This window comes from Lactobacillus fornicalis, assembly GCF_055362665.1.
In genome coordinates this window covers 1-110,638 of the sequence record NZ_JBLTIM010000013.1, presented here as the reverse complement: position 1 = coordinate 110,638, position 110,638 = coordinate 1, and the positions used below count along the sequence as shown (strand labels likewise).

The 110,638-nt window shown below is 34.1% G+C and carries 105 protein-coding genes, 3 tRNA genes, 2 pseudogenes and 3 riboswitches; of the genes and pseudogenes, 42 read left to right on the top strand and 68 right to left on the bottom strand.

Annotated features, from left to right (window positions below):
• Nucleotides 1–775: 775 nt before the first annotated feature.
• The gene (locus ACNDLV_RS03870) at nt 776–1,252 is read right to left on the bottom strand and encodes a hypothetical protein (RefSeq protein ID WP_006586156.1); all 477 of its coding nucleotides are present in this window, start codon (nt 1,250–1,252) and stop codon (nt 776–778) included.
• An 87-nt stretch (nt 1,253–1,339) separates the two neighbouring features.
• Here ACNDLV_RS03870 and ACNDLV_RS03865 point away from each other — a divergent pair, with 87 nt between their 5' ends.
• Complete coding sequence (locus ACNDLV_RS03865; RefSeq protein WP_006586155.1) at nt 1,340–2,035, top strand: NAD-dependent protein deacylase; 696 nt, start codon at nt 1,340–1,342, stop codon at nt 2,033–2,035.
• On the opposite strand, the gene ACNDLV_RS03860 is transcribed toward ACNDLV_RS03865, so the two are convergent.
• Nucleotides 2,016–2,378 (bottom strand): DUF488 domain-containing protein, encoded by a 363-nt coding sequence (locus ACNDLV_RS03860; RefSeq protein ID WP_006587562.1) that lies wholly within the window; start codon nt 2,376–2,378, stop codon nt 2,016–2,018. The genes ACNDLV_RS03865 and ACNDLV_RS03860 overlap by 20 nt on opposite strands.
• 53 nt (nt 2,379–2,431) lie before the next feature.
• Here ACNDLV_RS03860 and ACNDLV_RS03855 point away from each other — a divergent pair, with 53 nt between their 5' ends.
• The 3 genes from ACNDLV_RS03855 (at nt 2,432) to ACNDLV_RS03845 (ending at nt 5,740) form a co-directional block, all read left to right on the top strand.
• The gene (locus ACNDLV_RS03855) at nt 2,432–3,073 is read left to right on the top strand and encodes a DNA-3-methyladenine glycosylase (protein ID WP_006586153.1); all 642 of its coding nucleotides are present in this window, start codon (nt 2,432–2,434) and stop codon (nt 3,071–3,073) included.
• Nucleotides 3,074–3,104: 31 nt separating this feature from the next.
• A riboswitch (Lysine riboswitch) is annotated at nt 3,105–3,277 on the top strand.
• 112 nt (nt 3,278–3,389) lie between these two features.
• On the top strand, nt 3,390–4,994 hold the full coding sequence (locus tag ACNDLV_RS03850; RefSeq protein ID WP_006586152.1) for an ABC transporter substrate-binding protein/permease: 1,605 nt from the start codon (nt 3,390–3,392) through the stop codon (nt 4,992–4,994).
• Nucleotides 4,994–5,740, top strand: a complete 747-nt coding sequence (locus tag ACNDLV_RS03845) for an amino acid ABC transporter ATP-binding protein (protein ID WP_006586151.1) — start codon at nt 4,994–4,996, stop codon at nt 5,738–5,740. The genes ACNDLV_RS03850 and ACNDLV_RS03845 overlap by 1 nt, the downstream gene beginning before the upstream one ends.
• A gap of 51 nt (nt 5,741–5,791) precedes the next feature.
• Here ACNDLV_RS03845 and ACNDLV_RS03840 read toward each other — a convergent pair whose 3' ends face one another.
• Nucleotides 5,792–6,634 (bottom strand): helix-turn-helix domain-containing protein, encoded by an 843-nt coding sequence (locus ACNDLV_RS03840; protein ID WP_022091373.1) that lies wholly within the window; start codon nt 6,632–6,634, stop codon nt 5,792–5,794.
• A gap of 394 nt (nt 6,635–7,028) precedes the next feature.
• On the opposite strand from ACNDLV_RS03840, the gene ACNDLV_RS03835 reads away from it, so the two are divergent.
• A complete protein-coding gene (locus ACNDLV_RS03835; RefSeq protein WP_006586149.1) occupies nt 7,029–8,294 on the top strand; it encodes an MFS transporter in 1,266 nt (421 codons plus the stop codon).
• Between the two features lie 170 nt (nt 8,295–8,464).
• On the top strand, nt 8,465–9,373 hold the full coding sequence (locus ACNDLV_RS03830) for an FMN-dependent dehydrogenase (RefSeq protein ID WP_006587560.1): 909 nt from the start codon (nt 8,465–8,467) through the stop codon (nt 9,371–9,373).
• A gap of 46 nt (nt 9,374–9,419) precedes the next feature.
• Here ACNDLV_RS03830 and ACNDLV_RS03825 read toward each other — a convergent pair whose 3' ends face one another.
• Genes ACNDLV_RS03825 through ACNDLV_RS03805 form a run of 5 tightly spaced genes read right to left on the bottom strand, consistent with a single transcriptional unit; the run spans nt 9,420 to nt 14,413 of the window.
• The gene (locus ACNDLV_RS03825; protein WP_022091372.1) at nt 9,420–10,691 is read right to left on the bottom strand and encodes an ABC transporter substrate-binding protein; all 1,272 of its coding nucleotides are present in this window, start codon (nt 10,689–10,691) and stop codon (nt 9,420–9,422) included.
• A gap of 1 nt (nt 10,692) precedes the next feature.
• A complete protein-coding gene (locus ACNDLV_RS03820) occupies nt 10,693–11,364 on the bottom strand; it encodes a response regulator transcription factor (protein WP_006586146.1) in 672 nt (223 codons plus the stop codon).
• Nucleotides 11,357–12,673: a sensor histidine kinase gene (locus ACNDLV_RS03815; protein WP_006587559.1), complete on the bottom strand. Its 1,317-nt coding sequence runs from the start codon at nt 12,671–12,673 to the stop codon at nt 11,357–11,359. The genes ACNDLV_RS03820 and ACNDLV_RS03815 overlap by 8 nt, the downstream gene beginning before the upstream one ends.
• Nucleotides 12,673–13,635 carry a substrate-binding domain-containing protein gene (locus tag ACNDLV_RS03810; RefSeq protein ID WP_006586144.1) on the bottom strand — a complete coding sequence of 321 codons (963 nt, stop codon included), beginning with the start codon at nt 13,633–13,635 and terminating at the stop codon, nt 12,673–12,675. Before ACNDLV_RS03810 ends, ACNDLV_RS03815 begins: the two co-directional genes overlap by 1 nt.
• Nucleotides 13,625–14,413: a Cof-type HAD-IIB family hydrolase gene (locus tag ACNDLV_RS03805; RefSeq protein WP_006586143.1), complete on the bottom strand. Its 789-nt coding sequence runs from the start codon at nt 14,411–14,413 to the stop codon at nt 13,625–13,627. Before ACNDLV_RS03805 ends, ACNDLV_RS03810 begins: the two co-directional genes overlap by 11 nt.
• A gap of 196 nt (nt 14,414–14,609) precedes the next feature.
• On the opposite strand from ACNDLV_RS03805, the gene ACNDLV_RS03800 reads away from it, so the two are divergent.
• The 5 genes from ACNDLV_RS03800 (at nt 14,610) to ACNDLV_RS03780 (ending at nt 17,712) form a co-directional block, all read left to right on the top strand.
• Nucleotides 14,610–15,047 carry a PTS sugar transporter subunit IIA gene (locus tag ACNDLV_RS03800; protein WP_006586142.1) on the top strand — a complete coding sequence of 146 codons (438 nt, stop codon included), beginning with the start codon at nt 14,610–14,612 and terminating at the stop codon, nt 15,045–15,047.
• Nucleotides 15,048–15,059: 12 nt separating this feature from the next.
• Entirely contained in the window at nt 15,060–15,563 is a 504-nt protein-coding gene (locus ACNDLV_RS03795; RefSeq protein WP_006586141.1) for a PTS sugar transporter subunit IIB, read from the top strand.
• Nucleotides 15,564–15,590: 27 nt separating this feature from the next.
• Nucleotides 15,591–16,442 (top strand): PTS mannose/fructose/sorbose/N-acetylgalactosamine transporter subunit IIC, encoded by an 852-nt coding sequence (locus ACNDLV_RS03790; RefSeq protein ID WP_006586140.1) that lies wholly within the window; start codon nt 15,591–15,593, stop codon nt 16,440–16,442.
• Between the two features lies 1 nt (nt 16,443).
• Nucleotides 16,444–17,280, top strand: a complete 837-nt coding sequence (locus ACNDLV_RS03785; protein ID WP_006587558.1) for a PTS system mannose/fructose/sorbose family transporter subunit IID — start codon at nt 16,444–16,446, stop codon at nt 17,278–17,280.
• Nucleotides 17,281–17,412: 132 nt separating this feature from the next.
• Nucleotides 17,413–17,712 (top strand): hypothetical protein, encoded by a 300-nt coding sequence (locus ACNDLV_RS03780; protein WP_006586138.1) that lies wholly within the window; start codon nt 17,413–17,415, stop codon nt 17,710–17,712.
• Between the two features lie 24 nt (nt 17,713–17,736).
• Here the strand turns inward: ACNDLV_RS03780 and ACNDLV_RS03775 are convergent, their stop codons facing one another.
• The 7 genes from ACNDLV_RS03775 to ACNDLV_RS03745 form a co-directional block, all read right to left on the bottom strand.
• Nucleotides 17,737–18,219, bottom strand: coding sequence for a cupin domain-containing protein (locus ACNDLV_RS03775; protein WP_006586137.1), 483 nt, complete (start codon nt 18,217–18,219; stop codon nt 17,737–17,739).
• A gap of 8 nt (nt 18,220–18,227) precedes the next feature.
• Nucleotides 18,228–18,398: a hypothetical protein gene (locus tag ACNDLV_RS03770; RefSeq protein WP_006587557.1), complete on the bottom strand. Its 171-nt coding sequence runs from the start codon at nt 18,396–18,398 to the stop codon at nt 18,228–18,230.
• A 180-nt stretch (nt 18,399–18,578) separates the two neighbouring features.
• The gene (locus ACNDLV_RS03765) at nt 18,579–19,031 is read right to left on the bottom strand and encodes a nucleoside deaminase (protein WP_006586135.1); all 453 of its coding nucleotides are present in this window, start codon (nt 19,029–19,031) and stop codon (nt 18,579–18,581) included.
• 44 nt (nt 19,032–19,075) lie between these two features.
• Nucleotides 19,076–20,467, bottom strand: a complete 1,392-nt coding sequence (locus ACNDLV_RS03760; protein WP_006586134.1) for an MFS transporter — start codon at nt 20,465–20,467, stop codon at nt 19,076–19,078.
• A 14-nt stretch (nt 20,468–20,481) separates the two neighbouring features.
• A complete protein-coding gene (locus ACNDLV_RS03755) occupies nt 20,482–21,432 on the bottom strand; it encodes a nucleoside hydrolase (RefSeq protein WP_006586133.1) in 951 nt (316 codons plus the stop codon).
• Nucleotides 21,429–22,340, bottom strand: a complete 912-nt coding sequence (gene rbsK, locus ACNDLV_RS03750) for a ribokinase (protein WP_006586132.1) — start codon at nt 22,338–22,340, stop codon at nt 21,429–21,431. Before rbsK ends, ACNDLV_RS03755 begins: the two co-directional genes overlap by 4 nt.
• A 153-nt stretch (nt 22,341–22,493) precedes the next feature.
• Nucleotides 22,494–23,240 (bottom strand): GntR family transcriptional regulator, encoded by a 747-nt coding sequence (locus ACNDLV_RS03745; protein ID WP_006587554.1) that lies wholly within the window; start codon nt 23,238–23,240, stop codon nt 22,494–22,496.
• Nucleotides 23,241–23,409: 169 nt separating this feature from the next.
• Between ACNDLV_RS03745 and ACNDLV_RS03740 the strand changes: the two genes are divergently transcribed.
• On the top strand, nt 23,410–24,294 hold the full coding sequence (locus ACNDLV_RS03740) for an alpha/beta hydrolase (protein ID WP_006586129.1): 885 nt from the start codon (nt 23,410–23,412) through the stop codon (nt 24,292–24,294).
• Between the two features lie 63 nt (nt 24,295–24,357).
• Here the strand turns inward: ACNDLV_RS03740 and ACNDLV_RS03735 are convergent, their stop codons facing one another.
• The 4 genes from ACNDLV_RS03735 to ACNDLV_RS03720 form a co-directional block, all read right to left on the bottom strand.
• Nucleotides 24,358–25,272: an HNH endonuclease gene (locus tag ACNDLV_RS03735; protein ID WP_006586128.1), complete on the bottom strand. Its 915-nt coding sequence runs from the start codon at nt 25,270–25,272 to the stop codon at nt 24,358–24,360.
• Nucleotides 25,272–25,913: a YfbR-like 5'-deoxynucleotidase gene (locus tag ACNDLV_RS03730; RefSeq protein ID WP_006586127.1), complete on the bottom strand. Its 642-nt coding sequence runs from the start codon at nt 25,911–25,913 to the stop codon at nt 25,272–25,274. The genes ACNDLV_RS03735 and ACNDLV_RS03730 overlap by 1 nt, the downstream gene beginning before the upstream one ends.
• Before the next feature lie 145 nt (nt 25,914–26,058).
• The gene (locus ACNDLV_RS03725; RefSeq protein ID WP_006586126.1) at nt 26,059–26,193 is read right to left on the bottom strand and encodes a hypothetical protein; all 135 of its coding nucleotides are present in this window, start codon (nt 26,191–26,193) and stop codon (nt 26,059–26,061) included.
• A gap of 296 nt (nt 26,194–26,489) precedes the next feature.
• On the bottom strand, nt 26,490–26,891 hold the full coding sequence (locus ACNDLV_RS03720; RefSeq protein ID WP_006586125.1) for an iron-sulfur cluster biosynthesis family protein: 402 nt from the start codon (nt 26,889–26,891) through the stop codon (nt 26,490–26,492).
• A 186-nt stretch (nt 26,892–27,077) separates the two neighbouring features.
• On the opposite strand from ACNDLV_RS03720, the gene ACNDLV_RS03715 reads away from it, so the two are divergent.
• From ACNDLV_RS03715 to htpX, 3 genes are all read left to right on the top strand, one after another.
• Entirely contained in the window at nt 27,078–28,184 is a 1,107-nt protein-coding gene (locus ACNDLV_RS03715; protein WP_006586124.1) for an SLC13 family permease, read from the top strand.
• A 99-nt stretch (nt 28,185–28,283) separates the two neighbouring features.
• Nucleotides 28,284–28,844, top strand: a complete 561-nt coding sequence (locus tag ACNDLV_RS03710; RefSeq protein ID WP_006586123.1) for a LemA family protein — start codon at nt 28,284–28,286, stop codon at nt 28,842–28,844.
• A 3-nt stretch (nt 28,845–28,847) separates the two neighbouring features.
• Nucleotides 28,848–29,744, top strand: coding sequence for a zinc metalloprotease HtpX (gene htpX, locus ACNDLV_RS03705; RefSeq protein ID WP_006586122.1), 897 nt, complete (start codon nt 28,848–28,850; stop codon nt 29,742–29,744).
• A 42-nt stretch (nt 29,745–29,786) separates the two neighbouring features.
• On the opposite strand, the gene ACNDLV_RS03700 is transcribed toward htpX, so the two are convergent.
• The 6 genes from ACNDLV_RS03700 to ACNDLV_RS03675 form a co-directional block, all read right to left on the bottom strand.
• Nucleotides 29,787–30,101: a metal-sulfur cluster assembly factor gene (locus ACNDLV_RS03700; RefSeq protein ID WP_006586121.1), complete on the bottom strand. Its 315-nt coding sequence runs from the start codon at nt 30,099–30,101 to the stop codon at nt 29,787–29,789.
• 9 nt (nt 30,102–30,110) lie between these two features.
• Nucleotides 30,111–30,992, bottom strand: a complete 882-nt coding sequence (gene sdaAA, locus ACNDLV_RS03695) for an L-serine ammonia-lyase, iron-sulfur-dependent, subunit alpha (protein ID WP_006587552.1) — start codon at nt 30,990–30,992, stop codon at nt 30,111–30,113.
• 8 nt (nt 30,993–31,000) lie between these two features.
• Complete coding sequence (gene sdaAB, locus ACNDLV_RS03690; RefSeq protein ID WP_006587551.1) at nt 31,001–31,663, bottom strand: L-serine ammonia-lyase, iron-sulfur-dependent subunit beta; 663 nt, start codon at nt 31,661–31,663, stop codon at nt 31,001–31,003.
• 185 nt (nt 31,664–31,848) lie between these two features.
• On the bottom strand, nt 31,849–33,651 hold the full coding sequence (locus tag ACNDLV_RS03685) for a DUF2207 domain-containing protein (RefSeq protein WP_006587550.1): 1,803 nt from the start codon (nt 33,649–33,651) through the stop codon (nt 31,849–31,851).
• 18 nt (nt 33,652–33,669) lie between these two features.
• Nucleotides 33,670–34,611 carry an AraC family transcriptional regulator gene (locus ACNDLV_RS03680; protein WP_006587549.1) on the bottom strand — a complete coding sequence of 314 codons (942 nt, stop codon included), beginning with the start codon at nt 34,609–34,611 and terminating at the stop codon, nt 33,670–33,672.
• Between the two features lie 41 nt (nt 34,612–34,652).
• Nucleotides 34,653–36,125: an MFS transporter gene (locus ACNDLV_RS03675; protein ID WP_006586116.1), complete on the bottom strand. Its 1,473-nt coding sequence runs from the start codon at nt 36,123–36,125 to the stop codon at nt 34,653–34,655.
• 86 nt (nt 36,126–36,211) lie between these two features.
• Nucleotides 36,212–36,301: riboswitch (TPP riboswitch) on the top strand.
• Nucleotides 36,302–36,332: 31 nt separating this feature from the next.
• Between ACNDLV_RS03675 and ACNDLV_RS03670 the strand changes: the two genes are divergently transcribed.
• Both ACNDLV_RS03670 and ACNDLV_RS03665 read left to right on the top strand, forming a co-directional pair.
• Nucleotides 36,333–37,709: an ATP-binding cassette domain-containing protein gene (locus ACNDLV_RS03670; RefSeq protein ID WP_167802967.1), complete on the top strand. Its 1,377-nt coding sequence runs from the start codon at nt 36,333–36,335 to the stop codon at nt 37,707–37,709.
• Nucleotides 37,699–38,355, top strand: a complete 657-nt coding sequence (locus ACNDLV_RS03665) for an energy-coupling factor transporter transmembrane component T family protein (RefSeq protein ID WP_006587547.1) — start codon at nt 37,699–37,701, stop codon at nt 38,353–38,355. Before ACNDLV_RS03670 ends, ACNDLV_RS03665 begins: the two co-directional genes overlap by 11 nt.
• 54 nt (nt 38,356–38,409) lie before the next feature.
• Here ACNDLV_RS03665 and ACNDLV_RS03660 read toward each other — a convergent pair whose 3' ends face one another.
• From ACNDLV_RS03660 to yycF, 13 genes and pseudogenes are all read right to left on the bottom strand, one after another.
• Entirely contained in the window at nt 38,410–38,952 is a 543-nt protein-coding gene (locus ACNDLV_RS03660; RefSeq protein ID WP_006586113.1) for a hypothetical protein, read from the bottom strand.
• Between the two features lie 117 nt (nt 38,953–39,069).
• Nucleotides 39,070–39,915 (bottom strand): annotated as a pseudogene (locus ACNDLV_RS03655) (Rpn family recombination-promoting nuclease/putative transposase).
• Between the two features lie 136 nt (nt 39,916–40,051).
• On the bottom strand, nt 40,052–41,623 hold the full coding sequence (locus ACNDLV_RS03650) for an ATP-binding cassette domain-containing protein (RefSeq protein ID WP_006587546.1): 1,572 nt from the start codon (nt 41,621–41,623) through the stop codon (nt 40,052–40,054).
• 105 nt (nt 41,624–41,728) lie between these two features.
• On the bottom strand, nt 41,729–42,445 hold the full coding sequence (locus ACNDLV_RS03645; protein ID WP_006586109.1) for an ABC transporter permease: 717 nt from the start codon (nt 42,443–42,445) through the stop codon (nt 41,729–41,731).
• The gene (locus ACNDLV_RS03640) at nt 42,445–43,182 is read right to left on the bottom strand and encodes an ABC transporter permease (RefSeq protein ID WP_006586108.1); all 738 of its coding nucleotides are present in this window, start codon (nt 43,180–43,182) and stop codon (nt 42,445–42,447) included. The genes ACNDLV_RS03645 and ACNDLV_RS03640 overlap by 1 nt, the downstream gene beginning before the upstream one ends.
• Nucleotides 43,183–43,184: 2 nt before the next feature.
• Nucleotides 43,185–43,955 carry an ABC transporter ATP-binding protein gene (locus ACNDLV_RS03635; protein WP_006586107.1) on the bottom strand — a complete coding sequence of 257 codons (771 nt, stop codon included), beginning with the start codon at nt 43,953–43,955 and terminating at the stop codon, nt 43,185–43,187.
• 179 nt (nt 43,956–44,134) lie between these two features.
• Nucleotides 44,135–44,614: a 23S rRNA (pseudouridine(1915)-N(3))-methyltransferase RlmH gene (gene rlmH, locus ACNDLV_RS03630; RefSeq protein ID WP_006587545.1), complete on the bottom strand. Its 480-nt coding sequence runs from the start codon at nt 44,612–44,614 to the stop codon at nt 44,135–44,137.
• A 466-nt stretch (nt 44,615–45,080) separates the two neighbouring features.
• Nucleotides 45,081–46,361 carry a S1C family serine protease gene (locus ACNDLV_RS03625; RefSeq protein ID WP_006587544.1) on the bottom strand — a complete coding sequence of 427 codons (1,281 nt, stop codon included), beginning with the start codon at nt 46,359–46,361 and terminating at the stop codon, nt 45,081–45,083.
• A 78-nt stretch (nt 46,362–46,439) separates the two neighbouring features.
• The gene (locus ACNDLV_RS03620) at nt 46,440–47,237 is read right to left on the bottom strand and encodes an MBL fold metallo-hydrolase (protein ID WP_006586103.1); all 798 of its coding nucleotides are present in this window, start codon (nt 47,235–47,237) and stop codon (nt 46,440–46,442) included.
• A gap of 10 nt (nt 47,238–47,247) precedes the next feature.
• Nucleotides 47,248–48,060 carry a two-component system regulatory protein YycI gene (locus ACNDLV_RS03615; protein ID WP_006586102.1) on the bottom strand — a complete coding sequence of 271 codons (813 nt, stop codon included), beginning with the start codon at nt 48,058–48,060 and terminating at the stop codon, nt 47,248–47,250.
• 3 nt (nt 48,061–48,063) lie between these two features.
• Complete coding sequence (gene yycH, locus ACNDLV_RS03610; RefSeq protein ID WP_006586101.1) at nt 48,064–49,416, bottom strand: two-component system activity regulator YycH; 1,353 nt, start codon at nt 49,414–49,416, stop codon at nt 48,064–48,066.
• A complete protein-coding gene (gene walK, locus ACNDLV_RS03605; protein WP_006587542.1) occupies nt 49,406–51,259 on the bottom strand; it encodes a cell wall metabolism sensor histidine kinase WalK in 1,854 nt (617 codons plus the stop codon). Before walK ends, yycH begins: the two co-directional genes overlap by 11 nt.
• Before the next feature lie 44 nt (nt 51,260–51,303).
• Entirely contained in the window at nt 51,304–52,017 is a 714-nt protein-coding gene (yycF, locus tag ACNDLV_RS03600) for a response regulator YycF (RefSeq protein WP_006586099.1), read from the bottom strand.
• Nucleotides 52,018–52,152: 135 nt separating this feature from the next.
• Between yycF and ACNDLV_RS03595 the strand changes: the two genes are divergently transcribed.
• The 5 genes from ACNDLV_RS03595 (at nt 52,153) to ACNDLV_RS03575 (ending at nt 55,605) form a co-directional block, all read left to right on the top strand.
• Nucleotides 52,153–52,225 (top strand) — tRNA-Lys (locus ACNDLV_RS03595).
• Nucleotides 52,226–52,408: 183 nt separating this feature from the next.
• The gene (locus ACNDLV_RS03590; protein WP_006587541.1) at nt 52,409–53,623 is read left to right on the top strand and encodes an ammonium transporter; all 1,215 of its coding nucleotides are present in this window, start codon (nt 52,409–52,411) and stop codon (nt 53,621–53,623) included.
• 253 nt (nt 53,624–53,876) lie between these two features.
• Nucleotides 53,877–55,076, top strand: a complete 1,200-nt coding sequence (locus ACNDLV_RS03585; RefSeq protein WP_006587540.1) for a CPBP family intramembrane glutamic endopeptidase — start codon at nt 53,877–53,879, stop codon at nt 55,074–55,076.
• 73 nt (nt 55,077–55,149) lie between these two features.
• Nucleotides 55,150–55,222, top strand: a tRNA-Lys gene (locus tag ACNDLV_RS03580).
• A gap of 152 nt (nt 55,223–55,374) precedes the next feature.
• Complete coding sequence (locus tag ACNDLV_RS03575) at nt 55,375–55,605, top strand: cytochrome b5 domain-containing protein (RefSeq protein WP_006586096.1); 231 nt, start codon at nt 55,375–55,377, stop codon at nt 55,603–55,605.
• Between the two features lie 45 nt (nt 55,606–55,650).
• Here the strand turns inward: ACNDLV_RS03575 and ACNDLV_RS03570 are convergent, their stop codons facing one another.
• Nucleotides 55,651–57,498, bottom strand: a complete 1,848-nt coding sequence (locus tag ACNDLV_RS03570) for a flavocytochrome c (protein WP_006586095.1) — start codon at nt 57,496–57,498, stop codon at nt 55,651–55,653.
• A gap of 132 nt (nt 57,499–57,630) precedes the next feature.
• On the opposite strand from ACNDLV_RS03570, the gene ACNDLV_RS03565 reads away from it, so the two are divergent.
• The gene (locus ACNDLV_RS03565) at nt 57,631–58,554 is read left to right on the top strand and encodes a LysR substrate-binding domain-containing protein (RefSeq protein WP_006586094.1); all 924 of its coding nucleotides are present in this window, start codon (nt 57,631–57,633) and stop codon (nt 58,552–58,554) included.
• A gap of 51 nt (nt 58,555–58,605) precedes the next feature.
• On the opposite strand, the gene brnQ is transcribed toward ACNDLV_RS03565, so the two are convergent.
• Nucleotides 58,606–59,985, bottom strand: a complete 1,380-nt coding sequence (gene brnQ, locus ACNDLV_RS03560; protein WP_006586093.1) for a branched-chain amino acid transport system II carrier protein — start codon at nt 59,983–59,985, stop codon at nt 58,606–58,608.
• 155 nt (nt 59,986–60,140) lie between these two features.
• Nucleotides 60,141–60,257: riboswitch (FMN riboswitch) on the top strand.
• A 119-nt stretch (nt 60,258–60,376) separates the two neighbouring features.
• Between brnQ and ribD the strand changes: the two genes are divergently transcribed.
• The 9 genes from ribD (at nt 60,377) to ACNDLV_RS03515 (ending at nt 69,964) form a co-directional block, all read left to right on the top strand.
• Complete coding sequence (ribD, locus tag ACNDLV_RS03555; protein ID WP_006587539.1) at nt 60,377–61,435, top strand: bifunctional diaminohydroxyphosphoribosylaminopyrimidine deaminase/5-amino-6-(5-phosphoribosylamino)uracil reductase RibD; 1,059 nt, start codon at nt 60,377–60,379, stop codon at nt 61,433–61,435.
• Complete coding sequence (locus ACNDLV_RS03550; protein WP_006586091.1) at nt 61,428–62,033, top strand: riboflavin synthase; 606 nt, start codon at nt 61,428–61,430, stop codon at nt 62,031–62,033. Before ribD ends, ACNDLV_RS03550 begins: the two co-directional genes overlap by 8 nt.
• A gap of 2 nt (nt 62,034–62,035) precedes the next feature.
• Nucleotides 62,036–63,211 (top strand): bifunctional 3,4-dihydroxy-2-butanone-4-phosphate synthase/GTP cyclohydrolase II, encoded by a 1,176-nt coding sequence (locus tag ACNDLV_RS03545; protein ID WP_006586090.1) that lies wholly within the window; start codon nt 62,036–62,038, stop codon nt 63,209–63,211.
• Nucleotides 63,212–63,229: 18 nt separating this feature from the next.
• The gene (gene ribH, locus ACNDLV_RS03540) at nt 63,230–63,694 is read left to right on the top strand and encodes a 6,7-dimethyl-8-ribityllumazine synthase (protein WP_006587538.1); all 465 of its coding nucleotides are present in this window, start codon (nt 63,230–63,232) and stop codon (nt 63,692–63,694) included.
• Between the two features lie 167 nt (nt 63,695–63,861).
• The gene (locus ACNDLV_RS03535; protein WP_006586088.1) at nt 63,862–64,863 is read left to right on the top strand and encodes a D-2-hydroxyacid dehydrogenase; all 1,002 of its coding nucleotides are present in this window, start codon (nt 63,862–63,864) and stop codon (nt 64,861–64,863) included.
• A 351-nt stretch (nt 64,864–65,214) separates the two neighbouring features.
• Nucleotides 65,215–65,934 (top strand): MIP/aquaporin family protein, encoded by a 720-nt coding sequence (locus tag ACNDLV_RS03530; RefSeq protein ID WP_006586087.1) that lies wholly within the window; start codon nt 65,215–65,217, stop codon nt 65,932–65,934.
• A gap of 252 nt (nt 65,935–66,186) precedes the next feature.
• A complete protein-coding gene (locus ACNDLV_RS03525) occupies nt 66,187–67,035 on the top strand; it encodes a helix-turn-helix domain-containing protein (protein ID WP_006586086.1) in 849 nt (282 codons plus the stop codon).
• 204 nt (nt 67,036–67,239) lie between these two features.
• A complete protein-coding gene (locus ACNDLV_RS03520) occupies nt 67,240–69,312 on the top strand; it encodes a bacteriocin-associated integral membrane family protein (RefSeq protein WP_022091367.1) in 2,073 nt (690 codons plus the stop codon).
• Nucleotides 69,305–69,964, top strand: coding sequence for an ATP-binding cassette domain-containing protein (locus tag ACNDLV_RS03515; protein ID WP_006586083.1), 660 nt, complete (start codon nt 69,305–69,307; stop codon nt 69,962–69,964). The genes ACNDLV_RS03520 and ACNDLV_RS03515 overlap by 8 nt, the downstream gene beginning before the upstream one ends.
• On the opposite strand, the gene ACNDLV_RS03510 is transcribed toward ACNDLV_RS03515, so the two are convergent.
• A complete protein-coding gene (locus ACNDLV_RS03510) occupies nt 69,949–70,821 on the bottom strand; it encodes a helix-turn-helix domain-containing protein (protein WP_006586082.1) in 873 nt (290 codons plus the stop codon). The genes ACNDLV_RS03515 and ACNDLV_RS03510 overlap by 16 nt on opposite strands.
• 103 nt (nt 70,822–70,924) lie before the next feature.
• On the opposite strand from ACNDLV_RS03510, the gene ACNDLV_RS03505 reads away from it, so the two are divergent.
• On the top strand, nt 70,925–72,181 hold the full coding sequence (locus tag ACNDLV_RS03505; protein WP_006586081.1) for an MFS transporter: 1,257 nt from the start codon (nt 70,925–70,927) through the stop codon (nt 72,179–72,181).
• A gap of 95 nt (nt 72,182–72,276) precedes the next feature.
• On the opposite strand, the gene ACNDLV_RS03500 is transcribed toward ACNDLV_RS03505, so the two are convergent.
• The 8 genes from ACNDLV_RS03500 to ACNDLV_RS03465 form a co-directional block, all read right to left on the bottom strand.
• Complete coding sequence (locus ACNDLV_RS03500) at nt 72,277–72,603, bottom strand: hypothetical protein (RefSeq protein ID WP_006587536.1); 327 nt, start codon at nt 72,601–72,603, stop codon at nt 72,277–72,279.
• 106 nt (nt 72,604–72,709) lie between these two features.
• A complete protein-coding gene (locus ACNDLV_RS03495; protein WP_006587535.1) occupies nt 72,710–73,423 on the bottom strand; it encodes a DUF975 family protein in 714 nt (237 codons plus the stop codon).
• 82 nt (nt 73,424–73,505) lie between these two features.
• Nucleotides 73,506–74,363: an aldo/keto reductase gene (locus ACNDLV_RS03490; RefSeq protein WP_006586078.1), complete on the bottom strand. Its 858-nt coding sequence runs from the start codon at nt 74,361–74,363 to the stop codon at nt 73,506–73,508.
• A gap of 49 nt (nt 74,364–74,412) precedes the next feature.
• Nucleotides 74,413–77,223: a DUF3427 domain-containing protein gene (locus ACNDLV_RS03485; protein WP_006586077.1), complete on the bottom strand. Its 2,811-nt coding sequence runs from the start codon at nt 77,221–77,223 to the stop codon at nt 74,413–74,415.
• Between the two features lie 46 nt (nt 77,224–77,269).
• On the bottom strand, nt 77,270–78,097 hold the full coding sequence (locus ACNDLV_RS03480) for an exodeoxyribonuclease III (RefSeq protein ID WP_006587534.1): 828 nt from the start codon (nt 78,095–78,097) through the stop codon (nt 77,270–77,272).
• A 68-nt stretch (nt 78,098–78,165) separates the two neighbouring features.
• On the bottom strand, nt 78,166–79,308 hold the full coding sequence (locus tag ACNDLV_RS03475) for a trans-sulfuration enzyme family protein (protein ID WP_006586075.1): 1,143 nt from the start codon (nt 79,306–79,308) through the stop codon (nt 78,166–78,168).
• 239 nt (nt 79,309–79,547) lie between these two features.
• A complete protein-coding gene (locus ACNDLV_RS03470; RefSeq protein ID WP_006587533.1) occupies nt 79,548–80,354 on the bottom strand; it encodes a GDSL-type esterase/lipase family protein in 807 nt (268 codons plus the stop codon).
• Between the two features lie 79 nt (nt 80,355–80,433).
• Entirely contained in the window at nt 80,434–81,174 is a 741-nt protein-coding gene (locus tag ACNDLV_RS03465; protein ID WP_006586073.1) for a LysR family transcriptional regulator, read from the bottom strand.
• A gap of 102 nt (nt 81,175–81,276) precedes the next feature.
• On the opposite strand from ACNDLV_RS03465, the gene ACNDLV_RS03460 reads away from it, so the two are divergent.
• On the top strand, nt 81,277–81,675 hold the full coding sequence (locus ACNDLV_RS03460) for a tautomerase family protein (RefSeq protein WP_006587532.1): 399 nt from the start codon (nt 81,277–81,279) through the stop codon (nt 81,673–81,675).
• A 16-nt stretch (nt 81,676–81,691) separates the two neighbouring features.
• Here the strand turns inward: ACNDLV_RS03460 and ACNDLV_RS03455 are convergent, their stop codons facing one another.
• The 7 genes and pseudogenes from ACNDLV_RS03455 to ACNDLV_RS03425 form a co-directional block, all read right to left on the bottom strand.
• Nucleotides 81,692–82,324 (bottom strand): DUF1129 domain-containing protein, encoded by a 633-nt coding sequence (locus ACNDLV_RS03455; RefSeq protein ID WP_006587531.1) that lies wholly within the window; start codon nt 82,322–82,324, stop codon nt 81,692–81,694.
• 1 nt (nt 82,325) lies between these two features.
• Nucleotides 82,326–82,655 carry a PadR family transcriptional regulator gene (locus ACNDLV_RS03450; RefSeq protein ID WP_006586069.1) on the bottom strand — a complete coding sequence of 110 codons (330 nt, stop codon included), beginning with the start codon at nt 82,653–82,655 and terminating at the stop codon, nt 82,326–82,328.
• A 136-nt stretch (nt 82,656–82,791) separates the two neighbouring features.
• Nucleotides 82,792–84,153, bottom strand: coding sequence for a PTS cellobiose transporter subunit IIC (celB, locus tag ACNDLV_RS03445; RefSeq protein WP_006587530.1), 1,362 nt, complete (start codon nt 84,151–84,153; stop codon nt 82,792–82,794).
• 26 nt (nt 84,154–84,179) lie between these two features.
• Nucleotides 84,180–84,443: pseudogene (locus ACNDLV_RS03440) on the bottom strand (PTS lactose/cellobiose transporter subunit IIA); the annotation flags it as partial.
• Nucleotides 84,356–85,237 carry a hypothetical protein gene (locus ACNDLV_RS03435; protein WP_006587529.1) on the bottom strand — a complete coding sequence of 294 codons (882 nt, stop codon included), beginning with the start codon at nt 85,235–85,237 and terminating at the stop codon, nt 84,356–84,358. The pseudogene ACNDLV_RS03440 and the gene ACNDLV_RS03435, both read right to left, overlap by 88 nt.
• 128 nt (nt 85,238–85,365) lie before the next feature.
• On the bottom strand, nt 85,366–86,511 hold the full coding sequence (locus tag ACNDLV_RS03430) for an ArgE/DapE family deacylase (RefSeq protein WP_006587528.1): 1,146 nt from the start codon (nt 86,509–86,511) through the stop codon (nt 85,366–85,368).
• 382 nt (nt 86,512–86,893) lie between these two features.
• Nucleotides 86,894–86,966 (bottom strand) — tRNA-Thr (locus ACNDLV_RS03425).
• Nucleotides 86,967–87,119: 153 nt separating this feature from the next.
• On the opposite strand from ACNDLV_RS03425, the gene ACNDLV_RS03420 reads away from it, so the two are divergent.
• Nucleotides 87,120–87,827: an MgtC/SapB family protein gene (locus ACNDLV_RS03420; protein ID WP_006587527.1), complete on the top strand. Its 708-nt coding sequence runs from the start codon at nt 87,120–87,122 to the stop codon at nt 87,825–87,827.
• An 83-nt stretch (nt 87,828–87,910) separates the two neighbouring features.
• Nucleotides 87,911–89,068: an Mbeg1-like protein gene (locus ACNDLV_RS03415; RefSeq protein WP_006586057.1), complete on the top strand. Its 1,158-nt coding sequence runs from the start codon at nt 87,911–87,913 to the stop codon at nt 89,066–89,068.
• 32 nt (nt 89,069–89,100) lie between these two features.
• Here ACNDLV_RS03415 and dnaB read toward each other — a convergent pair whose 3' ends face one another.
• The 12 genes from dnaB to dnaA form a co-directional block, all read right to left on the bottom strand.
• Complete coding sequence (gene dnaB / locus ACNDLV_RS03410) at nt 89,101–90,468, bottom strand: replicative DNA helicase (protein ID WP_006586056.1); 1,368 nt, start codon at nt 90,466–90,468, stop codon at nt 89,101–89,103.
• Nucleotides 90,469–90,483: 15 nt separating this feature from the next.
• Entirely contained in the window at nt 90,484–90,936 is a 453-nt protein-coding gene (gene rplI, locus ACNDLV_RS03405; RefSeq protein WP_006586055.1) for a 50S ribosomal protein L9, read from the bottom strand.
• Between the two features lie 19 nt (nt 90,937–90,955).
• Entirely contained in the window at nt 90,956–92,974 is a 2,019-nt protein-coding gene (locus ACNDLV_RS03400; RefSeq protein WP_006586054.1) for a DHH family phosphoesterase, read from the bottom strand.
• A 132-nt stretch (nt 92,975–93,106) separates the two neighbouring features.
• Nucleotides 93,107–93,343, bottom strand: a complete 237-nt coding sequence (gene rpsR, locus ACNDLV_RS03395) for a 30S ribosomal protein S18 (protein WP_006585377.1) — start codon at nt 93,341–93,343, stop codon at nt 93,107–93,109.
• 23 nt (nt 93,344–93,366) lie between these two features.
• A complete protein-coding gene (gene ssb, locus ACNDLV_RS03390) occupies nt 93,367–93,882 on the bottom strand; it encodes a single-stranded DNA-binding protein (protein ID WP_006586053.1) in 516 nt (171 codons plus the stop codon).
• 36 nt (nt 93,883–93,918) lie between these two features.
• The gene (gene rpsF, locus ACNDLV_RS03385) at nt 93,919–94,212 is read right to left on the bottom strand and encodes a 30S ribosomal protein S6 (RefSeq protein WP_006586052.1); all 294 of its coding nucleotides are present in this window, start codon (nt 94,210–94,212) and stop codon (nt 93,919–93,921) included.
• 204 nt (nt 94,213–94,416) lie between these two features.
• Nucleotides 94,417–96,894 (bottom strand): DNA gyrase subunit A, encoded by a 2,478-nt coding sequence (gene gyrA, locus ACNDLV_RS03380; protein WP_006586051.1) that lies wholly within the window; start codon nt 96,892–96,894, stop codon nt 94,417–94,419.
• A gap of 11 nt (nt 96,895–96,905) precedes the next feature.
• Nucleotides 96,906–98,861: a DNA topoisomerase (ATP-hydrolyzing) subunit B gene (gene gyrB, locus ACNDLV_RS03375; protein ID WP_006586050.1), complete on the bottom strand. Its 1,956-nt coding sequence runs from the start codon at nt 98,859–98,861 to the stop codon at nt 96,906–96,908.
• Nucleotides 98,862–98,863: 2 nt separating this feature from the next.
• Nucleotides 98,864–99,988 carry a DNA replication/repair protein RecF gene (gene recF, locus ACNDLV_RS03370; RefSeq protein WP_006586049.1) on the bottom strand — a complete coding sequence of 375 codons (1,125 nt, stop codon included), beginning with the start codon at nt 99,986–99,988 and terminating at the stop codon, nt 98,864–98,866.
• A 2-nt stretch (nt 99,989–99,990) separates the two neighbouring features.
• Complete coding sequence (yaaA, locus tag ACNDLV_RS03365; protein WP_006586048.1) at nt 99,991–100,206, bottom strand: S4 domain-containing protein YaaA; 216 nt, start codon at nt 100,204–100,206, stop codon at nt 99,991–99,993.
• A gap of 216 nt (nt 100,207–100,422) precedes the next feature.
• A complete protein-coding gene (dnaN, locus tag ACNDLV_RS03360) occupies nt 100,423–101,553 on the bottom strand; it encodes a DNA polymerase III subunit beta (protein ID WP_006587525.1) in 1,131 nt (376 codons plus the stop codon).
• 165 nt (nt 101,554–101,718) lie between these two features.
• Nucleotides 101,719–103,086 carry a chromosomal replication initiator protein DnaA gene (dnaA, locus tag ACNDLV_RS03355; protein ID WP_006586046.1) on the bottom strand — a complete coding sequence of 456 codons (1,368 nt, stop codon included), beginning with the start codon at nt 103,084–103,086 and terminating at the stop codon, nt 101,719–101,721.
• Nucleotides 103,087–103,551: 465 nt separating this feature from the next.
• On the opposite strand from dnaA, the gene rpmH reads away from it, so the two are divergent.
• The 6 genes from rpmH (at nt 103,552) to spxB (ending at nt 110,475) form a co-directional block, all read left to right on the top strand.
• On the top strand, nt 103,552–103,692 hold the full coding sequence (gene rpmH, locus ACNDLV_RS03350) for a 50S ribosomal protein L34 (protein ID WP_006585370.1): 141 nt from the start codon (nt 103,552–103,554) through the stop codon (nt 103,690–103,692).
• A 53-nt stretch (nt 103,693–103,745) separates the two neighbouring features.
• A complete protein-coding gene (rnpA, locus tag ACNDLV_RS03345; RefSeq protein ID WP_006586045.1) occupies nt 103,746–104,114 on the top strand; it encodes a ribonuclease P protein component in 369 nt (122 codons plus the stop codon).
• A 1-nt stretch (nt 104,115) separates the two neighbouring features.
• Complete coding sequence (locus ACNDLV_RS03340; protein WP_022091365.1) at nt 104,116–104,973, top strand: YidC/Oxa1 family membrane protein insertase; 858 nt, start codon at nt 104,116–104,118, stop codon at nt 104,971–104,973.
• Nucleotides 104,974–105,063: 90 nt separating this feature from the next.
• Nucleotides 105,064–106,449, top strand: a complete 1,386-nt coding sequence (gene mnmE / locus ACNDLV_RS03335) for a tRNA uridine-5-carboxymethylaminomethyl(34) synthesis GTPase MnmE (RefSeq protein ID WP_143435188.1) — start codon at nt 105,064–105,066, stop codon at nt 106,447–106,449.
• A gap of 9 nt (nt 106,450–106,458) precedes the next feature.
• Nucleotides 106,459–108,363, top strand: coding sequence for a tRNA uridine-5-carboxymethylaminomethyl(34) synthesis enzyme MnmG (gene mnmG / locus ACNDLV_RS03330; protein WP_006586042.1), 1,905 nt, complete (start codon nt 106,459–106,461; stop codon nt 108,361–108,363).
• Nucleotides 108,364–108,669: 306 nt separating this feature from the next.
• Nucleotides 108,670–110,475 (top strand): pyruvate oxidase, encoded by a 1,806-nt coding sequence (gene spxB / locus ACNDLV_RS03325; RefSeq protein WP_022091363.1) that lies wholly within the window; start codon nt 108,670–108,672, stop codon nt 110,473–110,475.
• Nucleotides 110,476–110,638: the final 163 nt, after the last annotated feature.

Here is a 110,638-nt window from a genome sequence, read left to right as displayed (position 1 = left end):
AAACTATTTTACAGTCTCGAAAGTCTTGACATATCAGGACTTTAGAAAAAATATTTTTTATCAATCTTGTAATAATTTGGACAATTAAGAACTATTTCATTAAGAAATTATTTCTCATGTTATAATAAAGTTATTAAAAGAGAGCATACTTACACATAATAAGGGCTGATTTATCAGTCGGGTTCCAACTGCCTTCACGTTTTGCTAGTGTAAACATGGAAAGAACACCCCGTATGTACTCCAACATTGTTGAAGTGACGATACATAAGCAATATCGCTTCTTGGTCGTGGGAAAGGCCAAAATAAAAAGCATCACTTACGTGGTGCTTTTTATTTACTTTCAAAAAAATGGTAGTTGCTGTATAATTTAATTATCAAATCAGAAGCAAAAAAGACAGCTGTTGCAGCAGCTGTCTTTTGATTTTTAATTGTTCACTCAATGCTCATGTTTTTTATTTTTCTAGGTTTTACGCAACTCAAAGAACTCATCGAGCAAGTGAGAAGAATATTGCAACGTAATTCCAACTACGATAGGGGCAATTACAAATTCCAAAATCAGAAGCAAAAACGAACCCTCCTTTCTCCGGGGCTCTTGGAGTGGAAATGTAAACCCGAAAAATATTTTAACAGAAGAAAAGAGGTACTGTATAGGTATCTCTTTTCTTTTGGTATTTGGAATTATCCAACAAGTAGCTTTTTTATAAAAATACACAACCCTTGCAAAGCACAAGAATTGTGTATTATCAATCATTTAAAAATGTATGGTATCTAATTATTACAAACTTTCAATTTTTATTCCAACATCATTACCTAGATGTTTTTTCAATGTTGCTATCACATCTTCCATTCCCTTAGCAAAACGAATGTAATAGACGTGACCCTTACTTTGCAGCTCCATTACAACGTAGCTCTTATTACTAGTTAGTGGGGCATTAATTAATGTAATTTGATCCAAATCTGAATATTTAATAGTTCTTCTAACATAGCCACTAATGACAATTCGTTTTTCACCTAAACCACTTACTCCATCCATTATCGACATTACCAAAAAGACTGCTAATAAAACTGGTGCGCCTGCTTGAGTAATATCAATAAAGTTCCAAGAAATGGACACATAGACAAAAACAACTGCCCAAATAATTGAAGAAACACGGTAGCGGCCCGGGTAATCAACAACTGCTTGCCAATACCAGCTGTAAATAATATAGCCAATAATCAATAAGTCAAAGAGAACATAAAATAAGCTAGTCATAAAATCACCTTCCGTTCCTTTAAATTATATTATAACAAACTAATGCATTATAATTTAGTTAGATGTTTACTTTAAGAAGGTACAAAAATGCAAGAAAATATGCAAGACTTAAAAAACGATTTAAGCAAAGCTCAACATATTGTTTTTTTGACTGGTGCAGGTGTTTCTACCCATTCAAATATTCCTGATTACCGATCTAAATCAGGTATTTATAATGGAAGCACTATCCCACCTGAAATCATTTTAAGTGAGGACACACTCTATCATCGACCTAACTTATTTTATCAATTTGTTATGAATAATATGTATTTTCCAAAGGCCCAGCCTAACTTTATTCATAAAAAAATCGCCGATATTTGCAATAAAAAGGGAACTCTAATTACTCAAAATATTGATTGCTTAGATACTAAAGCCGGCAATAAACATGTGATAGAATTTCATGGAAATTTATATGATATATATTGTACTAAGTGTTTGCAAACTCTTGATTTCAAAACTTATCAAAAATCCTATAAACATTATTGTGGTGGTATTATTAGACCGAATATCGTTTTATATGGAGAAGGGATTGATGAGCAAAAGCTAACAAAATCTATTTCAAATATCCAAAAAGCCGACTTAATCATCATTATTGGAACTAGCTTTGTAGTATATCCTTTTGCTGGTTTATTAGCTTATCGACAAAAAGATACTCCAGTTTGGGCAATTAATAAAACTAAAATAGATGCTCCAAGCATCAGACAAATAACCGGTGATGCCTTAACTATTTTAAAAGACTTGTAAAATACTCTTTCAAAATTACCGCCTGATTATGGAGAGGATCTTTAGCACCGTATAAAAATATAACATCACCTTTTTTTAACTTTTCAGAAACTAATTCTACAAAAGACTTTGTTTCTGAATTTGCTTTAATTTCAGCAAGATATTTTGTTTTAAATTCCGGAAATTTTTGGGGATCGTGATTAAACCACTTACGTAACTCATTGCTTGGACCCATTTCCTTAGCCCAAAGATCTAAATCAGCTTTGACTTTGCTAATGCCTCTAGGCCACAAGCGATCTACTAAAACTCGGAAGCCCTTTTCTTGTTCATGACTATAAATTCGAACCAATTTTATTTCAGACATTAAAATAACTTCTTTCCAAAAATTGTATTTATTATTTGTTATAGCAGGTATTTATGAATTATCAAAACTTTTTTCAAAATCGTCCTACAACTGAAATTGCCCAAGATTTGTTAGGAAGAACATTAACATATGAAAATAATGGCGAAATTTTAGGCGGATTAATCGTCGAAACAGAAGCCTACCTTGGTCCTAAAGATTATGCCGCCCACTCATATAACGGACGAAGAAGCCAAGCTAATGAGGGCCTATATTGTCCCGGAGGATACTTATATATCTATGCCCAAAGACAATATTTCTTCTTCGATATTGCTACCCAAGAACGAGACAATCCTGAAGGTGTCTTAGTTAGAGCTATAGAACCTACACTTGGAATTGAAACCATGATTAAAAATCGTGCCGGTAAAACAGGTCCTTTAATCACTAATGGACCCGCAAAAATGATGCAAGCATTCGGCGTTACAAGTCGAAAATGGGATTTACACCCAATTAATCAGACACCATTTTCTGTTGACCTGACAAGTAGAAGACCTATAAAAAACGTCATTGCTGCACCACGAATCGGTGTCCGGCAAGATGATGATTGGTCAAAACGTCCATTACGCTTTTATGTCGCTGGCAATCCCTACGTTTCTGATATGAAGAAAACAAAATTAGAAAAAAATAATGGTTGGGAGTTGACAAAAAATAAAATTTAATATAAGCTTAAGCACAGTTAAATAAATAATCCAATGCAATAGAGGTTGCGGCAAATCACAAAAATTCTGGAGTTCACGTAGACTTTGAAGGAATCATAAGGATTGTCGCCGAAATGGATAGATAGACGTGCTATCTATCTGTTGGGCTATAAGAGAATATCTTGTAGACTGTCCTGGTAGTCCCCAGGGAGCGCTATATGATTTGGTAACTATTACTGATGATTTCACCCCTATTGTTTTTGAATAAGCAATAGGATTTTTTATTGCTCTTTATTGTATTGGCTTTAGTTGATTAATTATTTGGAGGTTTTATCAAGTGAAGTCAAAAAATACTTGGCTAGTAATTCTAGCATTTTTAATGGCATCAATTGGATTTTTTGGAAATAACACTCAAGAAGTCCAAGCTGCTAAAGATAATGGTGTTTTGAGAATTGGGATGGAAGCTAACTATCCCCCATATAACTGGACCCAAACTACCAGCGCAAATGGAGCTATTCCGATTGAAGGCTCTAAAACTTACGCAAATGGGTATGATGTTCAAATCGCTAAGCTAATTGGTAAAAAGTTAGGTAAAAAAGTTGTTGCCGTAAAAACCGAATGGGATGGTCTTTTACCTGCATTAACCAGTGGCAAGATTGACTTAATTATCGCTGGTATGAGTCCAACAGCCGAAAGAAGAAAGGCGATTAACTTCTCAGAGCCTTACAGAAAATCAACTTTTGTTGTCATCACTAAAAAGACTAGCAAGTACGCTAACGCTACTAGTTTAGATGACTTCAAAGGCGCTAAATTAACTGCTCAACAAGGTACTTTACACTACGATTTAATTAAGCAATTAAAAGGTGCCATTCGTGAAAATGCAATGAAAGACTTTGCAGCAATGCGTCAAAGCTTGATTTCTGGCACAATTGATGGTTATGTTGCTGAAGATATTGAAGCTCAAAGTTTCAAGAGTGTCTACCCAGACTCAACTTCAATTAACATTAGCAAGATGAAAGGTTTCCATGTTTCTGCTAGTGATAGCGAAACATCTATCGGTGTTAAAAAAGGAAACGATAAGCTTTTAGCACAAGTTAATGCTGCTTTAGCTACTATTTCTAATAAAAAGCGGGATCAATTAATGGCTACCGCCGTTAAAGAGCAACCTACTACCGATAATGATAAGAAGACCAACTGGTTTGTTTCTACTTGGAACACCTATGGTTCAATGATTCTTGCCGGTGTTGGAATGACACTTTTGCTTGCCTTAGTTGGTACTATTGCAGGTTTCTTTATCGGTTTAGTTGTCGGAGTTATTAGAACTATTCCTACTCCAACTTCCCTACTCAACCGCTGGTTATTAAAAGTTGTTAACTTCTTACTCTCTGTTTATGTTGAAGTCTTCCGTGGAACTCCTATGATGGTTCAAGCAGCTGTTATTTACTACGGAATCGCTCAATTCTGGCACCTTAACTTAAATAGAACAGTTGCTGCTTTAATAATTGTTTCTATTAATACTGGTGCCTACCTTGCCGAAGTTATCCGTGGTGGTATCATGGCAACTCCTAAGGGACAATTTGAAGCTGCAAGCGCCCTTGGTATGAGTCATAATCAAAGAATGTGGAATATTATCTTGCCACAAGCAATTAAAAACTGTTTACCATCAATCACTAATGAATTTATCGTAAACATTAAGGATACGTCAGTATTAAGTATTATTTCTGTTTCAGAATTATTCTTTGTTGGTTCAACAATTGCCAGTCAAAGTTTCGAATTCTTCCAAACTTACTTGATGATTTCAGCAATTTACTTAATGCTTACTTTCTCAATTACTAGAATTTTCAACTTAATTGAAAAGAAACTACAAGGTCCTAAAAATTACAATCTAATGGCCAACCAAGTTCAAGTTGGTACCCCTGAAGAACAAGGAGGAAACAAGTAATGAGTGAAAATATCATCAGCGTTAATCACTTACAAAAAAGTTATGGTGATCACCAAGTTTTGCGTGATATTACCTTTGATGTAAAAAAAGGTGAAATTGTTTCAATCATCGGTCCTTCTGGTGGCGGTAAGTCAACCATGCTTAGATGTATCAACTTACTTGAAGAACCAACTGATGGTGAAATTAACTTCAATGGTAGTGACATTACCAAGCCTGGCTTCAATCGCAATGATTACCGTTCTAAAGTAGGAATGGTATTCCAACAATTTGACTTATTCGAAAACAAAAACGTTTTGCAAAACTGTATGATTGGACAAGAATTAGTCTTAAAGCGTTCAAAAGAAGAAGCCAAAAAAATTGCTTTAGAAAACTTGAAGAAAGTTGGTATGGATCCATTCGTTGATGCTAAGCCTAAGCAATTATCTGGTGGGCAACAACAAAGAGTAGCAATTGCCCGGGCAATATCTATGAATCCCGATGTTTTACTCTTTGATGAACCAACCAGTGCCCTTGACCCCGAAATGGTTGGGGAAGTTCTTGATGTTATGCAAAAGCTAGCAACAACTGGTTTAACAATGATTATTGTTACTCACGAAATGGCCTTTGCTAAACACGTTTCTGATAAGGTTATCTTTATGAGTGATGGTGTGATTACTGAACAAGGTAGTCCTGAAGATATTTTTGATCATCCTCAAGCAGAAAAAACGCAAAAGTTCTTACGTAACTTTAGAAAAGAAGACATTTAGTAAAAGATGATATAGAAATAGCTATCCCTGCAAATTAGGGATAGCTATTTTTTATCCTTCGAGAAATTCTGACATATGCTGTGCGTAGGTTTCCATTCCTAGCCACGCACAAATTTCGATTGCTTTTTGGCAATTTTTTAAATACTTTGTAGCATTCGAACTTTTATATAGAGCCATATTTTTATAGAAAATAATATTATTTTTATAAAAGACTAAATCGGGAGAACTTGGAATTGCATCAGCTATTGTTACCAACATATCTATTCCTTCATATTCTCCAATCTTAAGTTTTAAGAACAGATTATTACAAATAATTCCTAAAAGGATTCTCTTAAGCTCTTTAGAAAATGGTGGTTTATATTCTTTTAAAATATCCTGAACAATCAAATTAACACTAAAACAATCGTACAAAGGCATTAAGTTACAAAAAAGCGTTAATTTTTCTTCATTCCAATTCGGAAAATTGAAAACTTTTTCTCTGAGTTGTTCCCGTAGTTTCCAATTTACTGGTTCAGTTGAACTTTTATCAATTTCAAGATATCCACGAGCAATTAGTATCTGCTCTTTTTTTACTTCTTCAGGTAAAAGACTTCTTTCTATCAAGTTAGGGATTTTTTTAAGTGAATCTTTATCGCCATTATAATGAGCAGCCACTATCATTTCATGAAAAAGATTAAGCTGCTTGGCCAAATCTTGAGAATCAAACATTCCAAAAAAATCACTTAATCGGATATTGTTTCTTTTTAGCAGTTCAATCAAATCTTCAGCTGATACCCGATGAGAGCCTTTTTCAATCTTACAGTAGTAAGATGGGCTAATTACATCAGAAGCAAATTCTTTACGTGTTTTGCCTTGTTCGAGGCGAAACTTTTGTAACAACTCTCCAATTTTCATCATCATTCCCCCATTTTTAGGAGTAATGATAATTGGAATTTAGTATGTTTGCAAGTTATATGTACAAAAAAAGTCATAGCTTAGCTATGACTTTTCTGATTTTTTAATGGCCGAATTCAACTTCAACACTAACTTTAATTTTAATATGCATATTCTTTCACCTCCTAAATTTATTTTATTCAATTAATGCTTCCAAACTTCATCACCAAAAATAATACGCATTGTATTTACCTCTTTCTTTAAATTTGTTATTGTCATTATCCAACTGAATTAGAAATCATTTACATAAATGTCATATTTAATTTCAAAATGTCATATTCGCCATTTTTCCTTTCCACCTCAAACTTTTCTATAAAATATTTCATAAATATCCACTATAGAAAGGTTATACAAAATGAAAGTCTTCTTTAAAAACTCGAATTTCCGGCTTTTTGCAACTGGTAGTTTTCTTTCAAGCGCTGGTGATGTTTTATTCTACCTAGCCTTCATGACCTATGCCAGCAATTTAAAAAATTATTCTTTAGCAATTTCCTTAATCGCAATTAGTGAAGCTATTCCAAAGTTTTTCACACTTTTCGGTGGTTACCTCGCCGACAAAACTAGGGATAAATTTAAGAGCATTTTTAACCTTGCCTTAGTTAGATGTATTCTTTATACAATCGTCGGCTTATTGTTAACGACCAAAATGAGTGATTGGAATTTGGTAATGTGTATTGCCTTAGCGAACTTTATTTCAGATACCTTTGGTACTTACTCAAGTGGTTTAGTTACGCCTTTAATTGTTGCTATCTTAGGTAAAGAAAACTATGCCGAAGGTAGTGGTTTTGCCAATGGTATGTCGCAAACAATCTCAATGCTTGCTCGCTTCGCTGGTGCTAGCATGTTACTATTTATGTCATATTCTTCATTAGCATTTATCAACGCAGCTACTTTTTTAATCGCTGGTATCTTATTTGCTTTAGTTGGTAAGCGAGTAAACACACAAAAATTGCCGCTTCCTAAATCAAATAAATTAAACTTTTTCCAAACACTAAAAACATCTTTCAAGCAAGTAAAAAAGCAAAACAATCTTTTAACTATGATTTCTATCTTAGTTTTGCTTAACGCTGTCTTAGCGGTACTAATTCCTCTATTTACAATTATCTTAGCAACTCACAAGCAAACAATGCTTATTGGTAATTACAGCTTTACTTTGGCAATTAGTGAAACAATTGTTGGCTCTGGCATGATTTTAGGTAGTTTATTTGGTCCGACGATTTTTAAAAAGACTTCTGTCTTTCTACTAGCAATTTTGGCAAGTATTTTGGCACTATTTGCTAGTTTAAGTTTGTTCATCAACAATTTATTTGTTATTTTAGGAACTTTTGCCTTGCTAACTTTCTTTGTAGCGACAATTTCTTTAAAAATGAATCAGTGGCTCATTTCTTCCGTAGAACCAAGCATTTTAGGCTCTACTGCTAGCTTATTAAATACCTTACTATTGGCTAGCGACCCATTTATGACAATGCTACTCTCAAGTATTACTGCCATCAGCAATGTCTACATCGCTATTTCTGTTCTACTATGCTTTAACGTTTTAATTATCTTTTTAATTATCACAGCTTATTTGAAAAACAAAGCCTTAAAAGCTAATATCTCTCTTGCTGATTCAGAAGCTTAAACTAGTTATTTGTATTCTTAGATTTCAATTAACTATAATGAAAGTAACTATTTAAACAGAAAGGATACATTATGACTCACAAGCAAAATAAAGTAGATGCTAGTTCTGGTTCATCTTTTACTGAAAAATTAGAGCCAGAAAGTCCCCAAGTTTGGCCTGGTCCCAAGGGTATGATTCCCGTTACTAGTGGGCGCGCTGATGATGCTAATGTCCATAATCGCAATTATTTAGATAATATTTTAGCTGAAATGCGCATTATTGATGCAGTTAAGCCTGATTTAACAACTGAATTTTTTGGCAAAAAATATGCTTCACCAATTAACTTAGCAGCAGTCTCTCACTTAAATAAGGTATTACCCGACAAAAGACGTAAACCTATGCAAGAAAAGGTTCAAGCTGCCAAGAACCAAAATCTCTTAAATTGGATTGGCATGGAAAGTAATCATGATTATGCTGAAATTGTCAAAAATAGTGGCGATACTGTCAGAATTGTTAAACCCTTTGCAGAACATGAAGACATAATCAATGAATTGCGCTTTGCCCAAGATTTAGGAGCCGTTGCTGTTGGTATGGATATTGATCACGTTCCCGGTGAAGATGGCAAGTATGATGTTGTTGATGGAATTAATTTGGGACCAATTAGTTTCTCTGATTTAAGAAGATATGCTCATACAACAAACCTTCCGTTTGTAGCTAAGGGCGTTTTATCTGTCCAAGATGCACTCAAAGCTAAAGATGCTGGTGCTAGTGCAATAGTTGTTTCTCACCACCATGGTCGTTTACCATTTGGCGTTCCCCCACTAAAAATGCTACCCGCTATTAAGGAAGCTCTTGCTGACAGCGATATGACCATTTTTGTTGATGGTTCATTAATGACTGGTTATGATGTCTACAAGGCTATGGCTATGGGAGCTGACGGGGTTTTAGTAGGGCGCGCAATTTTATCTGAATTACTAAAATCAGGCCAAGAAGCAACTGAAGCAAAAATCAAGCTACTTAATGAGCAATTGTCACAAATGATGCTTTACACTGGCATCCCTGATACGAAATCATTTGATAGCAGCGTACTTCATTTTTAACAAAAATAATATTACAAAAGGCTAGGATTTACCTAGCCTTATTTCTTTACTTTAATTCTTCATTTAAATGATTTTGCATTTCAAAAACTTCTGTTTCTAGCTTTCCACTTTGCAAGCCATTTTCTACTTGATAATCTGCATCGTCCATCACACTATAATATTTTTTAAATTTGGGTTCAACATTGCCAGAATTTAAAATTGCATTCAACTTTTGAGTTGTTAAGTTGCTCCCCTCGCTTACTAGCATTCTCTTCATTGTCGTACTTTGAGCAATCTTTTTTAAAGGACTAACCCCTTGAGAATACTTAATTAATTCAGTTTGAACATCTTTAGATACTAGTAATTTCATAAACTGCCAAGCAAGTGTAGCGTTACGACTATGAGAAGAAATTCCAAATGAAACATTAGCTAGCTTAGTTCCACTTTTTTTATTCATGCTTGGCATTTTTATTACATCCCAATCAAAGTTAGAATTTCTAGTTACATGATAAGGATAAGATGTATATGTTCGATATTGCGCCAAAGTCATCGGTGAAAAGGCAACTTTTCCCTGATCAAACATTGCACTAGTTACGTTTACATTATTATTTAATTGCACAATCTCAGTTATCAAATTAAGCCCTTGCATTACTTTATTCGAAGTTAATTGCGATTTAGTACCATCACTAGTAAATAATTGTCCTTGATAGCTATTTACAGCTGCTTGCCAATTAAAATTTTCTGTAACACCATAATAATCTTTTTGACGAAGTTTTTTATTCAATAGCTCAAACTGTGTTGGTTGCCAGTTAAAATTAGGAATTTTCAGTTTAGCTTTAGCCAGTAAACTAGTATTTACCACCATTAAACTTGGATTTACTTCAAAAGGAAGCGCTAGTTGCTGATTGTAATATTGGCCACTTTCTAATGCAGCTTGATAAAAATCACTCGTCTTAAATTTATCATGTCTAATATATCCATTTAAATCTAGCAAGGCCCCATCACTTGCCAAAATATTAAAAGTATTTGTTGGTACAATAAAAATATCTGGTTCTGTACCTTTAACTAAGCTAGCAGCTAGCCATGAGCGATAGTTGGTCTTAGTTATTCCTGATTCATAGATTACTCGAACATTTGGATATCTTTTTTTGAACTTTTTAATCACATAATCAATCATGTGGTATGAATCCCCTTGTGGTACATCCCAATAACTACCAGTATATACACCGATTGTTAATGTCTTAGGTTCACTCGAAATTTTAGCAAAATAAGTTACACTTCCCATTAACAACAATAAAAAAATAGTAACTATTATTAACTTGGCTTTATTTTTTCCCATTTTATTCTCCAAAATCTCGAGAAGTTACACCAGTTTGAACGGCCCAAATTGCTAACTGTGTACGATCACGCAAATCTAATTGACTTAAAATTGAGGAAATATAGTTACGAACTGTCCCTTCTGATAAATATAATTTTGCAGAAATTTCTTTATTTGATAATCCTAATCCCACTTGTTGAATTACACGCCACTCATTTTTAGAAAAATGCTTACTTTCTGTTTGATCAACTTGAATTGCATAATTAGATTGGGCCATTTTAGAAAACAATTTGAATACTTTTTCAGCAATATTAGGATTAATCATTGCACCTCCCTGATAAACTGTTTCAATTGCTTGATAAAGTTGATCATTGGAAACTCCTTTTAATAAGTAACCTGAAGCACCATATTTTAAAGCACTAAAAATAAAATCATCATCATCAAAAGTAGTCAAAATTATTACTTTAATTTCTGGATACTTACTTTTTACATATTTAGTGCATACGGTCCCGTCCATTTTTGGCATTCTCACATCCATCAAGATAACATCTGGACGTTCTTTTTTTATTGCGTCCAAAACTTCTTCGCCATCTGCCACTGTTGCCGTTACCTTAAATTTAGGATTAGCTTCCAAGATAATTTGAATAGAACTTCTGATTAACTCTTGATCATCTGCAATTAAAACTTTAATCATGGTTTACTCCTTCCTTGGGAATATCTACCTTTACTTCGAATCCATCCCCACTCTTAAATTCAATGTGTCCACCAATAATTGCCACACGTTCTTTCATCTGTGTTAAACCAAATCCTGGCTTTATTTTACTGCAACCTGAGCCATTATCCTTTATTAAGATCTGATAATTTTTATTTACTAAAAAATGAATACTTACTTGACTAGCATGACCATGTCTTAACGCATTAGTTACACTTTCTTCAACAATTCTGAAAATCACATCTTCCGTTGTTTTTTCAAATTCTGCACTTCCCCAGTCATATTGAAAATCAAACTTCATTTGTGATAATTCTGAATACTCACTTAACATCTTTTTTAGTGCTGCTTGCAAAGTATAATTCTCTAAAGCCCCTGGTCTCAACTTATTTAATGCTGCTCGAATCCCTTCGAGTCCCTGCTTTACCACTTGAGAAACCTTAGTCAGTTGCTCTTTAGCCTTTTCAGGGTTTAAATCAATTAAAACTTTAGCTGCATCTACACCAGCAATAACACCTGTTAATGCATGCCCCACTGAATCATGCAAATCACGTGCAATTCTTTTTCTTTCACGATCTTCAGCAATATGACTAGATAAAGCCGCATAATTTTGCAGTTCTAAATTTGTTTGCGCTGCCTTAGCTAATTTTTCTTTTACCTCGTATTCACGATTATGAAGATAAATTGCGTACAGTACCAAGATACCCATAAAGATAATCAGATTGACAACATTTAAAACATTACTTATTAAAATTACTGCCGTCTTTGTAGATAGTGGTAAAAACTCAATATAAGTATCCAATTGAGGTATATTAGAAATATTTTCAATTAAAACTGTATCTGTCAAAGAAAAAATAACCAAAATAAACAAAGCCATCCCTAACCATAAATTAAGCTGTCTACTTGGTTCTTTATTTCGCAAAGAAATAAATAAATCCACAAAATAAAGTAATATCACACCGTTATAAGTGAATCTTAAATTCCAGAAAACCAAAATAGTCAAAAAGAATTCAATTAACAGTAAACGACTATTATGTTCTTCATCTTTTTTAAAATAATGGCGATAGCTCATTACTATTGCTAACAAAAGATAACTCAAAGTACTAGACCAAAAAATAGTCAAAGGAGCACCTGGTAAAAAGTTAATCTTATTTAGGAATTCAAATGACATATTGCTTTGTACAATATAAACACTAGCTAAATAAAAGACTGAACTATTAAACAATACTGCTATTAAATTCAGCCAAACTAGTACTCGTCTAAAAGCAATAAGTTTCTTAAAACTACCCTTCATTATTGCCATCCTGTAACATTATAATTTTTAATATTATCCTTGGTAATCAGATGCACTGGTAACTTAATTTTGGACTTAACACTTTTGCCTGCTAATAAGTCATAAGTTAACTTAAAAGCTAGCTTCCCCATCTCTTTAGGTGACTGAGCAGCTGTTGCTGTTGCATTTTGATTATTCAAAAGTAATTGTTTCATGTTGGCAGACCCATCAACACTATAAACTCCTACTTGCTTTACTTTTTGACTATCTAATGCTGCAATTGCCCCCACAGCAGCTTGATCATTTAAAGCCATAATTGTATCGAAGTCAGCTTGCGTTTTTAATCTCTTTAAAACAGCTGGATAAGCATATTCTGATTGTCCTAAAGTGTTTAATTTACCTACCACATGATAGTTTTTATTAAATAAAGTATCTGTAAATCCCCTAATTCGATCATTGGCACTCATAGCACTATAGTGTTCCAGTAGTAAAATATTGGCTCTCTTTTTCTTCTTCATCAAGGCTTTCGCACACAAAACACCAGCTTGATAATTATCAGAAAGTAGTGTTGCATCAACATGAGCCTTATCTGCCATTTGACTATCAACTACTACAATTTTTATTCTTTTTTTATGTGCTTTATTCAAAATCGCTATTAATTTATTATTATTTCCATCAACAGGGTTGATAATAATAGCTGAAACTCCTTTTTTAATAAAATCATTTATCTGATTAACTTGTTTTTGAGCATCTAATGCTGGATCACGAATTATCAACTTATCAGCTCGTGCATCAACCCGTTTTTCAACTTCTTCATTTAAAACTTGATAAAAGCTATTATTCATTGTCATATAACTTACGCCAATTATCTTTTGTTTTTTTTGGCTTTGAGTAAGAACTGCAAAATAAAAACAAAGAACAATTAACAAAGCTAGCGCTAATTTACTTAATAAAAATAGTTTTGTTTTCTTACTAATTTTCAAGATTCTCTAAGACCTCAGCGATTCCATCATGATTATGATCAGCCGTTATATACGGATAATGCTTCTTTAATTCTTCTGGTGCATTTCCCATTAAGTAACCTTTTCCAACGGTTTTTAACATTCCTTCATCATTGTAGTTATCTCCAAAAGCTAGTGTATTACTAATTTCAACATGATAGTAGTCAGACACTCGTTTAATGGAATCAGCTTTCTCTACTCCAGAAGCAACTATTTCTAATAAAGTATCCTTAGATTTAACTAAATATAAGTTATTGTAGCGCTGAGAATAGGTTTTCAGTAATTCATCCAAGATATTTTTAGGTCCCATTACCAAAACTTTATGTATGCATTTTAAATTTTCAATTTCTGATATATCAATGGCTTTAGCTCGCAATTTTACAATTTTTTCTTCAGCTAATAATGCTTGAGTCTTAGGCTTTTGAGTTAACCAACTTAAACCAGAATAAATATTCCAAGTTATACTTGTTAAATCATTTAACTCTTTAACAATTTCTCTAGCTTCGGCTAAAGGAAGAGGCTTGCTATAAATTTGTACTCCTTCTTCATTAAGAATTAAGGCACCATTAAAAGCAGAAAGTGGGCACTTAATTCCTAGCTGCTTAATGACAGTTTGCATTGCCAAAGGACTTCTTGCGGATACAGGAACAAAAAGATTTCCTTTTTTTACTTCTTTTAAAATACTTTCCTTAGTTCTTGGCAAAATTTCTAATTTATCATTTATTAAGGTACCATCAATATCGCTAAAAATAATCCGCATAATTCAATTTCCTTCCATATATTTCCTAGTTTAATTGTAACCAGAGTATTCTTAAAACTAAAAGTATTATAAATGTAAGCGCATTACTTAGTGACATTTGTCATATACTTTTTACTACTTTTTATGACATTTTTCACTTATGTAATCGCTTACAGTAGATTATAGTAAACTTGTAAATTATGAAAGGAGCAAGTTTATGAAATACTTAGTACTTGTTAGCCATGGCGGTTTCGCCGACGGATTAAAAACTTCACTAGCAATGTTTGCTGGAGATCAAATCAACCGTGTATTTGCTTTAGGACTCGAACCAGGGACTAGCGCAGATACTTTCAAAGAAAAGGTTAATCACTTCTTTGATGGACACGATTTTTCAAATGATGACCAATTTGTTGTTTTAGCTGATATCGTCGGTGGTAGTCCTTTAACTACTTTTACTAGTGTTTTATCAGAACGCGGCTTCTTGGCAAATTCACAAATCTTTGGTGGGACAAACTTAACAATGGCTCTAACTGCTTTAGTTTCAATGGATGCTATGGACAAAACAACTTTAAGTTCAACCATTTTAAGCGAAGCAGGTAATGCTCTTGAAGAATTCAAGGTGGCTGCACCTGAAGATGATGATGATGAAATATAAGGAGGAATTTTTATGTCAGTATCATTTGTAAGAATTGATGACCGTATGATTCATGGTCAAACAGTTACTCGTTGGGCTAAAGAAATGCCTTGTGACGGTATTATTGCAATTAATGACGCTGCAAGTACTAATCCCGTTTTAAAGCAAGCATATATCTCAGCAGCTGAAAGTCAAGGAAAGAAAGGCTTTGTTTGGACACTTGATCACTTTAAAGATGTTCAAGAAAAAGTACTTGCTTCTAGCCGTAGATATTTCTTAATTACTAAAAATCCACTTGATATGAAAAAGATTTTAGTAGATATGGGCTTTGTTCCTGATGATGTCAAAACAATTGTTGTCGGTCCCGGTAATGATCGTCCAGGCGCAATTAAACTTGGCAATAATCAAAGCTTTACTCCTGAAGAAGGCGAAGCTTTTGAAGCTATCAGCAAGGCTGGCTACACAGTTAAGTTCCAATTATTGCCTGATGTAGAAATTGGAACTTGGGACAAATATAAGAACAAGTTTGGTTTTTAATCATTAGATTATACGAGGAGAAGAATTATGACTATTAGTTGGCTTCAAGCCATCATCTTAGGTATTTTTGCTAGTTTATCATCAATGCCTGGGATGGGTGGTACTTCAATTGGTAACTACACATTAGGTCGTCCATTAGTTGGTGGACTTGTCTGTGGGATTGTTTTAGGAGACATTAAGCTCGGGATTGCCTGTGGTGTTGCAATGCAACTTGTTTACATTGCTTTAGTTACTCCAGGTGGTACTGTAAGTGCCGATGTTCGGGCTGTTTCTTATATTGGTATCCCTTTAGCAATGGTTGCTATCCACTCACAAGGCTTAAGCGCTACTGGCGCTGATGCCGCAAACCTTGCTAAGTCTATGGGTACGTTGGTTGGTACTGTTGGTACTGTTTTATTCTACGGAACAGCTACTATGAACTTAGTGTGGCAACATATGGGGTGGAAAGACGTTGAAAAAGGAAAATTCCACAAACTTTATTTAGTTGACTGGGCTTATCCTTGGATTTCACACATTTGCTTTTCATTCATTCCTACTTTAATTATGACTAAGCTTGGAGCAACAGCCGTTACAGCATTACGTAACGCATTACCAATGGATGGTATTCCAATGAAGACCTTATTCACTGTTGGAGCTATGCTTCCATGTGTTGGGATTGCAATCTTACTTCGTCAAATTGTTAACACTCCAGTAGACTTTATTCCATTCTTAGTTGGTTTTACTTTAGCTGCTTCACTTAAATTAAACTTAGTTTCAGTTGCTATCGTTTCATTAATTTTCGCACTTCTTACTTATCAACTCGAAATGGCTCGTGCTTCTAAAGTAGTAGCACCAACCACTTCAGATACAAGTGCCGATGACGATGAGGAGGATATTTAAAATGACAGATAGAAAGAAAATTAGCAAAAAGACTTTAAATAAAGCCTTCCACCATTGGTACTACGGTCACTTAACATGTTTCTCACAAGAACACATGCAGACCTTTGGTTATTTAACTTCCATGCTTCCAATTATCGAAGAATTATATGACAAAAAAGATGACCAAAAAGAAGCTATGAAAACCTACACAGCATTCTTCAATACCGAACCACAACTTGGTTCAATTATAGTTGGTATTACTGCCGGACTAGAAGAAGCTAAAGCTAACGGTGATGCTGTTGACGGTGAAACCATCAATGGTATGCGTGCTGGTTTAATGGGACCTATCGCTGGAATTGGTGACTCCTTGATTGTTGGTACTTTAATTCCAATTCTCTTAGGTATTGCACTTGGTATGTCAACTGGTGGTTCACCAGTTGGTGCAATCTTCTACATCATTGTTTGGAACTTAATTGCATACTTTGGTATGCGTTACCTCTTCTTCAGAGGTTATGAAATGGGCGATAAAGCCGTTGAATTTTTAGTTGGTGCACAAGGTAGTGCAATCAGAAAAGCAATCGGCGTTGTTGGTGCAATGGTTGTTGGTGGTGTTGCCGCAACTTGGGTAAACATTTCAACTGCTTTTGAATTGAAAAACGCTTCCGGCAAAACTTTTTTAAGCTTACAAAAACAATTTGATAGCATTTATCCTGGATTATTAACTGTATTATTCATCTTATTATGCTGGTGGTTAATGTCTAAGAAGAAAATTTCTGCAATTAACACAATGCTAATTTTAGTTGTTATCGCATTCGTTGGTGTACTTGTAGGATTCTTCAACCCAGGCCTTAAATACTAATTATATTTTTACTTATAAATATAAACTACATCAAACTTCATAAAAAACATCCAAAAGGCGTCAGCTTCTATGTTGACGTTCTTTTGTTATAAAAGTATCAGCTTTTTTCTTCTTTAATATTGGGAGGATACTATGTCACGTGAACAATTAAAAAAAGGCTATGAAACTGAAATAGCTTATCAAAAACATATGCTTCGTAATTTAAGCTATTATTTTGAACTAGCTATTTTAGTATCAGCTATTGGAATGGTTATGACTTACTACTTTTGGGGTAAAAACTTACCTGTTTTATTATTGGGAATATTTATAATGGTCATCGGTCTGCTTGCAATGCTAATATTGGCAACAGGTGCAATCCGTGGTAGAAAGAACTTAAATTTAGTTATTGCAGATTATAAAAAGAAAATAAAGACAGCTACAACTAAAGAATAAGAGGTTAGGAAAAATCCTAACCTCTTATTTTTTATATGCCATATCTATAATCATCTGCTTTTGTTCTGGATAGAGCTTAATTAATTCAGCTTGGCTAAATAATTCAAAGTCTTGATAATCAAATCCTGGTGCCACCATACAACTAACCAGAGCGAATTCACCTGCAGCTAACTCTGAACCAAAAATAACACCGGCAGGCACATCAAACGATAATTGCTCACCATTAGCCAAATCTTTGCCCAACTTAACCAACTGATAATGACCATCAGGATATAAGCAATGAATTTTTAAACTAGCTCCATCATGGTAATACCAAACCTCATCATGATTTAACCGGTGTAAATGCGACTTGGTTTCAGGTGTTAGCAAAAAGTAAATTGAAGTAAAGTATTTTCTTTTACCTTCTGCCAACTCATACTCACCTTTTGCTTGATACACTTCTTTAAAATAACCACCTTCAGGATGTGGAGTTAAATTTAGTTTTTCAATGTATTCTTTTGCATCCATATTTTCACCTATTTCTTTCGATTAATTAACTTGATGATTAACCCTGCTAACACAGTAATCGCAACTGAATTCAGTAAGGTGCTTGGCAAAGTATGCCCACTTACGCTGTACCAGATTAAACAAGCTAATAAAATAACCAACTCTCCCACCCAAAAAACATGCTTTTTAATGAAATCCATTTTAACTCCTCCAATCGTTATAAAGATATTATATCAAGCTTTTAAAGTATAATTACTCTCCCCTAGTATAATATGAAGATACATCCCTAATTTATTCACGAGTGACTAGAGCACCATATGGTGTTTTTTTCACATATAAAAAATGCACCATATGGTGCATTTTTCTTTGTTAGTAAAATTTTATTTGCCGAAATATGCTTTTAACACTGCAACACTTTCTTCACGTAAAACGCCACTAGTAACAGTAGGCGCATTGTTATAATTTTCAAAAACAATCTTACTGCAGTTTGATCCGTGCTTGCCCATAGTCATTTCTAAATCATCATTGCTTGCCGCATAAACCATTCGGCCTAACTTTGACCAAACCATGGCACCAGAACACATAAAACATGGTTCACAAGATGTATATAAAGTATATTCACTTAAATCAGTAATTCCTGTTGAGGTACAAAAGCGACGAATCAAGCCTGTTTCGGCATGAAAAGTGGGATCATTTGCAGTGAAAATTTGGTTTTCATTTGTAAAAACAACTTCATTATCTTTGACAAGCACTGCTCCAAATGGTTCATTGCCATGTTCTACCGCTTTTTTTGATAATTCAATTGCTTCTTGCATAAATTTTTCGTCGTTCATTATTTAATACCTTTCTTTTATTAATTTATCAAATATAGTATATCTTATGCATTTGCCTTCATTGCAGCTTCAAATTTATTTTGACATGCAAAATAAGTAACAATTGTAATTAATGCAATAAGTGCAAAGACTAAGAAGATATTTTGGAAAGTTACTAGTCCTACATTAGCATGGAAGAAATTAAAGCCATCAAAAGCTTTAGTACTAATTAACTTACCACTAATTGCAACGCCTAATGAGCCGGAAATATTAATTGATAAATCAAACATCCCTGCTCCTCGGCCAATTTCTGATTTAGGAATAACGCCTGTTACAGTATCAAGTAGTGGTGAATACATAATCGTGTTACCAACAAAGTATAGAACAGCTCCAATTGATAAAACGACACTTCCTAGATTAATGAGTAAACCTGCAACTAAAAAGCCAGCAGTCATCATAATCATCCCTAAGATAATAGTCTTTTCTTGGCCTAAAATCTTTAAAAACTTATCTCCTCCAAGGATACCAGCTACAGCACTAGCAATATAAGCAGGTAAGAAAATTGCTGAGACATTTGATAAACTTTGATGATAACCATAGCTAACAATAAAAGTAGTTAAGAAAGTATAAGCAAACTGACCACAGTAAATACCAACTGTAATTAAAATGGCACGTGGGAAACTTCTATTTTGCTTGAAAAATTGTGGAGTAATGAAAGCCTTATTATTCTTGCTAATGTAAACCAAGAAAATAGCCAATAAAACCAAAATTCCAACTAAATATCCCATCGTTAAGCTATTTACAAATAAAATTGATAGAATAATTGTTACGGCAAACATTAATAAGCCCATAAAGTCAACATGTTGCTTAGTCCCACCATTATCATTAGGCGCACAAGTCAAAATGATTGGTAAGAAGAAGATTGCTACTAAAGGTAATAATAAAAGCACTTGCCATGGAACATAAGCTGTAATTAAGCCACCAATTAAAACCCCAGCTGATTGTGCTACTTGGAAGCATCCTGTGTAGTAAGCAAAGTAACGCACTTTTGCCTTTCCTGAAATATACCGTGAAATAATAACGATAACTAATGAACTAATAGTTGCTTGCCCCAATGATTGCAAAGCTCTAGCAATAATAATTGAAACGTAGAAGCTTTGAAAAGCAAAGCCAATAATTGAACCAACACTAATTAAAGTTACTCCAAATAAAAGCAACTTACGCGCTGGAATATAATCTGACAATGTTCCAAAGATAACACTACCCACTCCCATCGCTAAGGTAGTGATAGTTGACTGCATACTAGATAAACTAGCAGTAATTTTAAAACTTTTCGCAATTAAAGGTGAGGCGGTCACAAAGGCTTGGACCATCAAGTTGGTCATAATAAAAAGAACAAAGAGACTTAAAAGTAATTTCTTAATCTTAGGATCAACTGCTTTTTCTACTTTATCCATTGTGGACCTCCTGATTACTTAGTGAACAAACCGTGAATAGTGTTACAAATATCTTGACGAACCTTTTCAGCTTCAATATTGATACATACTTTGACATTTGGATTTGGTTCACGTAATTTTTCCATAACACCAATGGTTCTGCCAGCAGTTTCACCTTCTGTTTCAACAGTCATATGAAGTGGAAGCATTGTGAACCATTCTGGGTGAACTGCAGCACATGTTGCAGAAGGATCATGAAGACTACCACCATGGAGATATGGAGAATACTTATCATAAATATGAATGTAGTAGTCCACAATATCAGCATACTTTTCACCAGCAACAGTCTTGGTATCACGCCATTTTTGAGTATCTTCCAAGCTGATTGGGGTACGCATAGTAACGTCTAAGCCAACCATAATAACTGGAGTACCACTTTCGAATAAAATTTTAGCTGCAAGTGGGTCTTGGTGAATGTTGGCTTCTGCATATGGCGTAACGTTCCCTGTACATGCCAAAGCACCACCCATAATCACCACTTGACCTACTTCATCTTTAAAAGCTGGGTATTTCTTTAAAGTGCGAGCTAAGTCAGTCATTGGTCCCGTAGCAATCACTGTCAGATCCTTACCGTATTTCTTAACGCTATCAATAATAAAATCAACACCATCACCAGTTTCAACTTGACGAGTTGCTGCAGGTACTTCAACTTCACCAATGCCGTTTTGGCCGTGAATATCAGCACTGACTTCTGAAACTTCAAAATCGTCCTTGTCAATTGCGTGTTCATTACCAAGGTAAACAGGGATATCTTTTCTACCTAACATTTCTAGTAATGCTAAGTCATTTTTTACACCTTGCTTAGTGTAAACATTACCGTAAGTTCCGACAATTCCAATTAAGTCCAATTCTTTTGAACCTAAAACATAAGCAAGTGCCATTGCATCATCAATACCTGTATCAATAGATAAGATTACTTTTTTCATTCTTCTTCTCTCCAATTTTCTATTTCTGCTAAAGTTGGCATACCTGTTTGAGCCCCAACTTTTCTAACTGCAAGGGATGCACCTAATCTTGCTGTTTTAATTGCTTCTTCAAGTGGCATTTTTTTAGCTAAGCAATAGCAAAAGATCCCATTGAAAGTATCACCAGCTCCAGTTGTATCAACAGCATGAGTTAAAATTGCTGGAACAGTGACAACTTCACCATTTTCAACATAAGAAACCCCATCTTCACCACGAGTTACAATTAAGCGCGTGCTATGTTTAGCTTGCCATTCAAGCATTGCTGTAAATAGCTCGGCTTTAGAGTGAATTTCTTTACCAGCTAAGCCAGCAAATTCAGTATCATTAGGCGTAATATAATCGGTATTTGTTAAAACCTCTTCTGGTAAGTCTTGATATGGAGCTGGATTTAAGACCGTAATTACACCATGACTCTTCGCAAGCTTTAAACCAGCAGATACTATTTCTAGTGGAATTTCTAACTGGGTTAGGAAAATATCACTATTAGTGATTAACTTTTGATTTTCAGTTAAAACTGTCTCATCACAAAGATTATTAGCGCCTGGTACAACAACAATTGCATTATCACTCGGCAATTTAAAAACAGTCGCAATTCCAGAAAAAGTATTGAGACGCTTAATATGGCTAGTTTCAAGATTTTCTTCTTTTGATAAATATTTTAAAATTTTATCTCCAAAAGTATCTTGTCCAATACATCCAATCATATTTGTTTCAATACCCATCCGAGAAGCCGCTACTGCTTGATTTGCTCCTTTTCCACCAAGTAAGTAGTCTCCATCATTTCCATGGACTGTTTCACCTTTGACGGGAAGTCTATCAGTACTAATCATTAAATCAACATTTAGACTTCCTAAAACGCAAATATTCATAAGTTATCCCTTTCTTTTTGTACATGTATAATTTATCTGTACATCTAAATTAAAACGCTTACAAAAGAAAAAAGCAACAAAAAAAGTATTTCTTTTGCAGAAATACTTTTTAATTATTTATATATAGTTATAAAAATAGCGTCAGTTTTTTATTTATCTTTTTTCTGTTGCATTAATATTAAGAATCGCATTATTAATAGGCATATAAAACTTATTGTGGATTACAGGATATTCTCCATCAATATAAATTTTTTCCTGCAAAAGATAAAACGCATCCGCCTCAGAAATCTTATACCTAACAGAATGAACATTACCCATTTTAGAAAATTCCAATTGAATTTCCGAATGACTAGCTTGTTCATATATTTTATTTTCTAAAAAGTCACTGAGAGCTTCGTTATCATTTAAATCGAGCCCTAATTTGGCAATATTATCTCCAGGCAAAGTTGAAAAACAATAAGCAACAGGTTTCTTTTCGCTTAAATACCAGCGGTCAACAAATACTACGATTCCAGTATCACGGCCTAAAATTTCGTTAGTATACTTAGTTGCAGGTTCAATTCGATAATTTAATTCAATGCCAGTAATTTTGTTCATTAGACATTTCTGAACTGGATTAGAAACGATTTCTAGTCCCTTCGACCAATCAGCTGGATTAAAGATTACAAAGTTGCCTTTTCCCTTAATTGTTTTGATAATTCCATCATCTTGAAGAAATGCCAAAGCTTGCCTTAAAGTCATTCGCGAAACATTCATTTCTTTTGCAAGCTCCATTTCTCCTGGAAGTTGTGAATTTAATGGATATATTCCTGTTTTGATTTTTTCATAGATATCTTCATAAACTTTGACATAACGAAGTTTTCGCTTTAAATCAAGATTTCGTTGCTTTTGAGAATACATTATTTGCCCTTCTTTTTTGTGGTAAGTTCATTTTACAATATTTTCTATGCTAAGTCTTAATCTATGAAGCGCAGCTTATAATAATTAGACATGTTTATATATATTGGACATATTTTGCCATACGTGCTAAGCTATCTTTAAAAATGTTAGCGTTTTCAAGGAGGAAATTATGACAGCTTTCGCACGTCCAGATAACTATGATGATTTAAGAGCGCTTTTTAAAAAAGGCGATGATGAAAGAGATAAAGATTTACCTACGCATATTCCTGAAGTTGAAAGAATCGATAATCTTTCATATGGTCCTGATTCTAAATGGAATTTATTAGATATTTATTTACCTAGTCAGCGTAGTGGCAAGGTACCCACTATCATTTCAGTTCACGGTGGAGGATGGGTTTATGGTACTAAAGAAACGTATCAATTCTACTGTATGTCTTTAGCAAAAGAAGGTTTTGGGGTAGTTAATTTTAACTATCGCTTAGGTCCCGAAGTTGCGTTTCCTGGTATCATAGATGATATTGACTTATTAATGCACTGGCTTGAAAAAAATGCTGGTAATTATCAATTAGACTTAAGTAACACCTTTATGATTGGTGATAGTGCTGGAGCTCAAATGGCTGCTCAATATTTAACTATCATGACTAATGACACATATCGCCAAAAGTTTGGCTATAATGAAGTTAATTTCAAAATTAAAGCAGCAGCATTGAATTGTGGAGCATACTTTATTAACTATCCTGACGTTTTAGATGGATCAATGAGAGGTTATTTCACAGAGGAAGTTATGCACAAATACGATGAAATTTTGCATACTGAAAACTTTATTACGCAAGATTTTCCAAAGACTTATTTAGTCACATCAAATCAGGATTTTTTGCGTGACTGTACCGTTCGCTTTGATGGCTTTTTAACTGGTAAGGAAATAGCACATGAATTCCATACATATGGTGATGAAGATAATCCTAAACCACATGACTTCCATTGCAATATTAAGGATAATGTAGCCCAAAATTGTAATCACTTGGAAATGGAATGGTTTAAGCAGTTTATTTAAATTTTTTAGTAGTTATTTTCTAAAACAAAAAATAGCGAGTTCCAACCTTGGGATTCGCTATTTTTATACAATATCATCTTTCTTAGCTTCTAAGGCCAACTTCCACCCAGTAGTAAAATGATTTTCTCGCAAGCGTCTAATGGCATCATAGTCACTTTCTAAGCTGTCAATTGCATCTTGCAGTCTCTTATTAGCTTTTCTAATATCATTTAATTCCGGATCATTCACAACCCCGCGCAAATGTACTTGAGCTGCTAAATAACGTCTACGCTGTTCAAATTCTTCTTTCAAAGAACGTAAACTAGCATCATATCGAACTAATTTTTTATTTAAATTTTCAACTTCTTTATTCAACTTCATGAATAAATCATAAGGCATATCTGATTTAATCCGATTGCATTCACTACAAGATAAAATTAAATTATCTAATTCATTATTATGCGACAAGGAAACGGGATCCTTATGATCCACACTGCGGCCAGGTCGCCCACAATATTGGCAAATATATTTATATTTTGCACGAATTCTTTCACGATTAATATAATCAACTTCATTAAGTTGAAAATTAACCTTTAAGCCGAGCCCCACAAGATTTTTACTAAATTCAGTCCCTGCTTGGGGAACAAAATCAAGTTGGCCATCTTCACTTTTTATGATTGCTTTGTTTAATTCACTACGCGCTATTTGCCCGCTAGCTACTTCATTACTATCAAAGTCTTGCACAAAAGCTTCATAAGCCTTTCTTTGTTTTTGACTTTTGACAATAAAATTATGGCTGCCTTCACCACTTTGACCAACATAACTATATAAAAGCGCCTGTGCAAAAGTTGCAATTACATCATTTGCATAATCTTCAGCCGATAAACCCCGCTCAAGACAAATATCACAAATACTTCGTAATTTGGGATTAATTAACCCTTTTTCTTTAAAATGAAAAGAAGCTAAACGTAGTCCACAACTTTCACACTGAAACCTCACTAGTTTTCCTCCACCAAAATGTTAAAAGCGATTTTTTGCATCTTTACTGCACCAGCAAAATCGCCTTTAAATAAATCAGGCAAAATCTTTTTGATGAAGTATTTAACACATGCTAAATCGTCAAATTCTTTAATCGTTTCTAAGCTTTCTTTGAACATTTGCATATAAACTGGATTAGGATTTCCTAATTCAATTTCGCCATATGCTTCATACATTAAATCTAGCTTATCACAAACTGAGAGGATTTTACCTTCTAAAGTATCATCTTTTGCTTCACTTAAACGATTACGGTAGATTTCTTGAAACTCTGCTGGAATTTCATGTTTAATGAATTCATTAGTCATTGCTTCTTCAACATCGCCAACTAATTTACGCATTTGCGGTGTTGCGTATTTAACTGGAGTCTTAATGTCCCCAATAAAACGTTCAGTATAGTCATGGTTTAAACTCTTTTCATAAAGGGCCTTCCAATTGACTTCTTGATCACCATAAACTTCTTCAATATCTCCCATCATTTGGGCAAACTCAGCTGTTCTAAAGCAGTGTGCAGCAACTGAATGATGTTGATATTTGAAATAACCCGGCGCTCTGTCAATTGACTCCAAACTTGATAACCCTTGTAAATATGCGTGTAAACCCATTATTTATAATTCCTCCCTTTCTTAAAATTGACTAAAAATTTTTACTATCATACCAAAATCAAAAATCAAATGCAAATATGTGAAACTAAAAATCTATAAAAAAAGACCACTAGAATCAATATTCTAGTAGCCTTCATTAAAATTCTTACTTGTTTTCGTCCTTAGCAGCCTTGTTAAGGTATGCTACAACTGCTGCTGCGTGAGCAACACGCTTCTTTGAGTTAGCAGCGTTACGAGGACGACGGTGTGGGTTAATCCCAGTATGAATGTTTCTTGACATGTCTATTCTTCCTTTCAGATTTTCGAAAATCTATATAATTTTAACATATATAAGATTAAGATTTCAAGTTTACTCAAAATAACCTACTGAAATATTCCTTAACCTGTTCTCTCACCTTAGTGCTAGTCAAAAAATTAGCTCCCAAAATTATGATAATACCAACTAAAAGGAAGATTGCTAAATTCATAATTGCCCTCGATTCTGATAAACAACTATATCTTTATTATATCGCTTATACCAAAATCGGAGCAATTAATCATACTTAGTAAAATACTTGTAATATTCATTTAGACCAATTAACAAGTCTTACCATTTTTTACTTCTTCAGCAGTTAATTCATGTGGTGTGTATTCACGTACAGCAACAGCTCCATCAATTACGCCACTATTATCATATAAGCTTATAACGGCGTTACGAGCGTTCAATAGCAGACCATCTGTTAAAAATCCTAATTCATTATTAGAAGTATACATTTCTAGCCCAGCATTATTTTCCATAACTACTGGATATTCTGGATCCTTTTGATCAGTTACAATTAATTGAAAATCCGCCCCGATTGTACAAGTACCACCAAGTGTTGAATACTTATTTGAACCATCATCTAATGTCAAAATAACGACTTGACCAGGCTTCACATGCTTTTTTATTAATTCTTTTGCTTCATCTTTAATGGTAATTTGAATAGTCTTATCAGTCATAAACAAACCTCCTGATATTCATTAACTATATCTTCTTATAATCTATAGTGTACCTTTTTATCCCCCAATTCAATTTTTTTGCTTACTATTAGGAAATAAATTGCTTAAAGATATTGCACACTTAGCAAAAAAGGCTCACAATAAAACTTGGTGATTTTTAGGCGATTAGCATGAGGGGGACCACAGATGACCGTCTTGAAAAATATTTTTAAAGATCGCATATTTCAAATTTCTCTGGTGATTACAATCATCAGCTTATTTTTTGCGCGTCCAAGAATAGCTGATATTAATTTTCACACGCTTTATTCTGTTACTGCGATGCTTTGTTTAATTCAAATTTATGCTTATTTACATGTTTTAGATATTTTAGCATATAAATTAACTAGTTTAGCTGATAATACACGTAAGTTGACCTTACTTTTTACATTATTATCAGTTCTTTCGGGTATGTTTTTAGGTAACGACATTACGGTCTTAACTCTCATTCCCCTCTATTTAAATATTGCAAAAAAATATCAACTACCTCAAATTTATCCTGCTACCTTAATCGGTATGGGGGCAAATATTGGAGCAGCTTTTACTCCATGGGGAAATCCACACAATATCTTCATTGTTAGCAATTATAATGTGCCTGCTGATGTCTTTTTTGCATGGTCAACACCTTATTTGATTGTTTCTTTAGTGATTTTAATTGCAACTTGCTTTTTCTTACCTAAAGACCATATTCCAGTTAACCAAACTGAAAATATTCATGTTAACTGGAGAATGACCATTTTAACAACTGCTGTCTTCATTTTTTTCTTTTTTGGTGTATTTTCAATTGTTCCTATTTACTATCCGATGATTGCTGCACTTTTATTGGCTCTTTTAATTAATCCTCGGATTTATCTTAAAATTGATTATGCCCTTTTGTTAACATTCACTTTATTCTTTATCTTTATTAGTGATATCCAACAAATTCCACTAATTGTTGGTTTAATCCATATGACTGTTTACTCAGAAGGATCAACTTACCTTACATCAATCATTTCAAGTCAATTTATCAGCAATGTACCATCAACTATTTTAGTTGGGAAGTTTACAAATTTTGCTAAGGCACTATTGCTTGGATCAAACATTGGTGGCTTTGGATCAGTTGTTGGCTCTATGGCCAATATGTTAGTTTTAAAAACATTCAATCAACATGCCAGCGCAAGTAAAAGCAAATTCTTTAAGCATTGGACCATTTTACAATTTTCTGGTTTGGCAATTTTAACAATTGTTGGTTGGTTAATTATTTATTTCAATATTTAATTTAAAGAAGACATAATTGTCTTCTTTTTTCTTGTAAAAAAAATCCTATTCTATACAATTATCTTAAGGACTAAATTAGTTAATTAAGGAGAAATTACTATGACTATTTGGATTATTTTAGCAATTGTAATTATCTTGGCAATTGTTTATATTACAACTTATAACGGCTTACAGAATGCCAAAGTTTACACTGAAGAATCATGGAGTCAAATCGATGTACAATTAAAACGAAGAAATGATTTAATTCCTAATTTGGTAGAAACTGTTAAAGGTTATGCCGCTCATGAAAAAGAAACTTTAAGTCAAATCGTTGAATTAAGAAACCAATTAACTCAAGTTCCAGCAGATGATCACGAAGAAAAGATGAAAGTTTCTAATCAAATTACCGATTCTTTAAAGACTATCTTTGCTTTAAGCGAAGCTTATCCTGATTTAAAGGCAAATCAAGAATTTGGCAAATTAATGGAAGAACTTACTAATACCGAAAACAAGATTGCATATTCACGTCAACTTTACAACTCAAGTGCTGCTCTTTATGACAGAAAACTATTAACTTTCCCTTCAAATATTGTCGCTAACATCCATCATTTCACTAAGGTTGAATATCTAGTAACCCCAGAAGCTGAAAAGGAAGCTCCTAAAGTTTCATTTAAGGACTAATCTATGCTATTTGAGCAAATATCAAAAAACAAACGCAAAACTGTCTTAATTTTAACGATTTTCGTTTTAATATTGGCATTAGTTGGGGCAGCTGTAGGTTACTTCGTTGCCAGCAGTATGGTAACAGGGATAATTATTGCTCTAATTGGAACAGGTATTTATTTAGCAATTGTTTTACATGATCCTGCACAACTAGTCATGAGCATGAATAATGCAGAAGAAATTCATGAACAAGACAATCCAGAACTTTGGCACATAGTTGAAGATATGGCGATGGTGGCACGTGTTCCAATGCCTCGCGTTTACATTATTGATGATGATAGTCCCAATGCCTTTGCGACAGGACGAGATCCAGAACATGCTAGTGTTGCTGTGACTCATGGTTTACTTGAAATGATGAATCGTGAAGAGCTTGAAGGAGTCCTAGGTCACGAACTCTCTCACGTCCGCAATTATGATATCTTGGTATCAACTATTGCGATTGCAATGTTAACAGTTATTACATTATTAACCGACTTTACCTCCCGCTATTTATTCTGGTTTGGGGGAAGTAGGCGTGAACGCGATGATGACGATAATGACAACAAGAACTTAGAAATTTTAAAGGTGGTACTCTTCGTAATTACTATTTTGCTAGCACCTTTAGCTGCAACTTTAATCAATTTGGCATTATCACGAAATCGAGAATATTTAGCTGATGCTGGAAGTGTTGAATTAACTAGAAATCCTCATGGTTTAATTTCAGCTTTAAAAAAGATTGAAAGCAGTCAACCAATGGAAAATGTTAGTTCTAGTAGCCGGGCTCTTTATATTGAAGACCCTGTAAAGAAAGAACATGGTAGTTTATTTGACACTCACCCACCTACAAGTGAACGAATCAAGCGTCTTGAAAACATGTAAAAAGCGAATCCAGTTGGATTCGCTTTTTTATGTACTATTTTATTAACTTACTCCCAAGGCAAATTTAGCATAATCTGACATCCGTTCTTTAGTCCATCTAGGCTCCGTCCTAAATTCAACGTCAACGTTTTTAACTTCAGGAACCTTTACTAGTACTTCTTTAATCATTTTTGCTAAAACAAACTCTAATGGGCAGCCTAAAATTTCTAATGTTAATTCAACTAAACAAATACCATCTTCGTCTAAATCAATACTATAGACAAATCCCATATTAACGATATCTATTCCTAATTCAGGATCCACAACAGTTGCTAGTTGTTTGATAATTTCATCTTTAATAACTTCTGGTGTTCTCATTTTTCACCGCTATGCATCTTTACCAAAAATCTTAGCCTTAATTGCTTGACCGGTAGGAGTTCCGGCTAAACCGCCAATCCCAGTTTCACGTAAAGCTGCTGGCATTGATTTTCCTACCTTATCAAGGGCCATAATACATTCATCTGCTGGAATTACACTTGCACATCCTGCTAAAGCCAAATCAGCAGAAACTAATGCATTCGCTGCTCCAATGGCGTTACGCTTAACACAAGGAACTTCTACTAACCCAGCAATCGGATCACAAACTAAGCCTAATAAATTACTAATTGCAATTGATAAAGCTTCGGCACATTGCTGCGGTGTTCCACCAGCTGCTTCAACTGCCGCCGCTGCTCCCATTGCAGAAGCACTTCCCACTTCTGCCTGACAACCTCCAGTTGCCCCAGCGATTCCTGCGTGATTAGCAATTACCAAACCAAAACCTGCAGCTGTAAATAAAAAACGTACTAAAGCATCTTCATCTAAATTAAGTCGCTTTTCTAACGAAGCAATTACACCTGGTAAAGTTCCAGAAGAACCAGCTGTTGGCGTAGCACAAATAATCCCTAAGGCAGCATTAACTTCATTAGTTGCCATTGCTGCTTGAACAGCCCCCATCATAGTATCGCCTGACAAGGTCCTGTGCGTTTGCCGATATTTTGCAACTTTTACAGCTTCACCACCCGTTAAGCCAGTTGAAGAAAGTACTCCTTTACCAGATTCACCTCTTTTTACAGCATTTTGCATGGTTTGCAGATTAAAGCGCATTTTTTTCCAAATTTCTTCCCGACTCAAACCAGAAGTTTTGATTTCTTCTTCAATTATTAATTCTGAAATGGGCTTACCAGTATTGTTAGCTGCTTCAACAATTTCTTTAACACTATCAAACATAATTTTTCCTACTTCAAATAAATAATACCCTTAAACTTTTCTTGTAGTTCTGAAAAGCGTTTAGGTGATAAATATTTAGCAATATCAAATTCAAATAATTCACTATCACCTATCGGCCATTTTTGGACCTTTTGTAAACTTGCTTCTTGTTCTAATATCTCATTTAATTCATTAACCAGTGGATTATTTTTTCCATGAACTAAATATAAAATCATTGGCAAGGGGCCTGTTAAGTTCATCTTATTACCTTGAAATTCAATTAATCGAATTTCAATTATTCCACCACCAATTGAACAACCACCAACTGTAATTTGCTTCTCATCATCTGACATAGAGATAATTGCAGTATTAGGGTGATTAATCGGACTTGGTCCATCTTCTTCAACAAAACGCAATTTAATACCTGCTTCAGCTAATAATTTAGGAGCATTGAGTATTCGCTCATCATCTGGAGTCATACCTAATAATCCACCTGCAATAGCAAAATCAGTTCCGTGACCACGATGCGTTTTAGCAAAAGATTCATAATAATGAACTACTACTTTTTTAGGAGTTTTTTGAAAAATTAAGCGCGCAGCATTTCCAATTGCAACTGCTCCAGCTGTGTGCGAGCTTGAAGGGCCTACCATAACTGGCCCAATGATATCAAAAACACTGCGATAGTTTGCCATACCTTTTCTCCTTTAGATACTTTACTATTTTAAGTGTAAATATATTTAGGAAAAAAATGAAGCAATATAGGAAATTTATAACTTTTATATTACAACCAAGAAAAACCATATTCCGAAATCTTATCGAAATATGGTTTTTCCTTTTTCATTATTGTTGACTACTATTTTTGGACTAGTAAACAGCGTTAAAAGGCGCCTCCACCACTTCCACCACCAAAGCCACCAGATGAACCACTTGAAAAACCACCTGATGAGCCTGAATCAGAACTAATACTTGAGCCTGCATTAAAAGCAGAAGTAAAACTATGTTCAAAATTATTGCTACTACTATTATTTAAATATAGAGCTTGATAAACAACTAAATCACTAGTTGCTAATTCACTTTCGCTAAATTCCAATCGGAGTTGTTTTAAAACTTTCTCAGATAGACCTAATGCTACTGCATAAGGCATAATATCTTCCCAAAGAATAAGCTCGCCAATATCTCTCATTTTAAAATTACCAATATTTTCAAGCATCTTCTTAAAACTACGTACTTGGTTTGTAATTTCGGCACCTTTTTCTGTATAAATGCCTAACCGACTAGCAGCTACCAACCACGAAATACCATTTAAAATTGCTAAAATAATTGCTAATACTAATAATTGCCATGAAATTATACTTAACATACATGATAAGAAAATAATTATTGCATTGATAGCAACCAATATTCCAGCTAAAGCTACTATATTTTGCTTCTTTTCTCGGATTTTATTTGAGAAATAATTTCTTTGATAAGCTTGCTTGTAATATTGATTTCTCCAAGCTTGATACTTCTCACTTAATTCTTTAGGATCATCAAATTTCTTTAATTCATATGTAGAAAAACTTGCACCGTTTCCTACTTCATCAAATAAAAATCTTAATAGTGGTTGCTGACTTAAAGCAGTTTGATCTTTCAAAAAAATTCGATAGCTCGACTTTTTTATAATCTTGCCAATTTTTTCTTCTCTAATTTCTAACTTATGCTTTCCGGTCAATTCAGTAATTAAAGCCATCAATGCTTGAGTATCTGGCTTGGAAGTATTATCAAGAATTTGAGCCATAATAGGACTTACTTCAGGAATTTCATAACTATGAGCCAAGGCAGACATTTTCTTAGGTTTTGATCCTTGTTTCTTTACGAATAAACTAGCAATTATCGCCAAAATAGAAACAATGATGCTAAAAATTAAAATATATCCCGCTCTTTTTCTTCTTCGGTTAGCTTCTTCTGCAAGTTGTTTTTCTTGTTTTAAAATAAATTGCTTACGCTTTTCATTTGAGACATTTTTATTATCTGCAGTAACACTTGTTGGAAAAATTGCATGGACCTCAATTCCAGTATTTCCAGCTACATTATCAGCAGTCATAATGATTCGTCCCTTATCTGGCAATACTTGAATACGACCTGATAAGTCACCGTGTGCCCAAGCTTTTAACATCGAGACCTTACTTGGAAATACAACCTCAGCTTCAACATGATCTAAATCAGTTTCCCAACCATTACCAATAATTTTAAAATTAAGCTCAGCTGTATCCTGCCAATTTTTTATAGCATTTGTTATCTTGTAACGATATACAATTGTAAAACGATTACCTGCTTTTACTTTGTGAAATACTTTAAATTGATAGCCGTTTTTATAACTAAGTTGATAAGTATCATTGCTTCCACTGGAATTATTAATTATTGTCTTTGTTACACCTTGATTGATTATCTTTACTTGAGGATTAAGCAACTTTTGATTTTTTAACAAATTCTGCCGATAATAAACCCCACGAGCAGAACTATCAAACTTATAAGTAATCTTTCGTTCAATTGTTAAACTGCCATCAGCTTGAATATGACTTGCTACTTTTACATTAGTAATATCATAACTAGGACTATCTGCTAATACTCTTTGTCCCGTTATAGAAAACAAAAGCGTTATAACACCCAACATCAATAAAAGATTGATAATTTTTTTCATTCTTATACCTTATTAGCCCTATTTCAAGTTAATATTTGCCTGTCTAAATAATTCTTCTCTCATCAATGCCGGAGTAGTACCATAATATTCACTAAATTTTTTATAAAAGAATGACTTACTTGAATATCCTACTCGGCTAATAATTTCTTTCAATGACAAATTAGGCTGTGCCAATAACTCACGCGCTTCCTGCATTCTTCGTTCATCAACATGTTCAACAAAACTTTTACCAGTTTTTTGTTTAACTAAATTAGAGAAATAATTTTGATTAAATCCAAAATATTCCGCTGCTTCTGCTAATTTAATATCAGCAAAGTGCAAATCTATATACCTATCTAGGTCACTACCTATAAAATTGACCTTTTTAGTCTTTCCTGCCGTGCGATTAAATGTTTGCATTCTAAGTGATAAAGCAAGTAATTGACTAAAAGTTCCAGCCATCATTGGCGCCATAAATAAGTCACCATTTAAATATTCGTTGATAATATTTTCAATCAACTGGCTTTGTTTCATCAATCGACTGGTCTTAATAAAAAGATAGCCTTCTTCAGCTAATAAATTTTTAACTGTCACTAAAATTTCATTTTCTTTATCATCTAAACTTAGATAATTTTGAAGTTCTTTTTCAAAATTATAAATCGCTTTAACACACATCTTAACAACTACTGTTTCGGAAGTTTGCTCTTTAATTTCAAACGCTTGTCCTGCTTTAATCAGAACTAAATTTCCAGCTGTTAAATCAAGTATTTGATTATGGAATTTAATAGAACATGTCCCATTTTCTACAAAAAGCCATTCTTCTTGTGAATGATAGCGGTGAATACCGCCATTATGATTTTCAACATAAATGGCAAAATCTTTTTGATCTTTATTTTTGGAGTCTAATTTTAAATCATTAGTATTTTGTTTAGTATTTTTAATAACTCCCTTTAAGTATTGGTCTAATGTAAAAATTGCCACTTAAATCACCGCCTTAATATCATTATACAATTAATGGTTTCTTATTTGCTGATGGAATGCTTTTCTTTTTGCCGAGCGTAATATCCAATAAAGAATGAAGCAATAATTAATATTGTTGCGACAATCATAATATTGTGAATTCCACTATAAAGAATCTGCCTCATTTGTGGTAATAATGCTTGTGGCAATAACTTACTTGTTTCAGCATCAGATAAATGATTGAGCATATTTATCGTTATACTACCTCTACTTTCCCTAACACCTTTAAAAAGTGAGGCATTCATAATCAACCCAAAAACACTAGCCGCCACGGCAGAAGCAATCATTCTAATCAAAAATGAAAACGAAGTTGCTACTGGGACATCTTGTTTCTCAACATCTTGTTGGACCTTAACTTGTAATTCATTAAAGACAATCCCATTACCAACACCTTGAAACATCCCCGCTAAAATAATTAAAAAATAAGGCATTGTAATAGGTCCAAACATCATTATGAAATAACCTATTAGCAGTGAACCAATCCCAATTAATACCACTTGACCTGCCGACCAATGTTCTCGCATTTTAGCAACTGATAAAGAAGCGCATAAATCAGTAAATGCACCCGGAATTTGTGTAGCTCCACCAATAAAGGCACTAGTAGCTAGTAATCCTTGAGCCCACATTGGTGCATAAACACTAAATGCCATCATTGCTGCCCAAATTAAAACAAACAAAGCAAAATCAATATTTAAATCTGAGTTTTTAAATAAACGTCCTGGAATAACTGGATCTTCAGCTCTTTTTTCAATAATGATTAACATTCCAAAGAATATCAAAGCTGCCGCAAATAATATTAATAAAGTACCAAGTTGTGTTTCACCAATTAAATCCACACCAATTAACATAATAATTAAACCCAAAGTTAAAGTGATTGCTCCACCTAAATCAACCTTTTTCTTTGGTCGCTCAACTTTTTCATCGATAAAGTAGATTTGCACAAGAATAATTGATATCAAAGCAACTGGAATATTAAGGTAAAATACCCAGCGCCACGACAAAGTATCAACTATCCAGCCCCCTAGCATCGGTCCCATGATGGTTGCTGAAGAATAAAAAGCACTAACTAAACCCAGAGTTCTCATTCTTTTAGCTGGATTAGGATACAAGTCTGAATAAATAATATAAGGAATCGAAACCATTCCCCCATTTCCTAATCCACAAATTAATCTCGCCAGCAACAAGATAAACATATTAGGAGCCATCCCTTGAAATAATGCTCCTAATAAAAAAGTTAATGCCGCTAGCTGATACGCTAGCTTATTACTAGTACGTTCACCTAGCTTACTCCATAATGGCGTTGCAACAGCTGTTCCTAATAAAAATACACTAACCATCCACCCCATATATTCAATCCCTTTAAGATCTGCAATAATTCTAGGAAGGGCGGTATTAATAATTGTATTGTCTAATCCAGACATTGCATTAGATAGTAACAAAGCCATCGTAACAATAGTTATTCTCTTTTTATTCATACTTGCTCTCTTTTCAACTTATTTTAATTAACTATACAACGTCTGAAAGCAATTGAATAGACAATGACAGCGTTTTTATATATAATCAAGACGTTTAGGGGTGCCGTTAGGCTGAGATGATACCCATTGAACCTGGTCTAGGTAATGCTAGTGAAGGGAAAATGACTTTTGATTACTTAATGCCACCTCATGAAAGGTGGTTTTATTTTGACTTCGATTATGTTATCTCATGTAAATTTTGCTTACGATAAGCAATCCATTATCCAAAATTTATCTATTAACTTTGCACCTGGTAAAATTCATCTCTTAATTGGAGAAAATGGTGCTGGTAAATCTACTTTACTTAAAATCATGGCCGGTTTATTACCAAAATTCGGTGGCAAGCTAACTGGTAAAATTTCAATTGATGCAAAAACAAATATGATGTTCCAAGATCCAGAACTTCAATTTGCTTTACCTACTGCTTATAATGAATTAATTTTCACGATGGAAAATCTAAAAGTTTCACGTGAAACTTATAAAGATAAAATAAACCATGTAGCTAAATTTACTGGAATTAGTCACTTATTAAAGCAACCAATTGCTCAACTCTCTGGCGGAGAAAAACAAAAAGTTGCTTTAGCTATTTTATTGGCTATGGATAGCGACTTACTTTTACTTGATGAACCATTTGCAAATTGTGATTTAGCTAGTAGAAGAAATATTTTAATTAAACTAAAACAATTAGTTAAAGCTGGTAAAACTGTGATTATTGTTGACCATGATTTACCAGATTATGAAACTCTAGCAGACGAAATTTGGCTGTTTAAAGACAAACAACTCCATCCGCTAACTAATGAGGAAAGAACCAAGCTATTTAAGCAACTAAAACAACCTTATAAGGTTAAATTTTCCTTACCTCAAAATCAAAAATCAATCTTTAACTTTTCAAATACAGTTATCAAGCAACACCTCCCTTTGATTGAAGTTTCCACGCAAAAAATTTATCAAGGGAAGATTACCTTGCTTACCGGCGAAAATGGAGCTGGCAAAACAACTTTATTTAAAACTTTAACTAAAATGCATCCCTATTATGGAAATCTAACTTATAAATCAAAAGAAATAAAAGGCTGGCACCTAAAACCTTATCTGGCGAGTGTTGCTCAAGTTTTTCAAGAAGCTAACAATCAATTCTTAGAAATCACTGTCCAAGAGGAATTAACACTAAGCCAAAAAAAGCAAGTAAATCCATATTTTACAAAAGAGAAATTAGCTAAAAGCTTAGAAAAATTAAGTCTAAACAAGCTGTTAGATCATAGCGTTTATACCTTATCTGGAGGTCAAAAAAAGAAACTCCAAATCTTATTAATGCTATTAAATAATCATGATGTATTACTACTAGATGAACCACTTGCTGGTCTTGATACAGCTTCAAGACAAATAATCATTAACCTGCTATCTGATATTCAAAAGCAAACTAATCAGACTTTTATTATCATCAGTCACCAAATTTGCGAACTTACACCAATTTGTGACTACCATTTAGTTCTAGCTAAAAAAGGCTTAACTTATGTTCAAAACGGAGGAGAAAATCTTGAATCCTAGTTTTAAATTTCTACTTTTATTAATCATTGCATTAGTTATATCCGCAACCAATTCTGTTGAACTGAACCTGATTGTTATCTTTGCCTGTTTTATCTATTTAATTAAATACCATTTAAAGCTAACGCAATTTTTCAAACTTTTACTTTATCCGGCCTTGGCAGCAATTTGCGCTTTCGTTACGATTGCTTACTTTAGTAAGAACTCAGTCTATGATGCCACAAGCTTAGCTAGCCGCATCTATGTCTATGTTTTTACTGGAGCATGTCTAACTTTAACAACTGATATGACCACTCTTGCCAGATCTTTTGAACAAAATCTCCATCTACCTGCCAAATTTGCTTATGGTTTTTTAGCCGCCGTCAACATTTTGCCTAAGATGAAACGACAAATTAAACAAATTAGATATGCAGGATTAATGCGGCAAACTCCACTTTCACTTTTTTCACCCAGACTCTATTTCAAAGCATTACTTGCGGCTTTAGCCAATTCAGAGTTACTTGCTCAAGCGATGACTTCTCATGGCTTTAACGAAGATAAAAAAAGAAGCGTCTTGCAAGTTGTGCAAGTCCGCTTCAGTGATTACCTCTGGTTCGGAGGGATTTTAGTGATTTTTATTGTATTAGTGTTTTTTAGTTATTTTCTTTAATCTACTAAATCAGAGAATTTCACTCCAGCATATTTCTTAGCTAGTTCAGGAGTCTTAAAAAAATACACACCGTTCTGATAATGGCCCATGAACCCAGACAATTACCTGATTTCCATCTTCATTATGCAGACGATAATTAAAGCTATCTGTACCTGATAAAAGCCAGTGAACTAAACTTATAACTTTATCCCCTTTATAATATACAAGCTTTGTATCGTACCAAGATTGAATATCGGACGGAAAATCTTTCACTCTTGGGTCATCTGAAGCAACTTGAAAATTAGGATCTTTTATAAATAGTAAATCTTCATTAATTGTATGTTCTGATATCCTTAAATCTATTATTTTTCCATTTTCCAGTGCCATATACCATGTTCCTTGAAACTCTTTAGGTACATCAAAAGAGCCTATTTTTCCATAATTAGTTTCTATATCATCACTCGAAGATGATTCAGAAATAGTTTCTTCAACATTTTCTGCCTTATAAACAGAACTGATTTCATATTGTTGCTTAGAGCTCTGACTATTTGTATGTTTATTTACTTTTAAGTTTCTTACATTTTCAGACTTAGTTTCATTATTCAGTCTAAAGAGCATAAAGCATAAAAATATAACTGTTACTATACAAAGTAGATATACTCCAACTTTATCATTAATATCCCTACTTTTTAATTATTAAATATAAAAACTATAAAAGATTTCTCCTTTTGGAGTTTATTTCATATTTTGGTGGATTATTGCTTTGATGTCTGAGTCACTTAAACTGAAGTTTGAACTCACAGAATCTTTGATTGCCGAAAATATTTCCTCCTCACTCATTTGAGCTTTACTCCGTTTAAAAAAGTTGACAAAAGATTGTACCGTATTCTTGTCGCCTTTTTCGCGACCTCTCTTTTCAGCTATTGCTGTTTCTTCTTTCATACGTAATTCTGCTGTTCTCATAAGATTTCTCCTTTTCGGATCATCATTGTATTCTTGGATTTTGTTCTGAATCTCTTTAAAGATTCCTTTTGATTCTATTTTATCATCGTTCATTAATCTTTGGAGATTTAACAAATCGACATCTTCACTGCCACTCCCTTTAGAGTTAATGATAATATTTTCGGCATTGTTCTTTAGCTGAATACTTTTATCTTCGTCATCTTACAAGTGAAAACTATAGCGTAATTTCCCTTTACCGAACGGGTCAAATGCACAAAGAAAAATTAGATAAGTTCTAGACAGCGAAGTATATGGTTCTCCCCGGTCCAAGGTATCCCTGTCCATCGACGATTGATAGTACCTCATTCGTGGCCCAATATCATGGTTGTTATTAACTTGCATTTCACAATCGTATAAGTTACCAGATTGGTCTTTAACCGCAATGTCTAAGCGAACGGACTTGCTTCTCTTATCACTTTTAGTCCCTAACTCTTTTTGCGCATCGATACTCTCAACTGAAACAACATTCACATCAGGTAGTGCCGCTTGAATAATCGCCTTACAAAATCGCTTATTTTGCATAATACTGCCAAAGATCTCATCATTTGTAAAGCCATAGTACTTATTATCTTCTAGCATTCATCTTCCTCCTATATTTTTGCGTACAAAATAAAATACGAAAAAACAGAGGATTTTATTCATGTAAATCAAAATAGCGGCGAGATTCATCTCAACCGCTATTTTTGACTCTATAATTTTTCTGTTGATAGTTTATTTAAGCTTTAGCTAATTCTACTACTTGAGTAAATTTGGCCTTTTCTTTTTCAGAAACTTTATGAGCAACTTCGATTACCGTACCTGGGAAATCTTCTAAAATAGTTTGATGAATCTTTTCAGATAAGTCTTGATCTAAAGCACTAGTAGCTTCATCAGCAATCAAAATTGGCCGATTGGCTATAATTGCCCGAGCAATTTCAACCCGTTGATTTTGACCACCAGACAGGTTCTTCCCATTTTTTCCAACTTGGTAATCTAATCCTTTATCTGCAACTAGCTCTTTTAATCCTGCTTTAGTAATTGCATTGTCTAAAACTTCAGCAGAAACTTTTCTTCCTAAAGTTATGTTAAAGCCTAAAGTATCATCTAAAATTATTGGCTTCTGATTAATAAAGCTAAAGTACTGGTGCAATTGATTCCAATTACCATTTTCTTCTTTACCATTAAACAGATAATCACCAGTAGTTAACTTATAATTACCAATTATCACATTTAATAAAGTCGATTTTCCCCAACCTGATGGCGCATCAAGTAAAATTTTTTCACCTGATTTAACATCTAAATTTACGTTAGAGAAAATTTGCTTATCATTAATTTTAATTGCAGCATTTTGGATTTTTAAGTTAGTAAATTTATTTGTAGCTGATTCTGTAGATTCTTCAGTAAGTTCCGGAATTGCTAAAAATTTATTCCAAATTGGATTTGTTGACTTAACATTATTAATATCACCAAAAATACCAACAATAGGATTAATAAAGTTATTTGCTAATTGGGCAATCATCATGATAGTACCCAAAGTTATTTGCCCATTAACTACCAAATATACCCCAATCGCAAAAGGTAATAACATTGAACAAATAAATGCTAAAGTCATAGTTAATTCATTAGCAATCTGTTTAACACTATTGGTCTTTCTAAGGGCTAATTCCATGTTTTTAGCTGCTTTATACAAGCGATGCATCAGTGAAGGTTCAACATCATAAAGCTGAGCCATAGGTGCGATAGTTAAAGAATCATCTACTGTATTAGTATATTTTCGATTTTCTTTTTCCCAGACATCGGAACTTTTTTCAATCATTGGTCCAAAGATATTCTGTAATAATGCTGGAGCAAAGGCAGCAAATAAGAATACTAATGATAAAATCCATGACCCTAATAAAGCTGAAACAAAAGCTGAAATAAATTGAATGGCATTCATGATAATATCTAGTTGTGCTTCAATGCGATTAGTTTCAAGTTGCTTTAAGTCATTAGTCATGAACGATACATCAATTTCAGAATTAGAATTTCTATTAACAAGTAAGTATTTTGCTGCTTTAGCCTTAATATTTAAATTAATCTCAGTCACAATATTGGCATACAGCAGTTGATATAGCACTCCCGCTATTCCCAATAGAACTAATACTCCAAAAGCAGCAAGTACAATATTTAGCAAACTACCCTTGGGTTTATTAGCATAATCAATAAACAGTTTAAAAGTATAAGCAACAAATACCATTTCAAACGACTTAATTATTGCCAAGATTAAGTACATAAATAGTTTGAAAGGATGAGCATATTTTAGGGTCATAGTTGTACCTCCAAGGTTATCTGTATTCAATATATTTCTTTTTAGTATCATATTGTTTCTTATTGCAAATATATTTTACTTAGTTTCTTATATTTGCTTAATTTGCTACCTATTTCTTACATACCAATTATGATAAAGTCGCATCCCACCAGCTAAAATAAACCAAAGTCCCAGCTTAAAAAGCGCAACTGCCAAAGCTTGATTAAAATAACTCCCAGCTAAAATCCAATCAAGTAAATCACTAACAGGAAAGACTTCTGCTACTACCCTTAGCCAAGTTGGATACTGACTCACAGGAATAATCACTCCAGCTACAAGTACCAAGCTAGCAGTTGCAATATTAGTTAGCCAATATGGATTTTCTCTTTGATCTCCCGCAAGCGCACATATATAAGCTAACAAACTAGCAAAAACAATCATAATTAAAAATCCACTAGCCAATTTTCCTGCATAAGCTAGCATCCCCATACTAGTTAAAGCAATCAAAGCCAATATCAACAATTCCAATGCTGCAGCTACACTAGCTATCACAATCTTGGGTAACCAATATTGGCTAAACTTGGGCTTAATGGAAATAATTTCTTCACTAGTGCCAACATTTTGGTCATAACAATATGATCCTGTAATAATCCCAATCATCGTAATGATTGCTGTTGTAACTAAACTTCCAATTAATACTCGACGAAAGTCTTGTTCAGTACCATAAATAATCAGCAAAAACATAACTAGTGATACAACTGGCAAAATCAAATAATTAACAATAATGGTTCGCAAATTTTCAAAATCACCAATTGTTGAAAAAGTAACTTTATAATTTTCCATTAGAATACCCCCAATCTATTTTCTTTGAAGGCTCGTTTAATAACGACTTCGGTTAGTATTTTGGAGATATAGACAAAAAATATAGTTACTAAAAGATAAGTAATAATAAGTTCTAAATTTAATTTTTCTTGATAAATCAGCTTAATTGGCAAAGTCAACGGGCTTAGTATTTGCACTGGTTTCAAATATGGCAAGGCAAAACTTGGAATTGTTAACAAGCCTGATAAAAGCAAGATGGGAGTTAAGACTAATTCTTCATAGGCCATCGCATTTCGAGTTAAGATGAAAAGCAAACTAATGAAATAGCTCAAAACTGTTGCAGTCAGCCATAAAATTACAATCCCTAGCCCAAGAGTCCAACTCAAATTAGCTACTGGCATCCCTAACACTAAAGCTAAAACACCAGCTAAGGGAAAAGCAACTAAGCCATAAATTGCTGCTGGAGATAAAGTCGCAAGTAAAACTAGCTCGCGGCTAATTCCTGAATTTAATAAATACGGCAAAGTTCCTTGCCATCTTTGATAAGCTAAAGCGCCAGCACTAGTCGTACAAGAAGCCCAGGTTCCCATAATTCCAGCAATCAGCCATTCCTGCCCAGTATAAGTTTGATTCACATAATGGGCTAAATACTGATATAGCTCCATTGTTGCTGTAGTTGTAATTACCAACATAACAAAATAACTATTTTTAACATACAGTTTGAGCTGGAATTTAACTAAATTAATGAAGCGAAGCATCTTTACAGCCTCCTCTTCAACTTTGGCGCAATTGCTAAGTAGGCTTTTTCTAAGCTAGTATTAGCATCCACTCCAGCAAGTTCTTTAATCTGATCAGTATTACCACTAAATACTAGTTTTCCCCCACCAATTAAATAAATTGTATCTGCTAAAGTTTCAATATCAGCCATATCATGACTAGTTAAAATAATTCCATGACCTGTTTCTTTTAAGTTTTTAATCAACTCTCTAACCGTATAAACAGATTCCACATCTAAACCAGCAGTCGGCTCATCTAACATTAGAATTTCAGGTTGATTAACTAATCCGCGAGCAATATGCAATCTTTGCATCATCCCTTTAGAAAAAGAACCAACGTACTTATCTTTAACATCAAGTAAGTTAACAATTTCTAAGGCATTCAAGACATTATTTTTAATGTCTTTTTCTTTAACGTTAAGTAGCCTTGCAAAAAATGCCAAATTATCATACGCAGAAGCTGAGTTATAAAATCCTCGATCCCCACCAAAGACAACCCCCATCTTTTGCCGCGCCTCTCGCAGTTTTTTAGCTAAATTTAAGCCCATAATTTCGATCTTGCCACTAGTAGGAACTAAATAACCTGAAATAGACCTAATTAGGGTCGTTTTCCCCGCTCCATTAGGCCCGACAAAGGAAATCACCTCACCTTTATGAAGGGTAAAGCTAATTCCATCAACAGCTTTGAAAGTAGTTTTATTCTTTCCTTTGAAGTAGCGTTTTATCGATTCTGTCCGCATTAAAATTTTGTTCATTATACTTCGCTTTCTCTAAATATCTTATCGTTACCATCTCTGTTCTCTGTAAATTTTTAAAAGCAATCATATGACATGTACCTCTATTAAATATAATTTTTAATCATTATAATATATTTTTCATTTTTAGCAAATAAAAAAGGAACTGAATGTCAAAATTCGGTTCCTTTTAGCTTTTTCTACTTATGGTATGGACTACCTGAATTAATCATAAATGCCCGATATATTTGCTCAGTGAGAACTAATCTCATTAACTGGTGGGGCATCGTCAATTTTCCAAAGCTTAATAAATCATCAGCTCTTTTATTCACAGCTGGACTCGTTCCTAAACTACCACCAATTACAAAGGTAATATCTGAATGTCCATAAGTACCTAAGTCTGCGATTTCTTTGGCCAATTCTTCACTAGCCCGCTCGCGCCCTTTAATAGCCGTTACAATCACATACTCCTTATCTTTAATCTTGCTAAGAATCTTTTCTCCTTCCACTTCCTTAACATGCTCTTGCTCAGCTTCACTCATATTTTCAGGAGCTTTTTCATCAGGTACTTCCACAATCTTAAACTTCGCAAATCGACTCAAACGTTTTGCATATTCTGCTATACCATCTTTAAAATACTTTTCTTTTAGTTTTCCAACGCATACTATCTTAATATTCATAATTATTAATTTTACCCCAGAATCTACAACTATTCCGCATATGTTATCCACAGCTGTGGAAATCCCATTTCTATATATTGTATTCTATCTCTAATATCCACTACTAATAGCGGGAACGCACTTTCTTAAAAAAATTTTGTACTTTTTTTCGACATTTTTCCTGTGTATATCCACATTCACAAACTTTGGGTCAAAATTGCTGTTATATCAATATTTATAGCCTTTTTTAAACTTACTAGCTAATTTTAATCCACTTATTATCCACACTTTATCCCCAAATATAAAGCGCTTTTTTGGTGACTTATACACAATCCACAGAGTTTTCCACATTTTCCCACAAGTTCCTTTCTTTTACTTTCCCCTTGACATATTTAAAAAGCGAACTTAACTTAGTTTCACATCCTTTTTATTAAGAAAAAACTGCCAAAGTGCTTAACAATGCACCTTAGCAGTTTTTACATTATTCTTAATTTGATTTAAGTGTTACATCTAAATTAACAGTTTTACCATTTCTATCCACGGTAACCGTTACTTTGTCGCCAATCTTATGCTTGTATAAGATTTCATGGAGTGAAACAACATCAGAAACACTAGTACCATCTACTTTGGTAATAATATCTCCACTCTTCATCCCTGCCGCACTAGCTGCACTATTTTTAGTTACACTAGCTACATAAATTCCACTCTTCAAATTAGTTTTGATTCCTAATTGTTCTTTATATGCAGAACTTAATTCACTTAGTGAAATGACCTTAATACCTAATTGTGGCCGAGTTACTTTTCCATTTTTAACTAATTGATTAATGATAGTTACGACTTCATTAGAAGGAATTGCAAAGCCCATTCCTTCAACTGATGTACCATCTGTAGACTGTGACAACTTCATAGAATTAATTCCTATTACTTGCCCAGCAGAATTTACTAATGGCCCACCTGAATTTCCTGGATTAATAGCCGCATCTGTTTGAATAACTGTTTGTTGGTTAGACGAAGTTGTAATTGTTCTACTTGGCGCAGAAATTATTCCTTGCGTTACTGAAGAAGCATATTCACTTCCCATTGGTGATCCTACAGCAATTACAGTTTGACCAGTAATTAATGACTTGGAATCCCCAAAACTAGCAGTTTGTGTTACATATTTGGCATCAATTGATAAAACAGCTAAGTCACTAGTCGAATCCTTACCTACTACCTTAGCATCTACTGTTTTACCTGAAGCTAATACTACTTGTACTTTATCACTACCACTAATTACGTGATTATTGGTTACAATATAGCCTTTACCATTTGATTTTAGATAAATTACCCCAGAACCTTCAGAATAAGTTGTATATTTCGTAGTTGATGAGCTTGATGATGAACTTGAATCATCATCACTACCACCGAATAGATCATATATACTATTTGATTTACGAGTAGAGTTTTTCTTTAAATTGATTACCGAAACAACGGCTCCCTTAACCTTGTTATAAGCACTAGTCATAGTACCGGAATTTTTAGCACTAGTTTTGGAAATACTTGCACTAGAGCTAGAAATAGAAGTTTGGGCGGAACTAGAACCAGCATAATTAGAATACTGTTCAAGTCCAACATAAGAAACTCCACCACCTAATAGTCCTGCCACTACACCAACAATTGCAGCTTTCGTTAAAAGTTTATTTTGACTCTTATCGGCAGTATTTAAATTAGATCGAGAAGCTTGATTTTGTGACTTATTTTGAATATTTTGATTTTTATCTTCTGTCATATTCTCGCTCTCCTTATCTTCATAACTAAGCATACTCTCTAATTTTGAACATTATATGAATATTATTTGCTAAAAATTTTAAATTTTTATCAAGTCTGTGGGAATATCTGGATCAGTATCAATAATTTTTAATTGAGGATTATAATCCACCTCATCTCTTGCTAGATTATTTACCAATGTATCATGAGCTAAACGCAAAGTATTATTGTGCTGACTTCGATGAGTTAAAAATATATGCTTGGTTTTAGCTGTTAATACGTCTTCAAAAACTTCACTAGCTTGTTCATTAGACAAATGTCCATAATCTGACATAATTCGCTGTTTTAATTGCCAAGAATACGGGCCATTTCTTAATAATTCATTATCATAATTAAATTCCAACATATATGCGTCACTATCTTTGATAACATCACGCACTTTTTCTGAAACATAGCCCGTATCTGTCAAAAAAGCAATCCGCTTACCAGCACTTGAAAAAACATAATACTGAGGTTGAGCAGCGTCATGACTAGTCGCAAAAGCCTGAATTTCTAAATCATCAAAAGTTCTCACTTGTCCAGGTTCGATGGCATTAATCTGCTCAACTGGTAACTTACCAATTTTATTTTCATCAATCAAATACTTCCAAGTTCCGCTATTAGCAAAGGCGTTTATCTGTGGATATCTCCGCATCAAAACGCCTAATCCCTTAGAGTGATCACTATGATCATGACTTAAAAAAGCCATATCAATATCTTTAATATCTACTCCTACTTGTGCTAGTAAATCTTTGATTTTCTTGCCAGATAAACCCGCATCCATCAAAATTTTATGCTTCTTAGTTTCAATCAAACTTGTATTGCCAGTCGATCCACTAGCTAAAACAGAAACTCTCACATCAATCCCCTTAGTCTGTCACATTATTATTTTGAATCACTTGTCCGGTAAAGGCATTAACCCGTTTAATAGAACTCATTTTGGTTGTTTTATTTTCTATTTCTACAACCCAAGTTGGTAACAAAATAATACTATTTCTAACCTCAGTCAATTTAGAATATTCTAACTTTATCCAAAGAACCTTGGAATTATTGGTTAGTTCTCGATAAACATATAGATTCTGAATAGCCTTCCAAGATGAAATTGTTGATTGCAACTCACGAACCGCCGACAGTTTTCCTAAATAACCCTGTTGATAGCTAACTATTTGATGTTTCTGGACTTTAATAATTAACTCAGCTGACGCATCATAAACTTTTCCAAATTTTGAATTTTGAACAAATACATAGTTATTATCATCTGACAATTCATCAACATAGACATATTGCTTACCAAATGGAACGTAATGACTATTATTTTTAAATGCTTTAACTTGAGCCAATGCCTTGTTGCTATCGGTGCTTAAATTAACTGCTTTTTGTAACACTGCATAAAAAGTTTTATCCGTTGTGGAATAATTAGTGTTCACATTCCGAAGATTTTTCACGTTTTTAAAGTAATTCTGATCACTAGCAGCTAAATAATAACCCGAAGCTGTATCTTCTGAAAGAGAGGGTAAATCAATATTATCAGCCTTTATTTCATCACTAATATTGGTTGTTGTATTCGGATCAGAACTAGTTCCACTAAGCTGAATAGGTGTCCGCCATAACTCAATTCCAAGAAAAACACTAATCGCAAAGAAAATAACAAAAAATAACCATTCAATTCTGCGATGATCCATGGCTTACTCCTCTCTAGTAACATTTAATCCATTAGCACTGCTAGTAGTGCTAGTTCGATATTTAGCTAAGTTTGCATTTTGCCATTCAGATAATGACAACCAATGATTATATATCTTAATGTAGTATGTCGGTATTAAGTCTACCAAGCTATCGTGAGCACTATCACGTACTAATTCAAAACCAATAGTCATTCTTTGAATATCACTTTTAGCAATGCCTTTGGCCTGTAAAGTTTTAATTACAGTACTAGTTTTAGGAATTTTTACTGTTCTTCCATCAAATGGAACGGGAATTTGTAAGTTCGTACTATTAAATTTGATTGTTATATTATCCGTACTATATCTAATTTGAATTTGTGGTCCTTGCGTTTTAATAAATACTGGATAGCCTTCTATATAATTGGTATACACAACTGATGAACCCTCTGCATCAAAAAAGCGCAAATCTTGTTCTACTAAACCTAGCTTGTGAACATAAGTCACACTATCACTTAAACGAGTATTTGGATTAGGAATTGATGACTTTTGGTAATTAATATAAGTGTAGTTATGATAATCCTTACTATTAGATTTGGGTACTTCTAAGTGATTATATAAACCGGCAGTATAAGTTGTAACATTACCTGTAGTTTTTGAGGAAACACCAGAAGTTCCTAATAATCGCGAAACAAAGTAAGAATCACTTGGATTACTAATTAAGTAGCTATAAACATTTACTGTTAAATCATTCTTATATGAAACTTCATATCCTTCACTTAATCTAATTAGTGAAACAGCAGTCTTACTTTCTGCTTTTTGAGCATATTTTAGCAACTTAGCAAAATTACCATTTTTCAACGAAACTTCATAGATTCGAAAATTTAAATCATTACCTGCATATAATTTAAATTTTCCATCTTTTTGAGCAATAAAAATACGATTAAATTCAGAATTTTTATACTTAGAAACATTACTTGAAAAAATACCAAAAGTTATTTGATCTGGATAAGTTAGCTGCAAGTATGTCTTATTGGTCAAAAATTTCTGATAGTCTTTTTTGGTATTAAATATTGGCTTGATGCTTTCAATTTTTGCATTATTAAATTCTTTAGAAAATACCAATGGCAAGTTTTTATCAGAATCATACAGTTGATATAACTGATTATTGCGATAACCAAATACTTCGGTAGGTAAATATGCATCCTTAACAGATTTAGAATTTTTAACATGTGTAGTATCTGTATCAGTTGATTGATTTAATCCGCTAAACCTTTGATCACTTGTTAAGATAAAAATCCACAAAACGATTGAAGTTATGATTACTGCACCAGTCGCTATATGCAACGCTATATCAATTGCTCTATTTTTAGACTTCATCCCAGTCGTCCTCCTCACTCATTGGTTCAAACGGCAATGAAATGTAAAACGTTGAGCCTTTTCCTTCCTGACTATCAGCCCAGATCTTTCCTTTATGAGCCTCTACAATTTCTTTAGCAATCGCTAAACCTAACCCTGTACCTCCTTGTTCACGAGAGCGGGCTTTATCCACTCGATAAAAACGATCAAAAATTTTATTCAAATCTTTCTTAGGAATTCCAAGCCCTTGATCAGAAATACTCAAGATAATTTGGTTCTGCGATTGGGTTAAACCCACAGTAATTACACCACCATCAGGAGAGTATTTAATGGCATTATTCATAATATTATCAATAACTTGCATCATTTGGTCAGTATCAATTTCAACCCATAAGTCTTGATTGGTAATTTTTCTCTTAATCGAATATTTCTTTTGACCCGTCTGATCTTTTTCATCATTTTTGACTATCATATCAAAACGATTCAAAACATGACTCAAAAAATCGTTGAAATTAACCCATTCTAAGTCCATTTTTACAACTCCACGATCCATTCTTGATAATGACAAAAGATCGTTAATCATTCGAATCATTCGTTCAGTTTCTTCTTGAGTAACTTCTAAAAATTGCGGTGCTATTTCAGGATCTTTCCATGCACCGTCATTTAAGGCTTCGATATAAGCACGCAAACTAGTCAGAGGTGTACGTAATTCATGCGAAACATTAGAAACAAACTGCCGTTGTTCATTTTCATTTTTTTGTTGTTCGGTTACATCATGCAATACACATACAGCCCCTGAAACAAAGCCAGTTACTCGACGAATTAATGAGAAATTGGCATGCAATATCATTTCATCTGGTGTTCCTTCGTTGACTGTAATCATCATTTCCTGCTGATTACCAATCAATTCTTGCGCACTGACATCATCGTCTAAGCCTAAAATCTTTGTAATAGGCTTACTTACAGCATCTTTTTCTTTAATATCCAAAAAACTCAATGCCATTTGATTCAAAATAATAACATTTCCATGACGATCAGTCGCAATAACACCATCAGTCATATGTGACAAAACGCTATCTAATCTTCGTCGTTCACTTTCAGATTGTTCCTGTGAGCGTTCAACTCTAATAGATAAAGTATTAAATGCTTCAGCCAATTGTCCTAATTCATCATTAGAATAAATCTTTACCTGACCGGAATAATCGCCATCAGCTACTTGTAAAGCTTGCATTCGCATTTCTTCAATTGGCTTAGTTATTGCCCGGGAAATAAACAATGCCAAAATTGCACTTAAAATTGAAGCGGCAAAAGAAGCGGTTAAGAACATATAAGAAATGTTCCTCAAATTATCAAAAACTCCTTGCATATTAGCTCGGACATAAATAGCACCTAAAGTCGAGTTAGTCCCTGTTCCAATAGTTAATGGTGTTATTTGGACCATGTTACTACCATTATTGTTACTATCAATCCAAGTAATTTGTCGTCCAGTTGACGTAACTTGTTTTATTCCAACATTAGTAGCTCTTTGTCCAACACGACTTTTATCATTTAAGTTAGAAACAGCTCTTATAACATCTTTATTATCGACAACAATAATTTCACTAATTGCACTATTATTATAATTGCTTACAATTTGGCTTAACTGCTCATCTGCTTTTTTGGTATTTTTAGACAGTTGAGTTGCTAGTGAATTAGTAATAATTGTTGGTATTTGAATTGAAGTTTGAAAACTTTCAATTGTACTTTGCTCTAATTGTCGTGTGAAATATGCACCAATAATTTCAATAGTGGCTAAAATCATCAGCATAAAAACGACAGCAATCTTTGTATTAAGAGAATTGAGAATACTTTTTATTTTTTTCATTTTTACCATACTAAAGAAAGCCACTAAATTAGTGGCTTTCGATTCTATTCTTCATTTGGATCTTTAACGTAATATCCTACACCACGACGTGTAACCAAAATCTTCGGTTGAATTGGATTGTCTTCAATTTTTTCTCTCAGTCGGTGTACAGTAACGTCAACAGTTCGTACATCACCAAAATAGTCATAACCCCAAGCTGTTTGAAGCAAATGTTCACGAGTCATTACTTGTCCCATATGTGATGCAAGATAATGAAGCAACTCAAACTCACGGTGGGTTAATTCAATCTTTTGCCCATCTTTTTCTACAATATAAGCATCTGGCATAATGACCAAATTCCCAATCGTAATATTTTTATTTTCGTTTTCATTCTCATCAACTTGCTTTTGAACAATATCACGTCGACGCAAGTTAGCTTTCACTCTTGCTACTAACTCACGATTAGAAAATGGCTTAGTTACATAGTCATCCGCACCCATTTCTAGGCCCAATACCTTATCAATTTCAGTATCTTTAGCCGTTACCATAATAATTGGCATATCATGTGTCTGCCGAACTTCACGAGCAACTTCAAGACCATCTTTTTTCGGTAACATTAAATCCAAAATCATTAAATCTGGATTAATTTCATTTACTTTTTTGACAGCTTCTTCGCCATCATATGCAGTATCAACTTCAAAGCCTTCCTTTGTTAAATTGAACTTAATAATATCGGAAATTGGCTTTTCGTCGTCAACAACAAGAATTTTCTTTGGCATCGGAAATGCCTCCTTCTATAGATACTTTATATTATAATTGATTTTTACAATTTTATCCAAAAAGTAATTTTTTTCGAAAAAAGCTTGCAATTTCTTAAACATCTTGGCATAATATAGATTGCTTATTAATGCAATGGGTGGTTAGCTCAGCTGGCAGAGCAACGGACTCTTAATCCGTGGGTCCAGGGTTCGATCCCCTGACCACCCACTAGTTGAACCAGATTCTTCGGAATCTGGTTTTTTTGTACGCAAAAATCTTCACTATTAACTTTCATTACTGAATCTTGGCCTCGTTAAATTGGTATAGTTCTATCGGCAGAATTTTTATAAAAACATAGACTTTATTTCTAAAAGTGGTATAGTTATTGTTAATTATTCTGGAGGTACTATTATGAACGAGGTTGACACATCATTTATTATTTTCTCTAGTATATTGGTCTTATTTATGACACCTGGTTTAGCATTTTTCTACGGTGGATTGGTATCAAAGAAAAATGTAGTTAATACTATGGTTTCAGTTTTCTTTATTACTGGTTTAGCTATTTTGCTCTGGTTAATTTGCGGTTATTCTTTAGCTTTTTCTGGAAATATCTGGGGAATTATCGGCAACGGCCAACATTTTTTCTTTCAAAATTTAAATTTTGAAAAAACAACTACTGGTGGAATCCCTGTTGGCCTTTATTCACTATTCCAAATGATGTTTGCGATTATTACTCCAGCCTTATTTATCGGAGCAGTTGTTGGAAGAATTAATTTCAAATTTCTTTTCTTCTTTATCATCTTTTGGTCTATCTTTATTTATTATCCAATGGTTCACATGGTCTGGTCACCAAATGGATTATTAAGCAAATTAGGAGCTTTAGACTTCGCCGGTGGAACCGTTGTTCACATCAATGCTGGTATTACCGCACTAATTTTAGCCATTTTTGTTGGGCCAAGAACAAAAAAAGAACCTCACCACTATAACTTAGCCTGGGTTTTATTAGGTACTGCCATTTTATGGATCGGTTGGTATGGTTTCAACGCAGGAAGTGCCTTAGCAGTTAACTCAAGTAGCGTTTTAGCTATTTTAACCACAACTATGGCAGCAGCAAGTGCAATGGCTACTTGGTCTATTTTAGAATTAATACATAATAAAAAAGTAACCCTTGTTGGAACTTGTACAGGTGTAATTTGTGGTCTAGTTGCAGTAACTCCAGCTGCAGGCTACGTTTCAAGCATGGGAGCATTTTGGATTGGTATTATTGCTGCTGGACTTAGTTTTTCATTTGTTACTTTCATTAAGCCTAAGCTCAGAATTGATGACACTTTGGATGCTTTTGGTTGCCATGGAATAAGTGGTATCTGGGGTTCGATTGCTACTGGGTTATTTGCAAGTAAGTCTGCTAACTCTAATTTAACTTTAAATGGACTCTTTTACGGCGGAGGACTTAGGCTCTTTTTAATTCAACTTTTAGTAACAATTATTACGATTATTTTTGTAGGCTTAACGGCTACGACAATTACGATATTGTTAAAGAAATTTGTTACTATTCGAGTTACCAAAGAGCAAGAAGCATCAGGTCTTGATTTAAGCCAACATGGGGAGATTATTGAACAAAATTAATTAAATTCGGTATAGAAGAAAAAGATCTCAAATGAGATCTTTTTTATTTTATTATTGCATTATAATTAGCCTATAATTAAAATATAAATAAAAATAAATAATATATCTTTTTGAATTGGAGGATATTAATCATGAAACAAATTATTTTATTTACCTATATTGGGAAATGGCGTAAATAATCCATCAGACCTAAATTCTCCTCATAGCAGAGGGTTTATTATACCCGATCCACATTCTAAAGGAAATTAAAACTATGAAAACATTAAACTCATCATTACACCCAGTGATTTTATTTCAGACAATAATCTCACTATTAGTAGAATTTATTTTTATTTTTCCTACTGCCAACCGTCAATTTAAAACACTTAATCTTTTCAATATCAGTCTTAGCATTGTCTTGCTTATTGCTTTAGTCTTAGCTATTTTAAGTAAAAGATTACATTTTTTATCTTGGTCAAATACTGTAGTAATTATTATTTTCCCGGCATTCAACTTATTCTTAATACCTATTTTTTTCAGAACAATGAATGGTTTTTTGAAGTTGGGAATCTTTTCAGAATTAGTTTTTATATTGAGTTTATTTTTAATTAACATCCCATTATTTAAATTAGAACTTGATACTTTAGAAACACCAGTGATTCGATTTCTTTTTATTTTTGTATTTTACACAGCTGCTAGATATAGTCCTTTATATTATCCAACATACTTACCTAAAATATTAAATCAGTTTCTAGACACTTATTTCTGGTTCTCAATTTTCATGCTTTTTTCCTGGGTATTAATCTTCAATGCTTGGAGCAATACTTGGAAATTTAATATAAAAGTTCTTCCAAATAATAATTATCAAATTTGGGCAGTTATTATTTTAGTATTCTATATGATTTGGTTCTCCTTTTTTGACCAATTCATTAACTTAGGAACTTCTTGGTCAGAGATTTTTGGGAGTTGGAGTTACCCTATAAGTCAATTACATTTTAGCTGGTATAACCTGATGTATGCACTATTTACTGGTATTTTAGAAGAATCATTTCGTTGGGCTAATTTGCAAATATTATTGCCTTACTTCAAAAATAAATTTTTACCTATTTTGGGGCCTATTTTAATATCAGCATTTTTCTTTGGAATATATCATTACACTCTATCTTATACCCTCAACTTAAATTCTATACTTTATGTAATCGACGCTTTTGTCATGGGATTAGTTTTGGCAGGAATTTATTTATATACTGGTAAACTATATATTACAATTCTTTTCCATGCTGCAATTGATTTAGTGGGATTCAATCTGGGGTCATTGGTAAACTACAATTTGGGATTACTAGATTATCCACAACAATTGGTATTGATAATCTTAATCAATATGATTTTCTTTATTTTTCTATTTACAGGAAAGCGAAGGAAAGGCATAGCTATCAATGTTTCAAAGCTAATAAAAAAATCCAACTTGACTTAAACAAAAAAATTCAAAAAAACACTTGCCAGCCTAACCAAATTTTGATATTATTATTTCTGTTGTGAAAGACACCGGGTGGTTAGCTCAGCTGGCAGAGCAACGGACTCTTAATCCGTGGGTCCAGGGTTCGATCCCCTGACCACCCACTATATGAAAGCTGCACTGCGAGAAGGCGGTGCTTTTTTTATACTTTAAGACTGGTTTTTTCCAGTCTTTTTTCTTGCATTGATAGTGACACGGTGTTACCATTTACTTATAAAGATTAATGACACAGTGTCACTAAAAGGAGCGATATTTTATGAAAGAATTTACAAGAGAAGAATTAGCAAAATTTGATGGTCAAAATGGTAATAAAGCTTATGTTGCTGTTAACGGTGTAGTATATGATGTTACTGGTAATTCCCACTGGACTAATGGTCAACACCATGGTGTATTAGCTGGTAAGGATGTTACAGAAGCACTTAGTCACTCACCACATGGCGATTCAGTATTGGCAGGCCTTGAAAAGGTCGGTACTTTAAAAGACTAAATCATTGTAAAGTAAAAGCTGTCGGAAAAATCCGACAGCTTTTTATTATTTTATTTCGTCTGCAATTGTTTCAGCCGCAATTCTTCCAAAGGTAAAAATATCTGCCAAGGAATTTCCGCCTAAGCGATTACCCGCATGCAAACCTCCAGCATTTTCTCCAGCACTATAAAGACCTTGAATTATTTTATTATCATCATTTAAAACATGGGCTTTTGTATCAATCACTAAGCCACCCATTGTATGGTGAATAGCTGGCTTTCTTGGTGTGGCATAAAATGGTGCTTTTTCACATTTTAAATTAAAGACACTTTTACCAAATTCGGGATCATGACCCTGTTCTACATAAGAATTATACTTTTTAATTGAATTAACAAGAGTGGTTGGATTCATTCCGGTTTCTTTAGCTAATTCTTCCAAAGTATTAGTTTTATATAACGTACCAGCCTTTACCTGGGCATCTATTGCCTCTTGACTAGTATTATATGCGGTTTCTTTAATTTTATCATCAGCAATTAAGTAAAATAAACCACCTTGGGCAATTGCCGCACTCGCTAAAGTATCACGTTCAGCATATTCGTTAACAAATCGCTCACCTTTTTGATTGACCATTATATAGTTTTCTGGTGGTGTTTGTAATCCTGTAAATAATTCACCAGTAACCGGATCAGAAACTGGCATTAGTTGAATAAAGCCCATTCCTACTAAACCTGCTCCAGCAGCAAGTCCCAACTTAATTCCATCACCTGTTATAGCTGGAGAATTAGTAGTTGCTATATCATCGGCAATTTCTTTCCAGTAAGTATTGTACTTCTGACACATTTGAGTATTTGCACCAAAGCCACCTGCAGTCAACATCGTAGCCTTAGCATGCACGGTTACTTGTGAACTATCACTTCTCTTAGCAATTGCTCCCTTAACTCTTCCATCGCTAATAAGCAACTTTTCCGCTTTAGTTTCTGTTAATATTTTTCCACCATGAGCTTTAACCCAATCTCCTAATACATGGATAAAAGCATATCCCATTGGTTCAACTGGTTTATGTCCTCGCCGCCATAAAGCTCCAACGGGCATCGTTACATTATCCTTATCAAACTTAACACCTAGTTTTTCTAACCATTTTACAGAATCTAGAACATTATTAACTAATGTCGTTACTAATTCATACTTACCATGAATTTCATGGCCTTTAAGGTCTACTCTCTTTCCACCTAAATAAGTTTGAATTTCATGAAGCAAAACAGAATCAAATAAATAATTAGCATCACTATCAAGATATTTTTGAATTTGCTTTTGTAGTTTTTTAAAATCAGCTTGATATTCTTCATCAATTTCAGAAATTGGCATCTCTATCAGTTGCTTTAGAGTTTCTTTTTCACCTGGTAAACATTCAAAATTCTTTTGCCAATCCGGTTCAGCAGCATTCATTGGGCCACCTGCCCGTGCTGTATTGCCACCAATTTGAGGATATTTTTCTAAAATTATTACTTTTTTGCCTAACTCAATTGCTCGAGCCGCTGCACTTAAGCCTGCACCACCTGCACCAATGATTAAAACATCAGCAGTTAATTCACTATCTGCTTGTTTATGATTACTTGGCTTAGGTCGTTTCTTCCATTCATTACTATCTCCACCAGCTTCATCTATTGCCTGGGAAATACCATCAATGACTCCATGGCTTGAAATTGTTGCACCGGAAACAGCATCAACATTCAGCGTTTGATTTTTTACAATTTCTTCAGGTAACCGATGAAAAACTTCATCAGCAACCCCTTTAGTTTCACCTTGTGCATCAACTTCTATTTTTTCTATTTTATTATCAGATAATGTCACTTCCATTGGCATAAAACTAGCGCCGTGACCTTTAGCTCTTACTTTATATTTTCCAGCTTTCATTTTTAATCTCCTTGCCCTACTTTCGTTTCAATAACTTTACGAAGTTTATTTTAAAGTCTTTATTTATACTTGTGAAATAGCTTTCATCAGTCTATACTATAATAAAATTGTTATGGGCTTGAGGCGAATAAAATGAATGATCCAGAAACTGTATTACATTACCTCGATGTATTACTAAAAGAGAGTAATTTTACCAAGGCTGCACGAGAACTCTATATTTCTCAGCCTTACTTGACACAAACTCTAAAGAGAATTGAGAAAAAGCTCGGAGTTCAAATATTAAATAGAAATATACCTTTTAGTCTAACTGAAGCAGGAACTAAGTATTATAAATATTTAGAAAAATCTGTTAGTCGAAAAAATAAACTTGAACAAGATTTATTGAAATATAGTCACCCTGATCGAGAAATTATTAAAATAACTGTTCTCGAGAGTTTAGGTACATTTCTTCTTCCCACTTTACTCCCTTCTTTTTTAAAAGAAAATTCTAATATAAGTATCCAAATAATTGAATGTAGTCCTCGAAGAAGCGAAAATTTACTACTAAGTGAAGAAGTTGACTGCTATCTAGGTCAAACTCCCAAATCATTAAGCAAAGGAATCTTACCATATTTAAACGGAAGCGAAACCTACTATGTTGTAATTCCACAAAGTTCACCGTATTTCACTCCAGGGAAATTTATTTTGCCACAAGATTCATTATCACTAAAAGAACTACTCAAAGAACCATTAATCTTATCTACTGGTGGCTCTGCTATTCGTCATCAAGTCAACGGTTTACTTCAAAAATATAAAATTACACCTAACATTATTTTGGAAAGCAAGAGCGTATTAACGGCTACTGGCCTATCAATTAACGGCTTGGGTATCACCATTTCTTCTGCTTCAATTTTAAAACGTTATAATCAAGTACCGATAAATTTACTACCTTTAGAGTCTAATCTTATTTCTATTAACTACTTCCTTGCTGTAAAGGCTAATCGTAAGTTAACTCCTGGACTAAAAAAATTAATTAGTCATTTTAATAAATTAAATTTAAATGAAGATATAAAATAAGAGCGAAGAATAATTTCTTCGCTCTTATTTCCTAGGAAATATGTTTATGTATTAAGCTTGTTTAGAAACTTGTTTTTTCTTTACAAAGAATAAAACTAATCCAATCATCAAACCAATTAAAGCTGGCAAAAGCCATGACATACCTACATCTGACAATGGTAAAATGCTTCGTACTTTTAATAAAGCTTGTGCCCATGCTTGATTTCTTGCGATATCTGGCAATGCATTGATGAAATCTAGTAATGCTGGTGGAACTGTGAATAGAACAGTAAAGAAGTATACTGTTGAATCCTTATTAATAATTGGAGCCATAACTGATAAAACAATCAATACCATAGATAATGGGTATAAAAACATCAAAAATGGCGTTGACCATGCAATAATTTCATTCAAACCTACATTAGCAATTAAAAATGAAGCAAATGATGACATAAACAACCAAAAACGGTAACTAAAACGTGGAAAATGCTTGTGGAAGTCTTGTCCAAATGCTGCAACCAATCCTACTGCTGTAGTTAAACAAGTAATAGTCATTAAAGTTGCTAAAATTGCTTGTCCAACAGATCCAGCATAGTGTTGCACAATTTGACTAAATGCTACACCACCATCTGCAGATAAAGTAAATTTACCTAATGACATTGCACCAATTAAAATCAAGAAGAAGTAAATCACAGCAACTGCACCCATTCCTAATATACCTGAACGAGCTGTAACAACCGCTACACTACGATCTTCTTTTTTACCCAATTGCTTAATTGCAGTAACAACTGTAATACCAAAAGCTAATCCTGCCAAGGCATCCATTGTATTGTACCCTTCTAAAAAGCCGTTTAAAAAGGCACTACCTGTATTAGAATATGCACTAGTAGCATGACCTGCTGACGCAGATCCTAGCGGATTAATCATTGCTACTAAAAACACTAAAAATAGAAGTAATAAGAAAATTGGATTTAAAACTTTTCCCAAACGATTTAGGATATCTTTTTCGTTATATGAAATCCAACAAGCTGTACCAAAAAACAATGCAGAATAAATCAACAAAGCTAGCTGTTCATTACCTTTACCAACAAAAGGTGCAATACCTACTGTAAAGGAAACAGTTGCTGTTCTGGGCGTACCAAAAAATGGTCCAATAGTTGCATGAATTAAAGCCATAAAAGTTACAGCGAATCCAGCACCTAATGGTAAACCAATATCGTAAACACCTTCTGAGCGAGTTAAAGCAATAGCCATAATTGACAACAATGGCAATACTACCCCTGTAATTAAGAAACCAAGTGTAGCAATGAACCAATTATGTCCTGCTAATTGCCCTAAATGCAATGGGAAAATCAAGTTCCCGGCTCCAAAGAATAATGCAAACAACATTGAACTAACAACGAAATAATCTTTTTTCGTTAACTTACGTTCAACTTTTTTTAGTTCGTCCATTAATTCACCCTCTTTATTTATAAAATTTAATCTTTTAATAATTTTTACTTATTTTCTCATATTTAAATTAAAAAATCAAGCTTATTTTTTCATTTGGAATCGTTTACTTGAAAAACTATTTTTTAATGTGTATTATAATCTTTGAATTAAATATAAATGTTCTTCGGGGCAGGGTGAAATTCCCGACCGGCGGTAAAGTCCGCGACCCACGCAAGTGGTTGAATCCTAATTAAAGGTACCGATAGTTAGAGTCTAGATGGGAGAAGATTAATGGCACTAGTGAAGCTAGTCTTTTTTGACTAGCCTTCTCTTTTAGTGTTATTTAGCTTTGAATATAATTTTAGCCTCGAGAATTGTCTCGAGGCTTTTTTCATGCAAAAAAGGAAGTGATTTGATGAATAAAGACGAACAGTTTATGGCCTTAGCAATTAACTCTGCTAGTAAAGGCCGCTACCATACTTGGACTAATCCAATGGTTGGCGCAGTAGTTGTTAAAGATGGAAAAGTTTTAGCAACTGGTTACCACCATAAATATGGTGATGTCCATGCTGAACGTGATGCAATCAGTAAATTAACTCCAGAACAATTATTTAATTCAACCCTTTACGTAACGCTTGAACCTTGTAATCACACTGGTAAACAACCTCCATGTAGCGATTTAATTATTGCTAGCAAAATTAAACGTGTTGTAATTAGTGAAATAGATCCACATGGCTTAGTTACCGGTAAAGGAATAAAAAAATTAAGATCACATAATATTTCGGTTACTACTGGTGTATTAACTCAAGAAGCTAAAAAGCTAAACAAGCACTACAACTTCTTCTATGAACATAAGATGCCATATATTTGCCTAAAACAAGCTCTTAGTCTTGATCATAAGTGTAGTTATCCAGATAAACGTATCCAAATTACTGGTAAAGCAGCTTATGAACAAGTTCATAGAGAACGTGCTGATTATCAAGCAATTATGATAGGAAGTTCAACTGCTTTGATTGATAACCCCACTTTATTAACTAGTGTTAAACAAGACCATCCGCCTATTCGCATTGTTCTTGATCGTCGCGGTCGCTTGTTAAACAAAAATTTGGCCTTATTTTCAGATAAACATGCACAAACTTGGCTTTTTACTCAAAATACCAAACTAACTAAATTTCCTTATCCACCACATATTAAAGTTTTTCTTTTACACTCTGGTTCTTTAAGGGAAGTTTTGCAACTGTTGACTCAAAATAATGTGCAATCGATTTATGTAGAAGGAGGTCCTACCCTCATGAAAACTTTTATTGAGGAAAAACTTGCTCAAGAACTCATAACTTATTTTTCACCTACTTTTCTAGGTAATAACGCCTTAGATGGCTTTGAAATTACAGAAAATATCAATTTAATAAAGCCTGATTATCAAGTACTTGATAAAGATATTCGAATTAGCGGGAGAATAGATTATGTTTAGTGGATTAGTTACTGGTGATGCCACCATTGCCACCATAAAAAAAGATACTCAAACTATTACAATGACTATTAAAACTAGTACTAGCAACTTAAAAGGCCTAAAAGTCGGCGATTCAATAGCTGTCAACGGTTGTTGTTTGACTGTAGAAAGTTTTACCGAAACAAAATTTGTAGTTACTATGATGCCACAAACATTTAAGAAAACTACTTTCAAAAATTCTAAAATTGGCGATCAAGTAAATATAGAACGTTCTCTACAAGTAACCAGTCGCCTAGAAGGTCATATTGTAACTGGTCATATTGATGACGTAGTTTCTTTAATCAAAAAGCAACAAAATGAAAATGCGATTGAACTTTTCTTTAAGTTACCAGATCGTTTAACAGCTCAAGTTGTCCCTCAAGGGAGCATCGCTATTAATGGGACCAGCTTAACGGTTATGGATATAAATAAAAATATTTTTTCAGTTGGACTAATCCCCCACACCCAGGAAAATACTAATCTTACTCAATTAGCTGTCGGTGACCAAGTCAACGTTGAAACAGATATCTTAGGAAAATATGTAGCTAAAAATCTTATACTTTTTCAAGGAGCAAAATAAATATGGATGTTAAAAAAATTCAAGCAGCAATTCAATGGATGAAACAAGGTGGCTTAGTAATTGTAGCCGATGATGAAGACCGTGAAAGTGAAGGTGACATAATCGGTCTAGGTTCTAAAGTTACTCCACAAAAAATTAACTTTATTACTCAAACAGCCCGTGGTTTGCTTTGCACAAGTATCGGTCGCAGTATTGCAGAAAGACTTAACTTAACTCCTATGGCTCAAAATAACACTGACCCCTATGGTACTGCTTTTACAGTTAGCGTTGATTATAAAACTACAACAACTGGAATTTCCGCTTTTGATCGCGCTACTACAATTAAGGCTTTAGCTGATTCTACTACAAAAGCTGATGATTTCTTCAAACCTGGTCATACTTTTCCTCTAGTCGCCAAAGATGGGGGCGTTTTAGAGCGTAATGGCCATACTGAAGCTTCCATTACATTAGCTCGCCTAGCTGGTGAAGCCGAAGTAGCTTATATTTGCGAAGTAATGGATGCTGATGGTCATATGGCAAGAAGACCCCGACTAAAAGAAATAGCAGCTGAATATAATTTGCCATTTTTAACAATTGCAGAATTGCAAGAATATGTTAAAAATCCTACAAGTAAAAATAATCAATTTGTCGACCTACCTACTGTATATGGCAACTTCAAAATAAAAGCCTATGTTGGCGAAAACTTGGCCTTAGTTAAAGGCCCAATTGACCCTAATAAGCCAGTATTGGTGCGGTTACATTCAGAATGTATGACTGGCGATGTTTTCGGCTCAAAAAGATGTGATTGTGGTGAACAATTACATAAAGCAATGCAAAAAATCGACCATGAAGGAGGAATTCTAATTTATTTACGCCAAGAAGGCCGTGGAATCGGCTTAAGCAATAAGCTAAAAGCCTATGCCTTACAAGATCAAGGGCGCGACACTTATGAAGCTAATAAAATATTGGGTTTTGAGCCAGATGAACGTAAATATAATATTGCAAAAGAAATCTTGACAGATTTAGGAATTAGTAAAATCCGTTTATTAACCAATAATCCTGATAAGGTTACCCAACTAACAAAATACGGCATTGAAGTAACTGAGCGGGTTCCACTGGAAATACCGGCAAATGAGATAAATAAATTTTATTTACAAACTAAACGAGATAAATTTCATCATTTAATTATGGGAAAATAAATGCAAAGGGGAAAAATAATGATTAAACAAGGTGATTTCATTAATGTTCATGGTAAAGTCGCAATTGTCGCTTCCCAATTCAATGAAACTGTTACTAAAAATTTAGTAGATGGAGCAACTGCAACTCTCAAAAAATTTGGTATCAAAAGTGAAGATATTGATATTTATTGGGTTCCTGGCGCATTTGAAATAGGCTTTACAGCAAAAAAAGTCCTTAAAACCAACAAGTATACTGGAATTATGACCTTAGGAGCTGTAATCAAAGGTGAAACTGATCACTACACTATGATTATTAACAATGTGACTTCTGCCATTATACAATTAAACTTAAAAGGCCAAATTCCAATTACTTTCGGTATGCTGACTACTGAAAATATTGAGCAAGCTATGCAAAGAGCTGGATTAAAAGCTGGTAATGAAGGAAGTGCAACTGCTCAAACTTTACTTGAAATGATGAGTTTAAATGAACAAATAACTAAATAAAGATAATTAAAGACTTCACTAATTAACATTTTTTCTTAAAAGATATATTTTAAAGTCTGTTTTCAAACTTGAAGCGCTTACATATTAAAATATGATAGTTATGTGTTCTGCTTCACAATAAATCATGTATAATAAAGGTATCCGATTGTAATATATGGAGGTACAACATGACAAAGATTTTTGCTTATGCAATTCGTAAAGATGAAGAACCATTCCTTAACGAATGGAAAGAAGCCCACAAGGATGTTGAAGTTGATTACACTGATCAATTATTAACTCCTGAAACTGCAAAACTTGCTAAGGGTGCAGATGGTGTTGTTGTTTACCAACAATTAGACTACACTGCTGAAACTTTACAAGCATTAGCTGATGCTGGCGTTACTAAGATGTCATTACGTAACGTTGGTGTTGATAACATTGACATGGATAAGGCTAAGGAACTTGGCTTTGAAATTACTAATGTTCCTGTTTACTCACCAAACGCTATTGCTGAACACGCAGCAATCCAAGCAGCTCGCGTATTACGTCAAGACAAGGTAACTGACTTGAAGATGGCTAAGCGCGACTTACGTTGGGCACCAAACATTGGTCGTGAAGTTCGTGACCAAGTTGTTGGTGTTGTAGGTACTGGTCACATTGGTCAAGTATTTATGAAGATTATGGAAGGCTTTGGCGCAAAGGTTATTGCTTTCGATATCTTCCACAACCCTGAACTTGAAAAGGAGGGTTACTACGTTGACTCACTTGACGAATTATACAAGAAGGCTGACGTAATCTCACTTCACGTACCTGATGTTCCAGCAAACGTTCACATGATTAACGACGATTCAATCAAAGAAATGAAAGATGGCGTTGTTATCGTAAACGTATCACGTGGTCCACTTGTTGATACTGATGCTATCATCCGTGGTCTTGACTCAGGTAAGGTCTTTGGTTTCGTAATGGATACTTACGAAGGTGAAGTTGGTGTATTCAACGAAGACTGGAAGGGTAAGGAATTCCCAGATGCACGTTTAGCAGACTTAATTGACCGTCCAAACGTATTGGTAACTCCTCACACTGCTTTCTACACTACTCACGCTGTAAGAAACATGGTTGTTAAGGCATTTGACAACAACTACGCTATGGTTGAAGGTAAAGAACCTGAAACTCCAGTTAAGTTAGGTTAATTTACTTTGATGAGCGTCAGCCATATTATACTTACACAGCTCCTCACAAACTACTCAATTAAAGTTATAGCGTGATTTAAAGTTTCACGTGTAACTTTTCATAAATTATCTAAAAGAGATTTAGCCTTGCTAAATCTCTTTTTTCTATCTATATAATAGCTTCCAAGCAAAATATTTGACATATTCAAAAATTTTTGTTCCCTTTCAAAAAGAAATATGCTACACTTGTGAGCGGCGTATGTGCAACACCTTTAATAGACCTTGTGGTTGAAGTTTGTTCAGCACTTATTCCAAACTAAATTCATGCTCTATAGCATAACTTTGATAACTAAATAAAAGGGGAATTTTTACATGAATAGTTTTATTGGGGAATTCGTCGGCACCATGGTCTTATTGGTGCTCGGTATTGGTATTGGTGCTGGTTCTAACTTGAAAGGCTCAATCGCAAAAGGCGCTAGTTGGCATCATATTACCATGACTTGGGGCTTAGCAATTACTTTTGCCGTTTATGTAGCCGGCAGTCTTGGTTCTAAAGCACACCTCAATCCAGCTGTAACTTTGAGTTTTGCTACTTTTGGTCTTTTCCCATGGAAAGACGTTTTACCATACATTACAGCTCAATTTTTAGGAGCATTTGCAGGAGCTGCAATTATTGCAATCCACTACTACCCTCACTTCAAAGCTACAAAGAATGAAGATGAAGGTAACCACGTTGGTATTTTTACCACTGGTGCTGCAATTGACAATCCTATTTTTAACTTCCTCAGTGAAGTAATTGCGACATTTATTTTTGTTTTAATTCTTTTAAACTTAGGTGACTTCACTACTGGTCTTAAGCCACTTATTTTAGGTCTATTAATCATGGTAATTGGTCAAGCATTTGGTGAAACTACTGGCTTTGCTTTAAACCCAGCTCGTGACTGGGGTCCACGTTTTGCTTATACTGTATTGCCAATTCCAAATAAAGGTAACGCACATTGGAGTTATGCATGGGTTCCTATGTTTGGTCCATTAGTTGGTGCATTCATGGCAACTGGTTTGCAAACTCTCGTTTTATCAATGATGAAATAAAAAATAGCTAATTTTAAAAGAGTTTCTAGGAAACTCCTATAATAAAAATGTTGATAATCTAGGTTAACTTCAGCCTGATATATCAACATTTTTTATTTTTACCATTTTTTAGGTATCTATATAAAACATACTATGATCTTTACTTGTAGAGGACTGGGCTCTCTTTTTCATTTTATCGCCCTATTGATTTATGCTACCATATAAAAATACTACCGAAGTTTTTAAGTAACATAACATTTATGAGGAGATTTTATGACAATTGGCGATGCGCTAAAAGAAGTACAGGTAGAATTAGGGTTAACAGCGGAAGAAATGACTGCTGGAGTTATATCAAAAGGAACGTATTCAAAAGTTATTAATAACAAAACTAGATTAAGTTCTGATTTATTATTAAAAATTTTATTCTCTCATGGTATTGACATTGAAGTGTTTTTTAATAAAACCAAAGATACATATGCACCAAAAAACATAATTATTGAAGAAAAATTATCTCAAGAATTTGGAGCTGCATTTAATAATCATGATCTTGTTAGTGCTACTGATTGTTTAAAGAAAATACAAAAACAAAATAATAATCCCTATTTACTACAACGCGCACAAATTGGGGTTGCATTTCTGTCTAATACAATTGAGCAATTAGATAAAAATCTTGCTCAATTAATAGTTAACGAACTTAATACACATGAAAATTGGGTTTCTAACCTTCAAGCTTTAAAACTTTTTAGTAATTCGATGTTAGTTCTTTCTGATGAAAAAGTTGAAGTCCTTATGAAAATATTTTTTATAAGATTAAAAAGAATGAATATCAAATCTGAAACTATGATTGAAAGATATGCAATTATTTGTAGTAATTATCTTCACTGGAAGTATGATTCACTTAAACAAGCTAAGTCACAAGAAAAAAATAAACACAAAAGAAATATCTCCAAGTCCATAAAATATCTTACTAAGCTAGATAAATCTCCACGCTTTTTAATATACAAAATATTAGGTAATTATTATAAAAATATATTCACTGGAGATATAGATTCCGCTATAAATATTAAACATCATTTAAAAGAATTAGGGTTTACGAGTTTAACTAAAAATTGGCCGATTTAAAGAATAAAGTTTCACATATGAAACTTTATTCTTTTTATATTATCTTTTAACGTATACTCTTTATATAAAAATAGAAAGGATTTTTAATTATGGATTCTGGAGAATTTCTCTTATGCAACAGTAAGCTTATGCTTACTATGGTTGGTAAAAATAATAAAAAGGCGATATTGTTGATATCGCTTTTTGTGTTTATAAGGAATGCCTATGTTTAAAAAAAGTCTCAAATTTATTTTTATCTTGTTAAATATGATTGTTGCTAGTCTTTTTCTAATTTATAGCATCAACCAATACAGTGATACTCATAACCTAAAGCAATTCGATATCTCAGCTGACTATACACCTTTTCAATTACCTGAGCCAGCTTCAACTACCCATGACTATTTACACCAATTAGCAGTAATTAAGAAAACCAGTCAAAAAATGCAAATTCATTTTTTAAAAAGGTCTTATTTCACTGGTTATAATTCTGGAAGTAAATTTAGCTATAATACCTTCAAACAAAACGTCCTCTTTGAATCAGATAATTTATCGGATTCTTTACTTTCTAACTATTTTGGTCACCATTTTCAATCCGGAAAAGTATATTCAACTGCAGCTAAGTCAAACTCTTTGCGGTTAAAAAGCTACGGAACAATCGCTTTTACCATTAAAGAATTTAACTATCAACACGCTCCCCAATCGCGAGAAGGGATTTTCTTTATTCAAACAACTAATCCCAACCAAATTGAGCAGTACTTAGAGCTTCTTAGTCAAAACTATAACCATGAATTTGCCAGCAATTATTCAGTCAAAGATTTTCTCGCTCCTGAAATGTACCACTTAAATTTAGATTCATCCAATTTGCGCACCCTTACTCTAGTTGCTATCTTATTTCAACTTATCTTCTTTATTGTTTATTTTCTAACTTTTAATTACGAAAATGGTGTTTACTCTTTATTAGGCTACTCACTTTTCCAAAAAGTTAACCAGTTGATTTTAAAAAGTCTAATCTGGGGTAATTTGCCAATTTTGCTACTCGGAATCTTTTATGAAGTAAGTAAGCAATATTATGATTTAATCTTCAATAGTCTTTCTGTCTTATTTGGTTTAGTTACATTAGAATATCTTCTTGCATTAGCTATTACCTTTATATTAGGTAAATTACCAACCAATCGCTTTTTAGTTAAGCGAGCCGACAATAAATATTTATTTGGCTTTGCCTTTTTAGCCAAAGTTGTTTTAGTTTTTTTGGTTTTTATTAGTGCCCAAGATTTAGCCGATTTTGCTGGACAAAACATCAAAACTGCATTTTCTCAGCAGACTAATTTCTATCATAAATATGTAAGTTTTTATCCCCTAGTTCAAGGCTATAATGAAACCCTTGACCAAATTAAGCAGGAAAAATATCAAACTAAGAACTTATATCCGACTTTAAATCGCGCTGGTGCAATTTATATTGACACTTCTCCCCTTAACTCTGAAAAACCCTATTTATTACAAAATGTAGATGTTAATGTTAACTACTTAAAATTAGTTCCAGTTAAGAAACTAAATGGGAAGAAGGTCATTCTAAGTGATCAAGACACAAACAAAACGATACTATTGCCCCAAAGAAACTTGCAAAATACAGATAAAATTGCGGAATTTTACTCCTCTAAACGCCATGAAAAAGTTAAATTCATTATTATCAAGAACCAGCAAGCATTATTTAACGAAAAAGGACAAAAAATTAACAACTATCAGTATATAACTGTTAGCCCCTTAAAAAATGTTCTGCAAAAACTTGATTTGAATATTCTTACTGGTGCTAGTGCAGATACTTTAAAAATTCCGCTAATCAAAAATCCATTAGCAACTTACAGGCATTATGAAAAACTATTAGCTAAATACAATTCTCGTGATAACTTGCCCCATTTAATTAAGGCAAGTGACAGTGACCTTGAAGAATTAAAAGATCAAGCAGCTAGTTTCTATCTTTCGGACTTTGACTTGTTTTTAAGCTTAGTAACTCTTATAACAGTTACCCTTTCAACGATTAATTTATATTTTTCAATCTTTGGTCGGGAATTTGCGATTAAGCAAGCTTTGGGTCGGCCACTTAGAGAAAAGACATATTTCTATTGGGCTTTAATTTTACTGCAAACTAGCATTCTTCTTGGTTTGATAATAGCCACTAAGATGCTGAATCTAAATAATCTAGTTCTTTTTGCAATACTGACAATTGGCGATATTTTATTTAGCACAATTGCCATTAAATCGTTTTCCAAAAACTTAGTAAGGAGATTTTTAAATGACTAATGCCATCGAGATTACTAACTTAACCAAAAGTTTTAAACACAAACCTGTTTTTCAGGAATTAAACTTAACGGTTCCAGAAAAAGCACTTACTGTTATTTATGGTAAAAGTGGTTGCGGAAAGTCAACTTTATTAAATATTATCGGCTTATTAGAACAAGCTGATGCTGGCACTATCAACTTACTAGGAGAAAAAGCTCCTAAAGCCGGTACAAGAAAAGCACAAAGTTTTATTAAAAATAACATTAACTACCTTTTTCAAAATTATGCATTATTAAATGAACAATCTATAAAGAAAAATTTAGAGTTAGTGCACTTAGTTTCACGTGAAACTAAAGCAGACTTTGACGAAAGAGCTAAAAAAATATTAGCTTCTCTAAATCTAGAAGTTGATTTAAATACTAACGTTGCTAGTTTATCTGGTGGTCAAAAGCAGCGAATTGCATTAGCGCGCACATTACTCAAACCAGGGAAATTAATTCTATGTGATGAGCCAACAGGTTCACTTGATCCCGAAAATAGAGATTACATATTACTAGCATTAAATAAAGCAAAAAATGCTGGTAAAACAGTTTTAGTTGTTACACATGATCCATATATTATCAAAAAAAGTGACTTCTCTTATGATTTAAAAGAACTTTATAAAGACGGGTAATTTGAGAGTTGTCGCTTTATAAATTCATTTAATCCATTTCCATATGCTTCCATACCAAGTTCCTTAAACATTGTAACTGCATTATCACATTTAATTAAATATTTTTTATCTCTCGTAATTTGATACATATTGGCACTTTCAAAGAAATAAATACAACATTTATAGAAGAAAATTGCTGGATTAGTTGAAATTTTGCTTGCAACTTTAGCAAAAAATTTAGCTAAGTCTGGCTTTTTATTTTCAATAGTTAAAATTAGCATATTTGCAATAATTGATAATAAAACTCTTTGAACATCAATATCGGTATCACTTTGATATTGTTTAATTATTTGTTTTGAAATGGCTATATTACTTTCTAAATCATAAAAATCCATAAAATTACAATACAATGCCATATTATTTTTATTAAAGTTAGGACTACTAAATACCTGCTCCTTTAATTTTTGCCGCAGTTCATCATCATTTGGTTCATCAGGCTTTTTTGTTGATTCAAGCCATCCTCTTGCTATCAATTTTTGTTGTTGCTTATCTTTTTCAGATAAGTTGCTTTCATCTATTAAATTTATAACATTAGCAAGTTTTTCTTTATCAGCAGCATAATATGCCTCAATCATTACTGTATCCAAATCATCAATTTCTTGCTTATGTAACCTTGAACCATGATTTAAGCGACTAAAAAATTCCCAAAGAGGAATATTGTTGTAATTTAACAAATCAATTAAATCTTCTGCTGTAATTCGATTAGCATTTTTTTCAACTTTTGAATAATAAGATTGACTTACCACTTCTCCCACAAACTCTTTTTGTCTTTTTCCTTGACTTAATCGATATTCTTTTAAAAGACTACCAATTTGCATAGAACTCCCCCTTTTTTTATTCAAATGTGACTATTTCTCTTAATATAATTATAATCCCTGTAAGATGAAATTAAAATTAAGCAACTTTAATAGGAGGAATAGTATGAACGTTTTTTTAAAGAATAAATCTTACAGGCGTTTTTCAATTGTTAGTTTTCTCTCAGGAACTGGAGATATCCTTTTTTACATGGCTTTGATGACTTATGCCAGTAAGTTAGAGAACTACTCACTAGCACTTTCTTTGATTGCAATTTCTGAATCATTACCTAAATTATTAGATACTTTTTCAGGATACTTAGCTGACAGAACCCGAAAGAAATTCAAAAATATCTTTTTAATGGCACTTATAAGATTCATCTTATATAGCTTAGTTGGTATTTTATTTGCAAGTAAACTATCTGACTGGACACTAGTTTTGATTGTAATCGTAATTAATCTAATATCAGATACTTTCGGCTCTTATGCTGGTGGTTTAGTTGTACCATTAATTGTTAATTTAGTTGGTGAGGAAGATTTTGGTGAGGCCGAAGGATTCACAAGTGGTGTATCACAAGTTATTGGTATTTCTGCCCAATTTCTAGGTTCAGGCTTACTACTTTTTATGTCTTATTCAAATTTAGCCTTTCTTAACGCATTTACCTTCTTATTTGCTGGCCTACTTTACGCCAGTATAGGTCGCAAACAGAAAGATGATAACCAACTAATTGAAAGCCAAGATATTAATCGTGAAAAATTTTTACCTACACTAAAATCTTCATACAACCAAGTTAAAAAACAACCTGGCTTATTAACAATCGTATTAGTTGTCGCTCTTATTAATGGCACTTTAAGTGCCCTACAATCCTTAATTCCAATAGTGATGGTCGCGTATAAAAAGACAATGATAATATCAAATTATAGCTTTACAATCGCAATTATCGGAATTGTAGTAAGTAGTGGATTCGCTCTTGGAAGTATCTGTGGACCACAATTATTCAAAAAAACTACCATATTTTCAATTGTAATTACCGCAATTATTCTTAGTATAGCTACTACTATAATCGCATTTATAGCAAATATTTATATTATTTTGCCCGCTTACTTCATATTAGCTGCAACTGCTAGTTTAGCTTCAATTAAGCTATCACAATGGTTGGTTATGGCTGTTAATCAAAAGATTTTAGCTTCAAGTATGGGCTTGTTAAATACAATCTTGACGGTAATGGCTCCTACTATGACCACCATCTTCACTACAATTTCGGGGAGCACTAACTTTATTGTATCTATGTCAATATTAGTAATTGTTGAAGTTATTATTTTATTCATTGCAATTAAACTGAATCTAACAGCTAGAGAAGCAACTACATCAACATTAGAATAAAAATTTTTAGTTAATTAAAATTCGTTTCACGTGTAACAAAAAAGAGACATCAGATGATGTCTCTTTCGTTTTATTCAAAATTTAAATTTTTGAATTTATTTTGCTAAAGCAGAGTCACTACTATTTGACATAAAAGTTAAGCCAAATAAAACAATGGCAATGATTAAAGCAAAAATACCAAATAAACTAATACTTGGAATTGACATAGTCATGAACCAGCCAATTAAATTCAAAACTAAACCAGCAATATCGCCAGTTAAATTATCCATATCCTTAGTTGCAATATATGCAATACCTGCAACTAAGAAAATAATTCCTGCAATCATCGCATTAGTTGCTAAATGAGCAGTTAAAGCTTGAAATAACATATAAAGTGACATAAGCACCATTACGATTCCTGCAAAAAATTTTGTGTTTTTCATATTTTTACCTCCGAGAGAAATATATCTTTCTCACAGAAGTTATTATAAACCAAATAGGTATTACTATGCAATACCTATTTTGAATACTATTTAAATTTATTTACGTCTAGTTTTCACTAGCAACTTTACGGTAAAACTCTGCCTTAGTTGTTTGAATATATGGTACTAGCCCAAGCCAGCCAATACCTAAAGCAAGTGTTGCTAAAATTCCCCAACCAATAAAGCTTAAATCCAAAACAAATAATTGGAACTTGTGTCCCTTCATCATTTGACGAGATTTAGTAATTGCTTCAGTTACACCTACTTCTTTTCCAGCCTTATGCATATCTTCCAAAATGTAAAAAGTCATTGCGTATGAATATGATTTTATAATACCAGGAATAATGAAAAGCAAAGTCCATAGTCCTGTAAAGATAGAAGTTAATAAAACATTGACGAAGTAGTTGTAAGTTCTACCACCTCTAAATGCTAAAAAGATATTTTTGAAAACATTATTTTCTTTTTGATTATCTACTAAATGTAAGTATCCTACTTGAACACCCGTATTAAACATTCCAGTAATAATTGAAATACCGAATGACAGCATGTAAATGAAACCTGCAAAACTTACAAATAAGGAAATTACAAAACCTGGATCTTCTGCTAAAGCACGTTCTGCCATCATAAAGCCGAAAATACCAGCAGAACCAAACATGAGAAACATAATCCCCCTGCTAACTAAATAGGTAATTATCATTAGCATTAAAGTCATTAAGGCTCCCCAAGCCCAATTATTAGATAATTTTTCCTTTGCATTAAATTTTAGTTCTGAGCGTTTCATAATTGCACCTCCGTACTATAAGCCTATTACACTTATAGTATATAAAAAAATCGTTGCTCTTGCAACGATTTTACATTTTTATTTAGAAATCTGCCTTGTCCGGATCTAAAGCTAAGTTACCTTTTCCTTCTAAGCCATCAAGTAACTTCATTTCTTCATTTGACAATGAAAAATCAAAAACTTGACCATTAGCTTTAATATATTCTTCGTGAACAGACTTAGGAAGTGGTACAAAACCATGTTCTAAACTCCAGCGAATTAAAATTTGAGCCGAACTCTTGCCATGTTCTTGAGCTAACTTATTAACAAGTTCATTACCTAGTAAATCACCTGTTCCAAGTGGTGAATATGCTTCACTTAAAATATTGTGCTTTTCATTCTCTTTACGGACATCAGTTTGTAAGTCACTAGGATTTAAGTAAATTTGGTTAACTGCTGGAACTACATCCGCATTTTCTAATAAGGCATCTAAGTGATGCTTTCTGAAATTAGATACACCAATTGCCCGAATCTTACCAGCTTTTTGGGCTTCTTCCATTGCTTTCCAACTTTCACTATTTAATTCGGCCCAATTATCCCGCATGGCAACAGGATTTGGCCAGTGAATTAGGTATAAGTCAAGATAATCAAGTCCCAACTTCATAAGACTGGCATCAATGGCTTTTTTAGTTCTTTCATAACCATGATCAGCATTCCAAAGCTTGGTTGTAATAAAAAGTTCATCACGTTTAATACCACTACTTTTGATGGCTCTGCCAACACTTTCTTCATTGCCATATGCTGCAGCGGTATCAATATGGCGATATCCACTATTTAATGCAGCTAGAACTGATTTTTCAGCAACTTCTCCATCAGGAGTCTGCCAAGTCCCAAAGCCGACAACGGGGATTTTTACTCCGTTATTCAAGGTATATGTATCACTTAATCCGTTTATAGCCATTTTCTAACCTCGCTTTTCTTACTTACTAAAAGTAATTATATCATCAAACTTACTTTTCACAAGTAAAAAGCATTTGATACATCGCACTAGATAGTGGTGTTTGTAAAAGTAATTCCATTCCCACAGTTGGTTTTTGTTTCGGACCTATTTTTTCTTCTTGAGCACTAATTATTTCAGCTTCTCCCAAGTAGAAAAATTCTCGACTAGCAGAATCACTCTTTTTAACAAACAAATGCAAGTTAATTTTTCCGCTTAAAAGACGCACTACTTCATCTGAATCCAAATGTCTTGGTGAGCGCGTATACCAATGCAAACTGCGTCCATCAGACAAAGTATTATGATATACACTGCTTCTTTTTTCTTCATCTTTATTGTAAATAATAAAAATTGGGCAGTCTTTTTCTCCTACTCGATATCCATACATTGGAGCACTAACATCTAATGGCCAATTAAGTAAATGACAGGCGTCTTTGCGATCATAAGACTTATAAAGTGTAAATTTTTGTTGATTATCATATTGACCATTTAAAGCTATCGCTGTTTTGATAAGGTCGGTAAATAACCTCTTAAAGTCTGCATTCTCTAACGCCTTTTTGATTGGCTCACTAAAAGTAAAATCAAATAAATTAAGCTGTTCAATCAATGGTGCATTGCCATATTGAACCTTTTTAGTGGTTTTACCTGTTTTAACATCGAAGAAATCCAACATCAAAAATTTCTGAATTGAGTCATAAACTTCACTATTATAATAAGCTCCCTGCTTTTTTAGTTCGCTTTCAAATTGATCTCTGTTAACTTTTCCATAATCTAAAATCAATTTTAAAAAGAGCAGTTCATGAATTCTTTTCCCGGGTAATAATTCTTTAGTTAAAAAGCTTAAAACTTTATGTTCAAATGAGCTGATTAAAATTTCAGCTCCCATCTTTTCTAAAAATTCAGCATAAGAAGATAAACTAGTATTTTGCGCAAATACCAATGGTGAAACTGAACCCAGGCGGTAAAAATCATACAATAACGGACTCCTACCTAACTTGTTTTTTAGCTCATGATAGGCGTTCCTTAATTGTTTCAAACCATCAAGTTTTACTTTTTCTAGAGAAGCTAAAATCTTTTCACTAGCAACTTTACTAAAATTAATTGTTGATAAGCCTATAAACGATGGAAGTTGTGCTTCACGCTTAGCCTGATCAATTGAAGCGGACCGATCATCAGTCAATGCTAGAGGAATAAGATAATTATTTTGATAATTACCGATAAAATCAATTACTGTTACATAATCTTTTCCTGGATATTTTCTTAATCCACGGCCAAGTTGCTGGATAAAGACAATACTTGATTGCGTATTACGCAACATAATAATTTGATTTAGACAAGGGATATCAATACCTTCATTAAATAAATCCACAGTAATAATATATTCAATCTTTCCAGCTTCTAAGTCCTTTACTGCCTTTTGACGATCTGTTTCATTATTTTGATTGGTCAAGCTAATTGCCTTATGCCCCCGGTTAGTAAACTCAAGCGCTAATTCTTTTGCTTCTGCCTGTCTACTACAAAAAACTAAGCCATGGGCTTTCTTACCGCAATATCCATAATAATCAATCTCTTTAAGTAGATAATCAACTCGTTTTTCAGCAGTTAAATAGGCTAAATCAGACGTTTCATCTATAGTTTGACCGTTAATTTCATAATCTTCTACTCCAACATAATGAAACGGTGTTAACATCTTTTCTTGCAATGCATCTTTTAATCTAATTTCATAAGCTAAATTATAATCATAAATTTCAAAAATATTTTCTTTATCCATCCGTTCAGGTGTAGCTGTTAACCCTAAGCAAAATTGGGGTTCTAAATAATTTAAAATTTTCTGATACGATGGCGCCGCAGAGCGGTGAGCTTCATCAATTAAAATAAAATCAAACTCTGCTGGATCAATAGTTTTTAACAGCTCATCTTGACTTAAAGTTTGAACAGTCGCAAATAAGTATTTAGCACTATAGTCATGATGATTACCTGAAAGTAGCCCATAATCTTTTTTATGTCCGCCTATTACCTTTTGAAAACTGGCCATCGTTTTTTTGGCAATTTGCGTACGATGAACTAAATATAAAAATCGCTTAGGCTTATATTGCTTAACTGCAAAAGCAGCTAAATACGTTTTTCCAGTTCCAGTTGCTGAAACAACTAAAGCTCGTCTTTGGCCTTGATTGATAACTTCAAATAAATTATCTAAAGCTTCACGCTGCATTTTATTAGGCGTTATTTCCTGGGGAATAAGTGGTTTAGCAGCTTTAGGCTTTATCCAATTCTTTTTATAAGCTTTTATCCAATCAGTTGATAAAGCAATAGAATCTGAATTTAGTTTATATAACTCATTCTTAAATTGTTCAGTTAAACTAGCATTCTCAGTTGAACTTACTTTTAAACACCATTCACTATTAGCAAGCATCGCTGAGCGTGTAAAGTTTGCTGAGCCAATAATTGCTGTTTGATAATTCTCATATTTAAATAAATAGCCTTTAGCATGAAAGCCAGCTTTTGTGCTTATTTTTACAGTTAAATTAGGGATTTTTAGTAACTCATAAAAGACCTTTGGACTATTAAATTGTAAATAAGAGCCAGTAATTATTGTCCCCTGAATTTCAGTATCTTCTAAAACCTGTTTAAACGGGACCAGCATATCCTCGCTAATAAATGCAACTGCCCAGATAAAGGACTTGGCTGATAATAGTTCTTGACGCAAACTCAACCAAATTTTTTCATCACTATTTGACAACAGTTGTGGCGTTAAATTAACTTGCCCTGGATAATTGGAATTATACAAGCCATTTAAAACTGCATCTTTTAAGACTTTATCCATAAAAAACTCTCCAAAACAAAAGGCATCAATTACGATGCCCTTATTCTTACAAATCGATTTCCAGCACAATTGGACAGTGGTCAGCACGCTCACCAGTATCCATCATTTCAGATTTCTTAATCTTATCTGCAATTCGATTGCTTGTTAACCAGTAATCTATTCTCCAGCCTGAATTATTAGCCTTAGCTGTTTTAATTCTCTGTGCCCACCATGAATAAACTTCTGGAATATTTCCATGAATCTTACGAAAACTATCAGTAAAACCAGTTGAAAGTAATTCCGTAAAATCAGCTCTTTCTTCATCGGTAAAACCAGCTGAATGATGATTGTTTTCTGGGTGTTTCAAGTCAATTTCTTCATGAGCTACATTGTAGTCCCCACTAGCTAAAACAGGTTTTTCTTTATCAAGCTTTTGTAAATATTCAATATACTTCTTATCCCAACCTTGACGATCGCCAAGTCTCTTCAACTCACCACCAGCATTTGGTGTGTATACTTGCGTTACAAAGTATTCTGGAAATTCTAAAGTAATAATTCTGCCTTCAAAATCCATGGTATCTGGAGCACCGATTGTTGGATACGTTACCACTGGTTCCAAGGTATTTTTATACAAATACATGGTTCCAGCATAACCTTTTCTTGCGGGTTCTTCAGATGAACGCCAAACATACTCATAGTCAGGAAACAGCTTAGCCAAAATTTCAGCATGTTTTTTAGTTGGACCTGTAGCGCGCAACTTAGTTTCTTGAATTGCTAAAATATCTGGCTTTTTTTCCGCAATTTGGGTTAAAACGTGTCTAGTTTTTTGTGCACGAGCTGAATCACTAGTTAGTGCAGCATTAAGTGAATCAATATTCCATGAAATTAAAAGCATTGAAAAATCTCCCTTTTTTCTTCTTAATTTTATTATAGCGAATATAGCATTTATTGGGAGAAAAAAGCTCAATCTAAAGTCTTAAATGCTTGATCTAAATCAGCTAAAATATCTTCCTTATCTTCTATTCCTACAGATAATCTAATTAAGCCATCGCTGATACCATTTTTCAAGCGGATTTCTCGCGGAATTGAGCCATGAGTCATTACTGCAGGCACTTCAATCAAGCTTTCAATTCCACCTAAACTTTCTGCTAAAGAAATCATATGTAATCTATTAACAAATTCCTCTGCTCTATATTGATCAGCCAATTCAAAAGAAATCATAGCTCCAAAACCCTTCATCTGCTTTTTAGCAATTGAAAAACTAGGATTAGTTTCTAAACCCGGATACATAACTTTTTTAACATATTTACTATCTAAAAGATATTTCACTACTGCTTGTGCATTATCTTCATGCACCCGCATTCTAGCACCTAATGTTTTAATCCCTCGCATCAACAGCCATGAATCATCAGGTGATAAAACCGCACCAATAGAATTTTGTAAAAAGGCTAACTGCTCAGCAATTTTTTCATTTTTAGCAACTGCTATCCCAGCCACTAAATCTGAATGACCACCAAGATATTTAGTGCCGGAATGAACAACAATATCTGCACCTAAATCAAGGGGCTTTTGATTATATGGACTAGCAAAAGTATTATCAACAATCATTAACACGTCATGTTTTTGAGCAATTTCTGCAATAGCTGCTAAATCTGATATTTCAAGTAAAGGATTCGTCGGTGTTTCCAAGTAAATTGCTTTGACATTGGAATTGATAGCTGCAGATACTTCATCAAGATTGCGAGTATCAACTACTGTAAAATTAAGTCCAAACCGTTTCATTACTTGATTAGCCAACCTAAAAGTGCCACCATACACATCTTTTCCAATAATGACTTCATCACCAGCTGAAAGCAGCGAAAATACAGCATGAATTGCGGCAGACCCTGAACTAAAAGCAAATGCGGAGTTTCCATCTTCTAAATCTGCCATTAAACTTTCCAATGCTGCTCTAGTTGGATTACCAGATCTTGAATATTCCCATTTTAATTTGCTGCTTAAAAATGGCTTATGATACGTTGAAGCCCGATAGATTGGCATTGAAACTGCCCCTGTTTCTTCATCTTCATTAATTCCGCCATGAATCAACTTACTATCAAATTTCATAATTACCTCCTGAAAAACAAAAAAAGACGCCAATTCATTTCTGAATTAGCGTCATAGATAAAAAATGCTTACTTTTTGTGTGGATTAATTTATAGCATGCCAAAAAGTGGAGCACATCATCTGTGACGCTCCACTACAACAAATATTAGCATTAATAAATGTTAAATTATTCATTGTTTGGCTCTCCTTAATAATTATGACCACTAGTTTAAACTTACTAAAAAGAAGTGTCAATAATTTTATCTAAAAGTAGATATAAATAGCCATAATAATCCCAGTACACCTAAAATAATAATCTTATTTAAAGAAAGACCCCAATTAGGATTATCTAAAATTCTTTCTTCAATTAGCTCCATCCGTTTTATAACAATATATAAACAATCACGAATATTACAAATAAGTATCCTTAAAGGCAGTTTAGTAACTGTATATGTAGCAGTTTGAGACTTATTAATAATTTTTTGATGCCATTTTTTCGGTCTAATTTCATCAATTAAGGCATCACCAAAAATTTGATACCCGATTTTTCCAAAGTGTAGCCCGTCATTTCGAAGCCCATGACATATTTCTTCTAATTCATGTTCATCAGTTTCCATTTCATGGAACAAGTTTAAATAATGCATTCCATAGTCATTTGCTACCCTTTGGACCCAATTGGCATATTTTTCAACCGTTTCATTATCACGAACTCGTTGTTTTTCCTCATCTACTGCAGGCGGACTAACCAAAATAACTTGCTTGGCATCATATTTTGTTAGAATTTTTTTAGCAACTTTATTTAAATTAGTCCAAAATTCTTCTTCCTCAATTTTTTTATGAAACGCACAATCATTGGTTCCAATTAAAATCACCAAATAATCAGCTTTTTCTTGCTTCAAAATTAATTCATCTACGTGAGCTAATAAATAGCGACTATTAATGCCTGGCACAGCAGTATTTAAGATTTCTATATCTGAAAAGTTTTCTTTTAAATAGGCATTAATATGCGGTTCTTTTAAGCCTTCATATCGAACAACAATACTGTCTCCTGTAAGCAATACCTTCATTATTAGCTCTTTAATCCTTTCAATTATTTATTTACTTGATTGTATCAAATAAATTTATCAAATGATTATTTTTTACGTTTCACATGGAACATTGATTTCGTGAATATTTTTTATAAGGTATTCGCACTTCTCGTTTATCACTTAAACAAATTAGCTTTTCACGTTCACCTATATATTTGGGCAATAACGCGATTCCTTTACCTTTTTTAACTAATTCGATGATATTGTCCCATGATGCCAATTCTATTATTTTTTTATTTTTTATTATCTTCAAAGTTCTAATTCTAAATGGGCAATTATGATCACTGTTAACAATTATCGGTATATCTTTAGATAAAGAATTAGTATAAAAATCCGCTATCAAATAGCCCACTCCCACTTGATGATAATCTTCATGACTAAATGAAGCATAAGTTATAATCGTATCGTATTTAGGCTTCTCTATTTCTGTAATTTGTGAACTAGTTAAAACAGTTATATTATCTTTAACAATATCATAATCATTATGTTCAACTATTAACCAATCAAACAGCAATTTAGGCATAACTATATTTTGAGACTTACTTGTTTTAGTCACCGTTTTTAAGAAATCATCTGTTAAGTCAATAACTTTTTTAGCATATTTATAAAATTCAGTTCCTGCTTCAGTAGGTACTAACCCTTGATATGTTCTTTGGAAAAGCAGTAATCGATATTCTTCCTCAATTTTTTTCAATCTTGCCGTAATATTTGATTGAGCATATCCTGTTATCTTAGCAGTTAAGTTTATTGAACGAGTTTCATACAAGTATATAAAAGTTTCAAAATCATGTAATTGCATTTTTACCTCATCACCTTTTATGATAACTATATCCTTTTTTAGTAATACTTAAATAGATTTTTTAATGTTATTCTATTTTCAGTAGAGAAAGGAAGGATTTATATGCCGTACTTAAGAGTTAGATTAGCCTGTCAAAAATCTAACCAAAATATAAAACAAATTGTTGCCAAAGAATTAACCCATTTAGCAGTAACTAAACTAAAAAAAGATCCTAATGCTGCTACAGTTGATATAAAATTATGTGAACCAGAGGATTGGTTTATCGCAGGGAAACCAATATCTCAAACCAACTTAAATAGTTTTTATTTAGAAATAAAAATAACATCTGGTACTAATACTCGCGAAGAAAAAAGCCAATTTGTTCAAGCAAGTTTTGCTAAAATGCAAGAGCTAATCGGGCCTTTAGCCACCACTAGTTACATAGTTATTCAAGATGTAGCTTCAGATTCTTGGGGCTTTGGTGGAAAAACACAAGAATGGCGCTATATTACTAATAAATAAGAATCAGTAATGATTCTTATTTTTTCTTTTTGATATACAAACTTCTCCAAACATTCCAAATTAAAAGCATGCAAAGTATACCGTTAAATAGCCAATTAATCCAATCATTTTTTGCAATTATAAATGGAGTTTTAACTAAAACGCCAACAGCGATTACTACTATGAACGCCAGTAACAATCCGGCTAATTTTAAATCGTTACGTGCCAATTCAACTCCTTTTTTGTTGTAAATCATTCCGGAAACAACATGATTACCATATATTGTAAGCCAGTAGCCTAAAACAGCTAGTATAATTGCGTTTCCTACATCTAAATTACTAAATTGAAAGCCATGTATCAGAAATACCATCGCAACAGCACCATAGATTCCATTAGATGTCAAAAAACCTTTTCGAGGAGTTATTTCAACAATCTCTTGGGCTATCTTTTCAGGATCTTTTCCAAAATATTCATCAGCATCTAATCCATCCTCTTGAGCTGCAATAATATCATCTAAAATTTCAAGCATCCGTTTTTCAAGGATATCTTGATCCTTATTTTTCGCAATATAGCTAGTATAGGTAACAAATTTACGGAAGAATTCTCTATTTCTGAAACTTAATTTTTCTTGCTTATCTTTAGTTTCTGAAATAACGCGATTATATAACATACTACTCTCCTCCTAAAACCTTATTGACTACTTCTTCTAACTGTTGCCATTCTTGTTGAAATTCTAGCTTAGCTTGTTGCCCAGCTGGCGTTAAATAGTAATATTTACGTGCTGGACCATCAGGTGATTCTTGCATTCTTCCTTCAATTAATTTTTTCTTCTCCATTGAAGCTAATAAAGGATAAATCGTTCCCTTGGGTACATTAGTTAAGCCATAATCATCCAACTTTTTACTTAAGCTATAACCATACTCAACATTTTTTTCAAGAATAGTTAACATTACTCCTTGTAAAATGCCTTTAAGAATTTGACTAGAGATATCACGTTGCATTGCGTCACCCTCCCTAATAACTAATTTGCTTTACCTACTAGTAGAATACCATTAATTTAGCTATTTTGTAAAGCATACTAGCTATTCAAAAAAAGTAGCCGATTAAAATCGGCTACTCTTAATTGAGGTGTTAAGCTTATTTTTGTTCACTTGTTTGATTAGCTTTTTCTTGAGCAAGTAACTTATTATCATACATCTTCATGAATGGGTACCAAACAAGGAAGGCAAGAAAAACATTAATTACTGCCAATACAGCAGCTTTCCAATCACCACCGGTACCAATAAAAGCACCTATACCTAATGGAGAAGGCCAAGGCATCTGCGCAATAACCTTACCTACCAAGCCTAATTTAATAGCCCAATAAGAGGTAGTAGCAGTTACCATTGGAGCAAGAATGAATGGGAACATTAAGATAGGGTTATATACAATTGGACATCCAAAAACAATTGGCTCATTAATATTGAAGAATGCTGGTACAATTGCTGTTCTACTTAAAACTTTAAGTTGGGCTGAACGTGCTCTAAAGGCCATCCAAATAACAATCCCTAAAGTTGCACCAGAACCACCAATAATTACAAACATGTTCATAAATTCACCAGCAAATACATAATGAGCACCTTTGTAGTTAGCGGCAAAGTTAGCTAACGCAATTGGAGTATAGAAGGCACCTATAATATTAGCACCATGTATTCCCATTACCCATAAGAAATGAACTAAGAAAACAATTACCAAAATTCCTAACCAGGTATTAGTTAAGTTAGTTACAAAGCTAAATGGTAAAGCAATAACATTAAAGATATCAGTTCCTACAAAAACTAATAATCCTTCAATGATAACTACTACAAAACCAACTAAGAATGCAGGAATTAATGCAGTAAAGGCATTTGCTACACCTGTTGGAACTTGCGGTGGCATCTTAATAACCCAATTGTGCTTTACAGCTAATTGATATAACTTTACAGCTAATACAGCCATAATAATACCAACAAAGATACCTGCTGTACCTAATCGATTAAGTCCAGATGATGTAACACTAAAACCACTGACTGTTCCTGCACCATCTTTGACCGCTTTTGAAATAACTTCTACCGTACCATTTTTTACAACTAATTCTGGTAAAGTCATAAAGAAAGCGAACATCGACAAAAGTGCACCATTCATTGGTGTCATATTCAGCTTTTCTTCAGTAGCTATAATTTTGGTATATTCATAACCTAAAACTATATTAAAGTATAGTGCTAAAGCTCCCATACTAGCATAGTTGATAGTCATATAAAGTGGCGTAAAGTGAACAAAGCTAGCATTCCAAATACCTTGTAATTGTGGGAAGGCCATTGGAATAACATTTAATACCAGCATCATTGATCCAACAATAGTAAATGGAATTGATGCCAGCCCTGCTGCCATAATTGCTCGAACGAATCTAAAGTTGGCCATCTTACCCATTGGCCCTAATAGATGCTCGTTCATAAACTTAATTATCTTATTGTTTTCCATATTCATTTCCCCTACTCAAGCATGAACTATTTCTTTAATTCAGCCATTTGCTTATATACATCAACTAGTTCTTGTGCCAAATCAATATATGTGATTGCTGTCATCAAATGATCTTGAGCATGAACTACTAGTAAGGTTAATTTGGCATGATTTCCTCGTGCTTCCTCTGTAAGCATTCCGGTTTGTGTATTATGCGCATCAACTAACGCTTCATTTGCTGCCTTAATCTTAGCTTCTGCTTTATCAAAGTCACCTTTTTTAGCTGCATCAATTGCTTCTTTGGCAAATGCTTAATAAGTTGCTTTCCTAGAGTATTATCATCATCACTATCTTTATCATCTGAATCATTAGTATCACTATCTGAATCGGTATCGGAATCCGAGTCAGATGAATTATCTTCCATCTCGTTATTGAATTCTACATAAGTTTTCTTACCATCAGGATCAACTATCACAAGTTCAATCTCAACATAGTCACTATTTTTCATAGCAAATGATAATGTTTTTGTTTCACCTGCACGTAATTCGATTTTTCGTGTTTTAACTGATTGATCGGTATCTTTATCAAAATCTGGGGAATTTTTGATAGTAACTGTACAATCTCTCAAACCTTTTAGTTTCAGAGATACTTTACCTTTAGAATTAGTATCAATTGAAAACATTTTATTTTCAGTATCCCAATTATCTTTAGAAGTTAACACTTCGAAGTATTTTGAATTGGTATGATTACCTTTATCTTTTGCTATTACTTCATCAGTATGCAACATAAAATCCTTAGGTGAAGATATTCCCATGACTGCAAACAGTAAAGCAAGTATAGTTATTGCAAATATAGTCTTATTATATCTAGGCTTTTTACCTTTTTTATTCAAAAGAACTAAATATGCAAATATACCTAAAGCTCCAAGTGTTGTTACACCCATAATTACTTGAAACAACAAAATATTAGTAATATCTGCTGTAAACCCTAAAAAACAACAAAGAGCAAAAATCAAACACAATAAAAACCATATATATTTTTTCTTACTATAAAAAAGGCTAGATAACAAACCTGATACTACTAATAAAACTATCCCTACTATCATAAATTCCTCCAAATAAATTAAAAGTCATACAAGGCGCATTTTACCCCCCCCGATTTATTCCTTGTCAAGATTACCTATATGTGAAATAAAACAAAAAATCCTCAACTTATGTTGAGGATTACTAACTATTATTCAAAAAAGTTCAAAATAATATTCTTATATGCTTCTATTACTGCTAAATATGAAGAAATCGTCGTATATTCATTTATTTGATGCGCTAATTTCCACTTATCAGGACCTAAAATAAAGACTGGCAAATCTGGTCTACGTTTAACAAAAACAGACGCATCTGTTGCTCCATTAATAATTCTGAGCTTGGGCTTTCTTAGATTGGCAAAGGCGTCGGTAGTAGCGGCTAACCCCTTCTTAACAAATGCATCATCGGGGCTAGTAACCACTGGATAAAAGTTATGAATCAATTCAAATTCTAAGTGAGTAGCTTCAGCTTGATTTAGCTTTGAAACTAATGCTTTCAATGATTTAATCACTTCTTCATTGCTGAAAGCCTTGGTTGGTCTAATATTGCCTTCTAACTTAGCTTCAGCGGGAATAATATTAACCTGCTTTCCACCTTCAATGACCGTAATGCTGTGCTTAATTTCGCCTAAATATGGATCTTTTGGTGCATTATTAAATAACTCTTGTTCAGCTACATAAAACTTAACTAAACCAGTGATTGCATTCTTTCCTTCTTCCGGTCTAGATGAGTGAACAGCTTGACCATGACTTTTAATGCGATAGTTCAAACTACCAGAATGAGCATATACAATGTCACCACCAGTTGGTTCACCAACTATTAAGGCCGCTAAATCTGCCGCATAACTCTGTTCTTCTAACCGATTAGCACCCGGAGTTCCATATTCTTCTCCAGCCGTAGCTAAAAAGCGTACATGCCCTTTTATCCGCCCGGATTCAACAAGTTCAATCAAAGCAATAACTTCTGCTGCCAGCCCACTTTTCATATCTGCACTGCCGCGACCATAAAGCTTATCACCGTCAAGTTTAGGTTCAAACGGATTGCTCTGCCACTTGGCTTCATTTACTAAGTCAACGGTGTCCATATGCCCAGTAAGACCTAAAATCGGCCCTGAAGCTTGCGGATTTAGTTCCATAATTAGATTCGCCCTCTTATCGCCAAAAGCATCAATCGCAGCTTCAATATTGTGTTTAGCAAATAATGCTTTCAAATAAGTTGCTACCTCAAGTTCATTGCCATTGATGGAGTTAATTTTAATTAAATCGGTTAAAACCTGAATTCGTTCCTGTTTATTCATAGTTTGCATCTCTTTTTAATTTTTATTTCATATTCTACAGTGGTAGAAGTGCAGATTGCAAATAATAAGGATACTGAATCACCGATAAATCATTTATTACACCGAAAATTAGCAAATGGATTTAGATTTTTTTGAATTTCTCATATAAGTGTAGGCAATAAAAAAGGCGGTTCTAACGAACCACCCGCAAAACGTCGACGACGGATTGAGTAACCAGCTCATCCTTTGCACGTCAATCATATTCTTCATTACATCACTATTATATCATGATCAAATAGCTTAAAATGACACCAGTTTAATCCTGTGCTTTTCTCATTGCATATAACTTTAGACAACAAAAAAGACACCGAACGTATCGGTGTCCCAACTTCATTCATTCCAATGCTGACTAAAGGGTTCGAACCTTCGACCTCCTCATTACTAGTGAGGTGCTCTGCCAACTGAGCTAAGTCAGCAACTTTTCGTGTTGCCTTAACACAATTAATAATTTAACCATAAAAATTAGGTTTGTGCAAGCTTTTATTTGAAATTTTTTTCTGTTTTTTGCCTAATTTTATATTAGAATGGAAGTTGTATTGATTTACTACAAATATAAGGGGAGTATCAAAATGACAATTTTGGCTATTGCCGGTTTTACCACTCAAGTTGAATGGTTAATTAGAATTATCGTTGCTGCACTTTGTGGTGCAGTAATTGGTTATGAACGTGCTATCCAGCGTAAAAGCGCTGGTGTAAGAACTCATATTGTTGTCGCTGTTGCTTCTGCTTTATTTATGATAGTTTCTAAATATGGCTTTTACGACTTATTGACAACAAATGAGATTGCTCTAGACCCTTCAAGAATTGCAGCTCAGATTGTTACAGGTATTTCCTTCATCGGTGCCGGAACTATTTTAGTTCGCCGTGAACAAATTTCTGGTTTAACAACCGCTGCTGGTGTCTGGGCTACTTCTGCTATTGGTATGGCCGTTGGGTCCGGTTTATACACCATTGGAGTTTTAGCAACAATTTTCATCTTCTTTATTCAAATGCTATTTCATGATGATTCAATTATTTCCAGAATTATTATCCATGTTCGTTTTAACGTTCAAATTGTTTGTGTTAATACGCCTAATATTCTTAACGAAATTCAAAATGAACTCGAAAATAATCATGTTGAATCTATCGCTATTAAGATTTTAGATGTCGATGATGAACAAATTGTTTTTAATGCTGATGGAATTATTAATAATAAAATTGATGAAAATAATATCATCATGCATTTGCGCAAATATCCAGATATCAAACGAATCATTTACACCCGTGGTGGTAAATAAGATTAAGGAAGAGTCAAGTTTTGGCTCTTTTTTTCTTTATTAAAAAATAAAGTATTAAAATATAGCTATTATACTTTGAGAGGATGGATAAAATGGCAGGTCCACTTGATTATTTGCGTTGGCGCGGTGATTTATCATTTAAGCAAAGGCAATATAATAGCGTTGATGGGGCTATTTTAGCTTCTATTGCTTATTTACCTTTTGATGAGTCAATTGTAGGCCATAGCCTAAAAGAAGCATGTGAACGTATTTTAGCGCTTTACAGTGGCTCTTTGGATTTGCACCGAAAAACAGAAACTAGACTTTTAGTAAAAAGCCCTCGTTTTGCAGATTTAAAAATTCTAGATTGGACATCCCGTTTAGAGGCTGAACCAGCTCCTTTACAATTTGCTGCTTTAACTTTGCAATTAGATAAAAATACTATTTTAATTTCCTTCCGAGGAACTGATAGTTCTGTCGTTGGATGGAATGAAGATATGATTATGAATTACAGTTATCAGATTTATGGTCAAACTGTAGCACGTGATTACCTTGAAGCAATGGCAGATAAATTTAAAAATTGTAAAATTTATATCACAGGTCATTCAAAAGGTGGCCACTATGCAATTCATTCACTAGCTGCTGCACGCTACGATGTTCAAGATCGAGTAATAAATGCTTTAAATTTTGATGGACCAGGTTATCGTTCAGTATTTGCAGAAAGTGCGGGCTTTAAACGCGCAATTGATAAAATGCGGACCTACGTACCTGAAAGTTCTGTTTTTGGAATTATGCTCGATCACCCCGAAAGGACATTAGTAGTAAAAAGTGTCTATCCGATGATGCACCAGCATACTCCACTCAATTGGAGTGTGGGACGTAATAGTTTTGTATTAGCAGAAGGATTAACGACTTCAGCCCGTATAATTCGGCACGCCTTAATTCAATTCAATCAATCTATTCCAGCAGAAAAACGTGGTCAACTCTGGTCAGCTATCTTTTTAGCATTCGAAAATATGGATATTACAGATATGAATGTATTTACTGAGCATCGTATTCGCGGTACTTGGACTTTAGGAAAGGTTGTAATGGGCATGGATCCTGAAGTGCGCCAAGTAGCAACTGAAATGATTAAGCTTATTTATCAAAGTGCCAAAAATAATTACTTACCATTTTCTGAAGGTGATTTCAGTGCTTGCCCTAAGAGTAATGACTCAAGCAAGGCTCCAATCTTTTTTGAAAGTTATAATTTTAAAGACTAAAAAGGATGTTTCATGAGAAACATCCTTTTATCTTACTCATCATGAGCATAATCCAAATTTGAAAAACGGTTATACGGTTTTGAAAACATTAACTTAACTGTACCACGACTACCAGAACGGTTCTTTTCAATGATAACTTCAACTTCTCCATTATCATCATCCCCCTGCTGGTCGTTATCTTCGCTACCTTCTTCATCACGGTAATAATCATCCCGATATAAGAAAGCAACAATATCCGCATCCTGTTCAATTGAACCTGATTCACGAATATCTGATAATACAGGCCGTTTATCCTGGCGCTGTTCAACTGACCGTGATAACTGTGATAAAGCTATTACTGGTACGTGCAATTCTTTAGCTAATTTTTTTAATTGCCGCGAAATCGCAGAAACTTCTTGCTGACGTGATTCACTCTTAGGACCTTCAATTAGTTGCAAGTAGTCAATTACTATTAAACCTAAATTGCCATCCTCTTTAGCTAATTTTCTAGCTTTTGCACGAATCTCACTCATCTTAATACCTGGAGTATCATCAATAAAAATCGATGCTGTAGCTAACGCTCCTGCTGCAACAACTAATTTATTCCACTCTTCATTATTTAATTGCCCAGTTCTTAAATGCATAGAATCAATTAAGCCTTCTGATGCTAACATTCTTTGGACAAGCTGTTCGCCACTCATTTCTAGTGAAAAAACAGCTACCGTCTTATGGTCATGAAGCCCCGCATATTGAGCAACATTCATTGCAAATGAAGTCTTACCCACACCAGGTCGTGCTGCTAAAATTATCAACTCATCTTCATGAAGACCTGTTGTCATTTTATCTAAATTAACAAAACCTGTAGATAATCCTGTTACATCTGTATCAGCGGCTGTTGCAGCATTGATTTCATCAAGAGCTTTTTGAACAACTTCTTTGATATTTCTAAACCCAGCTGAATTAGTATCAGATGACACATCCATGATTTGCTTTTCAGCATCATCCAAAATATTAGCAACATCATCGCTACCTTCCATAGCATTTTGAATGATTTTTTGACTAGCTGCAATTAAGCGACGCAATTGAGATTTACGGTGAACAATTTGAGCATAATAAGTAACGTGAGCACTCGTCGGTGTTGCTACCGCTACATCACTTATGTAAGCAATGCCACCTATATCTTCTAATTGTTTTCGCTTAGCTAATTCATCACGAATAGTCAAAGGATCAATAGCTTCGTCCCGATCTACTAAATCTTTCATAGCAGCAAACAAAATTCGATTAGCTCGCTCATAGAAATCATCTGCAGTGACTATAGCTTCTGCATCAGCAATTGCCTCAGGATCAATAAAAATCGCCCCAAGGACGGCTTTTTCAGCCTCTGAGTCATGAGGAATTTGTGGTGAAACTACGTTATCCATTTCTTATGTACTACCCTATTCTTCAGTAATATGTACTCTAATTGTTGATTCAACACCCTTGAATAATTTAACTTTTACGTTAGTATAACCAAGAGCTTTAACTGGTTCAGGTAATTCAAGTTTACGTTTATCAATCTTTAAACCAAATTGTTGTTCCAAGCCTTCAACAATCTTCTTTCCACTGATTGAACCAAATAAACGGCCATCTGTGCCTGCTTTAGACTTGAATTGGACAACTGTGTTATCACTCTCAAGTTGCTTCTTGATTTTGATTGCATCAGCTTTCTCAGCTTCATATGCTGCCTTTTCGTTAGCTTCAACTCGCTTCAAAGTATTAAGGTTACCCTTGTTAGCTTCTTTAGCTAAGCCTCTTTTGATTAAATAATTTTGTGCATAGCCATCTGGCACATTTTTAACTTCTCCACGTTTACCACGACCACGAACATCTTGTACAAAAATAACTTTCATAAGAAACCTCCTAAAATAATTATTCGTTTTCTTCTAGATAATCTTCTATTGCTTTTTCTAGTTTTTCTTTTGCTTCATCAATCGTAATATCTTTCAATTGGGTTGCTGCATTAGATAAGTGACCTCCACCTCCCAATTTTTCCATAATTACCTGGACATTGATATCTCCCATTGATCTAGCTGAAATACCAATTGTATCTTTTTTGCGCCTAGTAACCGCAAAGCTAGCATCAACGTGTTCTAGTGATAATGCCATATCAGCTGCCTGAGCTGTCACAATTGGGTCTATTATTTTATCGTCTGGCCCCAAAAGTAAGGCTATATCATCTTTATACATCTTTAAACTAGCTACTAACTTAGCCTTTTGGGTGAAACTTTCTATATCTTCTTTTAACAAATCTGACACAATTGCTGAATCTGCCCCAATTGACCGCAAATAACTTGCCGCATCAAAGGTTCTAGTACCAGTTCTAAGAGAAAATTCTTTAGAGTCAACGGTAATTCCGGCCAACATTGCTGTAGCTTCCAAATCTGTCAATAATTGTTCCCCACGCTGTGGCTGATATTCTATCATCTCAGTAACTAATTCACATGTAGATGAAGCATATGGCTCAATATAAATAAGCATTGGATTTTCAGGGAATTCTTCCCCTCGACGGTGGTGATCAATAATTACTAAACGATTCTTTAATTTATCATATAATTTTGCATCATATGTAATTGAATATTTAGAGTGATCCGCCATTACCAATAAAGATTGATCTGTTGCTTGTGCTAGCGCATCTTCAGGACTAATAAATAAATCTAAGTCCTTTTCTTTTTCTAATCGTGCAACCAAACGTCCTACATCATAGTTAGTATGATTAGTATCTAAGACTACATGCGCTTTTACACCATGTGCACGAGCAATTTTGACAATCCCTATACCACCACCAATGGCATCCATATCTGGGCGTTGGTGTCCTACAACAAAAATTTGATCTGCATCTTTAAAAATTTCTTGTAAGGCTTGAGAAACCATTCTTGCACGAACTCGAGTCCGTTTTTCCATTGGATTAGATTTTCCACCAAAGAAACGAGCTTCTTTACCAGGTTCACGTAAGACCACCTGATCTCCGCCTCGTCCCAAAGCAAGGTCCAAATTAGACTGTGCTTGATCTGCTACTTCATTTAATGAGTCGCTACCATAAGCTAATCCAATAGAAAGCGTCAATGGAGTATTATTACGACTAGTTTCTAACCGTACTTTATCAAGTACAGAAAACTTATCACCCTCCAATTTCTTTAAATCTTGCATATGCGTAAGCAACAAGAAATGGTCTTCATCTATTCTCTTTAAATATGCATGGAACTTAGCCGCATATTCACTCAAGGTATTTTGAACATATGAACTCATTAAGGCTAACTCTTGATCATGCATCCCTTGACTCAATTCATCATAATTATCAATGAATATTAAACCAATTGCCAATCTTTCAGCTTCATATTTTTCTTCAATTTGGGCATAGCGTGTAATATCTAACAAATAAATAACGCCTAAATTATCTTGAACAATCATTTCAAATTGTCGACTGCCCCATTTTACGAGCTGATTTTGAGATGTTTTTTTATTAGATAAAATAGTTTCAAAAATTTTACCCAATTCCGGATCAACTGATGAAATAGAACGTCCTAAAACATCCTCATCTTCCAAATACATTTGTAAATATGGGTTTACCCACTGAATATGATGATCAGAATCATAAAGCAAAATGCCTAATGGCATTTTTATCATAGCTTCTTGTTCACTACGCTTAATACGATACGATAAATTAGCTGCAAAATTACTTGCATTACCGGCTAAAATATATGCCCCATAGACTGTAAAAGCTACAATTAAAACGAAAATTAATACCATCGCTAGTCCAAAGAAAGGACTAATCATAACTCCCACTACAGCACTAAAGAGTGACAAAAAGATAACGATTAGAACTGAAGAACTTAATCGTGAGTCTTTTATAAACTCCGGTAATTCTAGTTTTCTAAAAAAATCTTTCATGAAGATCCTCTCTAGTTTGAAAATAAACTACATCAAGTTTATTATACCGTATCTTTACTTATAGACCACTTATCAAGACATAAAAAAATCGCAGTTAGCGATAAAAGCTAACTGCGACAGTTAATATCTGTTTTAGTCTTCTGCTACGAATGGCAATAAGCCCATAATACGAGCTCTCTTAATTGCAATAGTCAACTTACGTTGGTTCTTTGCACTAGTGCCAGTGACACGACGTGGTAAGATTTTACCTCTTTCAGAGATAAAACGTTTCAACAGATCAACATCTTTGTAATCGACGTAGTCGATGTGGTTTGCGGCAATGAAGTCAACCTTACGGTGACGACGGCCGCCTCTTCTTTGTTGAGGCATGTCTCTAGATCCTTTCTATAAATTTAGAATGGAAGATCATCATCCGAAATATCAATTGTTGAACCTGAATCAGCAAATGGATCCTGTGGTGCAGCATTATTGGTATTTGGAGCACTATTATTCGCTTGGAAATTAGTATTTTGATTACTATTTCCAGCATATGAACTTCCGTTATTTTGTGGCGCATAGCCACCATTTTGGGAACGAGCTTCACGATCTTTACGTGATTCAAGTAGTGAGAAATTATCAACAATAACTTCAGTCACATAAACTCTTTGCCCATCCTTATTATCGTAGCTTCTGGTTTGGATTCGGCCATCAATACCAACTAATGAACCTTTATTAGTGAAATTGCAGAAATTTTCTGCAGCCTTTCTCCAGATTACACAGCTAATAAAATCAGCCCCGCGTTCACCTTGTGCATTAGCATATTGACGATCAACTGCCAATGTAAAAGTAGCAACGCTAATCCCACTACCAGTAGTGCGTAAATCAGGATCACGTGTTAAACGGCCAACAAGTACAACTCTATTAATCATACCTATTTCCTCCTCTTCCTAATTCACGAAAACAAACTACTTATCTAACTTAACGGTCATTGAACGTAAAACTTGGTTGTCGATTCTTGAAAGACGACCAAATTCATCGACTGCTTTAGCATCTTCTGCAGTGAAAGTCATAATGTGGTAAGTACCTTCACGATACTTGTTGATTTCGTATGCAAAACGACGCTTGCCCCAGTCTTTTGATTCAACCATTGTAGCACCGTTATCAGCGATAACTTTATCGTATTTATCAACAACGGCTTTCTTTGCTTCATCATCAATATCAGGCTTGATAATGTAAGTTACTTCATACTTGGTTGTCATTGACTATTGCACCTCCTTCTGGACTAAATGGTTCTTACTAAATGTTTAAGAACAAGGAGTAATCGAAAAAATATTACTCACAGTTCATCATTCTAGCACAGAACAAAAAAATTACCAAACTTTTTATACGTGATCCTGATAGTTTTTTCTATCACTAATTAGATACACCAAAAAGTTGGTAATTTTATTTTTTATTCAAAAATTTTATTCTTCAGATTTAGAATTTTCGTCTTGATCTTCTGTATCATCATCTTCATTAGGAACTGCGGTCAAACTTGCGACACTATCGCCTTCGCCTAACTTAATCAAGCGTACACCCATAGTTGCTCTACCAGTTTGTGAGACATCCTCAGTCTTAAATCTGATCATAATTCCATCAGTGGTAATTAGCATGATATCAGTTGTACCATCAACCACAGTCATCCCGGCAAGTGGGCCATTCTTCTTACCTAACTTGGTCGTTAAAATACCTTTACCGCCACGACCCTTAATTGGGTATTCACTAACAGCCGTCCGCTTACCATAACCATTTTCAGAGATTACTAAGACTTCTGCACCTGGCTTAAGCACTTCACTGCCGACAACATAGTCATTTTCACGCAAGTTAATTCCGCGAACTCCGGCAGCTGATCGTCCCATTACACGAACATCACTTTCTTTGAAGCTAGCTGCATAACCCATGTGAGTGCCAATAATAATATTTTGCTTGCCATCAGTAGTTAAAACGTTACTTAATTCGTCCCCATCGCGTAAAGTCAAAGCAATTAACCCTGAATTACGGATATTGCTAAATTCTTCAACACTAGTCCGCTTAACAACACCCATCTTAGTAATAAAGAACAAGTTTCCATCTTCATGCCCTTCAGGAACATTAATCATAGCTTGAATCTTTTCACCTTTATCAAGTTGAAGCAAGTTAATAATTGGTAATCCTTTAGCGGTTCTGCTATATTCAGGAATCTCATAAGCTTTCTTAGAATATACTTTACCCTTATTAGTAAAGAACAATAAGTAATCATGCGTACTTGAGTATGTTAAGCGTTCAATAAAGTCATCATCTTGCACACCCATACCCTTAATTCCACGACCACCACGATTTTGAGTTCTAAATTCACTAACTGGCATCCGCTTAATATAGCCATTATGAGTTAAAGTCAAAAGCACATTTTGCTTTTCAATTAAATCTTCATCTTCAATTGAAACAACTTCACTAGCTGTAATCTCAGTTCTTCTATCATCACCAAAACGTTTTTGAATATCAAGTAATTCAGTATAGATAATATGATCAATTCGTTCAGGCTTGGCCAAAATATCCTTGTAGTCAGCAATTTTGACTAATAAGTCTTGATATTCTTGTTCTACTTTATCACGTTCTAATCCTGTCAAACGAACTAGTCGCATATCCAAGATAGCTTGCGCTTGCTTATCATCTAGTTCAAAGCGTGAAATCAAAGTTGCCTTAGCAATATCGCTTGATTCAGAATTACGAATAATATTAACAATTTCATCAATATGATCTAAGGCAATTCTTAATCCTTCTAGAATATGAGCACGAGCTTCTGCCTTATCTAATTCAAACTTAGTTCTACGTCTTACAACGTCTTCTTGGTGATCAAGATAGTATTGGAGCATTTGTTTCAAAGTTAAGAAGTGTGGTGCTCCGTTAACAATTGCTACCATGTTCATTCCGAAGTTAGTTTGCATTTGGGTTTCTTTAAATAGATTGTTCAAAACCACGCTAGCACTAGCATCACGACGAATATCAATTGTAATTCTCATCCCATGACGGTCTGATTCATCACGGACTCCAGTAATTCCATCAATTACTTTGTCCCGTGCTAATTCTGCAATTTTTTGTACCAACATTGCCTTATTAACCATAAATGGAATTTCGGTAACGATAATTCTTTCACGGCCACTCTTTTCTTCTTCAATGTTAGTTTTTGCACGTACAACAACATTGCCTTTTCCGCTTTCATAAGCGTGCAAGATTCCACTTCGGCCCATAATTACCCCACCAGTTGGGAAGTCAGGTCCTGGTATTACCTTCATCAAATCCATTGTAGTTGCGTCTGGATTTTTCATTAAAAGATGTAGGCCTGAAATAACTTCAGACAAGTTATGAGGTGGAATATTAGTTGTCATACCAACAGCGATACCACTAGCACCATTAACTAATAAACTAGGAATTCTAGCAGGCAATACTAATGGTTCGTTTTCAGTATCATCATAGTTTCTTTGCCAATCAATTGTATTTTTATTAATATCACGGAGCATTTCTAGAGCAATTTTACTCATTCTAGCTTCGGTATAACGCATAGCTGCTGGGCGGTCACCATCGACTGACCCAAAGTTACCGTGACCGTCAATTAACATATAACGGTAACTAAAATCTTGCGCCATGTGTGCCATTGCTTCATAAATTGAGGAGTCACCGTGTGGGTGGAACTTACCCATAACTTCCCCAACAATTCTGGCACTCTTTTTGTATGGCTTATCAGGAGTAACTCCTAATTCATTCATTCCATAAAGAATCCGCCGTTGCACAGGTTTCATTCCATCGCGAACATCAGGTAAAGCCCGAGCAACAATAACACTCATTGCGTAGTCAAGGAAAGAGCTACGCATAGTATGAGTTAAATCGACATTTCTAATTCTGCGATCTTGACCTTGATTATCCATCTAGCTCCTCCTTATGCATCCAAGTTTTCAACATATTTAGCATTCTTAGTAATAAAGTCACGTCGTGGTCCAACTTCATTACCCATTAACATTTCAAAAACTGCATCAGCATCTTCAGCATACGCTGGATCAACACGGTCAAGTCTTCTGTTTTCAGGGTCCATAGTGGTTTCCCACAATTGATCAGCTGACATCTCACCTAACCCCTTGTAACGTTGAACAGTTGGCTTAGGACTTGGTTGAAGAGAACCTAAGTAATCGTGTAATTCTTCGTCACTATCAAGATACTTTATAATTTTGCCTTGTTTTACTTGGTAAAGAGGTGGACGAGCAATATAAACATATCCTGCCTTAATCATTGGCTTCATGTAGCGGTAGAACAATGTTAAAAGCAAAGTTCTAATGTGGGCACCATCGACATCGGCATCAGTCATAATAATTAACTTATGATAACGCGCTTTTTTAACATCAAAATCAGCTCCAAATCCTGTTCCTAAGGCCGTGAACAAGGTTCTAATTTCTTGGTTAGCTAAAATTCGATCCATTGAGGCCTTTTCAACGTTCAAAATCTTACCTCTGATTGGCAAAATAGCTTGCGTCAATCTTGAACGTCCCTGCTTTGCAGAACCACCAGCAGAGTCCCCTTCGACGATAAATAATTCTGAAATTTCTGGATCGTTACTAGTATTATCGGCCAATTTTCCAGGTAAGTTAGCAATTTCAAGGCCTGACTTCTTCCGAGTGACTTCACGAGCACGTTTAGCTGCTATTCTAGCTTTTTCAGCTAATTGCCCTTTTTCAACTATTTTTCGACCAACACTAGGGTTTTCTAGTAAGAATTTACTAAAAGCTTCAGAAAAAGCCTTATCTACCGCAGCTCTTGCATCTGAATTACCTAATTTGGTTTTTGTTTGACCTTCAAACTGTGGGTTAGGGTGCTTAATTGAAATAACTGCAGTCATTCCTTCACGAATATCTTCACCAGATAGGTTAGTATCGCTATCTTTAAAGATTTTGGCCTTACGTGCATAATCATTAATTACCCTAGTCAAAGCAGTCTTAAAACCAGCTTCATGCATCCCACCTTCGTAGGTATGAATATTGTTGGCAAAAGTCATCATAGTGGTTTTATAACCAGTAGTATATTGCAAAGCGACTTCAACATTAATACCATCATAGTCACCTTCAACATAAACTGGTGTATCAAACAACTTTTCTTCTTTTTTATCTAAAAAGGCTACGTACTCTTTAATTCCGCCTTCGTAATGGTAGACATCTGTTTCAGCTGAGCTTTTACGTTTATCGGTAAAAGTTAACTTGAGCCCTTTATTCAAGAAGGCCAATTCTTGAATTCTCTTTTTCAAAATTTTGTCGTCAAAAACAATAGTTTCAGTAAAGATATCGGGATCTGGGTAAAAATGCACTATTGTTCCGTGTTGTCCTGGATCAACAGTACCAATTTGCTTCAATTCATGTTTTACTCGGCCGTGATCAAAATCAATAAAGTATTTTTTGCCATCACGCATAACCGTTACTTCAACTTTAGTGGATAAGGCGTTTACTACTGAAGCACCTACACCGTGTAACCCACCAGATACCTTGTATCCGCCACCGCCAAATTTACCACCAGCGTGCAAAACAGTATAAACAGTTTCAACTGCAGGACGGCCTGTTTTTTCTTGAATATCAACTGGAATACCACGACCATCATCTTGTACAGTTACACTGCCATCTTCTTCAACAGTAACCTCAATTTTAGTCGCAAAGCCGGCTAAACATTCATCGATACCGTTATCAATGATTTCCCAAACTAAGTGGTGTAAACCTTGAGAACTGGTAGATCCGATATACATCCCTGGTCTTTTTCTTACGGCTTCTAGTCCACCAAGAACTTGGATTTGACTGGCATTATACTTATCTGCTTCTTTTTCGTATTCTTTGACATCTTTCATTTTGTCATCTGCCATTATTAATCGTCTCCTTCACTGATAACTCCGGCTTTTAATCTAAAAATCTTAGGCGTTTTTACTATTTCCCAGGAAATACCTTCTAAATCTGTAGTGGTAATAAAAGTTTGAGTCTTTCCATGGATGTAATTTAGTAAAGCTGACTGTCTTGTGTGGTCAAGCTCACTCATTACATCATCCAAAAGTAATGTAGGGTATTCTCCTGTAATTTGATGAATTAGCTGAATTTCAGCCAATTTTAAGCTTAAAGCAATTGTTCTTTGTTGGCCTTGTGAGGCATATAAATGGGCATCTTTTTTATCTAACAAAAATTGCAAGTCATCACGATGTGGCCCGGCTAATGTTGTACCAGTTCTAATTTCTCCAGCTTCATTTTTCTTAAAGCATGCTAACACTTCATGATAAATACTTTCACTTGATGTTTGCCCAGAAGTCAAAGTAACTGATGGGTTATAAACCACTTCTAACCGCTCTTTTTCATTACTAATAGCTGCATAAGCCTCTTTGGCATACTCACTTAAATAAGCTAAGTATTTTAACCGTCTAGAAATTATTTCGGCTGCAAGACCAGCTAATTGATCTGATAAAACTTCTAAAAAAACTTTATCCTTACTTTTTCCATTTGCTAACTGCTTCAAATAATTATTTTTTTGTTGCAAAACTTGTCGATATTGACTTGAAAAATATAAATACTCTGGATTTATCTGTCCAAATTCTAAATCCATAAACCTTCTTCGCAAGCTAGGCGCTCCTTTTACCAAGGCTAAATCTTCTGGTGAAAATAAAATTGCGTTTAATTGACCAACATAGCGTGATAGCTTACTTTGTTCAATTCTATTTATCCAAGCTTTTTTTCCTTTAGTATTGATTCGAACCTGTAAATCAGTTTCTACCTGACTTTTAACCACATGTCCTGATAAAATTGCGGCTTTTTGACCAAAGCGAATCAACTCTTTATCACTATTAGTTCTATGTGATCTAGTCAATGCTAAAAAATAAACGGCTTCTAATAAATTCGTTTTTCCTTGAGCATTTTGTCCGATAAATATATTTACATTTGGAGAAAAATCCGTTTCAAGTTCTTCAAAATTACGCCAATTTTGCAATTTGAGTTGTTTTAAATACATCTCTATTCAAACTTATAAATCTGCCCTTGTACTTCTACTTCATCACCAACATGAATTTTTTTACCACGTCGATTTTCTTCTTGACCATTCAATATTACAGGGCTTTCTGCCAGAAACCATTTTGCTTGACCACCAGAGCCAACATAGGTTTCCTCTTTTAGAAACTGTCCTAGAGTGATAAATTCACCTTTTATTTTGAAAATTTTTATTTTACTCACCTCAAACCTTACTATTACTTATATATTATAAGCGTTTCACGATACAAAAACAAACCTCTTCGCCCATATAAGCCGTTTTAAGCTTAATTTTTTTATAGTGTGTAGTTATATTCAAATCACTAAACAGCTTCTTATTCTCTTAAAAAAGGCGTAAAACACTAAATATAAAAAAAAGAACACTTAAAGTGCTCTTTTTTTATTCCACTTTTTTAATTTTTAATAGGTTCTTACCGGAGTGATTAACTGAATAAATTCAACATCTTCTTTTCCAGGTACTACAGTAAATGGACGAAGTGGTTCAGTAAAGTTCATGATAACTGTATCTGTAATTGAAGCACGTAAAGCAGCTTGCAAATAGTCTGGATTGAAAGAAATTTCCAAATTTTGACCCGTAATTTGCTTAGCCCAAGGCTTTTCTTCTACTGTACCAATTTCTGGTGAATCACCTTCTAATTGAGCTACTCCATTTTCAGTATCTAGTGTTAACTTCACAACGTTATTTCTACCTGCATGTGTCAACAAACTTACGCGATCAAGAGCTTGTGACAAACTAGCACGATCAAATTCAGCTGTGGTAGTGCTAGTAGTTGGCAACAAACGATCTGTATCAGGGTAAGTACCTTCAAGTAAACGTGAGTAAAATGATACATTTCCAATTACAAATAAAACTTGGTTATCTCCTGGATTTACAGTTACTTTTGGATCTTGATCTCCAATAATTCTAGATAATTCAACTAAACTTTTACCTGGGATAATTAAGTCAGCTTCTACTTGAGGTCCATTTTCTAAATCAATTATTCTTTGTGATAACCGATGTGAATCAGTTGCAACAGCCTTTATCTTGGCTTGGTTAAAGACAAAGTGAACCCCTGTTAAAATGGGGCGACTTTCTTGAGTGGATACTGCAAAATTAGTTTCGTTAATAATTTCTCTAAATGTTTTACCAGAAATTTCAAATGCTGTCTCAGATGCAATTTCAGGCAAACGTGGATAGTTATTAGCATCTAAACCATTAATAGTAAATTCACTATTTTCAGATGAAATTTGAGTTTGTAAACCTTCTTTTACTTCAAAACTAAAATCCTTACCAGGTAACTTTTTGATAATTTCGTTAAAAAAGCGTGCTGGTAAAACGATAGATCCAGTTGATTCTACTGTTAAATCAGCACTGACTGGTATTTTAATTTCAATTGAAATATCTGTATCACTACCAGTTAAAACAAGTTCTTCATTGGATAAATCAACTTTTATTCCGCTAAGAATTGGAATAGTTGCCCGTGAAGATATTGCTCGCATAACATTGTTTAAATTATCAAGAAACAAATTACGATTAATTGTAAATTTCATAATATCCTCCTGAGAGTTCTTTATATTCATATTTATATTTATAAATAGTAGTCGTAGTAGGGCCTGTTAATTTTGTTGAAAACTAACCTTAACCCTTAAAATAACGGAATCGGTGCGGTGAAAAAGCTGTGGAAAGTTTTTTGACTTATCCACATTTTATCAGCACTAGCGATCTAGAAGTTGTTTTAATTCATAGACGGCTGATTTTATTTCTGCATCAGTTCGAATATCTTTTTCAATTTTTTCGTAGGCATGCATAACTGTAGTATGATCCTTACCACCAAATTCTTGGCCTATTTTTGGCAAACTAGCATCTGTTAAATCACGGGATAAATACATTGCTATTTGCCGAGGTACAACAATTTGGCGAACACGCTTTTTACCCTTTAGCTCATTAACCGTTGTTTGGAAGTAATTGGCAACCACTTCTTGAATCTTTGATATTTGTAGTCCACGACTTTTTTGAACTAATTTTAAATCAGTCAGTGCGTCACGAGCTAAATTTACATTAATATCTGCTTTTTCAATTGTGGCATGAGCTTGAACTTTTACTAATGCTCCTTCAAGTTCACGAATATTAGTTGAAACTTGTGAAGCTATGTAATCAAGGGTGTCATCGTCAATTACTAAACCTTCAGATTCGGCTTTTTTCCTTAAAATAGCAATACGTGTTTCCAAATCTGGCGGTGTAATTTCTACTTGTAGGCCCCAAGCAAAGCGTGAAACCAAACGCTCAGAAAGATCTGGGATTTCTGTTGGTAAACGATCAGAAGTCATGACAATTTGCTTTTGATCGTTGTAGAGCGTTTCAAAGGTATGGAAGAATTCTTCCTGAATACCTTCTTTTTTAGCGAAAAATTGAATATCGTCAACTAACAGCAAGTCAGCGGTTCTGTATTTTTCGCGAAATTCATCTTGGGTTTTATTTTTTATTGAATTAATGAAATCATTAACGAAAGTTTCACTTTGAATGTACACTACTTTAGCATTAGGTCGCTCACAAAGCATTTGATGTCCAATAGCTTGCATTAAGTGAGTTTTCCCTAAACCTACGCCCCCAAAAATAAATAGTGGGTTGTAAAAACTACCTGGATTATCGGCAACGGCAAGAGCGGCCCCTTCAGCTAATTTGTTGCCTTCACCTTGAACGAAAGTATCAAAAGTATACTTTTCGTTTAATTGTAAATTTTTAGCAACAAAATCATCTTTTACAGGACTAACACTGCGTTCCGGTACTTTTTTTGGAGGTTGTGGTGCTTTAAAGCGTTCAGTAGGTTCATCGCCATCAACTTCAAAAATAGGTAAAACTTCAAAATTTCCATAAGCATAAGCTGTTTGGATTAACTTTGTAGAAAGGTTAGCTTCCCAATAACCTTTGGCAATAGGATTTTTAACGGCAATGACTAATTCATTTGTTTCTTTATTATAAGAAACAGGTTTTGTGTTTTTGAACCAGGCATTATATGCGACCTCGTTGTATTCTTGGCGCATTTGTTTGTTAAAGTAATCCCAAAATTTCTGTAAATCGAACACAAAAAATTCCTCACTTTAATTGTAAAAACATAACATATTGTAGCATTGCTTAGAGAAGTTTTCCACAAGTGAATAAAAGAAATTAAGAATTCACAGGTTGTGGAAAAATAAACAAAAAGTAATCCACATTTCTATCAAAAAAATAGATACTTTAAAGTTATTAACATACTAGACTGTGTATAACTTTTCTTTGAAGTACAAAGCTTAGATGGCAATTTAAAAAACGTTATTCACATGCTGTGGATTTGTTTTTTAACAACTTGTTATTTGTGGAAAAGTGTGAGAAAAAGAATGTTAATATAAAAAAAGGACAAAAAAATTAGTAAAAATTTTCCACAAAAAAGATTTTTACTTTGAAAAAAATACTCCTTTTTATAAAAAGAACTTGGTTTTTCGCGCTAAACATGCTATCCTTAATAATAAATTGTGCTGTTAGCATTATAAAAAAATGGAGGTGCTAGACTAATGACAACTAAGAGAACTTACCAACCTAAGAAACGTCACCGTCAACGTGTACATGGTTTCATGAAACGGATGAGCACATCAAACGGCCGTAAGGTTTTAGCAAGACGCCGTGCAAAAGGTAGAAAAGTCTTATCTGCTTAAACCACTGAATTTTCCAGTGGTTTTTTTAATGTTTGGATGGAATGTGAAGCACTTTGAAAAAGTCTTATCGAGTAAAATCTGAAAAAGATTTTCAAACTGTTTTTAATAAGGGCGATTCAGTTGCTAATCGCGCCTTTGTTGTCTATAAGTTAATTCGCCCAGAAAACAAACATTTTCGGGTAGGAATATCTGTAGGCAAGAAAGTAGGACATACGGCAGTAGTTAGAAATCGACTTAAACGTTACATCCGTGCGACACTTACTGAGGTAAAGGATGAAGTTGATGTAAAAGCTGATTTTTTAGTAATTACTCGTCCTTATGCTCGTAAGTTTACGATGGCTGAAGTTAAAAAGAATTTAATACATGCAATGACTTTGGCTAAGTTGATTAATCAGGATTCTGAAGAAAATGAAGGAATATAGGATGAAAGACATTTTAACGAAGAAAAATGTCAAGCGATTCATAGCCTTTTTGGCAGTGTTAACTATTGCAGTAGTGTTAACAGGTTGTGCTAATAATACAGGCAATGTGTCACATACAAGTGGTAGTTGGTGGGATCGCTACGTCATTTATTACTTTTCGCAATTTTTGCTTTGGTTAGCTGATTTATTAGGGAAGAATTATGGTTGGACAATTATCGTATTTACGATATTAGTTAGATTATTACTCTTCCCACTTAATGCAATTTCAATTAAAAGTACGACTAAGCAACAACAGTTGCAACCAGAAATTGATAAATTGCGTGCTAAGTACCCAGGCAATGATGCTGAAAGTAGACAATTATTAAATGCCGAAACGCAAAAGCTCTATAAAGAGGCAGGAATTAATCCATATTTGGGTTGTTTTCCTATGCTTTTGCAATTGCCATTCATGTTTGCCTTGTACCAAGCAATTTATTCAACTAAACAATTGCAAGATGGTACATTTCTTTGGATGAACTTAAGCAAGGCAGATCCATATTACGTTATGCCGATTTTAGCAGCTGTATTTACATTTATGTCTTCTTATGTGGCACAAATGTCAGCCCCTGAATCATCTAGTCAAAGTATGACTAAAGCGATGATGTGGATTACACCATTGATTGTTGCTGTACCAGCTATTAGCTTCCCAACTGCGATTACACTTTATTGGGTAGTTTCAAGTATTTTCTCGGTAGTACAAACGTTTATTTTACAAAATCCGTTTAAGTATGCTCGAGAACAAGAAGCTAAAAAGCAAGCTGAAAAAGAACGTCAACGTAAGATTAGACGCGCTTATAAGAAATTAAATCGAAAAAAATAAATCTAATTTTGGTTAGATAAAGTAGTGAAAGTGCTTTATCCATCACACAGTGGTGGAAATTGCGCTTTTTTTAATACAAAAAGGAAGATAATAATGCCGACATTAACTGAGTTTGATACGATTGCTGCAATCTCAACGCCAATTGGTGAAGGTGGAATTTCGATAGTTCGATTATCTGGTGAAGATGCAGTCAAAATTGCAAATAAGCTTTTTAAAGGAAAAGATTTGAGTAAAGTTGCTAGTCATACAATTAATTATGGGCATATCATTGATCCTGAAACCAGTAAAGTAGTTGATGAAGTAATGGTTTCAGTTTTACTTGCACCTAAGACTTTTACCAAAGAAGATATGGTAGAAATTAATTGTCATGGAGGAATTGTTGTAACTAATAAAATTCTGCAATTATTGTTAAAGCATGGTGCTCGAATGGCTGAAGCTGGTGAATTTACGAAACGAGCTTTTGTAAATGGACGAATTGACCTAACTCAAGCAGAAAGTGTGATGGATATTGTTCGTGCAAAAACTGATAAAGCGCGACAAGTTGCAATGAACCAACTTGAAGGTGGTTTGCTCGACAAGATTAGAAATATGCGCCAAGAAATTTTAGATACTTTAGCAAATGTAGAAGTGAATATTGATTATCCAGAATATGATGCTGATCAAGTTACAGCAACTCAGATGCAAGAAACTTCAAAAAAAGTAATTGAAGCAATTAATCGACTATTAAAAACAGCTAATCAAGGAAAAATTATGCGTAATGGTCTTGCAACAGCAATTGTAGGTCGCCCCAATGTTGGAAAAAGTTCTTTACTCAATTATTTGACACAAGATGACAAGGCAATTGTTACTGATGTGGCTGGTACTACGCGTGACACCCTTGAAGAATATGTTTCAATTAGGGGTGTACCTTTAAAACTAATTGATACAGCAGGGATTCATCATACAGAAGACAAAGTTGAGAAAATTGGGGTAGAGCGTTCCAAAAAAGCAATTGAGCAAGCTGATTTAGTTTTACTGTTGCTTAATGCGAGTGAAGCCTTGACTACTGAAGATGAAAAATTAATAGACTACACCAAAAATAAAAAAAGAATAGTTGTTTTAAACAAGGCTGATTTAGGGATAAAACTAAATAAAGAGGACCTTAAAGTCCAAACGCAAGCTTCAATTGTTGTAACTTCAATTCTTAAAGAAGAGAACTTGAATGAATTAGAGGAAGCTATCAGTAAGTTGTTCTTTAGTGGTATTCACAACTCAAATGATGAAGTTTTAGTAACTAATCAGCGCCAAGCAGGCTTGCTTGAAAAAGCTAAAGACCAACTAACAGATGTAGTAGATGCAGTTGATAATGATGTTCCACTAGATATTGCTCAAATTGATTTTACAGGTGCTTGGGATACCTTAGGAGAAATAACTGGAGATAGCGCACCTGATGAATTAATAACGCAACTATTTAGTCAATTCTGTTTAGGTAAATAGGAGAAAAAAATGCTGAAAACATATAGTTCAAATGAATACGATGTAATTGTCGTAGGAGCTGGGCATGCAGGTTGTGAAGCAGCTCTTGCTAGTGCAAAGATGGGGCAAAAAACTTTATTAATTACAATTAGTTTGGACATGGTTGCTTTTATGCCATGTAATCCATCTGTTGGTGGGCCTGCTAAAGGAACGGTTGTTAGAGAAATTGATGCTTTAGGTGGCCAAATGGGAAAAAATATTGATGCCACTTATATTCAAATGCGTATGCTTAATACTGGTAAAGGACCGGCTGTTAGAGCTTTAAGGGCCCAAGCAGATAAGGTTCAATACCATGAAACGATGAAGCGGACAATTGAAGATACTCCTAACTTGACTTTGCGCCAAGCAACAGTTGATGAATTAATTGTTGAAGATGGTGTGTGTCACGGCGTTGTCACTAATACTGGTGCAAAATATTTAGCTAAAAGTGTTGTTTTAACTACTGGTACTTCTGCTCGTGGACGAATTATTATCGGGGAACTTACTTACTCATCAGGTCCTAATAACACAATTGCGGCGATTAAACTCTCAGAAAATCTTGAAAAGTTAGGCTTTAAATTGCGTCGTTTTAAGACCGGTACTCCACCGAGAGTTAATGGAAATACAATTGATTTTTCAAAAACAGAAGAAGAACCTGGCGATAGTGAACCAAGACATTTCTCATTTGAAACAAAAGATGAAGATTACTTGAAAGATCAACTATCTTGCTGGATGACATACACAAATGAAACTACTCATAAAATTATTCGCGACAATCTAGACCGAGCTCCAATGTATACTGGGGTAATTGAAGGAATTGGACCGAGATATTGTCCATCAATTGAAACTAAGATTGTGCGTTTTGCAGATAAGCCACGCCATCAAATCTTTTTAGAACCTGAAGGCAAGCATACTGATGAATATTATGTTGGTGATTTCTCAACCTCAATGCCAGAAGAAGTTCAACAAGATATGGTTCATTCAATTGCTGGACTTGAAAATGCTGAAATGATGCGCCCAGGCTATGCAATTGAATATGATGTAATTGAACCATGGCAACTGAAACATACGCTTGAAACTAAGAATATCAAGAATTTATTTACTGCTGGCCAAATGAACGGAACTAGTGGTTATGAAGAAGCTGGTGGGCAAGGAATTGTTGCAGGAATTAATGCAGCTTTACGTGCTCAAGGGAAACCAGGCTTTACTTTAGGTAGGGATGAAGCTTACATTGGCGTCTTGATTGATGATTTGGTTACTAAGGGTACTAATGAGCCATACCGTTTGCTTACAAGTCGAGCAGAATATCGGCTACTTTTGCGTAATGATAATGCAGATTTACGGTTAACTGAATATGGTCATAAACTGGGGTTAATTAGTGATGAACGTTATCAAAAATTTGAAGAAAAAAAGGCAGCAATTAAGCAAACTTTAGCAGAACTCTATGATATTACTATCCATCCAAATGATGAGGTACAAGAATATTTAGAATCAATTGGGCAATCACCGTTAAATGCCGGATTAAAGGCCAGTGCTTTTTTGCGTCGTCCGGGTGTGACAATTGCAGCTATTGAAAAACTTTCAGGTACCAAGCTTAATAGTGACCGTTATGTGCGTGAACAAGTTGAAATTGATGTGAAATATGCCGGTTATATTAAGAAGCAAGAATTACAAGTTCAAAAATTGCGCCGTTTAGAATCAAAAAAGATTCCAGAAGGAATTGACTATAGTAAGATTGCCGGTTTAGCTACGGAAGCACGTCAAAAGTTTGAAAAGATTCGACCTGAGTCAATTGCTCAAGCCGAAAGAATTTCAGGAGTAAATCCAGCAGATATTGCAATTTTAACGGTCTATATTCAACAAGGAAAATATTCAAAAGTTGAAGATAAAGGTTAAGAAAAAGAGGAGAAATCCTCTTTTTTGTTATAAACCTTATGAAATGTTTAAATTTAAAAAATAATAAGTTAGGCGCTTACAATTTAAATTTTGAAAAAAGTTGGCTTAAATAGTATCTTTGATAAAGCAATCACAAATGTAAATCTTATTTTAGCAATAAGTAAATAATAAATAGCTTCACTTTGTGAATTTATTATCTTTAAAAAACGCTTACATGTGCGGTATAATGGCGATAGCAATCACTTGCAATTGTGAAAAAAAGTGCTTTAATACAAGTGTAAGTATATTTTTAAGGAGATGCACAATATGGCAAAAATTAATGGCTCAGACGCTATGTTTAAAGTTTTATACGACTGGCATATTGATCACATTTACGGTTTTCCTGGCGGTTCATTTGACTCAAGTATGAATGCCATTCACAACTGGAAAGATAGAATTAAGTTTATTGAAGTTCGTCATGAAGAAGCTGGTGCTTTAGCTGCTTCTGCAGAATACAAATTGACTGGTAAAGTTGGTGTATGTTTTGGTTCAGCTGGACCTGGTGCAGCACACTTATTCAACGGTTTGTACGATGCTAAATTTGACAAGACTCCTATGGTAGCAATTGTCGCTAACGTTCCAGAAGGTCGTCAAGACATCGACTTCTTCCAAGCATTCGACGAAGATAAGTGGTTCTTGAACGCTAGTGTATTCTGCCGTCAACCTAAGACCGCAGCACAAATTCCTGTAGTAATGGATGAATGTATTCGTCAAGCTTACGCAAGAAAAGGTCCTGCAGTAATGATTATTTCTAAGGACTTAGGTTGGGAAAAGATTGATGACAATTTTCGTGTAAATTACGATGCACGTGTTGAAGATAATTACGCAGCACCAACTAAGTCATCAGTTGAAGAAGCAGTAAAACTTCTTAAAGAAGCTAAGAATCCTGTTATGTACTATGGTAATGGTGCAAAGGGATGTGGTGAAGAAATTAAGGAATTTGCTGAAAAATTCAAGACACCACTTCTTACTTCATACCTTGGTAAGGGTATCGTAGAAGATGAATTCCCTGCATACATGGGTACTATTGGTCGTATTGGACCAAAGCCAGCTAACGAAATTCAAGGTCACACTGACTTAGTAGTTTGGGTTGGTAACAATTCACCATTCTCAGTATTATGGTTCCCAAAGGATGCTAAGGTAATCCAAATTGATGTTGATCCTGCTAAGTTTGGTAAGCGTCACAAGGTTGATGTATCAATGCTTGCAGATGCCAAGAAATCACTTCGTGCCATCATTGATGCTGGTGAAGCACGTGATGAATCTCCATTATACAAGGCAGCTATTGCCGACCGTCAAAACTGGGATGAATGGCTTGATAGCTTTAAAGATTCTAAGGAAAGCCCAGTTCGTCAAGAACCAATCTGGGATGTAATCAACAAAGAAGCTGCAGATAACGCAGTATTTGCTATTGATGTTGGTAACGTGAACATGGACCACACCCGTCTTCTTAAGATGCACGGTGACCAAAAGTGGACTACTTCAGGTCTTCACGCAACTATGGGATATGGTGCCCCAGCAGCTCTTACTGCAGCAACAGTTTACCCAGACCGTGAAGTATGGCAATTAGCTGGTGATGGTGGCTTCGCAATGATGTGTGAAGAATTATTAACTATGGCCCGTTACAACATGCACGTATTAAACGTTGTCTTCACTAACGAAACTCTTGGCTACATTCAAGCAGAACAAGAAGACGAATCACACCAACCATTATCAGGTGTTATTATTCCAGATAATGATTGGGCTAAAGTTGCTGAAGGTATGAATGTTAAAGGCGTAACTGTTCGTACCAAAGAAGAATTTGAAGCAGCAGTTAAGGAATGGAAGAAGATGGATGGCCCAATGTTAATTGACATTAAGTACACCCATGATATGCATTACTCAACTGAACTTAATACTCTTGATGATCCTGCATTTGTTGCTAAGTATCAAGCAGAACCATTGAAGCCATTTTCATACTTTGCTGAAAAATTCGGATTAGATACTGATTCAGCAACTGGTGCTTCAGCTCATGAAGAAGAAGTTGAAGAAGAACCAGAAGAAGATGCAACTTCAGGTGCATCAGCACATTAGAATATAGAATAATAAAGAGACTAGTATTATCAGTAATGGATAAATACTAGTCTTTTTTACACTTGTATATACCATTGTGTATTAACTATTATGGATAGTAATAGTTAAAAATATAATATATTTATTGATATTCAAAAAAGTGAGGAGACTGTAAAATAGTTTG

Excerpts from the sequence above, each read along its gene's own strand:
- ACNDLV_RS03870 (WP_006586156.1), bottom strand. The coding sequence starts at position 1,252 with ATGACTAGCTTATTTTATGTTCTCTTTGACTTATTGATTATTGGCTAT.
- ACNDLV_RS03865 (WP_006586155.1), top strand. The coding sequence starts at position 1,340 with ATGCAAGAAAATATGCAAGACTTAAAAAACGATTTAAGCAAAGCTCAA.
- ACNDLV_RS03860 (WP_006587562.1), bottom strand. The coding sequence starts at position 2,378 with ATGTCTGAAATAAAATTGGTTCGAATTTATAGTCATGAACAAGAAAAG.
- ACNDLV_RS03855 (WP_006586153.1), top strand. The coding sequence starts at position 2,432 with ATGAATTATCAAAACTTTTTTCAAAATCGTCCTACAACTGAAATTGCC.
- ACNDLV_RS03845 (WP_006586151.1), top strand. The coding sequence starts at position 4,994 with ATGAGTGAAAATATCATCAGCGTTAATCACTTACAAAAAAGTTATGGT.
- ACNDLV_RS03840 (WP_022091373.1), bottom strand. The coding sequence starts at position 6,634 with ATGAAAATTGGAGAGTTGTTACAAAAGTTTCGCCTCGAACAAGGCAAA.
- ACNDLV_RS03835 (WP_006586149.1), top strand. The coding sequence starts at position 7,029 with ATGAAAGTCTTCTTTAAAAACTCGAATTTCCGGCTTTTTGCAACTGGT.
- ACNDLV_RS03830 (WP_006587560.1), top strand. The coding sequence starts at position 8,465 with ATGATTCCCGTTACTAGTGGGCGCGCTGATGATGCTAATGTCCATAAT.
- ACNDLV_RS03825 (WP_022091372.1), bottom strand. The coding sequence starts at position 10,691 with ATGGGAAAAAATAAAGCCAAGTTAATAATAGTTACTATTTTTTTATTG.
- ACNDLV_RS03820 (WP_006586146.1), bottom strand. The coding sequence starts at position 11,364 with ATGATTAAAGTTTTAATTGCAGATGATCAAGAGTTAATCAGAAGTTCT.
- ACNDLV_RS03815 (WP_006587559.1), bottom strand. The coding sequence starts at position 12,673 with ATGAAGGGTAGTTTTAAGAAACTTATTGCTTTTAGACGAGTACTAGTT.
- ACNDLV_RS03805 (WP_006586143.1), bottom strand. The coding sequence starts at position 14,413 with ATGCGGATTATTTTTAGCGATATTGATGGTACCTTAATAAATGATAAA.
- ACNDLV_RS03800 (WP_006586142.1), top strand. The coding sequence starts at position 14,610 with ATGAAATACTTAGTACTTGTTAGCCATGGCGGTTTCGCCGACGGATTA.
- ACNDLV_RS03795 (WP_006586141.1), top strand. The coding sequence starts at position 15,060 with ATGTCAGTATCATTTGTAAGAATTGATGACCGTATGATTCATGGTCAA.
- ACNDLV_RS03790 (WP_006586140.1), top strand. The coding sequence starts at position 15,591 with ATGACTATTAGTTGGCTTCAAGCCATCATCTTAGGTATTTTTGCTAGT.
- ACNDLV_RS03785 (WP_006587558.1), top strand. The coding sequence starts at position 16,444 with ATGACAGATAGAAAGAAAATTAGCAAAAAGACTTTAAATAAAGCCTTC.
- ACNDLV_RS03780 (WP_006586138.1), top strand. The coding sequence starts at position 17,413 with ATGTCACGTGAACAATTAAAAAAAGGCTATGAAACTGAAATAGCTTAT.
- ACNDLV_RS03775 (WP_006586137.1), bottom strand. The coding sequence starts at position 18,219 with ATGGATGCAAAAGAATACATTGAAAAACTAAATTTAACTCCACATCCT.
- ACNDLV_RS03770 (WP_006587557.1), bottom strand. The coding sequence starts at position 18,398 with ATGGATTTCATTAAAAAGCATGTTTTTTGGGTGGGAGAGTTGGTTATT.
- ACNDLV_RS03765 (WP_006586135.1), bottom strand. The coding sequence starts at position 19,031 with ATGAACGACGAAAAATTTATGCAAGAAGCAATTGAATTATCAAAAAAA.
- ACNDLV_RS03760 (WP_006586134.1), bottom strand. The coding sequence starts at position 20,467 with ATGGATAAAGTAGAAAAAGCAGTTGATCCTAAGATTAAGAAATTACTT.
- ACNDLV_RS03755 (WP_006586133.1), bottom strand. The coding sequence starts at position 21,432 with ATGAAAAAAGTAATCTTATCTATTGATACAGGTATTGATGATGCAATG.
- rbsK (WP_006586132.1), bottom strand. The coding sequence starts at position 22,340 with ATGAATATTTGCGTTTTAGGAAGTCTAAATGTTGATTTAATGATTAGT.
- ACNDLV_RS03745 (WP_006587554.1), bottom strand. The coding sequence starts at position 23,240 with ATGTATTCTCAAAAGCAACGAAATCTTGATTTAAAGCGAAAACTTCGT.
- ACNDLV_RS03740 (WP_006586129.1), top strand. The coding sequence starts at position 23,410 with ATGACAGCTTTCGCACGTCCAGATAACTATGATGATTTAAGAGCGCTT.
- ACNDLV_RS03730 (WP_006586127.1), bottom strand. The coding sequence starts at position 25,913 with ATGGGTTTACACGCATATTTACAAGGGTTATCAAGTTTGGAGTCAATT.
- ACNDLV_RS03725 (WP_006586126.1), bottom strand. The coding sequence starts at position 26,193 with ATGTCAAGAAACATTCATACTGGGATTAACCCACACCGTCGTCCTCGT.
- ACNDLV_RS03720 (WP_006586125.1), bottom strand. The coding sequence starts at position 26,891 with ATGACTGATAAGACTATTCAAATTACCATTAAAGATGAAGCAAAAGAA.
- ACNDLV_RS03715 (WP_006586124.1), top strand. The coding sequence starts at position 27,078 with ATGACCGTCTTGAAAAATATTTTTAAAGATCGCATATTTCAAATTTCT.
- ACNDLV_RS03710 (WP_006586123.1), top strand. The coding sequence starts at position 28,284 with ATGACTATTTGGATTATTTTAGCAATTGTAATTATCTTGGCAATTGTT.
- htpX (WP_006586122.1), top strand. The coding sequence starts at position 28,848 with ATGCTATTTGAGCAAATATCAAAAAACAAACGCAAAACTGTCTTAATT.
- ACNDLV_RS03700 (WP_006586121.1), bottom strand. The coding sequence starts at position 30,101 with ATGAGAACACCAGAAGTTATTAAAGATGAAATTATCAAACAACTAGCA.
- sdaAA (WP_006587552.1), bottom strand. The coding sequence starts at position 30,992 with ATGTTTGATAGTGTTAAAGAAATTGTTGAAGCAGCTAACAATACTGGT.
- sdaAB (WP_006587551.1), bottom strand. The coding sequence starts at position 31,663 with ATGGCAAACTATCGCAGTGTTTTTGATATCATTGGGCCAGTTATGGTA.
- ACNDLV_RS03685 (WP_006587550.1), bottom strand. The coding sequence starts at position 33,651 with ATGAAAAAAATTATCAATCTTTTATTGATGTTGGGTGTTATAACGCTT.
- ACNDLV_RS03675 (WP_006586116.1), bottom strand. The coding sequence starts at position 36,125 with ATGAATAAAAAGAGAATAACTATTGTTACGATGGCTTTGTTACTATCT.
- ACNDLV_RS03660 (WP_006586113.1), bottom strand. The coding sequence starts at position 38,952 with ATGCTCTTTAGACTGAATAATGAAACTAAGTCTGAAAATGTAAGAAAC.
- ACNDLV_RS03650 (WP_006587546.1), bottom strand. The coding sequence starts at position 41,623 with ATGACCCTAAAATATGCTCATCCTTTCAAACTATTTATGTACTTAATC.
- ACNDLV_RS03645 (WP_006586109.1), bottom strand. The coding sequence starts at position 42,445 with ATGGAAAATTATAAAGTTACTTTTTCAACAATTGGTGATTTTGAAAAT.
- ACNDLV_RS03640 (WP_006586108.1), bottom strand. The coding sequence starts at position 43,182 with ATGCTTCGCTTCATTAATTTAGTTAAATTCCAGCTCAAACTGTATGTT.
- ACNDLV_RS03635 (WP_006586107.1), bottom strand. The coding sequence starts at position 43,955 with ATGAACAAAATTTTAATGCGGACAGAATCGATAAAACGCTACTTCAAA.
- rlmH (WP_006587545.1), bottom strand. The coding sequence starts at position 44,614 with ATGAATATTAAGATAGTATGCGTTGGAAAACTAAAAGAAAAGTATTTT.
- ACNDLV_RS03625 (WP_006587544.1), bottom strand. The coding sequence starts at position 46,361 with ATGACAGAAGATAAAAATCAAAATATTCAAAATAAGTCACAAAATCAA.
- ACNDLV_RS03615 (WP_006586102.1), bottom strand. The coding sequence starts at position 48,060 with ATGGATCATCGCAGAATTGAATGGTTATTTTTTGTTATTTTCTTTGCG.
- yycH (WP_006586101.1), bottom strand. The coding sequence starts at position 49,416 with ATGAAGTCTAAAAATAGAGCAATTGATATAGCGTTGCATATAGCGACT.
- walK (WP_006587542.1), bottom strand. The coding sequence starts at position 51,259 with ATGAAAAAAATAAAAAGTATTCTCAATTCTCTTAATACAAAGATTGCT.
- yycF (WP_006586099.1), bottom strand. The coding sequence starts at position 52,017 with ATGCCAAAGAAAATTCTTGTTGTTGACGACGAAAAGCCAATTTCCGAT.
- ACNDLV_RS03590 (WP_006587541.1), top strand. The coding sequence starts at position 52,409 with ATGAACGAGGTTGACACATCATTTATTATTTTCTCTAGTATATTGGTC.
- ACNDLV_RS03585 (WP_006587540.1), top strand. The coding sequence starts at position 53,877 with ATGAAAACATTAAACTCATCATTACACCCAGTGATTTTATTTCAGACA.
- ACNDLV_RS03575 (WP_006586096.1), top strand. The coding sequence starts at position 55,375 with ATGAAAGAATTTACAAGAGAAGAATTAGCAAAATTTGATGGTCAAAAT.
- ACNDLV_RS03570 (WP_006586095.1), bottom strand. The coding sequence starts at position 57,498 with ATGAAAGCTGGAAAATATAAAGTAAGAGCTAAAGGTCACGGCGCTAGT.
- ACNDLV_RS03565 (WP_006586094.1), top strand. The coding sequence starts at position 57,631 with ATGAATGATCCAGAAACTGTATTACATTACCTCGATGTATTACTAAAA.
- brnQ (WP_006586093.1), bottom strand. The coding sequence starts at position 59,985 with ATGGACGAACTAAAAAAAGTTGAACGTAAGTTAACGAAAAAAGATTAT.
- ACNDLV_RS03550 (WP_006586091.1), top strand. The coding sequence starts at position 61,428 with ATGTTTAGTGGATTAGTTACTGGTGATGCCACCATTGCCACCATAAAA.
- ACNDLV_RS03545 (WP_006586090.1), top strand. The coding sequence starts at position 62,036 with ATGGATGTTAAAAAAATTCAAGCAGCAATTCAATGGATGAAACAAGGT.
- ribH (WP_006587538.1), top strand. The coding sequence starts at position 63,230 with ATGATTAAACAAGGTGATTTCATTAATGTTCATGGTAAAGTCGCAATT.
- ACNDLV_RS03535 (WP_006586088.1), top strand. The coding sequence starts at position 63,862 with ATGACAAAGATTTTTGCTTATGCAATTCGTAAAGATGAAGAACCATTC.
- ACNDLV_RS03530 (WP_006586087.1), top strand. The coding sequence starts at position 65,215 with ATGAATAGTTTTATTGGGGAATTCGTCGGCACCATGGTCTTATTGGTG.
- ACNDLV_RS03525 (WP_006586086.1), top strand. The coding sequence starts at position 66,187 with ATGACAATTGGCGATGCGCTAAAAGAAGTACAGGTAGAATTAGGGTTA.
- ACNDLV_RS03520 (WP_022091367.1), top strand. The coding sequence starts at position 67,240 with ATGTTTAAAAAAAGTCTCAAATTTATTTTTATCTTGTTAAATATGATT.
- ACNDLV_RS03515 (WP_006586083.1), top strand. The coding sequence starts at position 69,305 with ATGACTAATGCCATCGAGATTACTAACTTAACCAAAAGTTTTAAACAC.
- ACNDLV_RS03510 (WP_006586082.1), bottom strand. The coding sequence starts at position 70,821 with ATGCAAATTGGTAGTCTTTTAAAAGAATATCGATTAAGTCAAGGAAAA.
- ACNDLV_RS03505 (WP_006586081.1), top strand. The coding sequence starts at position 70,925 with ATGAACGTTTTTTTAAAGAATAAATCTTACAGGCGTTTTTCAATTGTT.
- ACNDLV_RS03500 (WP_006587536.1), bottom strand. The coding sequence starts at position 72,603 with ATGAAAAACACAAAATTTTTTGCAGGAATCGTAATGGTGCTTATGTCA.
- ACNDLV_RS03495 (WP_006587535.1), bottom strand. The coding sequence starts at position 73,423 with ATGAAACGCTCAGAACTAAAATTTAATGCAAAGGAAAAATTATCTAAT.
- ACNDLV_RS03490 (WP_006586078.1), bottom strand. The coding sequence starts at position 74,363 with ATGGCTATAAACGGATTAAGTGATACATATACCTTGAATAACGGAGTA.
- ACNDLV_RS03485 (WP_006586077.1), bottom strand. The coding sequence starts at position 77,223 with ATGGATAAAGTCTTAAAAGATGCAGTTTTAAATGGCTTGTATAATTCC.
- ACNDLV_RS03480 (WP_006587534.1), bottom strand. The coding sequence starts at position 78,097 with ATGCTTTTAATTTCATGGAATATTGATTCACTTAATGCTGCACTAACT.
- ACNDLV_RS03475 (WP_006586075.1), bottom strand. The coding sequence starts at position 79,308 with ATGAAATTTGATAGTAAGTTGATTCATGGCGGAATTAATGAAGATGAA.
- ACNDLV_RS03470 (WP_006587533.1), bottom strand. The coding sequence starts at position 80,354 with ATGAAGGTATTGCTTACAGGAGACAGTATTGTTGTTCGATATGAAGGC.
- ACNDLV_RS03465 (WP_006586073.1), bottom strand. The coding sequence starts at position 81,174 with ATGCAATTACATGATTTTGAAACTTTTATATACTTGTATGAAACTCGT.
- ACNDLV_RS03460 (WP_006587532.1), top strand. The coding sequence starts at position 81,277 with ATGCCGTACTTAAGAGTTAGATTAGCCTGTCAAAAATCTAACCAAAAT.
- ACNDLV_RS03455 (WP_006587531.1), bottom strand. The coding sequence starts at position 82,324 with ATGTTATATAATCGCGTTATTTCAGAAACTAAAGATAAGCAAGAAAAA.
- ACNDLV_RS03450 (WP_006586069.1), bottom strand. The coding sequence starts at position 82,655 with ATGCAACGTGATATCTCTAGTCAAATTCTTAAAGGCATTTTACAAGGA.
- celB (WP_006587530.1), bottom strand. The coding sequence starts at position 84,153 with ATGGAAAACAATAAGATAATTAAGTTTATGAACGAGCATCTATTAGGG.
- ACNDLV_RS03435 (WP_006587529.1), bottom strand. The coding sequence starts at position 85,237 with ATGATAGTAGGGATAGTTTTATTAGTAGTATCAGGTTTGTTATCTAGC.
- ACNDLV_RS03430 (WP_006587528.1), bottom strand. The coding sequence starts at position 86,511 with ATGAATAAACAGGAACGAATTCAGGTTTTAACCGATTTAATTAAAATT.
- ACNDLV_RS03420 (WP_006587527.1), top strand. The coding sequence starts at position 87,120 with ATGACAATTTTGGCTATTGCCGGTTTTACCACTCAAGTTGAATGGTTA.
- ACNDLV_RS03415 (WP_006586057.1), top strand. The coding sequence starts at position 87,911 with ATGGATAAAATGGCAGGTCCACTTGATTATTTGCGTTGGCGCGGTGAT.
- dnaB (WP_006586056.1), bottom strand. The coding sequence starts at position 90,468 with ATGGATAACGTAGTTTCACCACAAATTCCTCATGACTCAGAGGCTGAA.
- rplI (WP_006586055.1), bottom strand. The coding sequence starts at position 90,936 with ATGAAAGTTATTTTTGTACAAGATGTTCGTGGTCGTGGTAAACGTGGA.
- ACNDLV_RS03400 (WP_006586054.1), bottom strand. The coding sequence starts at position 92,974 with ATGAAAGATTTTTTTAGAAAACTAGAATTACCGGAGTTTATAAAAGAC.
- rpsR (WP_006585377.1), bottom strand. The coding sequence starts at position 93,343 with ATGCCTCAACAAAGAAGAGGCGGCCGTCGTCACCGTAAGGTTGACTTC.
- ssb (WP_006586053.1), bottom strand. The coding sequence starts at position 93,882 with ATGATTAATAGAGTTGTACTTGTTGGCCGTTTAACACGTGATCCTGAT.
- rpsF (WP_006586052.1), bottom strand. The coding sequence starts at position 94,212 with ATGACAACCAAGTATGAAGTAACTTACATTATCAAGCCTGATATTGAT.
- gyrA (WP_006586051.1), bottom strand. The coding sequence starts at position 96,894 with ATGGATAATCAAGGTCAAGATCGCAGAATTAGAAATGTCGATTTAACT.
- gyrB (WP_006586050.1), bottom strand. The coding sequence starts at position 98,861 with ATGGCAGATGACAAAATGAAAGATGTCAAAGAATACGAAAAAGAAGCA.
- recF (WP_006586049.1), bottom strand. The coding sequence starts at position 99,988 with ATGTATTTAAAACAACTCAAATTGCAAAATTGGCGTAATTTTGAAGAA.
- dnaN (WP_006587525.1), bottom strand. The coding sequence starts at position 101,553 with ATGAAATTTACAATTAATCGTAATTTGTTTCTTGATAATTTAAACAAT.
- rpmH (WP_006585370.1), top strand. The coding sequence starts at position 103,552 with ATGACAACTAAGAGAACTTACCAACCTAAGAAACGTCACCGTCAACGT.
- ACNDLV_RS03340 (WP_022091365.1), top strand. The coding sequence starts at position 104,116 with ATGAAAGACATTTTAACGAAGAAAAATGTCAAGCGATTCATAGCCTTT.
- mnmG (WP_006586042.1), top strand. The coding sequence starts at position 106,459 with ATGCTGAAAACATATAGTTCAAATGAATACGATGTAATTGTCGTAGGA.
- spxB (WP_022091363.1), top strand. The coding sequence starts at position 108,670 with ATGGCAAAAATTAATGGCTCAGACGCTATGTTTAAAGTTTTATACGAC.